The 90,369-nt window shown below is 66.6% G+C and carries 91 protein-coding genes, 2 tRNA genes and 1 riboswitch; of the genes, 46 read left to right on the forward strand and 47 right to left on the reverse strand.

Annotation, left to right across the window (positions count from 1 at the left end; genetic code table 11):
* Positions 1-81: 81 nt before the first annotated feature.
* Both KBW95_RS15215 and KBW95_RS15220 read right to left on the reverse strand, forming a co-directional pair.
* Entirely contained in the window at positions 82-849 is a 768-nt protein-coding gene (locus KBW95_RS15215; RefSeq protein ID WP_229429774.1) for a head GIN domain-containing protein, read from the reverse strand.
* Between the two features lie 245 nt (positions 850-1,094).
* Positions 1,095-1,262: a hypothetical protein gene (locus tag KBW95_RS15220; protein ID WP_211525102.1), complete on the reverse strand. Its 168-nt coding sequence runs from the start codon at positions 1,260-1,262 to the stop codon at positions 1,095-1,097.
* Between the two features lie 391 nt (positions 1,263-1,653).
* Here KBW95_RS15220 and KBW95_RS15225 point away from each other — a divergent pair, with 391 nt between their 5' ends.
* The 5 genes from KBW95_RS15225 to KBW95_RS15245 all read left to right on the forward strand — a co-directional run bounded on the left by KBW95_RS15225 (position 1,654) and on the right by KBW95_RS15245 (position 9,583).
* Positions 1,654-4,683 (forward strand): TonB-dependent receptor, encoded by a 3,030-nt coding sequence (locus KBW95_RS15225; RefSeq protein ID WP_211525103.1) that lies wholly within the window; start codon positions 1,654-1,656, stop codon positions 4,681-4,683.
* 88 nt (positions 4,684-4,771) lie between these two features.
* The gene (locus tag KBW95_RS15230) at positions 4,772-6,322 is read left to right on the forward strand and encodes a tryptophan halogenase family protein (protein ID WP_211528664.1); all 1,551 of its coding nucleotides are present in this window, start codon (positions 4,772-4,774) and stop codon (positions 6,320-6,322) included.
* Between the two features lie 28 nt (positions 6,323-6,350).
* On the forward strand, positions 6,351-7,070 hold the full coding sequence (locus tag KBW95_RS15235; RefSeq protein ID WP_211525105.1) for a SapC family protein: 720 nt from the start codon (positions 6,351-6,353) through the stop codon (positions 7,068-7,070).
* Positions 7,054-8,067 carry a cupin-like domain-containing protein gene (locus KBW95_RS15240; protein WP_211528665.1) on the forward strand — a complete coding sequence of 338 codons (1,014 nt, stop codon included), beginning with the start codon at positions 7,054-7,056 and terminating at the stop codon, positions 8,065-8,067. The genes KBW95_RS15235 and KBW95_RS15240 overlap by 17 nt, the downstream gene beginning before the upstream one ends.
* A 13-nt stretch (positions 8,068-8,080) precedes the next feature.
* Positions 8,081-9,583, forward strand: coding sequence for a tryptophan halogenase family protein (locus tag KBW95_RS15245; RefSeq protein ID WP_373888810.1), 1,503 nt, complete (start codon positions 8,081-8,083; stop codon positions 9,581-9,583).
* A 43-nt stretch (positions 9,584-9,626) separates the two neighbouring features.
* On the opposite strand, the gene KBW95_RS15250 is transcribed toward KBW95_RS15245, so the two are convergent.
* From KBW95_RS15250 to KBW95_RS15290, 9 genes are all read right to left on the reverse strand, one after another.
* On the reverse strand, positions 9,627-10,910 hold the full coding sequence (locus tag KBW95_RS15250; RefSeq protein WP_211528666.1) for a sugar MFS transporter: 1,284 nt from the start codon (positions 10,908-10,910) through the stop codon (positions 9,627-9,629).
* A gap of 19 nt (positions 10,911-10,929) precedes the next feature.
* Positions 10,930-11,883: a glucokinase gene (locus tag KBW95_RS15255; RefSeq protein WP_211525108.1), complete on the reverse strand. Its 954-nt coding sequence runs from the start codon at positions 11,881-11,883 to the stop codon at positions 10,930-10,932.
* Complete coding sequence (locus tag KBW95_RS15260) at positions 11,880-14,354, reverse strand: glycoside hydrolase family 3 protein (protein ID WP_211528667.1); 2,475 nt, start codon at positions 14,352-14,354, stop codon at positions 11,880-11,882. The genes KBW95_RS15255 and KBW95_RS15260 overlap by 4 nt, the downstream gene beginning before the upstream one ends.
* Before the next feature lie 17 nt (positions 14,355-14,371).
* The gene (locus tag KBW95_RS15265) at positions 14,372-15,736 is read right to left on the reverse strand and encodes a GH1 family beta-glucosidase (protein WP_211528668.1); all 1,365 of its coding nucleotides are present in this window, start codon (positions 15,734-15,736) and stop codon (positions 14,372-14,374) included.
* Positions 15,737-15,848: 112 nt separating this feature from the next.
* On the reverse strand, positions 15,849-16,877 hold the full coding sequence (locus tag KBW95_RS15270) for a LacI family DNA-binding transcriptional regulator (RefSeq protein ID WP_211525111.1): 1,029 nt from the start codon (positions 16,875-16,877) through the stop codon (positions 15,849-15,851).
* 67 nt (positions 16,878-16,944) lie between these two features.
* On the reverse strand, positions 16,945-17,997 hold the full coding sequence (locus KBW95_RS15275) for an ABC transporter ATP-binding protein (protein ID WP_211528669.1): 1,053 nt from the start codon (positions 17,995-17,997) through the stop codon (positions 16,945-16,947).
* A gap of 4 nt (positions 17,998-18,001) precedes the next feature.
* On the reverse strand, positions 18,002-18,877 hold the full coding sequence (locus KBW95_RS15280) for a carbohydrate ABC transporter permease (RefSeq protein ID WP_211525147.1): 876 nt from the start codon (positions 18,875-18,877) through the stop codon (positions 18,002-18,004).
* Positions 18,878-18,897: 20 nt separating this feature from the next.
* Positions 18,898-19,773 (reverse strand): carbohydrate ABC transporter permease, encoded by an 876-nt coding sequence (locus KBW95_RS15285; protein WP_211528670.1) that lies wholly within the window; start codon positions 19,771-19,773, stop codon positions 18,898-18,900.
* Between the two features lie 5 nt (positions 19,774-19,778).
* Positions 19,779-20,981 carry an ABC transporter substrate-binding protein gene (locus KBW95_RS15290; RefSeq protein WP_229429775.1) on the reverse strand — a complete coding sequence of 401 codons (1,203 nt, stop codon included), beginning with the start codon at positions 20,979-20,981 and terminating at the stop codon, positions 19,779-19,781.
* Between the two features lie 557 nt (positions 20,982-21,538).
* Here KBW95_RS15290 and KBW95_RS15295 point away from each other — a divergent pair.
* From KBW95_RS15295 to KBW95_RS15305, 3 genes are all read left to right on the forward strand, one after another.
* Complete coding sequence (locus KBW95_RS15295) at positions 21,539-21,883, forward strand: hypothetical protein (RefSeq protein ID WP_211528672.1); 345 nt, start codon at positions 21,539-21,541, stop codon at positions 21,881-21,883.
* A gap of 300 nt (positions 21,884-22,183) precedes the next feature.
* Positions 22,184-23,026, forward strand: a complete 843-nt coding sequence (locus KBW95_RS15300; RefSeq protein WP_211528673.1) for a hypothetical protein — start codon at positions 22,184-22,186, stop codon at positions 23,024-23,026.
* A gap of 38 nt (positions 23,027-23,064) precedes the next feature.
* The gene (locus KBW95_RS15305) at positions 23,065-23,244 is read left to right on the forward strand and encodes a hypothetical protein (RefSeq protein WP_211528674.1); all 180 of its coding nucleotides are present in this window, start codon (positions 23,065-23,067) and stop codon (positions 23,242-23,244) included.
* Between the two features lie 90 nt (positions 23,245-23,334).
* On the opposite strand, the gene KBW95_RS15310 is transcribed toward KBW95_RS15305, so the two are convergent.
* The 6 genes from KBW95_RS15310 to petA all read right to left on the reverse strand — a co-directional run bounded on the left by KBW95_RS15310 (position 23,335) and on the right by petA (position 27,602).
* Positions 23,335-23,410: transfer RNA gene (locus KBW95_RS15310), tRNA-Thr, on the reverse strand.
* A gap of 37 nt (positions 23,411-23,447) precedes the next feature.
* Complete coding sequence (locus KBW95_RS15315; RefSeq protein ID WP_211525116.1) at positions 23,448-23,939, reverse strand: ClpXP protease specificity-enhancing factor; 492 nt, start codon at positions 23,937-23,939, stop codon at positions 23,448-23,450.
* A gap of 137 nt (positions 23,940-24,076) precedes the next feature.
* On the reverse strand, positions 24,077-24,688 hold the full coding sequence (locus KBW95_RS15320; protein WP_005663771.1) for a glutathione S-transferase N-terminal domain-containing protein: 612 nt from the start codon (positions 24,686-24,688) through the stop codon (positions 24,077-24,079).
* A gap of 98 nt (positions 24,689-24,786) precedes the next feature.
* Positions 24,787-25,548, reverse strand: coding sequence for a cytochrome c1 (locus KBW95_RS15325; protein WP_211525117.1), 762 nt, complete (start codon positions 25,546-25,548; stop codon positions 24,787-24,789).
* A 27-nt stretch (positions 25,549-25,575) separates the two neighbouring features.
* Entirely contained in the window at positions 25,576-26,985 is a 1,410-nt protein-coding gene (locus KBW95_RS15330; RefSeq protein WP_211528675.1) for a cytochrome bc complex cytochrome b subunit, read from the reverse strand.
* A 2-nt stretch (positions 26,986-26,987) separates the two neighbouring features.
* A complete protein-coding gene (petA, locus tag KBW95_RS15335; RefSeq protein ID WP_211525119.1) occupies positions 26,988-27,602 on the reverse strand; it encodes a ubiquinol-cytochrome c reductase iron-sulfur subunit in 615 nt (204 codons plus the stop codon).
* A 227-nt stretch (positions 27,603-27,829) separates the two neighbouring features.
* On the opposite strand from petA, the gene mscL reads away from it, so the two are divergent.
* From mscL to KBW95_RS15355, 4 genes are read left to right on the forward strand one after another with little or no spacing between them, the layout of a single operon-like run.
* Positions 27,830-28,240, forward strand: a complete 411-nt coding sequence (gene mscL / locus KBW95_RS15340; protein ID WP_211525120.1) for a large conductance mechanosensitive channel protein MscL — start codon at positions 27,830-27,832, stop codon at positions 28,238-28,240.
* A 47-nt stretch (positions 28,241-28,287) separates the two neighbouring features.
* Complete coding sequence (locus KBW95_RS15345; protein WP_211525148.1) at positions 28,288-29,436, forward strand: Do family serine endopeptidase; 1,149 nt, start codon at positions 28,288-28,290, stop codon at positions 29,434-29,436.
* Positions 29,437-29,462: 26 nt separating this feature from the next.
* A complete protein-coding gene (locus KBW95_RS15350; RefSeq protein ID WP_211525121.1) occupies positions 29,463-30,152 on the forward strand; it encodes a DUF2461 domain-containing protein in 690 nt (229 codons plus the stop codon).
* A 17-nt stretch (positions 30,153-30,169) separates the two neighbouring features.
* Positions 30,170-30,544: a cupin domain-containing protein gene (locus tag KBW95_RS15355; RefSeq protein WP_211525122.1), complete on the forward strand. Its 375-nt coding sequence runs from the start codon at positions 30,170-30,172 to the stop codon at positions 30,542-30,544.
* A 153-nt stretch (positions 30,545-30,697) separates the two neighbouring features.
* Here KBW95_RS15355 and KBW95_RS15360 read toward each other — a convergent pair whose 3' ends face one another.
* The 5 genes from KBW95_RS15360 to KBW95_RS15380 all read right to left on the reverse strand — a co-directional run bounded on the left by KBW95_RS15360 (position 30,698) and on the right by KBW95_RS15380 (position 33,572).
* Positions 30,698-31,729 (reverse strand): NAD(P)H-dependent glycerol-3-phosphate dehydrogenase, encoded by a 1,032-nt coding sequence (locus KBW95_RS15360; RefSeq protein ID WP_211525123.1) that lies wholly within the window; start codon positions 31,727-31,729, stop codon positions 30,698-30,700.
* Between the two features lie 14 nt (positions 31,730-31,743).
* Positions 31,744-32,157 (reverse strand): SH3 domain-containing protein, encoded by a 414-nt coding sequence (locus KBW95_RS15365; RefSeq protein ID WP_229429777.1) that lies wholly within the window; start codon positions 32,155-32,157, stop codon positions 31,744-31,746.
* Positions 32,158-32,257: 100 nt separating this feature from the next.
* A complete protein-coding gene (gene secB / locus KBW95_RS15370; protein ID WP_211525125.1) occupies positions 32,258-32,716 on the reverse strand; it encodes a protein-export chaperone SecB in 459 nt (152 codons plus the stop codon).
* Positions 32,717-32,884: 168 nt separating this feature from the next.
* Positions 32,885-33,148: a glutaredoxin 3 gene (gene grxC / locus KBW95_RS15375; RefSeq protein ID WP_211525126.1), complete on the reverse strand. Its 264-nt coding sequence runs from the start codon at positions 33,146-33,148 to the stop codon at positions 32,885-32,887.
* A 22-nt stretch (positions 33,149-33,170) separates the two neighbouring features.
* Positions 33,171-33,572 (reverse strand): rhodanese-like domain-containing protein, encoded by a 402-nt coding sequence (locus tag KBW95_RS15380; protein ID WP_211525127.1) that lies wholly within the window; start codon positions 33,570-33,572, stop codon positions 33,171-33,173.
* An 88-nt stretch (positions 33,573-33,660) separates the two neighbouring features.
* Here KBW95_RS15380 and gpmA point away from each other — a divergent pair, with 88 nt between their 5' ends.
* The 11 genes from gpmA to gspM all read left to right on the forward strand — a co-directional run bounded on the left by gpmA (position 33,661) and on the right by gspM (position 43,130).
* A complete protein-coding gene (gene gpmA / locus KBW95_RS15385; RefSeq protein ID WP_211525128.1) occupies positions 33,661-34,407 on the forward strand; it encodes a 2,3-diphosphoglycerate-dependent phosphoglycerate mutase in 747 nt (248 codons plus the stop codon).
* Positions 34,408-34,417: 10 nt separating this feature from the next.
* Positions 34,418-35,845: a peptidoglycan DD-metalloendopeptidase family protein gene (locus tag KBW95_RS15390; protein ID WP_211528677.1), complete on the forward strand. Its 1,428-nt coding sequence runs from the start codon at positions 34,418-34,420 to the stop codon at positions 35,843-35,845.
* 8 nt (positions 35,846-35,853) lie between these two features.
* Positions 35,854-37,335 (forward strand): S41 family peptidase, encoded by a 1,482-nt coding sequence (locus KBW95_RS15395; protein WP_211528678.1) that lies wholly within the window; start codon positions 35,854-35,856, stop codon positions 37,333-37,335.
* A 159-nt stretch (positions 37,336-37,494) separates the two neighbouring features.
* Positions 37,495-38,247 (forward strand): HesA/MoeB/ThiF family protein, encoded by a 753-nt coding sequence (locus KBW95_RS15400; protein WP_211528679.1) that lies wholly within the window; start codon positions 37,495-37,497, stop codon positions 38,245-38,247.
* Positions 38,248-38,414: 167 nt separating this feature from the next.
* Entirely contained in the window at positions 38,415-38,852 is a 438-nt protein-coding gene (gene gspG / locus KBW95_RS15405) for a type II secretion system major pseudopilin GspG (protein ID WP_211528680.1), read from the forward strand.
* An 8-nt stretch (positions 38,853-38,860) separates the two neighbouring features.
* Entirely contained in the window at positions 38,861-39,355 is a 495-nt protein-coding gene (gspH, locus tag KBW95_RS15410; RefSeq protein WP_211525133.1) for a type II secretion system minor pseudopilin GspH, read from the forward strand.
* Complete coding sequence (gene gspI / locus KBW95_RS15415; protein ID WP_211528681.1) at positions 39,352-39,738, forward strand: type II secretion system minor pseudopilin GspI; 387 nt, start codon at positions 39,352-39,354, stop codon at positions 39,736-39,738. Before gspH ends, gspI begins: the two co-directional genes overlap by 4 nt.
* Positions 39,735-40,397, forward strand: coding sequence for a type II secretion system protein J (locus KBW95_RS15420; RefSeq protein ID WP_211528682.1), 663 nt, complete (start codon positions 39,735-39,737; stop codon positions 40,395-40,397). The genes gspI and KBW95_RS15420 overlap by 4 nt, the downstream gene beginning before the upstream one ends.
* 14 nt (positions 40,398-40,411) lie before the next feature.
* Complete coding sequence (gspK, locus tag KBW95_RS15425; RefSeq protein ID WP_229429778.1) at positions 40,412-41,386, forward strand: type II secretion system minor pseudopilin GspK; 975 nt, start codon at positions 40,412-40,414, stop codon at positions 41,384-41,386.
* A gap of 20 nt (positions 41,387-41,406) precedes the next feature.
* Entirely contained in the window at positions 41,407-42,615 is a 1,209-nt protein-coding gene (gspL, locus tag KBW95_RS15430) for a type II secretion system protein GspL (RefSeq protein ID WP_211525137.1), read from the forward strand.
* Positions 42,612-43,130: a type II secretion system protein GspM gene (gene gspM / locus KBW95_RS15435; RefSeq protein ID WP_211525138.1), complete on the forward strand. Its 519-nt coding sequence runs from the start codon at positions 42,612-42,614 to the stop codon at positions 43,128-43,130. The genes gspL and gspM overlap by 4 nt, the downstream gene beginning before the upstream one ends.
* Here the strand turns inward: gspM and KBW95_RS15440 are convergent.
* Positions 43,090-43,644, reverse strand: coding sequence for a hypothetical protein (locus KBW95_RS15440; protein ID WP_211525139.1), 555 nt, complete (start codon positions 43,642-43,644; stop codon positions 43,090-43,092). The two genes, gspM and KBW95_RS15440, sit on opposite strands and share 41 nt — an antisense overlap.
* Before the next feature lie 43 nt (positions 43,645-43,687).
* A tRNA-OTHER gene (locus KBW95_RS15445) sits at positions 43,688-43,803 on the reverse strand.
* A 96-nt stretch (positions 43,804-43,899) separates the two neighbouring features.
* Here KBW95_RS15445 and gspD point away from each other — a divergent pair.
* The 4 genes from gspD to KBW95_RS15465 are packed head-to-tail and all read left to right on the forward strand — an operon-like array spanning position 43,900 to position 49,626.
* Positions 43,900-46,218 carry a type II secretion system secretin GspD gene (gene gspD / locus KBW95_RS15450; RefSeq protein ID WP_211528683.1) on the forward strand — a complete coding sequence of 773 codons (2,319 nt, stop codon included), beginning with the start codon at positions 43,900-43,902 and terminating at the stop codon, positions 46,216-46,218.
* Positions 46,219-46,225: 7 nt separating this feature from the next.
* A complete protein-coding gene (gene gspE / locus KBW95_RS15455) occupies positions 46,226-47,647 on the forward strand; it encodes a type II secretion system ATPase GspE (protein WP_211528684.1) in 1,422 nt (473 codons plus the stop codon).
* Between the two features lie 10 nt (positions 47,648-47,657).
* On the forward strand, positions 47,658-48,878 hold the full coding sequence (gene gspF / locus KBW95_RS15460) for a type II secretion system inner membrane protein GspF (protein ID WP_211526197.1): 1,221 nt from the start codon (positions 47,658-47,660) through the stop codon (positions 48,876-48,878).
* A 13-nt stretch (positions 48,879-48,891) separates the two neighbouring features.
* On the forward strand, positions 48,892-49,626 hold the full coding sequence (locus KBW95_RS15465) for a hypothetical protein (protein WP_211526198.1): 735 nt from the start codon (positions 48,892-48,894) through the stop codon (positions 49,624-49,626).
* Positions 49,627-49,786: 160 nt separating this feature from the next.
* Here the strand turns inward: KBW95_RS15465 and KBW95_RS15470 are convergent, their stop codons facing one another.
* On the reverse strand, positions 49,787-50,518 hold the full coding sequence (locus KBW95_RS15470) for a helix-turn-helix transcriptional regulator (RefSeq protein WP_211526199.1): 732 nt from the start codon (positions 50,516-50,518) through the stop codon (positions 49,787-49,789).
* A gap of 122 nt (positions 50,519-50,640) precedes the next feature.
* Here KBW95_RS15470 and KBW95_RS15475 point away from each other — a divergent pair, with 122 nt between their 5' ends.
* Positions 50,641-51,189 (forward strand): hypothetical protein, encoded by a 549-nt coding sequence (locus tag KBW95_RS15475; protein WP_211528685.1) that lies wholly within the window; start codon positions 50,641-50,643, stop codon positions 51,187-51,189.
* Between the two features lie 76 nt (positions 51,190-51,265).
* Here KBW95_RS15475 and KBW95_RS15480 read toward each other — a convergent pair whose 3' ends face one another.
* Genes KBW95_RS15480 through hslV form a run of 3 tightly spaced genes read right to left on the reverse strand, consistent with a single transcriptional unit; the run spans position 51,266 to position 53,375 of the window.
* Positions 51,266-51,469 (reverse strand): hypothetical protein, encoded by a 204-nt coding sequence (locus tag KBW95_RS15480; RefSeq protein WP_211526201.1) that lies wholly within the window; start codon positions 51,467-51,469, stop codon positions 51,266-51,268.
* A gap of 17 nt (positions 51,470-51,486) precedes the next feature.
* The gene (gene hslU, locus KBW95_RS15485) at positions 51,487-52,824 is read right to left on the reverse strand and encodes an ATP-dependent protease ATPase subunit HslU (RefSeq protein ID WP_211526234.1); all 1,338 of its coding nucleotides are present in this window, start codon (positions 52,822-52,824) and stop codon (positions 51,487-51,489) included.
* Between the two features lie 14 nt (positions 52,825-52,838).
* The gene (gene hslV, locus KBW95_RS15490; RefSeq protein WP_211526202.1) at positions 52,839-53,375 is read right to left on the reverse strand and encodes an ATP-dependent protease subunit HslV; all 537 of its coding nucleotides are present in this window, start codon (positions 53,373-53,375) and stop codon (positions 52,839-52,841) included.
* Positions 53,376-53,711: 336 nt separating this feature from the next.
* Between hslV and KBW95_RS15495 the strand changes: the two genes are divergently transcribed.
* Both KBW95_RS15495 and KBW95_RS15500 read left to right on the forward strand, forming a co-directional pair.
* Complete coding sequence (locus tag KBW95_RS15495) at positions 53,712-53,987, forward strand: helix-turn-helix transcriptional regulator (protein WP_267875468.1); 276 nt, start codon at positions 53,712-53,714, stop codon at positions 53,985-53,987.
* Positions 53,971-55,230, forward strand: a complete 1,260-nt coding sequence (locus tag KBW95_RS15500) for a type II toxin-antitoxin system HipA family toxin (protein WP_211526204.1) — start codon at positions 53,971-53,973, stop codon at positions 55,228-55,230. Before KBW95_RS15495 ends, KBW95_RS15500 begins: the two co-directional genes overlap by 17 nt.
* Before the next feature lie 6 nt (positions 55,231-55,236).
* On the opposite strand, the gene KBW95_RS15505 is transcribed toward KBW95_RS15500, so the two are convergent.
* The 4 genes from KBW95_RS15505 to KBW95_RS15520 all read right to left on the reverse strand — a co-directional run bounded on the left by KBW95_RS15505 (position 55,237) and on the right by KBW95_RS15520 (position 59,788).
* Entirely contained in the window at positions 55,237-56,505 is a 1,269-nt protein-coding gene (locus KBW95_RS15505) for an STAS domain-containing protein (protein WP_211528686.1), read from the reverse strand.
* Between the two features lie 196 nt (positions 56,506-56,701).
* Positions 56,702-57,151, reverse strand: coding sequence for an RNA polymerase-binding protein DksA (gene dksA, locus KBW95_RS15510; protein WP_211522146.1), 450 nt, complete (start codon positions 57,149-57,151; stop codon positions 56,702-56,704).
* Between the two features lie 189 nt (positions 57,152-57,340).
* Positions 57,341-58,411 carry a GTP-binding protein gene (locus KBW95_RS15515; protein WP_211528687.1) on the reverse strand — a complete coding sequence of 357 codons (1,071 nt, stop codon included), beginning with the start codon at positions 58,409-58,411 and terminating at the stop codon, positions 57,341-57,343.
* A 144-nt stretch (positions 58,412-58,555) separates the two neighbouring features.
* Entirely contained in the window at positions 58,556-59,788 is a 1,233-nt protein-coding gene (locus KBW95_RS15520) for an alpha/beta fold hydrolase (protein WP_211526207.1), read from the reverse strand.
* A gap of 122 nt (positions 59,789-59,910) precedes the next feature.
* On the opposite strand from KBW95_RS15520, the gene KBW95_RS15525 reads away from it, so the two are divergent.
* A complete protein-coding gene (locus KBW95_RS15525; protein ID WP_229429780.1) occupies positions 59,911-60,633 on the forward strand; it encodes an autoinducer binding domain-containing protein in 723 nt (240 codons plus the stop codon).
* A gap of 1 nt (position 60,634) precedes the next feature.
* On the opposite strand, the gene xerC is transcribed toward KBW95_RS15525, so the two are convergent.
* From xerC to KBW95_RS15545, 4 genes are all read right to left on the reverse strand, one after another.
* Positions 60,635-61,576: a tyrosine recombinase XerC gene (gene xerC, locus KBW95_RS15530; protein WP_211526208.1), complete on the reverse strand. Its 942-nt coding sequence runs from the start codon at positions 61,574-61,576 to the stop codon at positions 60,635-60,637.
* A gap of 13 nt (positions 61,577-61,589) precedes the next feature.
* Positions 61,590-62,255, reverse strand: coding sequence for a DUF484 family protein (locus tag KBW95_RS15535; protein ID WP_211526209.1), 666 nt, complete (start codon positions 62,253-62,255; stop codon positions 61,590-61,592).
* A gap of 119 nt (positions 62,256-62,374) precedes the next feature.
* The gene (locus KBW95_RS15540; protein ID WP_211526210.1) at positions 62,375-63,670 is read right to left on the reverse strand and encodes a porin; all 1,296 of its coding nucleotides are present in this window, start codon (positions 63,668-63,670) and stop codon (positions 62,375-62,377) included.
* A gap of 211 nt (positions 63,671-63,881) precedes the next feature.
* Positions 63,882-64,931, reverse strand: a complete 1,050-nt coding sequence (locus KBW95_RS15545) for a porin (protein WP_211526211.1) — start codon at positions 64,929-64,931, stop codon at positions 63,882-63,884.
* A gap of 566 nt (positions 64,932-65,497) precedes the next feature.
* On the opposite strand from KBW95_RS15545, the gene KBW95_RS15550 reads away from it, so the two are divergent.
* The gene (locus KBW95_RS15550) at positions 65,498-67,330 is read left to right on the forward strand and encodes an SEL1-like repeat protein (protein WP_211528688.1); all 1,833 of its coding nucleotides are present in this window, start codon (positions 65,498-65,500) and stop codon (positions 67,328-67,330) included.
* Between the two features lie 36 nt (positions 67,331-67,366).
* On the opposite strand, the gene dapF is transcribed toward KBW95_RS15550, so the two are convergent.
* The 3 genes from dapF to KBW95_RS15565 are packed head-to-tail and all read right to left on the reverse strand — an operon-like array spanning position 67,367 to position 69,955.
* Positions 67,367-68,218: a diaminopimelate epimerase gene (gene dapF / locus KBW95_RS15555; RefSeq protein WP_211528689.1), complete on the reverse strand. Its 852-nt coding sequence runs from the start codon at positions 68,216-68,218 to the stop codon at positions 67,367-67,369.
* A gap of 28 nt (positions 68,219-68,246) precedes the next feature.
* Positions 68,247-69,107 (reverse strand): lipid A biosynthesis acyltransferase, encoded by an 861-nt coding sequence (locus tag KBW95_RS15560; protein WP_211528690.1) that lies wholly within the window; start codon positions 69,105-69,107, stop codon positions 68,247-68,249.
* Entirely contained in the window at positions 69,104-69,955 is an 852-nt protein-coding gene (locus KBW95_RS15565; protein ID WP_211528691.1) for a lysophospholipid acyltransferase family protein, read from the reverse strand. The genes KBW95_RS15560 and KBW95_RS15565 overlap by 4 nt, the downstream gene beginning before the upstream one ends.
* Positions 69,956-70,139: 184 nt before the next feature.
* On the opposite strand from KBW95_RS15565, the gene metK reads away from it, so the two are divergent.
* The 4 genes from metK (at position 70,140) to metF (ending at position 74,338) form a co-directional block, all read left to right on the forward strand.
* Positions 70,140-71,306 carry a methionine adenosyltransferase gene (gene metK, locus KBW95_RS15570; RefSeq protein ID WP_211526215.1) on the forward strand — a complete coding sequence of 389 codons (1,167 nt, stop codon included), beginning with the start codon at positions 70,140-70,142 and terminating at the stop codon, positions 71,304-71,306.
* Positions 71,307-71,562: 256 nt separating this feature from the next.
* Positions 71,563-71,635: riboswitch (S-adenosyl-L-homocysteine riboswitch) on the forward strand.
* A 29-nt stretch (positions 71,636-71,664) separates the two neighbouring features.
* A complete protein-coding gene (ahcY, locus tag KBW95_RS15575) occupies positions 71,665-73,077 on the forward strand; it encodes an adenosylhomocysteinase (protein WP_211526216.1) in 1,413 nt (470 codons plus the stop codon).
* 87 nt (positions 73,078-73,164) lie between these two features.
* The gene (locus KBW95_RS15580) at positions 73,165-73,521 is read left to right on the forward strand and encodes a phage holin family protein (RefSeq protein ID WP_211526217.1); all 357 of its coding nucleotides are present in this window, start codon (positions 73,165-73,167) and stop codon (positions 73,519-73,521) included.
* On the forward strand, positions 73,508-74,338 hold the full coding sequence (gene metF, locus KBW95_RS15585; protein ID WP_211526218.1) for a methylenetetrahydrofolate reductase [NAD(P)H]: 831 nt from the start codon (positions 73,508-73,510) through the stop codon (positions 74,336-74,338). The genes KBW95_RS15580 and metF overlap by 14 nt, the downstream gene beginning before the upstream one ends.
* Positions 74,339-74,464: 126 nt before the next feature.
* Here metF and KBW95_RS15590 read toward each other — a convergent pair whose 3' ends face one another.
* On the reverse strand, positions 74,465-75,079 hold the full coding sequence (locus KBW95_RS15590; RefSeq protein ID WP_211526236.1) for a 5-formyltetrahydrofolate cyclo-ligase: 615 nt from the start codon (positions 75,077-75,079) through the stop codon (positions 74,465-74,467).
* 109 nt (positions 75,080-75,188) lie between these two features.
* Here KBW95_RS15590 and KBW95_RS15595 point away from each other — a divergent pair, with 109 nt between their 5' ends.
* From KBW95_RS15595 to KBW95_RS15620, 6 genes are all read left to right on the forward strand, one after another.
* Positions 75,189-77,150 carry a lytic transglycosylase domain-containing protein gene (locus KBW95_RS15595; protein ID WP_211526219.1) on the forward strand — a complete coding sequence of 654 codons (1,962 nt, stop codon included), beginning with the start codon at positions 75,189-75,191 and terminating at the stop codon, positions 77,148-77,150.
* Positions 77,151-77,157: 7 nt separating this feature from the next.
* Positions 77,158-78,120, forward strand: coding sequence for a complex I NDUFA9 subunit family protein (locus KBW95_RS15600; protein ID WP_211528692.1), 963 nt, complete (start codon positions 77,158-77,160; stop codon positions 78,118-78,120).
* A 191-nt stretch (positions 78,121-78,311) separates the two neighbouring features.
* On the forward strand, positions 78,312-79,031 hold the full coding sequence (locus tag KBW95_RS15605) for a glutathione S-transferase family protein (protein ID WP_211528693.1): 720 nt from the start codon (positions 78,312-78,314) through the stop codon (positions 79,029-79,031).
* 2 nt (positions 79,032-79,033) lie between these two features.
* Positions 79,034-80,185: a multifunctional CCA addition/repair protein gene (locus KBW95_RS15610; protein ID WP_211528694.1), complete on the forward strand. Its 1,152-nt coding sequence runs from the start codon at positions 79,034-79,036 to the stop codon at positions 80,183-80,185.
* Between the two features lie 118 nt (positions 80,186-80,303).
* Positions 80,304-81,836: a diguanylate cyclase gene (locus KBW95_RS15615; protein ID WP_211528695.1), complete on the forward strand. Its 1,533-nt coding sequence runs from the start codon at positions 80,304-80,306 to the stop codon at positions 81,834-81,836.
* A gap of 89 nt (positions 81,837-81,925) precedes the next feature.
* Entirely contained in the window at positions 81,926-82,576 is a 651-nt protein-coding gene (locus KBW95_RS15620; protein ID WP_211528696.1) for a GNAT family N-acetyltransferase, read from the forward strand.
* Here KBW95_RS15620 and KBW95_RS15625 read toward each other — a convergent pair whose 3' ends face one another.
* The 6 genes from KBW95_RS15625 to KBW95_RS15650 all read right to left on the reverse strand — a co-directional run bounded on the left by KBW95_RS15625 (position 82,577) and on the right by KBW95_RS15650 (position 86,668).
* Entirely contained in the window at positions 82,577-83,020 is a 444-nt protein-coding gene (locus KBW95_RS15625) for an SRPBCC family protein (protein WP_229429781.1), read from the reverse strand. It abuts the gene before it with no gap.
* 91 nt (positions 83,021-83,111) lie between these two features.
* Positions 83,112-83,531: an organic hydroperoxide resistance protein gene (locus tag KBW95_RS15630; protein WP_211528697.1), complete on the reverse strand. Its 420-nt coding sequence runs from the start codon at positions 83,529-83,531 to the stop codon at positions 83,112-83,114.
* A gap of 23 nt (positions 83,532-83,554) precedes the next feature.
* Positions 83,555-84,589, reverse strand: coding sequence for an alpha/beta fold hydrolase (locus KBW95_RS15635; RefSeq protein WP_211528698.1), 1,035 nt, complete (start codon positions 84,587-84,589; stop codon positions 83,555-83,557).
* 21 nt (positions 84,590-84,610) lie between these two features.
* Positions 84,611-85,339, reverse strand: coding sequence for a 3-oxoacyl-ACP reductase family protein (locus tag KBW95_RS15640; protein ID WP_211528699.1), 729 nt, complete (start codon positions 85,337-85,339; stop codon positions 84,611-84,613).
* Positions 85,340-85,473: 134 nt separating this feature from the next.
* Positions 85,474-85,965: a thioredoxin family protein gene (locus KBW95_RS15645; RefSeq protein WP_211526227.1), complete on the reverse strand. Its 492-nt coding sequence runs from the start codon at positions 85,963-85,965 to the stop codon at positions 85,474-85,476.
* Between the two features lie 10 nt (positions 85,966-85,975).
* Positions 85,976-86,668: a cytochrome c biogenesis CcdA family protein gene (locus tag KBW95_RS15650; RefSeq protein WP_211528700.1), complete on the reverse strand. Its 693-nt coding sequence runs from the start codon at positions 86,666-86,668 to the stop codon at positions 85,976-85,978.
* Positions 86,669-86,847: 179 nt separating this feature from the next.
* Here KBW95_RS15650 and KBW95_RS15655 point away from each other — a divergent pair, with 179 nt between their 5' ends.
* The 3 genes from KBW95_RS15655 to KBW95_RS15665 all read left to right on the forward strand — a co-directional run bounded on the left by KBW95_RS15655 (position 86,848) and on the right by KBW95_RS15665 (position 89,271).
* The gene (locus KBW95_RS15655; protein WP_211526229.1) at positions 86,848-87,588 is read left to right on the forward strand and encodes a response regulator; all 741 of its coding nucleotides are present in this window, start codon (positions 86,848-86,850) and stop codon (positions 87,586-87,588) included.
* Positions 87,585-88,910, forward strand: coding sequence for a HAMP domain-containing sensor histidine kinase (locus tag KBW95_RS15660; protein ID WP_211528701.1), 1,326 nt, complete (start codon positions 87,585-87,587; stop codon positions 88,908-88,910). The genes KBW95_RS15655 and KBW95_RS15660 overlap by 4 nt, the downstream gene beginning before the upstream one ends.
* 91 nt (positions 88,911-89,001) lie before the next feature.
* Positions 89,002-89,271: a hypothetical protein gene (locus tag KBW95_RS15665; protein ID WP_211526231.1), complete on the forward strand. Its 270-nt coding sequence runs from the start codon at positions 89,002-89,004 to the stop codon at positions 89,269-89,271.
* 1 nt (position 89,272) lies between these two features.
* Here the strand turns inward: KBW95_RS15665 and KBW95_RS15670 are convergent, their stop codons facing one another.
* Positions 89,273-89,689 (reverse strand): hypothetical protein, encoded by a 417-nt coding sequence (locus KBW95_RS15670; RefSeq protein WP_211528702.1) that lies wholly within the window; start codon positions 89,687-89,689, stop codon positions 89,273-89,275.
* Between the two features lie 210 nt (positions 89,690-89,899).
* On the opposite strand from KBW95_RS15670, the gene KBW95_RS15675 reads away from it, so the two are divergent.
* On the forward strand, positions 89,900-90,289 hold the full coding sequence (locus tag KBW95_RS15675; protein ID WP_211528703.1) for a group III truncated hemoglobin: 390 nt from the start codon (positions 89,900-89,902) through the stop codon (positions 90,287-90,289).
* Positions 90,290-90,369 lie beyond the last annotated feature (80 nt).

Genomic DNA, 90,369 nt, shown 5'->3' on the forward strand with positions numbered 1-90,369 from the left:
ACGGCAGCCAGTGTTCCGGCGCCGCCGGGTAAAGGCAAAACCAGCTAGCCTGGTTCTCCCGGCAGCGCGTTCAGCTGCCGCTTACTTCCAGCTGATGCTGCCCATGCCGTTGTCGGTGCCGTTGCGCTTGGCCGGGTTGCCGTACACGGTGGCCGAGCCCAGGCCGCTCAGGCTCACGTCGGCGGCCTGCTTCGCATGGACCGAGGCGCCGCCCAGGCCGGACAGGGACAGGTCGACGGTGTCGGCCTGCAGCTCCTTCGCTTCCAGGCTGCCGACGCCGCTCAGCTTGGCCTGCAGCAGGCGGGCGTGGCCCTGCACCGTCATGCGGCCGGCGCCGCGCAGGTTCAGGTCGATGCGCTCGGCGCGCACGCCCTTGAGGTTCATGGCGCCCACGCCGCCCAGGCGGGCGTCGATCTGGCGGAAGTTGCCGTCGACGGCCACCGCGCCGGCGCCGTCCAGGGCCAGCTTCACGGCATCGCCGGTGAAGCCGCTGATGGTCGAGCTGCCGACGCCGTTCGACGTGAATTCGGCCAGGTTCGGCACCGTGAGTTCGGCGCGCAGCTTGTGTTCCGTGCGTTCGTTACGGGAAGTGAAGGATTCGGTGCCGATTTCGAGCGTGTCGCCGCGCTGCGCGGTGGTGATGCGCTGGATATAGCGGCGGTCGCCCGAGATCACCAGCGAGGGCGTGGCGCCCTGGAGCAGCACCAGGTCGATCACGCCGCCCAGCTTGACCTTGGTGACCTTGGCGTCCACGGCGCGGGTCTCGCGCACGGCTTCGTCGGCGAGGACCGGGCCGGCGGCCAGGGTGAACGAGCCGGCGACGAGGGCGGCGGTCAGCAGTTTTTGCATGGTGGATCTCCGATAACGGTTGTCGATAAGGGCAGGATAGGGGAGAAGGCCGGGTTTGCCCTCCGGATTGCGACGGACTGCGCATTCGGCGGGATGGACCGTCGAAAATCCCTACCGCCGTGGGCCGTTCTGCCGCCCTTGCCCGCCCTGCGATACACCCGTACGTAATCGGCCAGCATCTGCTGCGGCAGCACCGTCGTGCTGTCCGGATTACCCGCCGAGTAGAACCGCAGCTCCTGGTCGCCCTATCCATGTCCGCCGGCCTCCGCCACCCACTTGCCGCGGTCGAGCGCATCGCCCTCGAATTCGTCGCTCCAGGCCAGGGTCCAGCCGGAGGCGGCGGGCGGCTGGTGCGCGCAGCCGGCGCCCAGGACGGCGAACACCAGCACGGCTGCCTTGGCGATCATGCCCATGATTCTTCCCAATGAATTTGGAATGGTTTCCAAAAAGACAAGCCGTCTATAGCATCGCCAAAAAATCGGTGTCAACCACGCGCGCCTTCTATCGCTCCACGTGGCTCCCTCTAGCGCCGATGCCTATGTTGCAAAACCGCCGCATGGCGGCCCATATCTGTATGGAATATTCCGTTGACAATTTTTTTTTCCAACCCTAATATTCAGACCAACACATGGAAACGTTTCCATGCAACCGGAAAAATTGGAGCGATCCGGGAGGGTAAGCGGCGGCATGGCGGTCGGAGAGGACGCGGCAAGGGGCTTGAGGCGTCCAGCGGGTTGTGGAGACAAGGCGGCAGGCACAGAAGCCAGGTGTGACCGCCATATTTTAAAAAGAACAGGAGAACACATGGTTTACCCCAAGGCGAAACAGACATTGATGAGCCTGGCAGTGGCGAGCGCCTGCGCGGCCTTCGTCCCGGCTCATGCCCAGGACCAGGCCGGCACGCCCGAGCAGGCGCCCGCCACCCCGGCCAGCGCGGCCAGCGCGCCCAGCGAGGGCGCCAGCGCGCCCGGCCTGTCCCCGAACGGCACGACCCAGACCGTGGTCGTCACCGGCCTGCGCGCCAGCCTGGAATCCTCGCTCAACCTCAAGCGCAATGCGCAGGGCTTCGTCGACGGCATCGTGGCCGAGGACATCGGCAAATTCCCCGACACCAACCTGGCCGAATCGCTGCAGCGCATCTCCGGCGTATCGATCGACCGGACCATTGGCGAAGGCTCGAAGGTCACCGTGCGCGGTGTCGGCCCCGATTTCAACCTGGTGCTGCTGAACGGCCGCCAGATGCCGACCTCCGGCCTGGGCGACCGCAACGGCCGCGCCTTCGACTTCGCCAACCTGGCGTCCGAAGCGGTGTCCCAGATCCAGGTGTACAAGTCGGCGCGCGCCGAAACCCCGACCGGCGGCATCGGCGCCACCATCAACATCATCACCCCGCGTCCGCTGTCGCGTCCCGGCATGCAGGCCAGCGTCGGCGTCAAGGGCGTGTACGACAAGTCGGCCCAGAACCTGCCGGACGACGTCAAGCGCGGCGACAAGGTGACGCCGGAGATCTCCGGCATCTACAGCAATACCTCGGCCGACGGCCGCTTCGGCATCGCGCTCACCGGCAGCTACCAGGAACGCAACCTGGGCTTCAACCAGGCCGCGGTCTCTAACGGCTGGAAGGGGCCGTTCCGCGGCGACGAGAACAACTGGGGGACGATCCCGCAGCCGGGCACCCCGGGATCCGAACGCATCACCAATCGTCCGGATCCGACCGATGTGTACCAGGTGCCGCAAAACCTGAACTACAACATGAACGGCGTGCAGCGCCAGCGCACCAACGGCCAGGTGGTGTTCCAGTTCGCCCCGACCAAGGCGCTGACCACCACCCTCGACTACACCTACTCGGAGAACAAGGTCCAGACCCGCCGCCAGGACATCTCGGCCTGGTTCAACTTCGGCGCCTCGTCGAGCAGCTGGACCGACGGCCCGGTGGCCAGCCCGCTGGTCTACACGGAGCTGATCCCCGGCGCCAACAGCGACATCGCGATGGGCGGCGCCGATTTCGCCACCAGGAACGAGAACAAGTCGCTCGGCTTCAACGCGGCCTGGAAAGTCAACAACGACGTCCGCTTCGAATTCGACCTGCACCATTCGACCGCCGAATCGACCCCGGACAGCCCATGGGGCTCGAGCAACGTCCTCGGCACCGCCAGCATGAGCCGCGGCGACACCACCGTCGATTTCAGCAAGGACTTCCCGGTGCTGAGCATCGCCGGCGCCGACTTCACGCGCGCGCCGCAGCAGGTCACCGGCTCGGTATTCGAGAACGGCTACATGAAGACCAAGATCGACCAGGCCCAGGTCCACGGCAGCTGGAAGATGCTGGAAGCGTCCGAGCTGAAGTTCGGCCTGGCCGCGACCAAGGTCGACTATCGCTCGGCCTTCTCGGTGCAGCAGCGCGACACCTGGACCGGCGCCACCAGCCCCGCCGACTACCCGGCCAACATGTTCCACCGCGAGACCCTGAGCAGGTACTTCGACAACATCGACGGCAGCGACAACCCGGCCCTGTTCAACCAGTTCTACACTTTCGACTTCGAGCAGCTGCGCGCACTGGCGGCGCAAGTCACCGGACAGCCCGACCTGTACCGGCCCAAGACCACCTACGACAACGACCAGCGCACCGAGGAAAAGTCGAAGAGCCTCTACCTGCAGTTCAACACGGACTGGGATACGGCCATGCCGATCCACACCTCGATCGGCCTGCGCTACGAGAAGACCGACGTCACCTCGAGCGCGCTGGTGCAGACGCCGACCGCCATCAGCTGGGTCTCGCAGAACGAGTTCCCGGTGGTGTTCGGCGAACGCGGCTTCACCACGCTCAAGGGCAAGTACCATCATCTGCTGCCGAGCTTCGACGCCGACGTCGACCTGCGTCCGGACATGAAGGCGCGCCTGAGCTATGGCGAGACCATCGGGCGTCCGCGCTATGACCAGATCTCCGGCGGCCAGGTCCTGAATTCGCTGGCGCGCGTGGAAGGCGGCACCGGCACCCAGGGCAACCCGTCGCTGGAGCCGGTCAAGGCCAAGAACATCGACCTCGCCTTCGAGTGGTACTACGCCAAGTCGAGCTTCTTCTCGGTCAACCACTTCCGCAAGCACCTGGACAACTACGCCGGCCAGTCGCAGTTCATCGCCCAGCCCTTCGGCGTGCGCACCCCGGTCGGCGGCGCCTACTGGAACGCCGCGGTGCAGAACGGCTGCCCCACCAGCGACACCACCTGCATCCGCAGCTATATCCTGCGCAATTTCGCCGGCCAGCCGGGCGTGGTGCGCGGCGCGGACGATGCTTCGGGCGCGCCGACCGGCATCATCACGGCCACCGCCAGCGATCCGATCGCGGACTTCCGCATCAACTCGTTCTCGAACCAGAAGAAGGATCGTGCCCGCGGCCTGGAATTCAACCTGCTGCACATGTTCGGCAACAGCGGTTTCGGCGTGCAGGCCAACTACACCTACGTGCATTCCGGCCTGAAGTACAACAACGCGAGCATCGGCGAGCAGTTCGCGCTGGTGGGCCTGGGCGACTCGGCCAACCTGATCGGCATCTTCGAGAACGACAAGTGGAACGTGCGCGCGGCCTACAACTGGCGCGACGAGTTCCTGTCGGGGACCTTCGACGGATCGGGGCCGAATCCGAACTATGTCGAGGCCTACGGCCAGTTCGACCTGAGCATCGGCTATAACCTGACGAAGAACCTGTCCATCCAGTTCGAAGGCATCAACCTCACGGACGAGATCAAGCGCATCCACGGCCGCACCAAGCAGACCTTGCTGTTCGTCGAACAGTCCGGACCGCGCTACATGCTGGCCGCGCGCTACAAGTTCTGACCTGAAGGCCTGAACGCATGACGGCCGCGGGCATTCCCGCCGCGGCCCGTTCGGGGTAGACTGCCCCATCTGTTTTTCGGGACCCACCATGGTGACGAACGCCATCAGGAACATCGTGATCGTGGGCGGCGGTTCGGCCGGCTGGCTGACCGCCGCCGTCCTCGCCGCGCGCTACCGCACGCTGGAGCAGGGCGGGCTGCGCATCACCCTGATCGAATCGCCCGACGTCGCGCCGATCGGCGTGGGCGAGGGCACCTGGCCCACCATGCGCGACACCCTGCGCGAGGCCGGCGTGTCCGAAACCGCTTTTTTCCGCTCCTGCGACGCCGCCTTCAAGCAGGGCTCGCGCTTCAACCGCTGGGTCAGCGGCGCGGACGACGATTATTACTTCCATCCCTTCGTACTGCCCCAGGGCTACGGCGAGGCCGATATCGCAAGCCAATGGCAGCGGCGCCATGCGCATGTGCCCTTCGCCGACCTGGTGAGCTACCAGCCGCACCTGTGCGTGGCCGGCCGCGCGCCCAAGCAGGCCACGACGCCGGAATTCGCGGCCGTGGCCAACTACGGCTACCATCTCGACGCCGGCAAGTTCGGCGTGTTCCTGCGTACCCACTGCCTGGAAAAGCTGGGCGTGCACTACGTGCCGGACCACGTCACCGGCATCCGTTCGCGTGACAACGGCGACATCGCCGCCCTGCACACCAGGGCTCACGGCGACCTGGAAGGCGACTTGTTCGTCGACTGCACCGGCATGCAGTCCATGCTGCTCGGGAAGCACTACGGCATCCCCTTCCTGTCGCAGCGCCACGTGCTGTTCAACGACAGCGCGCTCGCGGTCCAGGTGCCCTATGCGCGCGAGGACGAGCCGATCGCGTCGCAGACCACCTCCACCGCCCAAAGCGCCGGCTGGATCTGGGACATCGGCCTGCCGTCCCGGCGCGGAGTGGGCCATGTATATTCGAGCGCGCACACCACGGACGAACAGGCCGAGCGCGAATTGCGCGCCTACCTGAAAGCCAGCGGCGCCGGCGAGGACCTGCCCGCGCCGCGCAAGCTGAGTTTCCAGCCCGGCTACCGCGAGAAATTCTGGCACCGCAATTGCGTGGCCATCGGCCTGTCCGCCGGCTTCATCGAACCGCTGGAGGCGTCAGCGCTGGCGCTGGTGGAGCTCTCCGCCGCCATGCTGGCCGACGGGATGCCGGTCACGCGCGAGCAGATGGAAGCCGCGGCCGGGCGCTTCAACGCGACCTTCACCTACCGCTGGGAGCGGGTGATCGATTTCCTCAAGCTGCACTATGTGCTGAGCCGGCGCGAGGACAGCGACTACTGGCGCGACAACCGCTGCGCCGAGACCATTCCCGAGCGCCTGGCCAGCCTGCTGCTGCTGTGGCGCCACCGCCCGCCCTCGCGCTACGATATCGACCGCATCCAGGAAGTCTTCCCGGCGGCGAGCTATCAGTACGTCCTGTATGGCATGGGCTTCCATCACGCGCCGGGACCGGCGCCGCGCATGGAAGACGGCGCGGCCGCCGACGGCTTCCTGCGCGACGCGGCGAACCTGACGCGCCGCATGCTGCCGGCGCTGCCGGACAACCGCGCGCTGATCGACCATATTCGCAGCCACGGGCTGCCACGCTGACAACAACGACAACGAAAGAGACAACACGATGCCCACTATCTCCGTGCTGAACAATATCGACCACAAGGACCTGCGCATTATCACGGCCAACCGCCCCGGCCTGGGCGACGACGTGGCCTGGGTTCTCACCTTTGCCCAGGAATTCCGCCTGCTGCAGGCGGACTACCCGATCATCTTCCGCAAGACCGAGGGCGAGGTGCCGTTCGAGTCGATCGCGCTGATGGGCTTCACGGAAAACGAAAACCTGTTTCTCGGTCCCGACGGCTGGGACGCGCCCGTCATTCCCATGATGGTGGCGCGCCAGCCTTTCCTGATCGGCCGCAATGGCGACGAGCTGATGATCCAGCTGGACCTGGACAACCCGCGCGTAAGCCGGCTTGAGGGCGAGCCGGTATTCCTGCCCCACGGCGGCGGCACCGAGTACCTGGAGCGCATCAACGGCATGCTGTCCTTCATCCACCACGGCATGCAAGCCGAAGCCGGCTTCCTGCGGGCGCTGGTGAAGCACGAGCTGCTGGAGACCTTCGCGCTCGACATCACCCTCGACGACGGCTCGCAGAACCGCCTGTCCGGCTTCTACACCATCCACGAGGAGCGCCTGGCCGCGCTGGGCGCCGCCGCCCTGCACGAGCTGCACCAGGCCGGCCACCTGGCCCCGATCTACTATGCGCTGGCCTCCCTGTCGAACTTCCGCAGCCTGGTCGACCGCAAGAACCGCAGGATGAAGGCAGATGCTGCCCATCGCTAAGCGGGTGCGCGAGCTCGCGGGCCTGCGTCCGCGCGACCTGGGCCAGGAAATCCTCGCGTCCACCGAGCCGCTGCTGCTGCGCGGCCTGGTGGCCGAATGGCCGGCGGTAGCCGCCGCGCGCGAGTCGCAACAGGCGGCCGGCGCCTACCTGCGCCGCTTCTACCGTGACGCCACCGTCGGCGCCATGCTGGGCGCGCCCGAGATCGAGGGCCGCTACTTCTACAACGAAGACCTGAGCGGCTTCAATTTCTATCCGGTGCGGGTGCGGCTCGACACCGTGCTGGCGGAGCTGGAGAAGCACCGCACGACCGAGCTGCCACCCTCGATCTATGTCGGCTCGACCACCATCGACACCTGCCTGCCGGGCTTCCGCGCCGAGAACGACGTCGACCTGGGCGCGCGCAATCCGCTGGCCAGCATCTGGATCGGCAACCGCACCCGCATCGCGGCCCACTACGACCTGCCGGACAACCTGGCCTGCGTGGCCGCCGGCCACCGCCGCTTCACCCTGTTCCCGCCGGACCAGCTGGACAACCTGTACATCGGCCCGCTCGACTTCACCCCGGCCGGGCAGGCCATCAGCCTGGTCGATTTCGCCCGGCCCGATTACGAACAATTTCCGCGCTTCGCCCAGGCGCTCGAGCATGCGCTGGTGGCCGAGCTGGAGCCGGGCGACGCCCTGTTCATCCCCAGCATGTGGTGGCACCACGTCGAGGCGCTGGACCGCTTCAACGTCCTGGTCAACTACTGGTGGCGCCAGTCGCCGGACTACATGGACACGCCGACCAACGCCCTGATGCACGCCCTGATGACGGTGCGCGACCTTCCGCCCGAACAGCGCAAGGCCTGGCAGGAGCTGTTTCGCCACTACGTGTTCGAAGCCGGCGAGCACACCGCCGCCCACATTCCGGAAGCCGCGCGCCGCATCCTGGCGCCCCTGGACGACGACGCCACCCGCGGCATCCGCACCCAATTATTAAAGCGGATGAACCGCTGACAGGAGACCGACCGTGGAACAGAGCACTCTTACCCGGCGCCCGGTACGCCGGGTCGTCATCGCCGGCGGCGGCACCGCGGGCTGGATGGCCGCCGCCTGCATCTCGAAGGTGCTGGGCAAGCGCCTCGATATCAAGCTGATCGAATCGGACGAGATCGGGACCGTGGGCGTGGGAGAGGCCACCATCCCGACCCTGATCCACTTCCACAAGCTGCTCGAGATCAGCGAGCAGGAATTCATGGCCGCGACCCAGGCCACCTTCAAGCTGGGCATCAGCTTCGAGAACTGGCGTAACGTCAGGGAAGACTATATCCACTCCTTCGGCCTGACCGGCACCGACCACTGGACCGCCGGCTTCCAGCACTTCTGGCACAAGGGCCGCGAGCGCGGCCTGGCCGGCGACTACGGCGACTACTGCCTGGAGCTGCGCGCCTCCCAGGAAAAGCGCTTCGCCCACTTGCCGCACGACGGCATGAACTACGCCTACCACCTGGACGCCAGCGCTTACGCACGCTTCCTGCGCAAGTTCAGCGAGCGCCACGGCGTGCAGCGCATCGAAGGCAAGATCGTCGACGTCAGCACCAGCGCCCTCACAGGCCACATCCGCTCGCTCACCCTCGATTCCGGCGCCGACATCGAAGGCGACCTGTTCATCGACTGCACGGGCTTCCGCGCGCTCCTGATCGGCCAGGCCATGAAGGTCGAGTACGAGGACTGGTCGCACTGGCTGTTCAACGACAGCGCGGTGGCCATGCAGACCATGTCCGTGGGCGACGCCGTGCCCTACACGCGTGCGATCGCGCACGGCTTTGGCTGGCAATGGCGCATCCCGTTGCAGCACCGGGTCGGCAACGGCATCGTGTTTTCCAGCCGCTATGTCGAGCAGGAGCAGGCGATCCAGGCCCTGGTGGAGAATGTCGAGGGCGAAGCCCTGATGAAGCCGCGCGTCATCAAGTTCCAGCCGGGGCAGCGCAGGCAGGTCTGGAAGGGCAACTGCATGGCGCTCGGTTTGGCGAGCGGCTTCCTGGAGCCGATCGAATCGACCAGCATCCACCTGATCCAGCGCGGCATCATCCGTCTGATGCAGATGTTCCCGACCGAGGGCATCTCGCAGGCCGACGTGGCGGAGTACAACAAGCAGGCCTGGACCGAGATCGAGCATATCCGCGATTTCATCATCCTGCACTACCACGTGACCAACCGCAGCGACACGCCTTACTGGCGCGACGCGCGCAACATGGAGATCCCCGCCAGCCTGCGCCACCGGATCGCGCTGTTCCGCGAGACGGGAAGGGTATTCCGCATCTCGAACGAGCTGTTCGCCGAGAACTCCTGGGTGCAGGTGCTGCTGGGGCAGGGCGTGATGCCGCTCCAGCACCACCAGGCGGCCGACCTGATGGGCGACGAGGAGCTGGCCCGCTTCCTCGGTTCCATCAAGAGCTCGATCGACAAGACCGTAAGTGGATTACCCACCCACCAGCAGTACGTCGAACGCTACTGCGCGGCGCCGAAATAAGAAAGCCCGCGAAAGCGGGCTTCTTTTTTCAGGCGGTCGCCCGCTAGCGATGCAGATTGGCGTACTTCACCCCGAAATACATGATGAACAGGTAGCACGCGGCCGGCACCAGGAAGGAAGGCTGCAGGCCGATGGTGTCCGCGAACATGCCCTGCACGAAGGGCACCACGGCGCCGCCCACGATGGCCATGCACAGGATGCCGGAACCCTGGCCGGTGAACTTGCCCAGGCCGTGCAGCGCCATGCTGAAGATGGTCGGGAACATGATCGAATTGCACAGGCCGACCGCCAGGATCGCCCACATCGCCAGCTTGCCTTCGCCGAAGGTCGCCGCCAGCACCAGCAGGATGGCGCCCAGCGCATTCACGGCCAGGGTCTTGCCCGGGCTGACGTAGCGCATGACGGCGAAGCCGATGAAGCGGCCCACCAGCGCGCCGCCCCAGTACAGGCTGACATACTGGGCGCCGTCGGCGTGGCTCAGGCCCGCGATGTGGCCCTCGCCCAGGAAGTTGATCAGGAAGCTGCCGATGCTCACTTCCGCGCCCACGTACAGGAAGATCGCCAGCGCGCCCAGCACCAGGTGGCGGTAGGCCATGGCGCCGCCCTTGCCGTCCACTGCGACGGTGCTGTCGTCGTGGCTGATCTTCGGGAGCCGGGCCACGGCGAACAGCACCGCCAGGATCGCCAGCGCTGCCGCCAGCCCCAGGTAGGGACCTTGCACCGCCGCCGCTTCCCTGGCCTTGTACGCGGCCTGCTCGGCGCCGCTCAGGGCCGCCAGCTGGTCGGCGCCGAGGGTGGCGGCCGACAGGATCAGGATGCCGCCCAGGGCCGGCGCCACGGTGGTGCCGAGCGAATTGAAGGCCTGGGTCAGGGTCAGTCGGCTGGAGGCGGTGCGCGCCGGTCCGAGCACGGTGACGTAGGGATTGGCCGCCACCTGCAGGATGGTGATGCCGCTGGCCAGCACGAAGAAGGCGAACAGGAACAGGCCGTAGCCGCCCTGCGAGGCCGGATAGAACAGCGCGCAGCCCGCGGCCGCGATCATCAAGCCGGTGACGGCGCCATTCTGGTAGCCGATGCGGCGGATCAGCGCGCCCGCCGGCAGCGACACGATGAAATAGGCGCCGAAGAAGCAGAACTGCACCAGCATCGCCTGCAGGTAGGTGAGGGTGTAGATCGACTTCAGGTGCGGAATCAACACGTCGTTCAGCGACGTGAGCAGGCCCCACATGAAGAACAGGATGGTGACGATCACCAGTGCGCCGGTGTGCGGATTGTGTTCCCCGTCGGCGGCCGCCGCCAGCGTCGGGTTGGGTGCGGTGTTGTGCATGAGGTCTCCGTGGTGATGGCTAGGCCGCGAGCCGGTCCGACAGCATGGCGGACACGCCGCGCAGCGCCGGGTACTGCTCGGTGATCAGGTAGGTCGGGATGCGCGCCAGGTAGGGGCCCAGGCGTCCCTTGTCTTCGAAGCGCGCGCGGAAGGCCGAACCGGCGAACAGGCGCCCGAGACGCGGCACGATGCCGCCGCCGATGTACATGCCGCCGGTCGCGCCCAGGGTCAGCGCGACGTTGCCCGCGACGCTGCCCAGGATGGCGCAGAATGTCTCCACTGTGCCTGCGCAGTCGCTCGAGCTGCCGTCCAGTGCGGCCTGGGTGATCTCGGGCGCGCCGATACGCTTGCCCGTGCGCGCCCAGTGGATCAGTTCCAGGCCCATGCCGGACAGGAGGCGCTCCGCCGAGACGTGGCCGTACTCGCTCCACAAGGCCTCCAGGATCGCCACCTCGCCGCGGTTGGTCGGCGAGAAGCTGACATGGCCGCCTTCGCCGGCCAGCGCGATCCAGCGCTTCCCGGCCGGGATCACCCCCGATACGCCCAGGCCGGTGCCGGGGCCGATCAGGCCGATCGGCCGCTTGGCCAGTTCGACGCCGCCGCCGATGCGCTCGCGCTGGTCCGGGGCCAGGTGGGGCAAGGCCATGGCGAGCGCCGCGAAGTCGTTCACCACCAGCAGCGTTTCCAGGTCCTGCGCGCGGCGCAGGGCCTCGATCGAAAAGCTCCAGTGGTGGTTGGTCATCCTGACCTCGTCGCCCTCGACCGGATTGGCGATCGCGATGGCCGCGTGGCGCACCGTGTCCACCGCCAGGCCGCGCGCGCGTGCATTCGCCAGGTAGGCGCGCATGGCCTCGCCCAGCGTCGGATGCGCGGCGCAGGCCAGCACTTCGATGTCGACGATGCCCTCGCTGGATTCCAGCGCGAAGCGGGCGTTGGTGCCGCCGATATCGGCCAATAGCCGTAGTGCGTTCATCGCAATTCCTCGCAGCGCACGGCGTCCGCCTCGGCTGCCGCGCCGCCCGCGATCTCGATATTGGTGAAGGCCGCCGCGAAGGCCGCATCGCTGCTCAGGCTGAAGGGCGTGTCGACCTTGGCCAGGTCCAGCCCCTGGAAGCAGGCCAGCGGCACTTTGACTGTCTGCTTGCCCTTGCCGGCCAGGCGCTTGAACAGCGCCGTGGCGTCGACCGTGGCCTGCTGCACCGCCAGCGTCACCTTGCCGGCCGGCGCCGCCTGGACGATGGTGTCGAAGCGCAGCGCCGCCTTCTCGCTGGCCGCCGCCGGCAGCGCCATCGGACGCGCGCCGCGTGCCTCGACCGTGGCCGGGCCGGTCCAGCTCACCAGCTTGGCGTCCTGCTGGGTGTTCACCTGCGAGGTCGTGACCGTGATGCCCGGCAGCGCGAAGCTCGCGTTCAGGTCCGCGCCCAACACGGTGCGCTCCTGGCCGCTGCGGATCGCCAGCGGGAAGCTGGCGCGGTCCGCCTGGCTGAAGACGGGATAGGTAGTGCTCACGCCGCAGCCGCCGGCCGGCACGGACTCGTCCAGCTTGCCCAGGCGCGAACGGTTCGCCTTCTTCAGGCCGTAGCCATAGGCGAACAGGGGCGCGTAATCCTGGTCGCCCACGTTCAGACGGGTCTGGCAGGCGGACTTCGGCCAGGAGAAGGGCAGCTTGCCGCGGAAATCGTAGTTGTTGACGCCGGCGATGAGGAGATCGGACACGCCCTTGCCCTCGGAACCCGGCAGCCAGGCCGCGATGAAGGTATCCGACAGGTTGATCAGGTCGTTCGCGTACAACGGACGGCCGGACACCATCACCGTGATCACCGGCTTGCCCTTGCCGGCCACCGCGCGCAGCACGGCCAGGTCTTCGGGATAGCGGCCGCTGTGGCGCAGGGTGCCGGACAGGCCGATGTCGCCGTCGCCTTCCGCGTAGGGACGCTCGCCGATCACGGCGATCACCGCATCGAACCTGGACACGTCGACATCCGTCGCATCCAGGCTGTAGGTCACATTGGCGCTGCCGGCCGCGGCGCGGATGCCGGCCAGGATGGTGTCGGCATGCTTGAAGTCGGCGTTGGTATTGGCCGTTCCCTGCCAGGTCAGCGACCAGCCGCCGGACTGGTTCGACAGGTCGTCCGCGCTCTTGCCCACCACCAGGATCTTCTTGCCGCGTGCCAGCGGCAGGGGCGGTCCTTCGTTCTTGAGCAGCACCAGCGACTCGCGCACCGCCTGGCGCGCCAGGTCGCGCGCCAGCATGGCGTCTTCCTTGCCGGCGTAGGCGTTCTGCGCCGGGCTCTTGCCGAACAGGCCGGCGCGCAGCTTGACGCGCAGGATGCGGGTGACGGCGTCGTCGATGCGCGCCATCGGGATCTCGCCGCTTTCCACCTGCTTGATGGTGTTGGCGATGAAGGCCTTCCAGTCATCCGGCACCATGATCATGTCGATGCCGGCATTGATCGCCTGCGGGCAACTGTCGTTGCGGCAGCCGGCCACTTCGCCGATGCCGTTCCAGTCGCTGACCACGAAGCCGTCGAAGCCCATCTTGTTCTTCAGGATATCGGTCAGCGCCACCTTGCTGCCGTGGAGCTTGCCGTGTTCCTTGCCGGTGGCGGGATCAAGCCAGCTGTTGAAAGAGGCCATCACGGTCTGCGCGCCGGCGCCCAGCGCGGTCAGGTAGCCCTGGCCGTGGATGCCGAGCAGCTCCGCTTCGCTGACCCTGGTCACGCCGCGGTCCTTGCCGTGCTCGGTGCCGCCGTCGCCGATGAAGTGCTTGGCAGTGGCGACGGTGTTGGCGTCCTTGAAGGCGCCTTGCATGCCGCGCACGTATTCGCCGGCATAGCTCTTCACGACCGCCGGGTCCTCGGCATAGCTCTCGTAAGTGCGGCCCCAGCGGTCATCGCGCACGACGGCCAGGGTCGGGCCGAATACCCAGGCGATGCCGGTGGCGCGCACCGCTTTCGCCGTGGCGGCGCCGATTTCGCGCACGAGCGCCGGATTGCGCGCCGCGCCCAGGCCGATGTTATGCGGGAACAGGGTCGCGCCCGGCACGTTGTTGTGGCCGTGGACCGCATCCGTACCCCAGATCACCGGCACCTTGACCGCCATGTCGGTCTGCATCGAGGCCTCATGGTAGGCCTGGGCCAGCGCCAGCCACTCCTTGGCGGTCGCATGCTTGTTCCCGTTCGGCCAGCTGCCGCCGCCGTTCAGCACGGAGCCGAGGTAGTAGCGGGTGACGTCCGCTGGCGTCGCGGTCTTGATCTCCGGCTGGGTCATCTGGCCGATCTTCTGCGCCAGGGTCATCCTGGCGACGATCCCGGCGACGCGCTTCTCGAGCGCGGCGTCCGGCTTGACGGCGCTGGCGATCTTCGGCCAGTCGGCCGCGGCCCCGGCGTGGAGGGGAAGGGTGGCGGCCAACGCCAGCACGAGGGAACGGAGCTTGAGTGTCATGGGAGGTCTCGTCGAGGTTATTCCTGGCGCAGGAAGGAGCGGTACCACTTGCCGCTGCCCTTCAGCGTGCGCTGCTGGGTGTCGTAGTCGATGTGGGTCAGGCCGAAGCGGCGCAGGTAGCCTTCCGCCCATTCGAAGTTGTCGAGCAGGCTCCAGGCGAAATAGCCCTTGACCGGCACGCCGTCGGCGATCGCGGCCCGCAAGCTGGCCAGGTGGCGCATCAGGTAGTGGCGGCGGCCGACGTCGTCGATCTCGCCGCCTGCATCCACGCTGTCTTCGTAGCAGGAACCGTTCTCGGTGATGTAGATCGGCCCCGGGTGGTAATCCTTCTCGATGCGCAGCAGGAGCTCGGCCAGTCCCTGCGGCGCCACTTCCCAGCCCATCGCGGTGGTCTCGACTTCGCCTGGCGGCAGCACCTCGGCGTCCAGCGGCGCGTGGCCCGGTGCGTGGGCGATGGTCTCGGGGAAGTAGTAGTTCACACCCAGGAAGTCGGTATCGACGGCGATCGCCTCCATGTCGCCCGGCAGGATAGTTGGCGCGGCATCGCCGATGGCGTCCAGGGTGGCCTGCGGGTAGCCGCGGCCGTGCAGCGGATCGAGGAACCAGCGGTAGCGCAGGCCGTCGTGGCGCTCCATCGCGGCCAGGTCTTCCGGCTTGCTGCTGGCGGCGCGCAGCGGATGCAGGCTGAGGGCGATGCCGACCTGGGCATCGGGCACGTTGGCGCGGATCAGCGGCACCGCCTTTCCATGCGAAACCAGGACGTGGTGCGCGACCTGGAGCGCGGTCTTGAAGTCGGTCAGGCCCGGCGCATGCCAGCCTTCGAAGTTGCCGATGATGGCGGTGCACCAGGGCTCGTTATGGGTGATCCAGTGCTTGACGCGCTCGCCCAGGCGGCGCGTCATCACGTCCGCGAATTCCAGGAAAGCATCCACCGTCTCGCGATTGGCCCAGCCGCCGCGGTCCTGCAGATACTGCGGCAGGTCCCAGTGGTAGAGCGTGGCCCAGGGCTGCAGGCCGCGCTCCAGCATGCCGTCCACCAGGCGCGAGTAGAAGTCCAGGCCTTTCTGGTTCGGCTGGCCGCCTGCCTCGCCGAAGATGCGCGGCCAGGCGATCGAGAAGCGGTAGGCGTTCAGGCCCATGTCGCGCCCGATGTCGAAGTCTTCCGGCCAGCGGTGGTAATGGTCGCAGGCGACCGCGCCGCTGGAGCCGTCGCGCACCTTGCCAGGGGTGGCGGCGAAGCGGTCCCAGATCGATTCGACGCGGCCGTCGACCGAGCCGGCGCCCTCGATCTGGTAGGACGATGTGGCGCAGCCCCACAGGAAGTCGGAGGCGAAGTCGCTACGCGCTGGTGCGGCAGGCTCGGGGCGGTTGGCAGTGGTCATGGTCTCGCGTCAAATAAAAACGTTGTTCGGCTATTCTAATGGAAAGCTTTCCAATCCGGCGATAAAAAAAATGGCCGGCAGGCGGCCACCGGGTTCGCACCCGGAGCATGCCTCATGATTTCTTCTTTCGGGTGGCTGGTGCCTGGGCCAGCGAGGCGCGCAGGGTGACGCTGACCGGGAAGGTGCGCGACACGGGGCGCTGCAAGTCGTAGCAGCGGTTCAGCAGCATGTTCAGGCCGTTCAGGGTCATTTCGCGCCAGGGCATGTGCACGGAGGTCAGGCGCGGCGCCGAGAAAGCGGCGCTTTCGGTGTCGTCGTAGCCGATCACCGACAGGTCGCGCGGCACGCTGATGCCGGCCTCCTGGAAATAGGACAGGGCGCCGACCGCCATTTCGTCGTTGGCGCAGAACAGCGCGCTGCAGGGCGTGCCGGATTCGATCAGCTCCTTGGCCGCGGCCCAGCCGCCGGCGGGCGAGAAGTCGCTCTCGGCGATCCAGATCTTGCTGGTGTCGATGCCTTCGCCGGCCAGTTCGTGCATGAAGCCATCGATACGGGCCACGTTGTCGGCCAGCGCGGTCGGGCCGGCGATGATGGCGATGTCGCGGTGCTTGTAGTCGAGCAGGGCGCGCGCGGCCAGGCGTCCGCCCTGGGTGTGGTCGACCGTGAAGCACTGCTCGGGGATATTGGCGAATTTGTTGTTCAGGGCCACCAGCTGGTACTGCTTGACGCCGAGCGAAGCGATGTCCTCGTCGGTGAGGGCGCTGGTCATCATGATCAGGCCGTCGCAGCCGCGCTCGATCAGGAACTCGATGCCTTCCATCGCCTGGCGGCGCGCGTCGCCCAGGCCGACGCCGAAGGCCACCACCATGTGCAGGCCGGCTGCGCGCAGCTCGGTGTCGATGATCTGCAGGATGGGGGTATAGAAGGTGCCGGTCAGGACCGGGATGTAGACGCCGATCATGCGGCTGGTGCCCGACAGCAGGGCGCGCGCGGCGTGCGAAGGGCGGAAGCCCAGTTCGTCGATCGCCTTGCGCACGCGCTCCAGCGTGGCCGGGGACACCGAGCCCTTGCCGCTGACCACGCGCGATGCGGTGCCGAGGCCCACCCCGGCGAGACGCGCTACATCCTTGATAGTCGCCACTGCTGGATTCCTGTTAGTTATTCGAACAACACCGAAGCATACTGCATCTTGATTCCCGTGGCACTCGTCACGACAGACTCCGGCCGCTGGCCGGGTCGAACAGCGATACCCGCTTCGCGTCGATCGCGAAGCGCACCCGCTGGCCGGCCTCCATGGGACGCGGCTCGTGCACCAGCGCAGACAAGGCGTGGCCGCCGCAATCGAGCCAGACCACCTGGTGGTTCCCCATCGGTTCCACCAGGGTGACCAGGGCTTCGAGCGGACCGTCGTCGCGCAGCTGCAGGTGCTCGGGACGCGCGCCCAGGGTCGCCGCGCCCGGCAGCGCGCCGCTGTCCGCCAGGCCTACCGTGAGCGCGCCGGCGTGGAAGCAGCCGTGGATGTCGACCTCGCCCTCGACGAAGTTCATCGACGGCGAACCCAGGAAGCCCGCCACGAAGCGGTTGGCGGGACGCTCGTAGACCTCGCACGGGCTGCCGATCTGCTGGATGCGGCCGCCCTGCATCACCACGATGCGGGTGGCCAGGGTCATCGCCTCGGCCTGGTCATGGGTCACGTAGATCATGGTCGAGCCCAGTGCCTGGTGCAGCATTTTCAATTCGCGGCGCAGTTCGGTGCGCAGCTTGGCGTCCAGGTTCGACAGCGGCTCGTCGAACAGGTAGACGCCGGCCTCGCGCACCAGGGCGCGGCCGATCGCCACGCGCTGGCGCTGGCCGCCCGAGAGCTGGGACGGCTTGCGGTCCAGCAGCGCATCCAGCTGCAGCATCGCGGCGGCGCGCTGCACGCGGCGCTGGATCTCGGCCTTGGGCGCACCCGAGATGCGCAGGCCGAAGGACATGTTCTTCTCGACCGTCATGGTCGGGTACAGCGCATAGGACTGGAACACCATGCCGATCCCGCGCTCGCTCGGATCGGCGTCGCTCATGTCGCGTCCGCCGATCTCGATGGCGCCGCCGGACAGGTCGATCAGGCCGGCGATGCTGTGCAGCAGGGTGGACTTGCCGCAGCCGGAAGGCCCGAGCAGCACCAGGAACTCGCCCGGCTCCACCTGCAGGTCGAGATCGCGGATGATCTCGTTGCCGCCGCGGGTGATGCACAGTTTGCGCAGATGGACATTCGACATGGGTTCAGCCTTTCACGGCGCCGGCGGCGATGCCGCGCACGAACCAGCGTCCGGAGATGAAGTAGATCGCCAGCGGCAGCGCCGCCGTCAGGATGGTCGCCGCCATGTTCACGTTGTACAGGCGCGTGCCGGTGGTGGTGTTGATCACGTTGTTGAGCTGGACCGTCATCGGCAGGTTGTCGCGGCCGGCGAACACCAGGCCCAGGATGTAGTCGTTCCACACGCCGGTCACCTGCATGATGGCGGCCACCACGATGATGGGCAGCGACATCGGCAGCATCACTTGGGCGAAGATGCGCCAGAAGCCGCCGCCGTCGATGCGCGCGGCCTGGAACAGCTCGTGCGGCACGGAAGCGTAGTAGTTGCGGAACAGGAGGGTCATCACCGGCATGCCGAAGATGCAGTGTACCAGCACGATGGCGGGGAGCGATCCGAACAGGCCGGCCTTGGCCATCATCCACACCAGCGGATAGATCATCACCTGCACCGGGATGAAGGCGCCGGCCATCAGCACGCCGAACAGCAGCTTGGCGAAGCGCGGGCGCCAGAACGACAGGGCGTAGCCGTTGACGGCGCCGAGCAGGATCGGCAGCACGGTGCTGGGCAGGGTGATCGCGACCGAGTTCCAGAAGCCGGCGCCGACCTGGCCCCAGGCGCTGCGCCACGGGTCGAGGGTCAGCTGGACCGGCAGGGCCAGTACGCTGCCCATGCGGATCTCGTCCATGGTCTTGAACGAGGTGGTGATCATCACGTACAGCGGCAGCAGGAAGAACAGCGCGGCGCCGAACAGGAAAGCGTAGACGCCGATGCGTGCGGCGTTCAGGCGGCGGCGCTTGCGGGGCCGTGTCTGATCGAGGGAGGCGGGCAGGGCAGGCGCCATCGCGTGTACGGTGGATTGGCTCATGCGTGCCGTCTCCTCGAGCGAGCGTAGGCATATGGCGCCAGCACGGCCAGCACCGGGATCAGCATCGTCACCGCGCCGGCCGAGGCCAGGCCGATATTCGAGCGCAGGAACAGGTGGTCCATGATGAACTTGGCCGGCACCTCGCTGGCGATGCCGGGACCGCCCTGGGTCATGGCGACCACGGCGTCGTAGAGCTTGACCACGGCGGTCGACAGCAGCAGGAAGACGGTGGCGATGGTCGGGCCCAGCATCGGCAGCACGATCGACACGTACACGCGCCAGGGCGGAATGCCGTCCAGGCGCGCCGCCTTCCAGATCTCCGGATCGATGCCGCGCAGGCCGGCCAGCATCAGCGCCATCACCAGGCCCGCGGCTTGCCAGACGGTGGCGACGACGATGGTGTAGACCGCCATGTCCTGGTCGATGATCCACTCCAGGCGAAAGCCCGGGAAACCGAGCTGCCGGACCGCGCCTTCGATGCCGTTGCCGGGCGTGAGCAGCCATTGCCATACCAGGCCGGTGGCGATGAAGGACATCGCATAGGGGTAGAGGAAGACCGTGCGCAGCAGGCCTTCGCCGCGCACGTGCTGGTCGATGAACACGGCCAGCAGGAAGCCGATCAGCATGCTGGCCAGGATGAACAGCACGCCGTAGACGGCGAGGTTGTTCAGCGAGAGCAGCCAGCGCTCGTTGTCGAACAGGCGCAGGTACTGTGCCAGGCCGATCCACTTCTCGGAAGGGAAGGTACGCGCGGCGGTGAAGGAGGTGCGCAGGGTCCACAGCGCCGCGCCCACGTAGGCGAACAGCACCGTCAGCGCCATCGGCAGCAGCGCGGCGTGCGGGATCAGCTTGGAAAGGCGGCGAGCGAGCATGGCGGTCAGTATTTGAGGGCGTTGGCGATGCTGCGCTGGACCTTGTCGACCGCGATGTTCATGTTCCAGTAGGCGGTGAGGATATCCTGCAGGGCGCCGTTCTGGTCCGGGGTCAGGTAGACCTCCGAGACGCCGAGCTGGCGCGAACGGTCCTTGATGATGGCTATGCCCTTTTGCGCGCACAGGTCGAGCGAGGACACGTCGACGTCGCTGCGCACCGGGATCGAGCCTTTCAGCTTGCTGAAGCCGACTTGCAGCTCGGGCTGGGCGACCACGCCGGCCAGCAGGTGCTGGGCTTTCAGCGCGGCCGGGTCGCTGGTCTTGGGGAACACGAACACGTCGCCCTGGATCAGATAGGGGCTGGCCGGTCCCATGCCCGCGATGCAGCCGTAGTGCCGGCCGGCGACCTGCCGGGCGTTGGTGAATTCGCCCTTGGCCCAGTCGCCCATGATCTGGAAGCCGGCCTTGCCGCTGATGACCATGGCGGTGGCGTCGTTCCAGTTGCGGCCCGGGGAATTCGGATCGACGTAGCTTTTCAGGCGCTTGAAGGTCTGCAGGATCTGGCGGAAGGCGGCCGAATTGAGCGTGGCCTGGTCGCGGTCGCGCAGCACCTTCAGGTACATCTCGCGCCCGCCCAGGTTGGCCAGCACCGCCGAGAACAGGATGGTCTCCTGCCAGGACTGGCCGCCGTGGGCGAGGGGAATGATGCCGGCCGCCTTGAGCTTGTCGAGGGCGGCGAAGAATTCGGGCATGCTGCCCGGTTCCTTCGCGATGCCGGCCTTCTGGAAGGCGGCTTTCGAATACCAGAACCAGGTCTGCATGTGGATGTTCAGCGGCACCGCGTAGTAGTGGCCCTGGACCTTGATCACCTCGATGATGGGGGACGGAAGGATCCGGTCCCAGTCGTGGGCCTGGGCGACGCCATCGACGTTGTTGAGCATGTCCTGCTCGATCACGTCGAGGAACTGCTTGGAGGTGTTGAACTGGGCCGCGGTGGGCGGGTTGCCGCCGACGATGCGGTTGATGGTGACGGCGCGGGACTGGTCGCCGCCGGCGATCGCGGTATCGATCCAGACGCCGCCGGCATTGCGGTAGGCCTGGGCGACCTGCTTCACGGCGGCGGATTCGCCGCCCGAGGTCCACCAGTGGATGACTTCGGCTTTCGGGGCAGTCGCTGGAGCGGCCTGCGCGGATGCGGCGGATGCCATAGCACATAGCCAGGCACAGGCTGCAGCCAGTGTGCGTACTGTGACCATCGTGTCTCCGTTCTCCGCCATTATTTTTCGGCACGTTGGAAACGTTACCATTGGCTTAAACCGGACTATAGCATCGGGTCAAATGGTGGTCAAACAAATATTGCAGTGGGGGATTTTGGCACAGCTTGGGCATGAAGATGGAAATTTTCCATCGTGGCAGGCGGATCGACATCCCATCCGGTGGGCGTTTCTCGCCTAGACCTATGCCAGGATTTACCGACGTAACTTTCAGTATGTATTTTATGTCGGGATGTCTTACATAGATGGTTACAAAATACCGGCGCTCTTCGAAGAATCAATGGCTTATGCAATTGGCATTGTTTTTGCTATTAGGAGCAAATCTATTCCAGGGCTTTCAATGCGACGACAAAAGGCTGTGGGAAGAGGTGCGGTTCGCCACCAATACTTGCTACAACAGCGTTATCACCATAAGTTGCTTGACTGTGCTGCTTTGCAGCAAAAACTTGGTCGGCCCGAAATTGATCCAACAAAATAACTAGGGGTGTCAAATGAAAAATGTGTGTGTTGCGGTGCTAAGCCTTGCCATGTTATCCGCTTGCGCAAGCAGGCCCGAGAGTATTGCGGCCTCGTATGTCTCGCATGAGAAGTACAGCGCCAACGACTGTGCTCAACTGTCGACTTACCTGAGCGATGCACGGGCCGGGCTGCAAAAAGTCTCCGCCATGCAGGATTCGAAAGCAAACATGGATGCGGCGACGGTCTTCCTTGCGCTCGTCCCTGCGAGCAAGCTGACCGGCGATCATGCGGCGGATGTCGCCAAGCTCAAGGGGGAAGTCGAAGCCATCGAAACGGCCCAGATCAGGAAAGGCTGCAAAGCCGCCAAGATCGCGTGAGAGATTGAAGCGATCGCGTGGCGCCTGCGGTTTCGCTACTACTCCTTCTGGATGTTCCGGCAGTGGGAGATGCATGTGGCCGCAGGCATGTTCGCTTGAGAGGCGGATGGTGGCTGTATCCGCCTGAGCCGATAAGGCTGGGATTTAGAGCGCCTAACAAAACCCTCATGGCTGCGTTGCAGCGTCTTGCCGTACTAGAGTACTGTCTTCGACGCTGCGCCTTGCCCTGATGGTTTTGTTAGGCGCTCTTAGAAATGCCCCTTGCATCCCTATCCTATTCATCCGCATGGTGGAGAACCCATGAACACAAGCGAGCTCCTCAAGCATATTGCAATGGTCTCGGACTCCCCGTCCGTTCGAATGGGGGAGGTTGCCCGCGTGAGCGCGGCGCTGCAACGCCAGGTGCAAAGCCATCTGAGCCGAGTATGGGAAATCAACGCGACCGTGGATGCCTTCGAGCGCCTCGAAGACGTTCCAATCGATTATTGGCCCGTGATCATCCGTGACGATATCGATGTCCCCAATGCTGCCGGCATCCATCTCGATCAAGATGGCCAACCGTTCGCCCTCGTCCAGCATTCCAGCGGCTGGTCCCTGACAGCAAGTCATGAAGTGCTGGAGATGCTGTGCGATCCGTTTGGCAACCGGGTGAAAGCAGGGCCGTCGCCGATGCCGGGGCAAGGTCGCGTGAACTTTCTGGTGGAAGTCTGCGATCCATCGGAAGCTGTTGCCTATGGCTACACGATCAATGGCGTGACCGTCTCGGACTTTTATACGCCAAGCTATTTCGATCCCATCGCGGTCGCTGGCGTTCGATATAGCTGGACCGGCGCCATCGAAGCGCCGCGTCAAGTGCTCAAGGGCGGCTACATCAGCTGGCACGACCCTGTCACCGACGAGTGGTTCCAGCAAGTCTATTTTGATAACGAACCCGCCTTCCGCTCGCTCGGGCGCCTTTCCGCCCGGGACGGCAGCATCCGCAGCGCGATTTACGCAAGAACGCCCGAAGCGCACAAGAGCCGGCAGTTGCCTGCGGCAATGGCTTTGATGGCTTCCGGCGAAAGCGATGATGTCGTCCGCTCGTGTACCGCGAAAGCCCAGTTATTCAGAAGCCAGATCAATCAGTTGTTAGGCCGCCCGTGAACTATACTGATTCCTGAACTCGATCGCGGAGGTATGCCATGACAGATTCAGGAGAGGCGCAGCGCTTGGAACGGGCGCAGCGCCTGCGCAAGCAAATCGAGGACTTGACCCGGCCGAAACGACGAGACACTGCCGTTACGGAAAATGAGAGTCCCGCCGAATTCATTCACCGGCGAATGCAGGAAATCGATAAAGACAAAAAAGGTCGCCCGGAATAACAGTCGCGGCTGTGGATGGACTGGTTGCAGGCTGCTTGGGAGCCATCAAGCAAAAAGCCCAGTCATCCTGACTGGGCTAATGCGTGAATCTGGTGCCGACTGCAGGACTCGAACCCGCCACCTGATGATTACAAATCAACTGCTCTACCTGATGAGCTAAGTCGGCTCACGATCATGTGATCGTTAGGGCAACAATTATACCCTTATTTGATGCGCGTCAGCGTCGGACGTCCGCCTTTCTTGGGCGGATCGTTGTCGTCCCCTGGTCCGGTGGTGGCCGGTTCCGGCGCAGCGGCAGGCTCGCTGCCGTTCGGCACCGCCGACAGCGAAGGCGAGGCGCTGGCCGCCTCGGCGGGCGCGGGCGCCGGTATCTCCGACGCCGTCACGTTCACTTCGAAGGCCATGCCCTGGCCATTCTCGTTCGCGTAAATCGCCAGCACGTTCTGCACCGGGATATAGAGCTCGCGCGACACGCCGTTGAAGCGCGCGCGGAAATGGATGGCGTCGTTGTCCATCTTCAGCCCCGACGTGGCGCCGTAGCTGATGTTCAGGATGATCTCGCCCTTGCGCACGTATTCCATCGGCACCGTCGTGGCGGAATCGACCTTGACCGCGAGGTAAGGCGTATAGCCGCTGTCGGTGCACCATTCATAGATGGCGCGCAACAGATAGGGTTTGGTGGAGATCTCTGCCATTGTTGTGTTATCAAAAGAATACGTATGCCTGCGCGTCCAGTGTAGCGGATTCCCCATGAGGCGTCCGACTTTCCAGCGCGTATCGGGCGAGGGACGCGGGAGGACTGCACGCAAGTGCACGCCTCCCGCTACGCCGATCAGCGGCGCATCACCTTCTCGGACGGGGTCAGCGCCTCGATGTAGGCCGGACGCGAGAAGATACGCTCGGCGTACTTCATCAGCGGGGCCGCGGTCTTCGACAGCTCGATGCCGTAGTGGTCCAGGCGCCACAGCAGCGGAGCGATGGCGACGTCCAGCATCGAGAACTCGTCGCCCAGCATGTACTTGTTCTTCAGGAACAGCGGCGCCAGGGTGGTCAGGCGGTCGCGGATCTCCGCACGGGCCTTGTCGTGGTTCTTGTCGTTGGCCTTGTTGCGCTCGCTTTCCAGCGTGTGCACGTGGACGAACAGTTCCTTTTCGAAGTTGAACAGCATCAGGCGGGCACGGGCGCGCATCAGCGGATCGGCCGGCATCAGCTGCGGGTGCGGGAAACGCTCGTCGATGTACTCGTTGATGATGTTCGATTCGTACAGGATGAGTTCGCGCTCGACCAGGATCGGCACCTGGCCGTAGGGGTTCATGGTCGAGATGTCTTCCGGCTTGTTGAACAGGTCGACGTCGCGCACCTCGAAGTCCATGCCCTTTTCGAACAGGACCAGGCGGCAGCGTTGGGAGAACGGGCACGTGGTGCCGGAGTAGAGAACCATCATGGTTTATAGTTCCTTAAGAAACAAAGGGGTGAAGCGCCAAGCGTCTCACCCCGAAAAATGATTGCCCGTATTATAGCCAACCGGGCAATGAAAGCGAATTACTTCACTTCTTTCCAGTACGATGCCTTCAAACGCCAGGCCAGGAAAGCGAAGACCGACATGAACAGCAGCACGATCACGCCCAGGCGTTTGCGCTGTTCCTGGGCCGGTTCGGCCATCCAGCCCAGGTAGGCCACCAGGTCGGCGGTCGCGGCGTCGAAGTCGCGCTTGTTCAGCTCGCCCGGCGCCACCTGCTCGAAGCCCGCGAACTTGTGGATCGTCTTGCTGTGATCATGCGGGTCTTTTTCTTCGACGAACTTGGCCGTGCGCACACCTTGGAGTTGCCACATCGCATGCGGCATCGCCACGTTCGGCACCACCATGTTGTTCCAGCCGGTCGGGCGGGTGTCGTCCCTGTAGAAGGTGCGCAGGTAGGTGTACAGGTAGTCGGCGCCCGTGCCGGCCGGCGAGGACTTGGCGCGCGCGATCACCGACAGGTCCGGCGGCACCGCGCCGAACCAGGCTTTCGCATCGTCCGGACGCATCGCCGTCGTCATCATGCCGCCCACCTTGTCCTGCGAGAACAGCAGGTTGTTCTTGATCTGCTCTTCGCTCAGGCCCAGGTCGCGCAGGCGGTTGTAGCGCATCGCCGAGGCCGAGTGGCAGTTCAGGCAGTAGTTGATAAACAGCTTGGCGCCGTTCTGCAGCGAGGCCAGGTCGTGTCGCTCAGGCGCGCGTTCCAGCGGGAAGCCGCCTTCCGCGGCGAATACCAGTCCCGGCACCAGGGCCAGGACCGCCATCATTTTCTTCGCAAATTTCATGTGATGTCCTTGTGCTCTTGATGTCGATCAGTGCGCTTCATAGGTGAGGCGGGTAGGCACCGGCTTGAAAGCGCCCATGGTGCTCCACCAGGGCATCAGCAGGAAGAACGCAAAGTAGGCCAGCGTGCAGATCTGCGAGATGAGCGTGAAGGCCGGGGTCGGCAGCTGGGTGCCGAGGTAGCCCAGGGTCACGAAGACGATCGCGAAGATCACGTACAGGGTGCTGTGCCAGCTCGGGCGGTAGCGCAGCGACTTGGCCGGCGAGTGGTCGAGCCACGGCAGGAAGGCCAGGATCACGACCGAGGAACCGAACAGCACCACGCCCCAGAACTTCGCTTCCAGCACCTGCGGGAGCATGCCGATGACCAGCACCAGGCCGATCACGGCGATGGCGATCTTGGTGCGGTAGGCCAGGCGCGACTTGAGCCAGATGAACACGACGTAGGCGGCGATCGCGGCCATCAGGACGTACATGAAGTCGGCGGTCGTGGCGCGCAGCACCGAGTAGAACGGCGTGAAGTACCAGGTCGGCGCGATGTGCGGCGGGGTCTTCATCGAGTCGGCCGGCAGGAAGTTGTTGTATTCCAGGAAGTAGCCGCCCATTTCAGGCGCGAAGAACACCACGGCCGAGAACAGCAGCAGGAATACCGACACGCCGTAGATGTCCTTGACGGTGTAGTAGGGGTGCGACGGGATCGCGTCCACCGGATGGCCGTCCGGGCCCAGGTTTTCCTTCACTTCGATACCGTCCGGGTTGTTCGAGCCGACTTCGTGCAGCGCGATCAGGTGGGCGGCCACCAGGCCCAGCAGCACCAGCGGCAGGGCGATGACGTGGAAGGCGAAGAAGCGGTTCAGGGTCGCATCCGAGACCACGTAGTCGCCGCGGATCCACAGCGACAGGTCCGGGCCGATGACCGGGATCGCACCGAACAGGTTGACGATCACCTGGGCGCCCCAGTACGACATCTGACCCCATGGGAGCAGGTAGCCGAAGAAGGCTTCCGCCATCAGGCACAGGAAGATCGCGAAGCCGAACAGCCAGATCAGTTCGCGCGGCTTGCGGTAGGAACCGTACATCAGGGCGCGCGCCATGTGCAGGTAGACCACGATGAAGAAGGCCGAGGCGCCGGTCGAGTGCATGTAGCGCACCAGCCAGCCCCAAGGGACTTCACGCATGATGTATTCGACCGAGCCGAACGCCAGGTTGGCGTCGGGCTTGTAGTGCATGGTCAGGAAGATGCCGGTGACGATCTGCAGCACCAGCACCAGCATGGCCAGCGAGCCGAACAGATACCAGGTATTGAAATTCTTGGGGGCGTAGTACTTGCCCCACTGGTCGTTCCACAGCTTCGACAGCGGGAAGCGGTCGTCCACCCAGGCCAGCGCCTTGTGACCGGCCGGTGCGTTTGCGGGAAGCTTTGTCTCCTTGAATGCCATTTTTATGCCTCGCCTTTCTCGTCTTTGCCGATGATCAGCTTGTTATCGGAGAGGTACATGTACGGCGGCACGTCCATGTTGGTCGGCGCCGGCTTGTTCTGGAACACGCGTGCCGACAGGTCGAAGGTCGAACCGTGGCAGGGGCAGAGGAAGCCGCCAGGCCAGTCGTCCGGCAGGTTCGGCTGCGGGCCGGAGGCCAGGCGCGACGAGGGCGAGCAGCCCAGGTGCGAGCAGATGCCCACGGTCACCAGCACTTCCTTGTGCTCGGCGCGCGAGCGGTGGGAATTCTTGGCGTATTCCGGCATCGGCAGCTGGAACACTTTGTCGGAGGCCGGATCGGCGAGCTCGCCTTCGACCTTGGTCAGGGTGGCCATCATTTCCGGAGTGCGGCGCAGGATCCAGACCGGCTTGCCGCGCCATTCGACCACCTTCATTTCACCCGGCTTGACGTCGGAAATATCGACTTCGACCGGCGCACCCGCCGCTTTCGCGCGTTCGGATGGCTGGAAGGTGCTCACCAGGGCTCCCGCCGTGGATACACCAACTACGCCGCCAGCCGCACATGTGGCGACCAGCAAACCTCGGCGGCCTGAATCGACCTGCTTCTCATTACTCATACCAACCCCACTCCGTGAAAATACGAAACTAAAGAATCAATAAAGAGCTTCCAGCAACACAAAATTATATGTGAATGGCAATACCGATTGGAAAAAAATTATCAACGGTACACAGTTTCACGAAACGCCCGTGCCAGCCGCACTATGACAACGGGGCATGACATCCGTTCGTCAAATGCATGCGGTATGATGGAAACGCTTGTCCCAACAACAATAAGGAGCCTCCAATGTCGATGCTGAAAGAGTTCAAGACGTTTGCAATGCGCGGTAATGTGGTCGACCTGGCCGTCGGTGTGATCATCGGCGCGGCCTTCAGCAAGATCGTCGATTCGCTGGTGCAGGACATCATCATGCCACCGATCAGCAAGCTGTTCGGCGGCCTCGATTTCGCCAGTTACTACCTTCCGCTCAATGGACAAGCCTATAACTTACCACTGGCCGAGGCCAAGAAGGCAGGTGCAGTGTTGGCTTATGGTAACTTCCTGACTATATTGCTCAACTTTATCATCCTGGCCTTCGTCATCTTCCAGATGATCAAGATGATCAACCGCCTGCGCGGCCCGGTCACGCCGGAAGCGGCGGCAGTCGCGGAAGAAGTCGTGCTGCTGCGCGAGATCCGCGATTCCCTGAAGCGCTAGCGAGCATGAAAGACGGCGACTTCCCGGTAGTAGAGCAACCCGGCGCCCTGAAGCGCCTGTGGATGCTGTTCGCCCAGGCGGTCACCGTCGCGCTCGCTGTCTATGTCGTCGTGGCCGCCCTCAAGCCCGAATGGCTGGAGGGCAAGCCCGAGCAGGTCAGCGTCGGCAGTCCCGGAAACTCCGTGCCCATGCTGCAGGCGCCGCCGCGCGCGCCGGGCGGCAGCTACCGCGACGCCGCGGCCCGGGCCATGCCCACCGTGGTCAATATCTTCACCAGCAAGGCCACGCGCCAGACCCATCCGCTGCTGAAGGATCCCTTCTTCCGCCGCTTCTTCGGCGACCGCATGCCGCCCGAAGAGCAGCTGGCCAGCCTCGGCTCGGGGGTGATCGTCAGCGCCGACGGCACCATCCTGACCAATAACCACGTGGTGGAAGGCGCCGACGCCATCGAAGTCGGCCTGGCGGACGGCCGCAAGGTGGCCGCGCGCATCGTCGGCCTGGATCCGGAAACCGACCTGGCCGTGATCCGCATCGCCGCGCGCGACCTGCCGGTGATGGTGCTGGGCGACCCCGAGCAGGCGCGCGTGGGCGATGTGGTGCTGGCGATCGGCAACCCGTTCGGGGTAGGCCAGACCGTCACCTTGGGCATCATTTCGGCGCTGGGGCGCAACAACCTGCACATCAACCACTTCGAGAACTTCATCCAGACCGACGCCGCGATCAACTTCGGCAACTCGGGCGGGGCCCTGGTCGACACCAATGGCCACCTGCTGGGCATCAATTCCGCGATCTATTCGCAGACCGGCGGCTCGGTCGGCATCGGCTTCGCCATTCCCGTCTCCACCGCCAAGACCGTGCTCGATTCCATCGTCAAGCATGGCCAGGTGGTGCGCGGCTGGATCGGCATCGAGTCCCAGGACATCACGCCCGAGCTGGCCGACAGCTTCGGCCTGGCGCGCTCGAGCGGCGCGATCATCGCCGGCGTGGTGCGCGGCGGGCCGGCCGACCGCGCCGGCATCCGCCCGGGCGACATCCTGGTGGCGGTGGGCGGCAAGAAGGTGGGATCGACCAACGACATGCTCAACCTGATCGCCCAGCTCGAGCCCGGCAGCAAGGCCCAGATGACCATCCTGCGCAAGAGCCGCGAGGCCACGCTCGGCGTGACGGTGGGCCGCCGCCCGCGCCAGATTCCCTAAATCCCTTTCCTTTTGTTGGACCCTCCATGCATCTGCGTGACCTGACGCAATACCTGAACGAACTCAGCGAAAACAACAACCGCCCCTGGTTCCTGTGGAACAAGCCGCGCTATGACATCCTGCGCACCGAATTCGTCGAGATGGTGGCCGAACTGATCCGTGAGATGGCGAAGTTCGACAAGGCGATCGCCGCCTGCGATCCGAAGAAGGCGGTGTTCCGCTTCCAGCGCGATACCCGCTTCGCCAAGGACAAGACGCCGTATAAAACCCATTTCGCGGCCGGGATCGCGCCCAACAACAAGCGCAAGCCGAGCGATGGCGCCGGCCCGACCTATTACTTCCACATCGAGCGCAACGGCAAGCTGCTGTTCGGCGCGGGCGAATACATCCCGCCGGCGGCGCGCCTGAAGGCGATCCGCGAGCACGTGGTCAACGATGCGCCGGGTTTCGCCAAAATGTTGAAGAATAAGCATCTCCGCGCCACCTATGGCGACTTGCGCCATGACGAGGGCAAGCTGCAGCGGCCGCCGAAGGGTTTCGATCCGGATCACCCGCTGATCGACTACCTCAAGCTCAAGAGCTTCTTCGTGTGGATCGAGGTGGACCTTGCCCTGAACGAACCGGACAAGCTGGTGCCGCAGCTGGCAAGCGGATTCAAGGATGCCTTCGCGCTGGTGACCTGGCTGCGCGGAGTGCCGGAGTACGTCGAAGAGTAATCTGGAAGGAGGGCGACATGGCCTTGCAACACGCAGTATCGGGGGAACGCATCGTATTGCAGCGCGGAGACGACGACATCGCCCATTTCACGTCCGTGGCCCTGGTCAAGACCGAGCACATGGAACTGATGCGCCTGGTGGTGCCGAAGGAGCGGCCGATTCCCGAGCACCGCGTGGAAGGAGAGGTGACCATCCTGTGCCTGGAAGGCGAGATGGCGATCGATGCGCATGGACGCACGACGACCCTCAAGCCGAACGAGATGGTGTACCTGGCGGGAGGGGAGCCGCATACCATCCGCGCGCTGAAGGATGCGGTGGCGCTCATGACCATCCTGATGGGGCCGGTAAGGACGGGTGGGCCGACCAATGATCCGCGGGGAGCGGCGAGCTGAAACCTTGGTGGTGCGCTGAGAAACTTGGGTTCCGGCCTGCGCCGGAACGACGTTCTTAGGCTACTTGCCGCAATAAGCAGCACCACTGCTCTCAGCACGTCGTTCCGGCGAAGGCCGGAACCCAAGTTTGCATGAGCAGCCACGAACTCCGAATCAGGCCAGCTCGACCCTCGGATCCCTCGCCAGCAAGCGTTGCGCCATCTCGGTCGCCGCGACGCCATCGAACAGCACCCCCGCCACCGCCTCGGTAATCGGCATCTCCACCCCCATCCTGCGCGCCAGTTCGCGCACAGCCTTCGCACACGGCACGCCTTCCGCCACATGCCCCAGCTCGGCCACGATGGTGTCGAGCGCCTTGCCCTGCGCCAGCGCCAGGCCCACGCGCCGGTTGCGCGACAGGTCGCCGGTGCAGGTCAGGATCAGGTCGCCCATGCCGGTGAGCCCCATGAAGGTCCCCGGCTGCGCCCCCAGCGCCAGGCCCAGGCGGGTGATCTCCGCCAGCCCGCGGGTGATCAGCGCCGCGCGCGCGTTCAGCCCCATGCCCAGCCCGTCGGCCGTGCCGGTGGCGATCGCCATCACGTTCTTGACCGCGCCGCCCACCTCGACGCCGACCAGGTCGTCGCAGGCATAGACGCGCAGGTTACCGCCGTGCACTGCCGCCACCACGCGCTCGCGCAGCTCGGCCGACTCCGAGGCCACCGACAGCGCGCACGGCAGCCCGCGCGCCACTTCCTGGGCGAACGAGGGCCCCGACAGCGCCGCGCCCGGCACAGCATCGCCCAGCACCTCGGCCATCACCTGGTGCGGCAGCAGGCCGGTGTTGGCCTCGAAACCCTTGCACAGCCAGACCACGTTCGGAATCTTGCGGCCGCGCAGCTGTTCCAGCAGCGGGCGCAGGCCGGCCACCGGGCAGGCCGCGATCAAGAGCGGCGCTTCCTCGGGGCGGGCGTCCATGACATGCGCCAGGGCCGCCTCGAAGTCGCTGCCCACGCGCAGGGAGGCCGGCAGCGGATGGCCCGGCAGGTAGGCCAGGTTCTCGCGCGCCGCTTCGGTCTCGCTCATCTGCTGCGGGTTGCGGCCCCACAGCAGCACGTCGTGGCGGGCGGCGAGGGCGATCGCGACCGCGGTGCCCCAGGCGCCGGCGCCGAGGATGGTGATCTTGGAGGGTTGTTTGTCGTGTTGCATGGGATAGGTAGGAATCACAGGCCCCAGATGTCGGAAGCCTTGATGTAGCCGGTCAGGCCGTCGCGGTGGCGCACGCGCACCCAGGTGACGGCGTTCGGATCGACCAGTTCGAGCAGCACACCCTTGTCCGCGGTCATCAGGACCGGGGAGGTGTCGCTGGGCTCGCTGAAAACTTTTGCGCCGGGCACGCGCACCAGCACGTTGCGGCGCGCGGACAAGGCCTTGGCCTGGGTCCAGGCCACGTCGCCGTTCATGTCGCGCACCTTGACCCATTCGCCATAGCTGAGCATGACTTGCACCGGCATGCCGGCGGGCGCCACGTACAGCTTGTTGCCCTTGGCGGAAGGGGTGTCGTACAGGATGGCCATGGGCGGGCCGACGGTCTTGAAATCGAAGGCGAACGCGCTCGAGGCTGCCATGAGGAGCATGCCTGCAAGAAGTCGGGAAAGGATCATGACGGGCCTGGACGAAACCAACGCCGTGAGGCAGGAACAGGCGCCGCCCAAGCGGCGCCCGCGGGAGAACAGCTTATTGTGCCGGTGCGGCGGCAGCCTGGGCCATGGCGGCCTGGCGCTGCTGGTAGAAGGCTTCGAAGTTGATCTCGGCCAGGTGGACCGGCGGGAAGCCGGCGCGGCTGATCACGTCGGCGATGTTGGCGCGCAGGTACGGGTAGATGATGTTCGGGCAGCCGATGCCCAGCAGCGGATCCATCTGCTCGGCCGGGATGTTGCGGGCTTCGAAGATGCCAGCCTGCTTGCCTTCGACCAGGAAGGCGACCTTGTCCTTGACCTTGGCGGTGACGGTGATGGTCACGGTCGATTCGTAGATGCCTTCGGCGATGCTTTCCGCGCCGACGTCCAGCGAGACTTCGATGCTCGGCGCTTCCTGTTCCAGGAAGATCGACGGCGAATTCGGTTGCTCCAGCGACATGTCTTTCAGGTAGACGCGTTGGATTTGGAATACTGGTTGCAGGTTTTCGTCAGACATGGAACGCTTTCTTTAAATTGTGGAGAACGGCTGTCCGTTCAGGGTGCATTGGTCAAACGCGATCACAATTGTATCAAAATCAATTTGGATGCAATAGCGCTTTGCCGGGGCGTTGTAAACCTGTCATGCACCCGCCGTTTGGACGGCGCAGAGCCGTCCAAACCAGGCTTATTCGCCTTTCAGCAGCGGATCCAGGCGGCCGGCCTGGTCGAGCGCGTACAGGTCGTCGAAGCCGCCCACATGGGTTTCGCCCACGTAGATCTGCGGCACGGTGCGGCGGCCCGTGCGCTGCATCATGATCTGGCGCTGCTCCGGATCGAGGTCGACGCGGATGCGTTCGATGTCGGTCACGCCCTTGGCTTCGAGCAGGCGCTCGGCGCGGACGCAATAGGGGCAGGCGGCGGTGTGGTAGAGGACGACGTGTGCGGTCATGATGCTTCCTTCCTGAAAAGGTTTATTTGGTCAGCGGCAAGCCGGCCGCGGTCCACGCCGCCAGGCCGCCCTCGAGCGCGTGCGCGTCCTCGAAGCCGGCCGCCTGCAGCTGGCGCGCCGCCTTGTCGGCACGGGCACCGTTCTGGTCCACGATGACGACGGTGCGGCCCTTGGACTTGTCCAGCTCGCCGAGTCGATTGGCCAAGTCTGCCAGCGGAACATGTTTCGCGTCGCGCACGTGGCCGGCCGCGAACTCGTCGGCGCTGCGCACGTCCAGCACGAGGGTCTTGCCGCGGTTAATCATCTGCGTGGCCTGCAGCGGCGACACGCGTTTGCCGCGCGGCGCCAGGGCCGGCCAGAGCAGGGCGCCGCCCGAAATCACGGCGATCGCTACGACGAAGATATTATCGAGAATGAATTTCACAAGGCATCCAATGGTTGAACTGAATCGGGGCATTATAAAATAGAAGCCGAACCAGCCATCCAACCACTCTTTTTTTGAAGATCAGCTTATGTACAAAATCGTATTCATGCGCCATGGCGAATCCACCTGGAACCTGGAAAACCGCTTCACCGGCTGGACCGACGTCGACCTGACCGAGAAAGGTGTTGCCGAGGCGAAAGCCGCCGGCCGCGTCCTCAAGGAAGCCGGTTTCAGCTTCGATGTCGCCTACACCTCGGTGCTCAAGCGCGCCATCCGCACCCTGTGGCTGGCCCTGGACGAGATGGACATGATGTACCTGCCGATCAAGAACGACTGGCGCCTGAACGAACGCCACTACGGCGCCCTGCAGGGCCTGGACAAGGCCGAGACCGCCGCCAAGTTCGGCGACGAGCAGGTGCTGGTCTGGCGCCGCAGCTACGACACCCCGCCGCCGGCCCTGGAAGCGGGCGACGAGCGCACCTCCTTCGGCGACCCGCGCTACGCCGGCCTGGACAAGGCGCAGATCCCGCTGACCGAATGCCTGAAGGACACCGTGGCGCGCGTGATGCCGGCCTGGGACGAGGAAATCGCCCCGCAGATCCGCGCCGGCAAGAACATCCTGATCTCGGCCCATGGCAACAGCCTGCGCGCGATCATCAAGATGCTGGACAACATCAGCGACACCGACATCGTCGGCCTGAACATCCCGAACGGCCAGCCGCTGGTGTATGAGCTGGACGCCGACCTGAAGCCGATCAAGCACTACTACCTGGGCGACCAGGAAGCGATCGCCGCCGCCATGGCGGCCGTGGCCAACCAAGGGAAGGCGAAGTAAGGTCTTGCGTTTGCCAATCACGAAGTTCCTCGGGAGCGCGCTGCTGTGCGCGCTCCTGGGCATCGCTCTGTCTCCCGACGCCCTGGCCCAGCGCCAGACCGAACGCAGCCGCCAGAAGGCGGCCGCGGAAAAGCAGCGCGCCGGCATCAAGCAGAAGCTCGAGGCGATCAAGCGCGAGATCAGCCGTACCGAGGACGCCAGGGAAGACGCCGCCGACACCCTGGCGGAATCGGAAGACGCGATCTCGGACGCCAACCGCGCCCTGCGCGACCTGGCGACGGAACAGGTCGAGACCAATACGCGCCTGGAAGACATCGCGGCCGAGCAGGAACGTCTCGCCCAGACAATTGTTGTTCAGAAGAAGCAATTATCCAGGCTGCTGCGCGAGCACTACGTGGCTGGCAACGAAGACCGGATCAAGCTGCTGCTGTCCGGCGACAATCCAAACCGCATCGCACGCGACCTGCAGCTGATGGGCTATGTATCCCAGGCCCAGGCGCGCCTGCTGGGCTCGCTGCGCGCGAACCTGGCCCAGGTCGAGGCCAACCTCGACAAGGTCGAGAACGCCAAGCAGGAGCTGGAAGAAATCGCGCAAGAGCAGCGCGACCAGAAGGAACGGCTGGAAAAGGAAAAGGCGCGCCGCGCCGCGCTGCTGCAGAACCTGTCGAGCCGCCTGGCCGACCAGCGCAAGCAGGCCGACCGCCTGGAGCGCGACGAACAGCGCATGAGCGGCCTGGTCGACCGCCTGAGCCGCCTGATCCGCGAGCAGGCCGAGGCCGAGCAGCGCCGCCAGGCCGCGCTCGCCGCCGCCAGGGCGAAAGCCGAAGCCGAGGAAAAGGCGCGGGCCCTGGCGCGCGCCAAGGCCGCGGCCGAGAAGGCCGAACGCGAACGGCTCGCACGCGAAGAGGCGAAGAACGGCGCCAAACCGGCCACGAAGCCGGAACCCGAACCGCCGAAAGTGGCCGAGCAGCCCAAGCCGGCGGACACCAGGCCGTCCACCCCGCCGCCGCCCGAAGTGACCCTGGCGCCCGCGGCCCCGGCCGGCGCCTTCGCCTCGCTGCGCGGCCGCCTGGGCGCGCCGGTGAGCGGCAGCGTGGCGGCGCGCTTCGGCTCGCGCCGCGGCGAAGGACCGACCTGGAAGGGCATGTTCATCAGGGCCGCCGAAGGCGCCGAGGTGCGCGCCGTGGCCCAGGGCCGGGTCGTGTATTCCGACTGGATGCGTGGCTTCGGCAACCTGATCATCATCGACCACGGCGGCGAGTACCTGTCGATCTACGGAAACAACCAATCCCTCCTGAAACGCGCCGGCGACATGGTGCGTCCGGGCGAGGCCATCGCGAGCGCGGGCAATACCGGCGGTAACGAGGAATCGGGGCTATACTTTGAGCTCAGGCATCGCGGCAAGGCCTTCGATCCGGCAAGCTGGGTCAAATTCTAGGGGCAAACATGGGCAAGAGAGCTAAGAATTTCGGGCTGATCGGACTGGGCATGGTGGCCGGCGTGGCCGCTTCCTTCCAGTTCTCGGCCTATGCGCAAAAGAACGGCGCGCCGCTGCCGCTCGACGAGCTGCGCCAGCTGGCCGACGTCTACGGCCTGATCAAGACCGACTACGTCGAGCCGGTCGAGGACAAGAAGCTGCTGTCCGAAGCCATCGGCGGCATGGTCGCCTCGCTCGACCCGCACTCGGTCTACCTCGACCAGAAATCCTTCCGCGAGATGCGCGAAAGCGTGCAGGGCAAGTTCGTCGGGGTCGGCGTCGAGATCGCCAGCGAGGACGGCTACATCAAGATCGTGTCCCCGATCGAAGACACCCCTGCGCACAAGGCCGGCATCAAGGCGGGGGACCTGATCACCCGCATCGACAACGTCCCGGTTCGCAACATGAACGTCGACGAGGCGATCAAGCGCATGCGCGGCAAGGTCGGCAGCAAGGTCACGCTCACCATCGCCCGCCCCGGCGAGGACCAGCCCTGGGTGGTGCCGGTCGCCCGCGAACAGATCAATGTCCAGAGCGTCAAGGCCAAGCTGGTCGAGCCCGGCTACGCCTGGGTGCGCGTGAGCCAGTTCCAGGAAAACACGCTGGAAGAACTGGCCAAGAAGACCAAGGCCTTGTACGCCGAGAACCCGGAGATCAAGGGCCTGGTGCTGGACCTGCGCAACGACCCGGGCGGCCTGCTGCCGGGCGCGATCGGGGTGTCGGCGGCCTTCCTGCCCAAGCCGGACCAGGTGATCGTCTCGACCAAGGGCCAGCTGCCCGATTCCAACACGGCCTATTACGGCCGGCGCGAATTCTATGCCCAGCGCGGCGATCCGCTGGCCGGCCTGCCGGCCGGGCTCAAGACGGTGCCGATGGTAGTGCTGGTGAACGGCGGCTCGGCCTCGGCCTCCGAGATCGTGGCCGGCGCCCTGCAGGACTACAAGCGCGCCATCGTGCTGGGCAGCCAGACCTTCGGCAAGGGCTCGGTGCAGACCCTGCGCCAGCTGTCGGCCGACACCGCGATCAAGCTGACCACGGCGCGCTACTACACGCCCAAGGGCCGTCCGATCCAGGCGACCGGCATCGTGCCCGACCTGCGCGTGCACGAGACCGCCGAGGGCGACATGCTGAACGCCTTGCGGGTGCGCGAGGCGGACCTGCAGCGCCACCTGGCGGCCGAGAACGAGAAGAAGGAAACGGGCGCCGCCGCCAAGACCGCCGCGAACGACAGCCTGGAACAGCAGAAGCGTGCGCTGGCCCTGCTGAAGGACCGCAAGCCGCTCGAGTTCGGCAGCAAGGACGATTTCCAGCTGGCGCAGGCGATCAACCACTTCAAGGGCTTGCCGGTGCAGCTGGCCAAGACCGAGGACAACCGCGGCAAGCCGGCGCCGCAGCCGCTGCCGGGGGCGGAGCACAAGCCGCCGGAGATCAAGGCGCCGCCTAAAAAATAACAGCGCTGCGCGAAGGTAAGGAAACTTGGGTCTTCGCCTGCGCGGGGACGACGTGCATGGAGCAGTGGTGATGTTTGACCCTACCACTACCCTTGAGACCGTCGTCCCCGCGAAGGCGGGGACCCAAGTTCATGAGGCACCCATAACCCCATCAGCACCATGAACGACACCCAACTCCTGCGCTACTCCCGCCACATCCTGCTCGACGAGATCGGCATCGAAGGCCAGGAAAAGCTCCTGAACGCGCACGCGGTGGTCATCGGCGCCGGCGGCCTGGGTTCCCCCGCGGCGCTCTACCTGGCGTCCGGCGGCGTCGGCCGCATCACCCTGGTCGACGACGACGAGGTCGATCTGACCAACCTGCAGCGCCAGGTCATGCACACCACTGCCCGCATCGGCCAGCCCAAGGCCGAGTCCGGCCGTGAAGCCCTGCTCGCCATCAACCCGGACATCGAGGTCGTGGCCCTGCGCGAGCGCGCCGGTCCCGAACGCCTGCGGGAACTTGCTGGCTCCGCCACGGTCGTACTGGACTGCAGCGACAACTTCGCCACCCGCCACGCCGTCAACCGCGCCTGCGTGGCGGCCGGCGTGCCGCTGGTGTCCGGCGCCGTGATCCGCTTCGACGGCCAGCTGTCCGTGTTCGATCCGCGCCGCCCGGGCGCCCCTTGCTACGCCTGCCTGTTCCCCGAAGGCAGCCAGTACGAGGACGTGGCCTGCAGCACCATGGGCGTGTTCGCGCCCCTGGTCGGGGTGGTCGGCGCCATGCAGGCGGCCGAGGCCATGAAGATCGTGGCCGGCATCGGCCAGCCGCTGGCAGGGCGCCTGCTCCTGCTCGAGGGGCGGGCCATGGAATGGACCAGCATCGGCATCGCGCATGATTCGAATTGCCCAGTCTGTTCGACTCATGCCTGAGCGCACGATTTAACGATACAGTGCCGGCGAAGCTGCCTTACAATTGCAGCCCTGAGTTGCTACTTTCTGGGGACGGTAAGCCCGATCTAAGCAAGCGTGTCATCGTTCGGGCTTATACTGGTCTGCTTCCAACGATTCATAGTAGAAGAATATTTATGCACATTGACATGCAACGCAAGCAGCGCCGCGGCCTCCAGCGCGGCTTCACCCTGGTCGAGATCATGGTCGTGGTGGTCATCATCGGCATCCTCGGCGCCCTGGTCGTGCCCAAGCTGCTGGGCCGTACCGGCGAGTCGCGCGTGACCGCCGCCAAGGTCGATATCGCCACCATGATGCAGGCGCTCAAGCTCTACAAGCTGGACAACCAGCGCTATCCGACCACCGAGCAAGGCCTGAAAGCCCTGATCGCCAAGCCGACCGCCGGTCCGGCCGCCAACGGCTGGAAGGCCGGCGGCTACATCGAGAAGCTGCCGAAGGACCCGTGGGGTAATGCCTACCAGTACCTGTCGCCGGGCATCCATGGCGAGATCGACGTGTTCTCGCTGGGCGCGGACGGCCAGCCGGGCGGCACCGGCGAGGATGCCGACGTCGGTTCCTGGGAGTAAATTTCTTGATGCCGGCCCTGCGACCGCCACAGGCCACGCGCGCGCCGGCTCGAGGCTTCACCCTGGTGGAGCTGCTGGTGGTGCTGGTCATCATCGGCATCACGCTGGGCCTGGCTTCACTGAACGCCATTCCCAGTCCGCGCCAGGACTTGCAGCAGGAAGCCCAGCGCCTGGCGCTGCTGCTGCAGCTGGCGCGCGACGAAGCCATCGTGCGCAACCGCCTGGTGGCCTTCGAAGCCAACGGCGAGCGCTACCGCTTCATGGTGCGCAACGACACCGGCTGGGAACCCGTCACCCGCGACGACCTGCTGCGCGAACGCACGTTCAAGAACGCACCCCTGCAGCTGGTGCTGGAGCCGGCCGGCGCCAGCGGCGGCGGCGACCTGCTGCGCATCACCTTCGGGCGCGAACCGGTCGACAAACCCTTCCTGCTGACCATGGCCACGGGCGGCAACACGGTCGCGATCCGTGCCGACGGCGTCGGCCACTTCACGGTCGAATGAGCATGCGGCGGCCTTCATCACGCGGATTCACCCTGCTCGAAGTGCTGGTGGCGCTGGTCATCGTCGGCACCGCGCTGTCGGCCGGCCTGCGCGCCGTCGGCAGCCTGACCGCCAACAGCGCCGGCCTGCGCGCCTCGATGATGGCCACCTGGTCGGCCGAGAACCGGCTGGTGCAGATCCGCCTGGGCCGCGAATTTCCCGAAATCGGACGGCGCAGCTTCCCCTGCCCGCAGGGCGACCTGAACCTCATCTGCGAAGAAGAAGTGTTCACCAGCCCGAACCCGCTCTTGCGCCGCATCGAAGTCTCGGTGTTCGACGCCGACAACCCGGGCCGCCGGATTGTCAAACTGGTCCAACTGGTCCTGAGGCCTTCCCCGGTATGACGATTTCCAAGCGCCGCGCAGGCTTTACCCTGGTCGAATTGCTGGTGGCGATCTCGATCCTGGCCATCGTGGCCGTGCTCGGCTGGCGCGGCCTGGACGGCATCGTGCGCGGGCGCATCGTCCTGACCGAGCAGATGGAAACCACGCGCGGCATGCAGCTGGCCTTCGCCCAGATGCAGAGCGACTGCGCGCACCTGGCCGGCAGCGACGTGCTGGGCCGCCGTCCCTACCTGCAGTGGGATGCCGACCGCCTGACCCTGGTGCGCAAGGTGTACGTCGAGAACGAGCCTTCGCGCCTGCAGGTCGTGTCCTACCGCGTCGCCGGCGGCCAGCTGCTGCGCCGCGAATCGCCCGGCACGCGCGACCTGGCCCAGCTGGAACAGTTGTGGCAATCGATCTCCTCGGATGCGCCGGCCCAGAACTCGCCGCCGGTGGCGCTGCAGAACGGCGTGCTCGGCATGCAGATCCAGGCCTGGCAGAACAATGCGTGGCGCAACGAACCGGCCCAGGTGGTCGGCAACCCGCAGCAGCAACAGCAGCCGCCGCTGGTGCAGGCGCCGACCGGCGCCAGCAACGAGCCGACCGGCGTGCAGGTCGCGCTCAACGTGCGCAACCTGGCCGCGCCAATGATCAAATCCTTCCTGCTGGGAGGCACCTGATGCGCCGGCCCGGCATGCAACGCCAGCGCGGGGTGGCGGTCGTGACCGCGCTGCTCCTGACCACCCTGGCCATCTCCATCGTCGCCAGCCTGTTCTGGCAGCAGCAGGTCCAGGTGCGCTCGATGGAAAACCAGCGCCTGCAATTGCAGACCCAGTGGATCCTGCGCGGCGCCCTCGACTGGTCCAGCGTCGTGCTGCGCCAGAGTAACTATACGGGCGACTACACCTCGCTCGACCAGATCTGGGCCACGCCGCTGGCCGAGACCCGGCTCGACCAGTTCATCGAACGCGAACGCATCGAGGGGGAGAATTTCGAAGCTTCCCTGTCAGGTAACATCATTGACGCCACGTCGCGTTACAATCTTACCAACCTGGCCAGGGACGGCATGGTCGTCCCCGAGCAGCAGTTCATCTTCAACCGCCTGCTGACCAACCTGCGCATCGACGGCAGGCTGGCCGAGCGCGCGGCGAAGATGGTGGCGGCGGGGCAGCCGCCGCCCTTCGTGCCCGAGGGCGAGGGGGGGCAGCAGACCGGGACGCCGCCGGTGCGGCAGCGCTCGAGTGAGATCGCCGGCACGCCGATGCCGCTGCTGCGGGTGGATGACCTGATGAGCCTGCAGGGTTTCACGCCGGAAGTGATGCAGAAGCTGCGGCCTTTCGTGATCGTCCTGCCGGAGCCGACGCCGGTGAACGTGAATACCGCGCCGCCCGAGGTCCTGGCGGCGGTGTTGCCCGAGTATTCGCTGTCGGAAGCGAACGTGCTGGTCGAGCGCAGGAAACGCACGCCCTGGCGCGACATCGAGCAGTTCAAGAGCGAATTGAAAACGACGAACGGGCTGCTCGAGGGCGCGATCGACAAGCAGAGCAAGTATTTCCTGGTACAGAGCCGGATCCGGCTCGACCGGGCGGCATTGAACGCCGAGTCCCTGATCAGCCGTTCGGGGATCATCGGCGGCGGCACCAAGGTGGTCTGGACCCGCCAGAACTAGAAGAAAGAAAGCGAGACAGTTTGACTACTCTTTATATCCGGCATCCGGCCCGGGCGGAAGGCGAGGGCGCGCTGTGCCGCTTCGCCCTCGTCGCCGAGGGCGGCGCCATCGAACAGCAGGGCGAGGGCCCGCTGCGCAACCTGGGCGATGTGGTCGCCGCCAGCCGCCGCGTGGTGCTGGTGCTGGCCGGCGCCGACGTCACCCTGCTGCCGGTCCAGGCGCCGCCTTTGAGCGGCGCGCGCCTGCGCGCCGCGCTGCCCGCCCTGGTCGAAGAACATATCCTGGGCGACCCGCTCGACTGCGTGCTGGTCGCCGCCCCCCAGCTGGCCGACGGCCGCCGCCCGGTGGCGGTGGTGCAGCGCGACTGGCTCGAGCCGCTGGTCAAGATCCTGCTGGTGCAAGGCGCGCGTGCCGTGTCGGCGCTGCCGGCCCAGCTGTGCCTGCCATTGCAGCCGGGCAGCGTCAGCGCCGCCATCGGCAACGGCGAACTGGTGCTGCGCCAGAGCCAGTACGAAGGCCTGGGCCTGGCCATGGACGGCAACCCGCAGGCGATCCTGCAGACCGCGCGCGCCCTCTCGGGCGACGCCCCGCTGGTGCTCTACGTGCCGCACGAGCAGCTGGGCGAATACCAGGTGCTGCTGGCCGAAGCCGGCCCCGGCATCAGCCTGGAAAGCGATGCCTGGGCGCACTGGATCGCCGGCGCCAGGAGCGCCACGATGGACCTGGTGCCCGGCCTCGGCGCGGCCGGCGTGGCCCAGCGCGACTGGAGCCGCTGGCGCTGGCCGATCCGGCTGGCCCTGCTGGCCATCCTGGTCAACATCATCGGCCTGAACATCGAATGGCTGCGCCTCAAGCGCGAAGCCGACAGCGTGCGCGCCCAGATCACCCAGACCTTCCGCTCGGTCTATCCGAACACCCCGGCGATCGACCCGGTGGCCCAGATGCGCCAGAACATCGCGCGGGCCAAGGCCGGCAGCGGCCAGATCGCTTCCGACGAATTCCAGTGGCTGGCCGGCGCCGTGGGCGAAGCCATGCGCGGCCTCGGGCGCCAGCCCGGCATCGCATCGATGGAGTTCCGCGAACGCGCGCTCACCGTGCGCGTCAAGCCGGACACCATCGACCCGTCCGTCACTGCCCAGATGAGAACGGCGCTGTCGGCCCGTAACTTGAGCCTGGAGGAAAGTGCTCCGGCTACCTGGATCATCCGCAGCACGGGAGCCACACCATGACCATCGCCGCCCAGATCCTTGCATTGCGCGAGCGCGCGCTGGCCTACTGGCTCGCCCGTACCGACCAGGAGCGCAAGTTCCTCGCCGTAGGGGCGGGCGTGGCCGTGCTGGCCCTGGTCTACCTGCTGTTCATCGACCCGGCCCTGAGCGGGCGCGAGCAGCTGCGCCGTTCGCTGCCCGAGCTGCGCCAGCAGGCCGCCCAGATGCAGACCCTGGCCGCCGAGGCCCAGGCCCTGAACGCCCAGCCGGCGCCGGCCGTGACGCCGATGACGCGCGAAGGCCTGAGCTCGAGCCTGGCCACGCGCGGCCTGACCGCCGCCTCGCTCACCCTGACAGGCGAATTCGCCAAGGTCCAGTTCGACGGCGTGTCCTTCGCCAACCTGGTGGCCTGGATGGACGCCCAGCGGCGCGAGAACCGCGTGCTGGTGCAGGACGCCGTTTTCACCGCGAAAGATCCGGTGGGACAGGTCGACGCTACCCTGACGTTGCGCCAGGGCAGCGCGCCGGCTCCATGAAGCGCGCGCTTGCCTGGGGCGCGCTGGTCGTGCTGGCGGTGCTGGCCACGATCTTCGTGTTCCTGCCCGCCGCCTGGCTCGGCCCCATGGTCGAAAAGCAGACCGGCGGCCGTTTGACTCTGGGGGATGCGCAGGGTACGCTGTGGCGCGGCTCGGCCTTCGTGGGCGGGGCGCCGGGCGAGGGCGGAGCGGTCACGCCGCTGCTGCCGGGACGCTTCGCCTGGTCGCTGTCGCCGCTGGTGCTGTTCGGCCGGGTGCACATGGAACTGGAGAACCCCCAGGCCCTGAGCCGGCCGGTAAGGATAGAAGGGAGCTGGTCGGCATGGCAGGTCAGCCCCGGCGAGCTGCTGCTGCCGGCCGAGGGACTGGCCGGCCTTGGGGCGCCGCTCAACACGCTGGCCCTGAGCGGCGCGATCAAGCTCACCTGGAACAGGCTCGACCTGCTGCGCCAGGAAAACAGGGTGGCGGTGCAGGGCCGCACGGTGCTGTCGCTGGCCGACATGGGCTCGCGCATGTCGCCCGTCAAGCCGCTGGGCAGCTACGAGATGGTGATGGACTGGCGCGGCCCGCAGGCCGATTTGAACCTGCGCACCGTACGCGGCGCTTTGCTGCTGACGGGCTCTGGAATGTTGCAAAATGGACGTCTGCGCTTCTCCGGGCAGGCCACGGCCGCCGACGGCTACGAAGAGACGCTGGGGAACATGTTGAACCTGCTGGGCCAGCGCCGCATGGTGAACGGCAAAAACGTAATCGCACTCGAGTTCAGATAATGAAAACAACTACCCGTACCACCTTCGAGATCCCGGCCCTGCGCCGTCTTGCCGCCGGCGCCATGCTGTGCTGCTTCGCCGCGACCACGGCCGTGCCCCTGCCGGTCCTGGCCCAGGAAAGCGCGAACGCCGCCGCCTTGAGCTTCGTCAATGCCGACATCGAATCGGTGATCAAGGCGATCGGCCACTACACCGGCATGACCTTCATCATCGACCCGCGCGTCAAGGGCACGATCACCTTGCAGTCGGAAAAATCGCTGAGCAAGACCCAGGCCTTCGGCCTGCTGACCTCGGCGCTGCGCCTGCAGGGCTTCGCCGTGGTGACCAGCGGCGACGGCTACGCCAAGGTGGTGCCGGAAGCGGAAGCCAAGCTGCAATCCTCGCCGACCCAGGTCGGCGGCGTGCGCGCCAGCCGCGCCACCGGCGACCAGATCGCGACCCAGGTGTTCTACCTGAACTACGAATCGGCGGCCAACCTCACCGCCGTGCTGCGTCCCCTGATTTCGCCGAACAACTCGATCATGGCGAACCCGGGCAACAACACCCTGGTCGTCACCGACTACGCCGACAACCTGCGCCGCCTGGCCAAGATCATCGCCGCGCTCGACGCGCCGGTGGCCGCCGACCTCGACGTCATCCCGATCCGCAACGCGATCGCCACCGACGTCGCCCAGCTGGTCACGCGCCTGATGGAACCGGCGGCGGGCGGCGATTCCGGCCGCGTCACCGTGCTGGCCGATCCGCGCACCAACTCGGTCGTGATCCGCGCCCCCTCGCAGGCGCGCGCCAACCTGGCCAAGAGCCTGATCGCGCGCCTCGACCAGTCGACTTCGTCGCAGGGCAATATCCACGTCGTCTACCTGAAGAACGCCGACGCCAGCCGCGTCGCCCAGACCCTGCGCGCCGTGGTGTCGCAGGACGCCTCGGCGGTCCCGCAGCAGCAGCAGGGCACCTCGGGCGGCTCGATCCAGGCCGGCGGCCAGGGCGGCGCCGGCGGACTCGGCGGCCAGCAGGGACAGCAGGGCCAGCAGGCCGTGAGCGCGGTTGGCGGCGGCGGCAGCTATGGCCAGCAGGGCCAGCTCGGCGGCGGCGGGGGCGCCGGCGGCGGCACCGGTTCCGGCTTCATCCAGGCCGACGCCTCGACCAACAGCCTGATCATCACCGCGCCGGACGCGGTCTACCGCAACCTGCGCTCCGTCATCGACCAGCTCGACGTGCGCCGCGCCCAGGTCTATATCGAGGCGCTGGTGGTCGAGGTGAACTCGAACAAGGCCTCGGAGTTCGGCGTGCAGTGGGTGGGCGCCACCGGCGACAGCGACAGCAGGTACCGCGTGGGCGGCCTGCAGTCCTTCAACGGCGGCAACCCGACCAACAACATCGTCAACCTGGCCGCAGCCGCCACCCAGGGACTGAGCGGCGACGCGGTGCCGACCCTGCCGGGCGGGCTGTCGATCGGCCTGTTCCGCCAGGTGGGCGGCCAACTCGGCCTGGGCGCCGTGGCGCGCGCCCTTGAAAGCGACGGCAACGCCAACATCTTGTCCACACCGAACATGATCACGCTGGACAACGAACTGGCGTCGATCAAGGTCGGCCAGAACGTGCCGATCATTACCGGCTCGTACGCGACCAACACCACCACCGGCGGCGGCAATCCGTTCCAGACCGTCGACCGCAAGGACGTGGGCCTGCTGCTCAAGGTCCGTCCGCAGATTTCGGAAGGCGGTACGATCAAGATGGCGATCTACCACGAGAACTCGAGCGTGGACAACTCGACCCGCAACCTGGCCTCGGGCCTGACCACCAACGTGCGCGCAATCGAAAGCAACGTGCTGGCCGACGACGGCCAGATCATCGTGCTGGGCGGCCTGATCGAGGATACCGAGGGCGACGGCGAGGAAAAGGTGCGCGGCCTGGGCGACATCCCGGTGATCGGCAACCTGTTCAAGTACCGCACCCGCACCCGGGTCAAGACCAACCTGATGGTCTTCCTGCGCCCGGTCGTGGTGCGCAGCAAGGAAGCCTCGAACTCGCTCGCGATGGACCGCTACGAATACATGCGCGCAGCCGGCGCCGTCGGCCAGCCGGAAAGCTCGCCGCTGCTGCGCGAACTCGGCGCGCCGGTGCTGCCGCCCCTGACCAATGGCCAGCCGCCGAGCGGCGGCGGGCTGGCGGCGGTGCCGCCGGCCGGCCCCGCACCGGCCCCGTCGCAGGGCCCTGGCGCAGGCCAGGGCGGAACCGGACAGCCGGGCCAGGCTCCGGCCCAGCCGGCCGCGCCCGCGTCCCAGTTTCGCCCGGTGACGCCACCGAACGGGAAGTGACACCATCATGAACAATCTGTTGCCTTACGCCTTCGCACGCGACCACGTCGTGCTGGCGCGCGGCGGCGACGAACCGGGGCAGAGCGTGGAAGTGCTGGTCTCCAGCGCCACCTCGCCCGCCGCGATCGCCGAAGTGTCGCGCCGTTTCGGGCGCATCACCCTGCGCCGCCTCGAGCGCGGCGAGCTCGACGACGCCATCGCCAGCGCCTATGCCGGCGCGGGCGGCGACGCCTCGCAAGTCGCCGACGAGTTCGACGCCGACCTCGACCTGACCAAGCTGCTGCAGGACGTGCCGGCCATCGAAGACCTGCTCGAATCCTCGGACGACGCGCCGGTGATCCGCATGATCAATGCGCTGCTCACCCAGTCGCTGCGCGAAGGCGCCTCCGATATCCACATCGAGCCCTTCGAGCAGACCTCGGTGGTGCGCTTCCGCGTCGACGGCGCGCTGCGCGACATCGTGCGGCCCAAGAAGGCCATCCACGCGTCGCTGATCTCGCGTATCAAGATCATGTCGCAGCTCGACATCGCCGAGAAGCGCCTGCCGCAGGACGGCCGCATCACCCTGCGGGTGGGCGGCAAGCCGGTCGACGTGCGCGTCTCGACCCTGCCGACCGGCCACGGCGAACGCGCCGTGCTGCGTCTGCTGGACAAGGAAGCCGGGCGCCTCGACCTCGGCCACCTGGGCATGAGCCCGGACATGCTGCCGCAGTTCGACAGCCTGATCAACCAGCCGCACGGCATCGTGCTGGTCACCGGCCCGACCGGTTCCGGCAAGACCACCACCCTGTACGCGGCGCTGTCGCGCCTGAACGCGTCGACCACCAACATCATGACGGTGGAAGACCCGATCGAATACGACCTCAACGGCATCGGCCAGACCCAGGTCAACGCCCGCATCGACATGACCTTCGCCAAGGCCCTGCGCGCCATCCTGCGCCAGGACCCGGACGTGATCATGATCGGCGAGATCCGCGACCTGGAAACGGCGCAGATCGCGGTCCAGGCCTCGCTCACCGGCCACCTGGTGCTGGCGACCCTGCACACCAACGACGCCGCAGCCGCCGTGACGCGCCTGCTGGACATGGGCATCGAGCCCTTCCTGCTGTCGTCCTCCCTGATCGGCGTGATGGCCCAGCGCCTGGTGCGCAAGCTGTGCTCGCAGTGCAAGACCTTCGATGGCCAGGCCTGGCACCCGGTCGGCTGCGAGCGCTGCGGCCACACCGGCTACCACGGCCGGGTCGGCGTGTACGAGCTGCTCGAAACGACCGAGCAGATCCGCTCGCAGATCCACAACCAGGCTTCCGAAGCCGAGATCCGCAGCGCCGCGATCCAGAGCGGCATGCGCACCATGCGCGAGGACGGCGAGCGCTGGATGGCGGACGGCACCACCACCCGCGCCGAGCTGCTGCGCGTGGTGAAGGACTAGGGACCAAGCCATGCCTGCTTTCCGTTACGAAGCCGTCGATCCGGGCGGCGCCACCCGCAAGGGCGTGGTCAACGCCGATAGCCCGCGCGCCGCGCGCGCCGACCTGCGCACCCAGGGCTTGACGCCGCTGAGCGTGGAAGCGATCGCGGCCCAGGTCGACGAAAGCGGCGCCACCCGCTCGCGCGGTTTCGGCGAGCGCCTGTCGCAGGTCGAGTTGGCCTTGTTCACGCGCCAGCTGGCCAGCCTGCTGGAAGCCGGGCTGCCGCTGGAGCAGGCCTTCACGGCCCTGCTGGAGCAGTCCGAGCGTCCCTACATGCGCGACCTGATCGCCTCGATCCGCGCCGAAGTGATGGGCGGCGCGGCCTTCTCGACGGCGCTGTCGCACCACCCGCGCGACTTCGCCGAGATCTACCGCGGCCTGGTGTCCTCGGGCGAACAGATCGGCCAGCTGTCGCGCGTGCTGTCGCGCCTGGCGGACTACATCGAGCGCCGCAACGCCCTGGTGCAGAAAGTGCGCCTGGCGTTCACCTACCCGGCGATCGTGACCGTGGTGGCCTTTGCGATCGTGATCTTCCTGCTCACCTACGTGGTGCCGCAAATCGTCTCGGTGTTCGCCAACACCAAGCAGAAGCTGCCCTTCCTGACCGTCATGATGCTGGCGATCTCGGACTTCGTGCGCGCCTACGGCATCTACGTCGCGATCCTGATCATCGGCGCCTTCTGGATGTGGCGGCGCGCGCTGCGCAATCCCGACCTCAAGCGGCGCTGGCATACCTGGCTGCTGAATGCGCCGATCTACGGCAAGTTCGAGCGCAGCCTGAACACCGCGCGCTTCGCCAGCACCCTGGCGATCACCACCGGATCGGGCGTGCCGATCCTGCGCGCGCTCGACACCAGCCGCGACACCTTGTCCAATGTGGCGATGCGCGAACTGGTGGAACAGGCGACCGCGAGCGTGCGCGAAGGCGTGAGCCTGGCGCGGGCGCTGTCGGTGCAGAAGCATTTCCCGCCGATGCTGGTGCACATGATCCGCGCCGGCGAAGTCACCGGCGAACTCCCGGCCATGCTGGAGCGCGCCGCGAATTCCCAGCAGGCCGACCTCGAACGCCGCACGCTCACCATCGCCGGCCTGCTCGAGCCCGTGCTGATCCTGGCGATGGGCCTGGTCGTGCTGCTGATCGTGCTCGCGGTCCTGATGCCGATCATTGAAATCAACCAGCTGGTGCGTTGAAGCGAAGGACACCATGAACAAGCGTTTGCCCCTTCTTCTCAGCCTGCTCGCCCTGATCCTGCTGGCGGCCTCGATCGCCTACTGGGTGCTGCAGCTGTACAAGCCCGAGCAGCGGCCGCTGGCCGCGGCCCCGGTCACGGCCCAGGCCGAACCAGGCCCGGACGCCGCCGCGACCCTGTTCGGCGGCCAGCCCTCGGTGGCGGCCATCTCGAATTTCCAGCTGACCGGCGTGGTATCGGCCGGTCCCAACAGCGCGGTCATCATCGTGGCCGACGGCGCGCCGCCGGTGGCGGTGCGCATCGGCCGCGAAATCGCGCCGGGCGTGGTGGTGCAGGAAGTGCATGCCAAGTACGTGATGCTGTCCGAGGGCGGCGTCATGAAGCGCGTGGAACTGGCGACCGACACCAGGCCGGCCGGCGGCGGCTCCGCGCCGCCACCGCCGCCTGTGCAGATGCCTGTGGCCGCCGCACCGGCGCCCGGTATCGAGCCGCAGACCGCGCCGGGCGTGGTCAGCGCCCCGCCGGCCATGCAGGCTGCACCGACGCCGGAGAATTACGCACGCGGCGCGGCGCCAGGGCAAGGCGTGGCGCAGCCGAATCAGGAGCCCCAGCCGGACCTGGGGGCGGCCCAGGGGCCGGATGCCGACCCGGGCGCGATACCGCCGCCGCCGCCGCCGAACCAGGTGCAGATGGCGCCGCCTACGCGGTCGGTCAATAGCCCGGTGGGGCAGAATTCGACGACGCAGTAATGGTAGGAGCGCTGCAAGCAGGCAAGACGTAAGATGTTTGTCAGGGCGCTTGAGCTGCGTGAGTCCTTTTCTATGCCCGCACACTATGCGCCGTCGTTCCGGCCTTCGCCGGAACGACGGTTTACGGCTAACGATGTAACTGGCTGGCGAGCACGAATCCTTATCGTCTTAATGCTGTAAACGCCGCCAATTCCCACGACCTGAACCCCACCAGCAGCGTAAACCCATCCCGCTCCTCCTGCGGCAGCCTGCGGTCGTTCTTGTGCAGCCTCGCCAGTTCCCCGGCCAGCTGCCCGATCTTCTGGGCGATCTCCTGTGCACTCGCGCTCGACAGCCGCGCCGGCAGGCACAGCAAGGTCTCGCCCGCGCCGTCGAAGCCGCCCGAAAAATAATCCGCCACGACATGCTCGCGGAAATAACGCTGCACCGGCCCGTCCGGCAGCCAGCGGAAGGCATTCGACACCCTGAGCGTGTAGCGGTTGAGCGGCTTCAATTCGATCACGCCCAGCCGGTCGAGTTCCGCGAGCAGCTTGATGCATTCCGGTTCGGTCAAGCGGTAGGTCTCGACGATCTGTTCCAGGCTCCAGTGGCCGAGGCAGCAGATCGCCACCAGCAGCAGGCGCGGATTGGCCACCAGCGAGGTTTCCTGCGGCAGGGTCAGCGCATCGGACTGCGGCCGTGCTTCCAGTGCGCCGCGCAGCACGTCCTCCATGGCGATGCCGGTGGCCTGGCAGATCTGCGCCAGGCGCGACAAGGCCATGTCCTTCTGCCCGAACATGCGCTTGACGCTCGATTCGCTCACGCCGATCCGCTCGGCCAGCGTCTTGTAGGTGATGCCCGCCGCGCGCAGCTGGGCGCGCAGGACGTCGAGGACCAGGTCGGGGGAGCTCATGGAAGAAGGTGATGGTTGCTCATGCGCCGACTGTACAGGCGAAGCGTGCCGCGGGCAAGACGCCGCCGGAGCTGGCTGCCGGCTTGCGCTAAGATGCGGGCTCCGCCGCCATGAACGCTGCCATGCATCCCCGTCGCTGCCGTACCCTGTCCCTGTTGATTCCGATGGCGCTCGTCTTGCTGGCCGCCCACCTGCTGCCGGCGGACGCGATCGGCCGTTTCCCCTTCCTGGGACGGATCGCCGGCAGTGTCGGCGCCTGGTTTCCCTACATGGGCGAATACGCAGCCGCGTCGGCATGGCCCCAGCTGAGCTACGCGATGCTGGCCCTGTCCCTGCCGCTGTCCCTGCCTGCCGGGCTGTCCTATGCCTACTGGCACCTGCAGGTCGCCGATCTCGATCGCGGCCGCACATCCTTCAACTTCCTGGCATGGGGCTGGACCGCGCTGCTGTTCATGGCTTTTCCCCTGGTGCTGCCGGGACCGGACTTCGAGGGACGCAGCGCCCTGGGCGACTGGATGTTCACGCAGACGCGCACGGGGCTGGGTATCTTGTGCTGCATGCTGGTCGCGGTGGAAGCCCTGCTGGTGATGGTCTTGCTGGGCTGGTGGCGCGCGCTGCGCACCCGCCATCAGGTCCGGACCGGGCGTCCGCGCAATGCCGGGGGTGAATAGGCCGGCGGCCGGCCCAAAAAAAGCGGGCACACGTGGCGCCCGCAAGAGGAGACTCGGTTGTGCCGCAGGACGCTGCTTATTCGTCCTCGTCCGCGACCAGTTTGACTTTCTTGAGGGCCCGCTTGGCCTCCTGCCGCTCGCTCGAGAGCGGCTTGGCGTGCGGTCCGGCCGCACGCGCCTTGGCCAGGGCCGCGATCGGATTGCGCGGCTTGCCGAAGTTCTGCGAGGGTTCGACCCGCAGGCGCATCTTTTGCCGGGTCGCCAGTGCCTTGTTCGCCATGCGGGCCTCCTAAGGGATTACAACACGTAGCGCGACAGGTCTTCGTTAACCGCGAGCTTGTCGAGCCGTTCGTTGACGTAGGCCGCATCGATGCGCACCACCTGGTCTTTCTCAAGGCCGGCGCTGAACGAGATTTCTTCGAGCAGCTTTTCCATCACCGTGTACAGGCGGCGCGCGCCGATGTTCTCGGTGCGCTCGTTGACCGAGAACGCGATCTCGGCCAGGCGGTGGATGCCTTCGTCCAGGAACTCGACCTTCACGCCCTCGGTCGCCAGCAGGGCTTCGTACTGCTTGGTCAGGCTGGCGTCGGTCGAGGTCAGGATGCTCTTGAAGTCCTCGATCGACAGCGACTCCAGCTCGACGCGGATCGGGAAGCGGCCCTGCAGCTCCGGAATCAGGTCCGAGGGCTTGGACAGGTGGAAGGCGCCCGAAGCGATGAACAGGATGTGGTCGGTGCGGATCATGCCGTACTTGGTGTTCACCGTGGTGCCCTCGACCAGCGGCAGCAGGTCGCGCTGCACGCCGGCGCGCGAGACGTCGGCGCCGCCGTGCTCGGAACGGGTGGCGATCTTGTCGATCTCGTCCAGGAACACGATGCCGTTCTGCTCGACGTTGGCGATCGCCTTCTGCTTCAGCTCGTCCTCGTTGACCAGCTTGGCGGCTTCCTCCTCGACCAGCAGCTTCATCGCTTCCTTGATCTTCATCTTGCGCGCCTTCTTGCGCGCGTTGCCGACGCCGGCGAACATCGACTTGATCTGCTCGGTCATTTCTTCCATGCCGGGCGGCGCCATGATTTCCATCTGCGGCATGGCGTCGGCCACTTCGATCTCGATCTCGCGGTCGTCCAGCGAACCTTCGCGCAGGCGCTTGCGGAAGGTCTGGCGGGTGGCGTCGCCTTCCTTGCTGTCGTCGGTGTGGTTGACGTTGAAGCCGAAGTCGCGCGCCGGCGGCACCAGGATGTCGATGATGCGGTCTTCGGCCGCGTCCTCGGCGCGCTGGCGCACCTTTTTCTGCTCGCTGGCGCGGGTCTGCTTGACGCCGATGTCGATCAGGTCGCGGATGATGGTGTCGACGTCGCGGCCGACGTAGCCGACCTCGGTGAACTTGGTCGCCTCGATCTTGATGAAGGGCGCGTCGGCCAGCTTGGCCAGGCGGCGCGCGATCTCGGTCTTGCCGACGCCGGTCGGGCCGATCATGAGGATGTTCTTCGGCGTGATCTCGTGGCGCAGCGGTTCCTCGACCTGCTGGCGGCGCCAGCGGTTGCGCAGTGCGATCGCGACCGCGCGCTTGGCCTTGCCCTGGCCGACCACATGCTTGTCCAGTTCGGAGACGATTTCGGGTGGGGTCATGTTCATGGTGGCGGCCATTCTCAATCCAGGGTTTCGATGATGTGGGACAGGTTCGTATAGATGCACAGTTCGCCCGCGATGGTCAGGGCTTTCTTGACCACTTCGGCGGGCGGCAGGTCGGTGTTCTCGTACAGGGCCTTGGCCGCGGACTGGGCGTACACGCCGCCCGAGCCGATCGCGCCGATGCCGTCTTCCGGCTCCAGCACGTCGCCGTTGCCGGTGATGATCAGGGTCGACTCCTTGTCGGCCACCAGCAGCATCGCTTCCAGGCGGCGCAGCACGCGGTCGGTGCGCCAGTCCTTGGCCAGTTCGACCGAGGCGCGCAGCAGATTGCCCTGGTGTTTCTCGAGCTTGGCTTCGAAGCGGTCGAGCAGGGTGAAGGCATCGGCGGTGCCGCCGGCGAAGCCGCACAGGACCTTGCCCTGGTACAGCTTGCGTACCTTGCGGGCCGAGCCCTTCATGACGACGTTGCCGAGCGTGACCTGGCCATCGCCGCCCAGCGCGACCTGGCTGCCGCGCCTGACACTGACGATGGTGGTGCCGTGAAATTGTTCCATGTTTGACCTCGTGGTTGTCTAGCAAGCCGCAGGTGGGGGCCGTGCATTGAATTGCAAGATGAGCTCGACATTAATCTCGCGAACCTGTTTGGAACGCTGGTTTCGGCATTGCCGGAAGACGCACCTGGGCGTCTGCACGACACTGATCTTAAATGAGCTATAGAAGATACATTATAAATGATAAAGTATCCTCTATAGACCATTGAATGTTATCTTGAGATTCATAGAGAATACCTTATTTGCTATAATGCCTTATCTATGAACGCGTGAAATCCTATGCCAAAGCGTATTCTGACTGCTGAAATGTGGCCTACCCTGGTGCAGGAACGCCTTGCCATGTGGGGAAAGTGCATCCATGCGCAACGCTTGCAGCAACGCATTACAGCCGCCGACCTCTGCACGCGTCTGGGCGTGTCGAGGACAACGCTGCGCCGCCTGGAGCAGGGCGACCCGAGCGCGGGTGTGGGCGCCTACCTGAGCGCTCTGCTGACCCTGGGTGTGGCCGACCAGGCGATTCCGCCCCTGGTCCCGGAGCTGTGGCAGCGCAGCCAGGGACAGCGCGTCAAGCTGAGCAAGCACGAAAAGGGCGAGGACGATGCAGAGTATTTCTAAGCCGCTCTATGTCTATCTCCAGCGTCCCGATACGGGCGAATGGGTCACGGTCGGCAGGTACAAGGCGGACAGGCCGGAAGAAGGCTTGTTCAAGTACGCTCCCTCGTATGCCGAGGCCGGCCTGGCGTGGACGATCGATCCGGTCAATCTTCCCTTCCTGCCTGGGCAGGATTTTGCCGCCACGCGCTACCGCGGCTTGCACGATGTGCTGCGCGACGCTTGCCCGGATGCCTGGGGACAAGCCTTGCTGCGCCGCGAGTACAACCTGCCCGGGAATGCGCCCCCCTTGCAGTATTTGCTGAGAGCCAGCAATCTCGATCGCTGGGGCGCGCTTGCCGTGGGAACCAGCGTGAAGTTTCCCGGCACGAAGCTCGACAGTCCGACCTTGCCCAAGCTCGACCAGGTGGTGGTGGAGCTGGTCGCCCTGGCGGAGCGCAGACCCGCAGTGCGCACGGCGCTGCGCGCCCGCCTGGTGCAGACCGCCAGCGTCGGCGGCGCCCGGCCGAAAGCGACCGTCCAGGGAGACGAGGGACAGTACTGGCTGGTCAAGCCCGAGATTGCGACGGACGTCGACGATATTCCGCGGCTCGAGCATGCCGGCCAGCGGTGGGGTGCGGAAAGCGGCCTGCGTTTCGCGCCCACCGTTTTCCACCCGTCGGCCGGGGGACGCAGTGCGCTGCGCGTCCTGCGCTTCGACCGGAGCGGACGGCAGCGCCATATGTGCGTCAGCGCGGCGTCGCTGCTCCAGGCCGAATATCCGGACGATCTCAGGCAAACAGAGCGCTGGAGCTATCCGCGCCTTGCCGAGGAATTGAAACGGATCGGTGCGCCGCCGGAAGACCGTCTCGAACTGTTTGGACGCATGGTGTTCAATGCGGTCTGCGGCAACGACGATGACCACGTTCGAAACCATGCCGTCGTCTACCACGCGCAGGAACGGCGCTGGCGCCTCGCGCCGGCCTTCGATGTGGTTCCCAATCCGGTCGAGACGCCGAAGCGCCTGCACATGCAGCTTTCCCTGGGGCGTTTCGACATCTCGCGTGAAGCGGTGCTGGCCGATGCCCACCGCTTCGGATTACTCAACCAGGTGGATGCATCCGACTACCTTGAGAAGCTGCTCCAGCGGATCGAGGCGGGATTCGATCTTGTTCAGCCTTTGCTCGACGAGAAGTGGCAGGGCGAAATGGCCGAGCGTCTTCGAACTAACCTGGAGCTCCTGAGAATCGAAGCCGCAGGGCATTGAGCGGCTTCAATAGCGGTGCGGGTAGAGCTTGAGGCCTGCTTCGGCGCCGAGCAGGCGCAGCAGGGTGGCGACGAGGTGGTTCAGTTCGCGCAGCTCGACCCGCTTGCCGGCCTCGAGGTGGACGCGCAGGCGCGCCTGCAGGGCGCTGGCGCAGGCGTAGTCCATGCGCGCCAGGCGCGAGCAGTCCAGCACCAGGGTGTCGCGCCCGGCCGCATAGGCGTCGATGGCCTCGAACAGGGGCAGGGCTTCGCCGGCCAGCACCGCCGGCAGCATGTAGCGGTCGCCGCCGGCCGCCGCGGGCGCGGCGGTGGACACATGCTGCGGCGCTTCGAAGGAGGGCGGCGACACCTCGAAGGTGACGCAATAGTCCATCGCCGCTTCTTCGAAATCCTTCTCGCGATGGGTCAGGAGCAGCAGTTCGAGCAGCAGCAGCCAGGGCGCCTGGCTGGCCTCGCGCGCGCCGATGGCCAGCATCGGGCGCAGCACCGCCAGCAGCGTGTCGGCGCCGGCCAGCACCAGTTCGCGCCCGCCGGCGCGCAGGGACTGCAGCGCCGCCAGCAGGCGCGCGCAGCCCTCTTCATCGGCGCTGCGCAGCGCGCCGAAGTCGAGCCGCACCAGCGGCGCCTTGCTTGCCAGCAGGCGCGCCAGGCGCGGCGCCACGCTGGCGTCCAGCACCGCGCAGAAGGCTTCGGCGGCGGCCACGGCCGGGGCTGGCCCTCCCGATCCTCCCGCATCCGGCGCCGGCAGCAGCGGCTGCCAGGCGGGTGGCGAGGTCTCGAAGTGGCTGGCATAGTCGATCGCGACGCTCTCGAAATCCTGTTCGCGGCCGGTGGCCTGGTAGAGGTCGAACAGCATCCACCACGGCAGGCGCTCGTGGCGGCCCAGGCTCGCCAGGCTGTCGCGCAGCAGCTGTTCGGCCAGCACGGCCTGGCCGTTGGCGTACAGGATGGCGCTTTCCTCGACCGCCGGGGCGGTGGCGGGCAGGGCGGCCGGTTCCGGTACTTCCTCCGGTTCAGGGGGCGCAACCGGGATGGCGGCGGCCGGACGGCGCGCGCCGCTGCCCCAGTCGGGCTCGTCGTTGAAGATGCTGGAGGTCATTTCCAGCTCGATCTCGTCGATCTTGGCGGCGGTGGCGCGTGCTATTTCGCGCTGGCGCTCGCGCTCGGCCTCGGTGTCCAGGCGCGACGGCTCGCCGGCGCGCAGCCGGGTCTCGGGCATCAGGAGGCCTGCGCCCGCGTCGTCGTTCTTTCTCTTGAGGAAGGAGAAAAGCCCCATGCTCACCGTTGTCCTTCAGCCAGCCCGTCCGTGCAAAACGGTAGCACGGTCCGGGCGCCAGCGTGCTGCGCACACGCGGCGGCTGGTAGTGTATCCGATGGGAAATAAAAAGTATGCACGGATGGTAAGTGAGCCGTGCAAACAAAAAAAGCATGCGGGGTGAAGCGCATGCTTTTTTCGTGGAGTGGCAAGCGTGTCAGTCGCCGTAGAGCTTCTGCTTGAGCTCGCGGCGCTGCTGGGCTTCCAGCGACAGGGTAGCGGTCGGACGGGCGATCAGGCGCGGGATGCCGATCGGCTCGCCGGTTTCTTCGCACCAGCCGTACTCGCCGGCCTCGATGGCCTGCAGCGACTGCTGGACCTTCTTGAGCAGCTTGCGCTCGCGGTCGCGGGTGCGCAGTTCCAGGGCGTGTTCTTCCTCGATGGTCGCCCGGTCGGCCGGGTCCGGCACCAGCACGGTTTCGCGCAGGTGTTCGGTGGTCTCTCCGGCGTTTTTCAGCAGTTCCTTCTCGAGCTCCTGCAGGCGGTTCTTGAAGAAGGCCAGCTGGGCCGGATTCATGTAGTCGTCGTCGCTCATCGCCCGAATCTCTTCTTCCGTCAGGAGGCGTTCTTCGGGTTGGGCGGTATTCGGTTTCGTTGTTTTAGTCATGATGCCTTCGATACGACAGAGGTTTCATTGTATCAGCTTGCTCAGCCGTGACACCCGTTGCGGCTGGAGTGCGCGGGGGAGCAGCTGCCTTGATGGCGTCGGGGCGCCATCCCTTCTCTCCGGGGTGCCCTTCACACTGTCGAGGCAGGGTTCAGACAGGCCCGGGCATGCCAGTAAAACTGATGTAGTTTATACCAAACATTGTTCGAGACCGCGGATAAAAACGTCTTTTGGTAAATTTTTGCCAATAAACACCATTTTGCTCGCCGGCGTCTCATTTTCGCCCCACTTCGGTCCCACGTCGCTGCCCATGATCTGGTGCACGCCCTGGAACACCACCTTGCGGTCGACGCCCTGCATGCGCAGCACGCCCTTGTAGCGCAGCATCTGCGGGCCGAAGACCTGCACCAGGCTGCCCAGGAACTGTTCCAGGCGCTCGGGGTCGAAGGCGCGATCGCTCTTGAACACGAAGGCGGCGATGTCGTCGGTGTGGTGGGAATGATGGTGATCGTGGGAACATGCCTCGCCGTGGGCGTGATCGTGGCCGCAGTGGGCGTGGTCGTGATCGTGCTCATGGTCATGGTCGTGATCATGGCCTTCTTCCACGCGCAGGAAGTCGGGGTCGAGTTCCAGCTTGTCGTTCAGGTTGAAGCCGCGCAGGTCGAGCACGTCCGAGATCGGCGCCCGGCCGAAGTCGCTGGTCGAGATCGGCGCGCGCGGATTCATGCGGTGCAGGCGCGTCTTGAGCGCGTCCACTGCGGCCGCATCGACCAGGTCGGTCTTCGACAGCAGGATCTTGTCGGCGAAACCGACCTGGCGCTGGGCTTCCTCGTGCTGGTCCAGCTGGTCCATCGCGTGGCGCGCATCGACCACGGTGACCACGGCGTCGAGCAGGTAGTTAGCGCCCACTTCCTCGTCCACGAAGAAGGTCTGGGCCACCGGGCCCGGGTTGGCCAGGCCGGTGGTTTCGATCACCACGCGGTCGAAACTGATTTCGCCGGCGGCGCGCTTCTGCGCCAGCTTGGTCAGGCCCTCGACCAGGTCGCCGCGCACGGTGCAGCAGATGCAGCCGTTGTTCATCTCGATGATCTGCTCGGTGGTGTCGCGCACCAGGATTTCGTTGTCGATGCTCTCCTGGCCAAACTCGTTCTCGATGACGGCGATCTTCATGCCGTGCTCTTCCTGCAGGATGCGGTTGAGCAGGGTGGTTTTGCCCGCGCCGAGGAAGCCGGTCAGGATGGTGCTTGGGATCAGGTCCATGTTCGCTACTCGTTCAGATGGGTCCGGGATGGGACAGGAGAATCGGGGGATTATGCCGCAATTCTTGCAAGACCACCATCAACCGTATCGGTGCTTGATAAAGCTCAAGCCACCGTTCTGAAAGAAGCGAAAGGCGGCGCGGGATCAGGGTGCAGCCGCCAGCGCCCGCTCGGCCTTGTCCAGGTTGCTGCGGTAGCCCGCCAGGGCCTTGCCTTCCTTGCCCTGGGCCTGCGCCAGGGCGAGCGCCTTCAGGAACTGCGCTTTGGCGGCGGCGTGCTGGCCGGTGGCGAGCAGCGCTTCGCCGTAGCTGTCCTGGGCATTGGCCGAGTCGCCGAAGCGCTCGGCGTTCGCCTTCATCACCTTTACCGCCAGCTGGGCCTGCTTGCGCGGGCCGAGCAGTTCGTAGGCAATGCGGTTGCGCTCGGCTTCGTCGAAGCCGCTCGCGGCCAGGGCGTTGGCGATGGCGCCGTCAGCGCCGTCCTGCTCCAGGCGGCGGAACAATTGTGCGCGCGCTTCCGCAAGCCGGCGCCGGGCGTCCTTGGCCTCGGCCGTCGCGATCACCTGGCGCACCGCGGCGACCACGAGTTCGGGCTGTTCCAGGTGGATGTTGTGCCCGCTGTCCGGAGTGACCACATGGCTGCCGCTGCTGAATCCGCGGAAGAAGCTGTCGTGCAGGCCGCGCCAGACCTGCACCGCGGCCGGCGTTTCCAGGAACAGCTGGGGCTGCTCGCGGTTCTGGACCGAGGTCAGCACCGCCACCGGGACATCGGGCAGGCGCGCGGGCGTGTCGAGCGCGCCGCGCTCCAGGATCGCCTGCACGCTGCGCAGCTCGGCCCGCAGGGCCGGCGGCGTAAAGCCTTCGATGGCGCGGTTGTCGCTGTCGACCCGGGCCGCATCGAGCTTGCGCAGCTCCAGCTCGAAGCGCTCGTGGCTGGGATCGACGAACACCATGCCGGCCACCTGCTCCGGATGGCGCGCCGCATAGCTGCGGACCAGGAAGGCGCCATAGGAATGCCCGACGAGGATGAAGGGCGGCTGCAGCTTGGCCGCGGCCACCAGCTCCTCCAGTTCGCCGGTACGGGCGGCCAGGTCGACGGCGCCGGGCCGCGCATCCGAGCGTCCGAGGCCGGCGCGCGAATAGGCGACCAGCCTGGCCGCGTCGGCCAGGGGCGGGGCCACGCGCCGCCAGACGCTGAGGTCGCGCCCGAAGCCGGACTCGAAGATCACGGTGTAGCGGCCGCTGCCCATGGCCGCCATCTGGACCTGGCGGTCGCCGACCTTGACCAGGTCCTGGGCGGAGGCGGGCAGGATGGCCAGGACGGCCAGCACGAGGGCGGGAAGGGCGGCGCCGAGGCGCGGCGGGAATGCAGCTTGCATGAAGGCTCCGGAAGTCGTTGCCGCCGTTGCCGCCAGGGGCGACAATCCGACGGCGGGGCCCATTGTAGGAAGCACGGAGCGGCCTCGAAACTGTCAAATATAACAGCCGCACAGGAGACGCGATGGCAGTGATGGGGGAGGCAATGCCCGGCTGGCGCGAGCGCCACCTGGAAGACATGGCGCAGGCGCCGGATGCGGACGCCCTGTTCGCCGTGCTGGCCGGCGCCGCGCGCGAACTGGGTTTCGATTACTGCGCCTATGGCATGCGCATGCCGCTGCCGCTGACGCATCCCGCCACCTTCATGGTGAACAACTATGCGCCGGCATGGCAGGCGCGCTATGCCGCCGCCGGCTACCTGGACGTCGATCCCACCGTGGCCCATGGCGCCGCCTCCCAGCGCCCGCTGCTGTGGAGCGAGCAGCTGTTCGCCGGCGCCCGTCCGCTGTGGGAAGAGGCGCGCGGCCACCAGCTGCGGGTCGGCTGGGCCCAGTCCTCGCGCACGCCGGACGGCAGCATCGGCATGCTGACCCTGGCCCGTTCCCATGAACCCTTGTCCGAGCGCGAGCTCGCGCACAGCGAACGCGACATGAGCTGGCTGGCGCATGCGGCCCACGAAGCGATGGCCCGGCTGCAAGAACGCAAGCGCGGGCAGGCGCCGCTCAGCGCGCGCGAAGCCGAAGTGCTGCGCTGGATGGCCGACGGCAAGACTTCCATCGAGGCGGCCGCCATCCTGGGTTTGTCGGAGCGGACCGTGAACTTCCACGTGGCGAATGCCCTGCTCAAGCTGGGCGCGGCGAACAAGACCGCCGCCGTGGTCAAGGCGGCGCTGCTGGGACTGCTTTAGCCTATTTCGACTTGGCGCGCGGATGGGCGCGGTCGTACACCGCCGCCAGGTGCTGGAAGTCGAGCGAGGTATACACCTGGGTCGAAGTGATGCTGGCGTGCCCGAGCAATTCCTGCACGGCGCGCAGGTCGCCCGAGGATTGCAGCAGGTGCGAGGCGAAGGAGTGGCGCAGCACGTGCGGGTGCACGTGCACCGGGCTGCCGGCGCGCAGGGCGTGCTGCTTCAGGCGCTGCTGCACCACGCGCGGCGTGATGCGGGTGGCGCGCGCCGACAGGAACAGGGCGGCGCTGCCGTCGCGGGCGGCGGGGCGCACCGCCAGCCAGGCCGCCAGCGCCTCGCGCGCCGGGCCGCCGACCGGCACCCGGCGCATCTTGCCGCCCTTGCCGGTGACGACCACCTCGCCCGCCTCGCGGTCCAGCCAGCCGAGCGAGGCCGGCTGCCCGGCCTCGGCCTCGCGGTAGGCCAGGTCCAGGCCGCTCAGTTCCGACACCCGCAGGCCGCTCGAGTACAGCAGCTCGAACATGGCGCGGTTGCACAGCTCGAAGGGTTCCGGATGGCCTTGGACCTTGGCTTCCATCAGCTGCACGGCGGCATCCACCGGCAGCGCCTTGGGCAGGGTCTTGGGCCGCTTCGGGGCGCGCACGCCCTCGACCGGGTTGGCCGCCAGGACCGTCTGGCGCGACAGCCAGGCGTAGAAACCGCGCCAGCCCGAGAGCTTGCGCGCGATCGAGCGCGCCGACTGGCCGCCCGCATGCAGCTTGGCGGTGAAGCGGCGGATATCGAAATGGGTGAGGCGCGGCCAGTCGGTGTGGCCGGCCAGCTGGCCGAGTTCTTCCAGGTCGCGCCGGTAGGCCTCGACGGTGTGGGGCGAGAGCTGGCGCTGGGTGGCCAGCTCGCCCAGGTAGCGCGCAGCCCAGTCGCTGGCGTCGGCCGGGGCGCTCATGCCTAGCCGGTCCTCAGGCGCGCAGCGGGGCCAGCGCGGTGCTGGCGGTGGCGGCGATGTGGACCAGGAACTCGGTCCCCATCACGGTGGTGAAGCGGTCCGGATCGGGCGAGCCCAGCACCAGCATGCCGAAGGTCTGGCCATGCGGGCCCAGCGGCAGCATCACGGTCGAGCGCACGGCGGCCGGGTCCTCGAGCCAGCGCACGGCTTCGAAATCGTTGTTCGGACCGCAATACGGCGCGCGCAGGCTGTTGGCGAAGATGCGGGCGTCGTCCGAGACGCCGCCGGTGAACCATTCGCCGGCATGTTCCGGCGCCACGTTCCACAGGCGCAGGCTGACCTGGGGCACCGAGAAGTGGATGCGCAGCCCGTCGGCCAGGTCGCGCGCCATCGCCGCGCCGCCCTGCGACACCAGCAGGGCCTGGGTCCAGGCGTGGAAGCGGTTGGCGATCGCGGCGTTTTCCTCGGCGCGGCGGGTCAGTTCGGCCAGGCGCAGCTCGAGGGCGCGGTACTTGTCGCGCATGACCTCCATCTGGCGCTCCTGCAGCGACACGGCGCGGCCGGTCAGCGGGCTGGACAGCTTGACCTCGCCCAGCAGGCCGGCGTGCTCCTCGAAAAACTGCGGATGGTCGATCAGGTATTGCGCGACGGCGGTGGAGTCCAGTGTTGCGGTGGTCATGAAAATCTTCGGTGAATTAAGGTCCGGGCTGCCATTTTACCTGAGCGGCACAGCCGCCCGGACATAAAAAAAGACGCCCGCAGGCGTCTTCGGGGGTGCGGCGCGCCGCACCGTGCGTCTTAGAAGCGGTGACGGATGCCGACCTGCAGTGCGCGGCCGTCTTCGCCCGGCGCCTTGGTGAAGCCGCCCGGGTTGCCGGCGGTGCCAGGGGCGTACTGGGCTTCGTTGTTGTTCTTGATGTTCGCGAACACGGTGTAGATGTCGGTACGCTTCGACAGGAAGTGGTCGTAGCCGATCGCGAACAGGTTGGCGTCGCTGTTCGAAGCGGTACGGTCGTTCTGGTGCGCGTACGAGGTCATGATGCGGCCGCTGCCGACCTTGTAGTGCAGGCCGATCTGGTAGCTGTTCGCGTCCTGCTGCGTGTTGGCGGCGATGGTGCGCTGGAAGAAGCCGCGCAGCGCGGCCGCGGTGGCGGCCGGGACCCGGCCTGCCAGCTGCGGCGCCACGGCGGCATCCCAGCCCGCCAGGTAGTCCGGCAGCAGGGCCGAATTGGTGTTGCGCTGGCTGTGGAAGCCGGCGAAGAACTTCCACTGGTCGTTCAGGGTGTAGGAGCCGCCCACGGTGGTGGTGCGCAGGCTCGGACGGTCGTCGCGGTCGTAGCCGTGGTTGTAGCCGATGCCGACGTCGAAGCCGTTGGCCTTGTAGGTCAGGTGGCCGGCGCGGAACTTGTTGTAGCGGCCCAGGTAACCCGAATTCTTGCCACCGTACATCACGGCGGCGCCGATGCCGTTCGGCAGGGCGATGCGGTACTGGATCGCTTCCTGCGAGCGGATGTCGGCGCTCAGGGCGGTGTAGCCGGCGGTGCCGCCGGTCACGTGGCCCCAGGTGCCCGCGGTGCCCGATTCGAAGGTGTCGGCCATGTTGAAGACTTCATAGCCCGGGGTGTACATGCGGCCGAGCAGGAAGGCGCCGACCGGGGTGACCAGGCCGACCATCGCCATGCGGTCGAACAGCGCGCGTTCGCGGTTGACGGCTGCCTCGCCCGGCACCTGGATGGCGTTCTGCAGGCCGGCCAGCAGCGGATCGCGCAGGGCCGGCGGCAGCGGAATGGCGTTCATGCCGCGCAGCAGGTAGCGGCCCGGATTGTCGTTCATCAGGGTCGGCTGCTGGCTACCGTTGTCGAGCTCAACGCGCGCTTCCAGGTTGAACATGGCCTTGAAGCCATTGCCCAGGTCCTCGGTGCCCTTGAAGCCGATGCGCGAGCCGTCGGCGCCGCCGCTGTAGATCTTGGTCGGGCCGCCCTTCTGGAACATCACGCCGGCGTCGGCGATGCCATAGATCTGGACGCTGGACTGGGCCAGGGCGGAAGTCGCAAAGGTGGCGCCGATCAGGGCTGCGATGAGGCTCTTCTTCATTAGGTCTCCGTATTATGTTCTTGACTAGCGAGTTGCTATAACTCACTTACCTTGCCAATATGCCATCCGCCTTGCGCCCTGTACAGAACGCTCGTGCGGAAAGTGCTCGCGAACTGTTTCTCGTTGTGAAAACACTACAAGACGAGGTAAACGGCAAAGGCGGACATGGTTTCCCATGTCCGCCTTCGGGCAGCCGCATGTCTGGTGTGGCTTAGAACGAGTGGTTGATGCCCACGTCGTAGTGGTTGACGGCCGACGGATTGGTCGGCAGGCCGCGCTTGCGCGAGGCGTCCACGTACAGGTAGGTGCGCTTCGACAGGCTGTACTCGTAGCCTAGGGAGAATTGCTTGACCTTCTGCAGGCCGTCGGTGTCCTTCTGGCCATATCCGGCCAGCAGCTTGCCCGGGCCCAGGGTATAGTTGGCGCCCAGCACCCACGACCTGGTGTCGGCGTTGGCGAGGCGGTTGTGCTCCTGGTCCTGGCGGCTGTAGGTGCCCATCAGCTTCAGTTCCGGGGTGGCGCTCAGCGAGGCGCCGATCGACCAGACCTTCGATTCGATCGCGTTGCGCTCGTAGCCGGCCATGAAGGCCGCCGGGCCGTTGTTGTAGGTGGCGCTGACCGAGAACGGGTTGGCCGAGGCCTGGGCGCCCGCCGGGTATTGCGGGAAGGCTTCGCTGCCGCGGCCGATCACGGCGGCGCCGCCGTTGTTTTCCTTGGTGGCGATCGCGGTGTTCACCTGGACGCCGCTGACGATCGGGGTGTTGTACCAGACCGCGTTGCTCCAGCGGTTATGCGAGGCGCCCGACGGATCCAGCGGCTGCGAGGTGTAGCCGGCGACGGTCAGGTCGGTGTAGAAGCCGGCCGGCGACGGCAGGGCGTGGAAGGGCTCGAAGGCGCCGATGGTTTCGTGGTACGGGGTCAGGCCGCGGCCGATGCGCAGCATGCCGAAGTCGCCTTGCAGGCCGACGCGGCTCTGGCCCTGGAACAGCTGGCGCTGCACGCCGTTGCCGCCCACCTCGAGGGTGCCGGTGTCCGGCTCGTAGCGGATCTCGAGCTGGAACAGCGCCTTCAGGCCGTTGCCCAGGTCTTCCGTGCCCTTGAAGCCCAGGGTGTTGGCGGCGCGCTTGCCGATGCTCAGCGACTGGCCGGTACGCTTGACGAGGCCGGCGTCCAGGTTGCCATAGACCTGCACCGTGCTCTGCGCGTGGGCCGCACCGGCGACAGCGCCGGACAGTGCGACGGCCATGAGGGTTTTTTTCATTATTCGTGTTTCCTTCATTAAGTTACGCAGTCGTGGAGCATTGAGGCTGAGCTGAACACCCGGACACATGTACCTTAATAGTTTCCTGCGGGAAGATTGACTGATTGGTCAATTATGACTGCGGCACTTGGTCGAAAGCCAATAAATCCAATTGTGTTGTTGTATTTTTGAAACGTGCATCAGGCAGGATGTAACAAATCGACCCGGCATGGGTTTGGGGGCATTGTCGCGCCCTCGTATACATGAGATTTGCACCTGCGCAGGGCCGCAGGCGGCTAGCCGATTCCAGCTGGCGCATGGCACAAAACTGTCGTTCGGAAGCCATTCCTCCTGGTGAGTCCGCCTTACAGCATTTGCGGCGCCGCAAACAAAGCCATGGCTTGAAACGAATCGGCCATACCGGCGGCTTAGACTTTGGCCCAATCCACGTGTGTGGCGACGCACTCCGTCAATACCTTGTATATTGGCAACTTTTCCGCCGAGCCGCTCCGGCTTGCGCCGTAGCCTGCCGTCTTGCGTTGCCACTGCGCTTTGCCTACCTGACTCATCAATGGTGTATTCGAACAATGGCTAACCGCGAAGAACTGGCGATCATCCGCAACGCCCGGGCCGGGCAGGCTGCCGCCCAGCTCGAGCTGGGCAAGCTCTACCTGTTCGGCAGCGCCGGACTGCCGCAGAGCCTGCCGACCGCGCTGCACTGGCTGGAGCGGGCCGCGCGCCAGGATTGCGCCCCCGCATGGCAGCTGATCGGCAACCACATTCCTTTCGAACTGGCCCAGCGCAATGGCTCCGCGCTGGCCACCTGGTACGAGCGCGCCTACGACGACGGCAGCGTCCACGCGGGCCTGGTGTTCGCCCAGCTGGCGCTGGAGACCGGCGTGGCCGCCTCCGCGGACGCCCGCGCCAAGGCCCTGCGTGCGCTGGAAGACGCGGCCAGGGCCGGCTTTCCGCACGCGCAATGGATGCTTGCCCAGCAGCGGGGACCTGCGGCGCCCATGGCGGGGGCAGCCGCCGCATCGCTTTCCACAGCTGCGCCCGCCGCTGCCGCCCGCAGCGTCCAGGCATCCGCGCGGCGCGGCGCCGGCGCCACGCCGGGCTGGCCGGCCGCCGAACACGGCGCCGCAGCCGACCAGTACGCCGTCCTCGAGCAGGCCTGGGAAGCCGGGCGGGCCGAGGAATACCTGGAACAGGCGCTGCCGCTGGCGCGCGAACTGGTGCGCGTGCGGGAGGAGCAGGGCGAAATGCAGCGCTTCGCGCCCGACGAGATCGCGCTGCTGTCGCGCTGTGCGCGCCTGCTCGATGGCCGGGCAGCGGGCGTGGCGCTGGAAGCGGGCGAGCCGGATTGCTTCTGGGAGCTGGCTGCCGCCGAGCACGACCGCCATGCCCAGCTGACAATGGGCTTGCGCTGCGCCCGGATGCAGATCGACGGGCGGCGGATTGCCGGCAAGGCCGGCGAACGGGCCGGCGACCGGGCAGCCGGGAGGAGCACGGGCTGGAACGGCCCCGCCAACTTCAAGAAAGCCATCCGCTGGCTGACCCTGGCCGGCGAGCAGGGCCTGGCCGAAGCCTGGTATGCCTTGTCGCGCATTTATATCAAGCCGGAGTTCTCGCAGCGGAATGTGGCCGATGCCCAGAAATACCTGGAGCGGGCGGCCGAGATGGGCTACCGCGAGGCCCAGCTCGAATGCGGCCACAACGCCTGGCGCGCGCGGCGCGAGAACGAGAGTAACGACGTGCGCGCGGTGTACTGGCTGCAGAAGGCCGCCGCCCAGGGTTCGAGCGAAGCCGGCGCGCTGCTGGCGCGGATCGCCCCGCGTCCGGCTGCGTCGCTGTACACGGAAACCGGCGCTTTGCTCAGGCAATACGCCGGGCAGGCCCAGTCCGGCGCCGGGTTCGACGCGGCCCGGCCGGATCTGTTTCAGGCCCATCCGCTGTTGGCTGCGAGGCTGGAGCTGGCGGCGCTCTTCAAGCTGACGCGGGCCGAGGCTTTGTTGCTGGACGTTAAGGCCGCGGACCAGGGACATTGCCTCGTGATCGACATCCGCGCCAGCTACGGGCGCAGCAAGCGCCGCCTGGTGCTGGTGGAAGCGGGCCAGGAGCGCCAGGCGCTCGACCGCATCGTGCGCCTCTTCGCGCAGGTGGATTGCGGCCCGTCCGGACCGGAAGGAAATTACCGCCAGCGCCTGTACCGGCTGCGTACCTTGCTGGGCCCGGCGTCACGCATGAATGAGGAAGAGGGGGCGCCCGGCGTAGGGGCGCCCGGCGTAGGGGCGCCCGGCCTAGGGGCCGCCAGCGCTGGCTTACCCGGCGCCGGGGCGACGACGGGGGCGCCCGACGCGGTGGTTCCCGCCGCCGGGACGCCAGCCGCCGGCACGCCGGATTTCGGGCTTGCGGCCTGAAGCGCAGGCCAGGCTAGGCCAGGCCCGGCGGAATCTTCAGATCTCGACTTCGCCTTCGAACACGGTCACGGCGGGACCGCTGAGGTAAACCGGCTGGCCCGGTCCTGCCCAGGCGATGCTGAGCTCGCCGCCACGCGCCGATACGCGCACCGGCGAATCGAGCAGGCCGCGGCGGATGCCCGCCACCACCGCCGCGCAGGCGCCGGTGCCGCAGGCCAGGGTCTCGCCCGCGCCGCGTTCGTAGACGCGCAGGCGGATGTGGTGACGGTCCACCACCTGCATGTAGCCGGCGTTGACCCGTTTCGGGAAGCGCGCGTGCGATTCGATCAGCGGGCCGGTCTCGGCCACCGGGGCGCTGTCGACATCGTCGACCACCTGCACCGCGTGCGGGTTGCCCATCGAAACCACCGACACGAACACGGTCTTCCCCGCCACCGGCAGCGGCCACAGGGTATCTTCGCCCTCGGCCCAGCCGCCCAGCCCCGCGGCGTCGAAGGGCACCTCGGCGGGCTCCAGGCGCGGCGCGCCCATGTTCACGGTGATGCTGCCGTCTTCTTCCATGCGCGGATTGATGATGCCCGACATGGTCTGCACGCGGATGCTGCGCTCCTTGCTCAGGCCTTTATCCACCACGAAGCGAACAAAGGCGCGCGAGCCATTGCCGCACTGCTCGACTTCGCCGCCGTCGTTGTTGAAGATGCGGTAGCGGAAATCCACCCCCGGCTCGGTCGGGCGCTCGACGATCAGGATCTGGTCGGCGCCGATGCCGAAGCGGCGGTCGGCCAGGCGCTGCCACTGTCCGGTGCTCAGGGAGACGTCCTGGCTGATCGCATCGACGACGATGAAATCGTTGCCGGCGCCGTGCATCTTGGTGAATTTCAATTTCATGGCAGTGTCCAGTGCAGCAAATACAGGTTCAATACAGCGAAGGCTCGCCCGGCGGGCGGGTCTTGAAGCGCTTGTGGGTCCAGAAGTACTGTTCCGGCGCTTCGCGCACCCGGTCCTCGATGAAGGCATTCATGCGGCGGGTCGCCTCGATCATGTCCTCACCGGGGTAATTCTCCCACGCCGGATAAAACACCACACGCCAGCCCTTGTAATCCGGCAGGTAGGTGGCGATCACCGGGATCACCTTGGCGCCGGTGGTGGCCGCGATGCGCCCCAGGGCGGTCAGGGTCGCGGCCGGCACGCCGAAGAAGGGCACGAACTCGGCATCCTTCTCGCCGAAATCCATGTCCGGCAGCATGAAGTAGGGCAGGCCGTCGCGCAGGGCGCGCAGGATGGGCTTGATGCCTTCCTTGCGCGTCACCAGGCGCACCGGGCCGTAGCGCTCGCGCCCGTGGCGCAGCAGCTTGTCGAAAGCCTCGTTCTTCTGCGGTACGTACATGCTGCACACCGGGATCACGCGCGAGGCCACGCCGGCCACGTCCAGGCACACGAAGTGCGGGCACAGCAGGATGGTGGGGCCGGCTTCCATCTCGGCCTGCGGCACCGCCGGCTCGACGTGGATCAGGCTGCGCACCCGTTCTTCCGGCGCCCACCACAGGATCGAGCGTTCGAAAATGCTGCGCGCGTAGGCGCGGAAATGGCGGCGCGCGATGTCGCGGCGCGCGCCTTCGTCCAGCTCCGGCATGCACAGGCGCAGATTGGTCAGCGTGATATGGCGGCGCTTGCCCATGATCAGGAACATCAGGCTGCCGACCGCTTCGCCCAGGCGGCCCAGGATGGGCAGCGGAAGGAAGTGCAGCAGCCACATGACGAACAGCAGGACCCTCATGCCGCCACCTCGCTGTCGGGCGCGGCCACGCCTTCCGGCTGCTTGTAGCGGTTGTAGCTCCAGAAATACTGGGCCGGGCAGCGGGCGATCAGCTGCTCCATGGCGCGGTTGATGGCGGCGGCCTGGCTGGCCGCGTCGCCGGACAGGTCGCCCTCGAAGGGCACGAAGCGCACGGTGTAGCCGGCGCCGCGCGGCAGGCGCTCGGCGTAGACCAGCAGGATGTCGGCCTTGCCCAGCTGGGCCAGCTTGGCCGGCAGGGTCATGGTGTAGGCGGTGCGGCCGAACCAGGGCGCCCAGGTGCCTTCGCCTTCCTGCGGCACCTGGTCGGGCAGGATGCCGATCGGCTGGCCGCTCTTCAGGGTCTTGGCCAGGATGCGCACGCCCGCCAGGGTGGCCGGCGCCAGGTGCAGGTTGTGGCGCGCGCGCGCGCCTTCGACCAGCGGCTTGAGCGCATTCTTGCGCGGCGGGCGGTACATGACGGTGAGGGCCGTTTTCAGCGCGATCTGCTGCGCGGTCATTTCGAAACAGCCGAGGTGTGGCGTCAAAAAGACAATCCCGCGGCCGGCGTCGAGCTTGCTCTGCACCAGCTCCCAGTTCTCGACCGTGGCGTGGCGCGCCACGCGCTCGGGTTTGGCGCACCAGACGAAGGCCAGCTCGACGATGGCCTTGCCGGCTTCGGAAACGGCTGCGCGCAAGCAGCCGTCATAGCCGGCCTGGCGCAGGTTGGCGCGCAGGCGGCGGCGGTAGGAGGGCGACAGGAGATAGACGAGCCAGCCCAGCGCCGCTCCCAGTGCATGCAAGACTGGCAACGGAAACACGGACAGGACGCGGAAGAGGACGACTAGCATTCGATTGATCAGGGTTGAGTGGCGCGTGAGTTTCCACACCAAAATTCACAAGGAGCGTAAAATACCACTTTATGCAGGATCCGCCGAGTTAATGACAACTTGCGAAGCGGAATATAAATGTCGCTAAAGCGTCGCAGGCACGAGTTGCTGCGGCAGTTTATTGAACAGTAACTTTGGAGCCTCAATGTCCAACGACTATCTTTTTACTTCCGAATCCGTCTCGGAAGGCCATCCCGACAAGGTCGCTGACCAGATCTCCGACGCCATCCTCGACGCGATCCTGGAACAGGATCCGCGCGCGCGTGTCGCTGCCGAAACCCTGTGCAACACCGGCCTGGTGGTGCTGGCCGGCGAAATCACCACGCATGCCAACGTCGATTATATTCAGGTCGCGCGCAACACCATCAAGCGCATCGGCTACGACAACACCGAGTTCGGTATCGACTACAAGGGTTGCGCGGTGCTGGTCGCCTACGACAAGCAGTCGCCCGACATCGCCCAGGGCGTCGACGAAGGCGCGGGCATCGACCTCGACCAGGGCGCCGGCGACCAGGGCCTGATGTTCGGCTATGCCTGCGACGAGACCCCGGAACTGATGCCGGCCGCCATCTACTATTCGCACCGCCTGGTCGAGCGCCAGTCGCAGCTGCGCAAGGATGGCCGTCTGCCGTGGCTGCGTCCGGACGCCAAGTCGCAGGTGACCCTGCGCTACGTCGACGGCCGCCCGGTGGCCGTGGACACCGTGGTGCTGTCGACCCAGCACGCACCGGAAATCACCCACTCGCAGATCCAGGAAGCGGTGATCGAGGAAATCATCAAGCCGGTGCTGCCGCGCGAATGGCTGGACGGCACCAGGTTCCTGGTCAACCCGACCGGCCGCTTCGTCATCGGCGGCCCGCAGGGCGACTGCGGCCTGACCGGCCGCAAGATCATCGTCGACACCTACGGCGGCGCGGCCCCGCACGGCGGCGGCGCGTTCTCGGGCAAGGATCCGTCCAAGGTCGACCGCTCGGCAGCCTATGCCGCGCGCTACGTGGCGAAGAACATCGTCGCCGCCGGCCTGGCGCGCCAGTGCCAGGTCCAGGTCAGCTACGCGATCGGCGTGGCGCGTCCGATCAACATCACCGTGTACACCGAAGGCACGGGCGTGATCCCGGACGAGCAGATCGCCAAGCTGGTGATGGAACACTTCGACCTGCGCCCGAAAGGCATCGTGCAGATGCTCGACCTGCTGCGCCCGATCTACGCCAAGACCGCGGCCTACGGCCACTTCGGCCGCGAAGAGCCGGAATTCACCTGGGAGCGCACCGACAAGGCGGCGCTGCTGCGTGCCGAGGCAGGGCTGGCGTAATTCAGGGTTCAAGCGGGCGGTATCGTTACGTACGCAAACTTGGGTTCCGGCCGAGGGGGACGCCGAGTCCCGGAACGACGCCTCATCTTTAAGTGATACTTTCAGCACGTCGTAGCCTCCACTGGAGGCTACGACTCCCGGCGAAGGCCGGGGCTCAAGTTTCGTAGCACACCGATCCGCATCCCTGCACCACCCCCACAGCAAGCAATCCAACAACACCCCCGGGCAGCACCCGCACACTCGTGTTAAACTAGCCCATTCCGAGGAGCGTTGCGACGAAGGTTCCCATCTTCGCCAGGCTCGGATATCAGCAACCGCGCTCACGTTACTTTTTTCTAAACATTGAAAGGAGGGCGTGATGAGCGCCGTACTCAAAGAATCCCCCGACTACCTCGTCGCCGACATCTCCCTGGCATCCTGGGGCGAGAAGGAAATCCGCATCGCCGAAACCGAAATGCCGGGCCTGATGGCGATCCGCGAGGAATATGCCGCTGCCCAGCCGCTCAAGGGCGCGCGCATCGCCGGTTCCCTGCACATGACCATCCAGACCGCGGTCCTGATCCGCACCCTGGAAGCCCTGGGCGCGCAAGTGCGCTGGGCATCGTGCAACATCTACTCGACCCAGGACCACGCCGCCGCCGCCATCGCTTCGGTCGGCACCCCGGTGTTCGCCGTCAAGGGCGAGACCCTGGACGAGTACTGGGAATACACCCACCGCATCTTCGAATGGCCGGCGGACAACCACGCCAACATGATCCTGGACGACGGCGGCGACGCCACCTTGCTGCTGCACCTGGGCGTGCGCGCGGAAAAGGACATCTCGGTGCTGGACAAGCCGGGCTCGGATGAGGAAATCTGCCTGTTCAACGCCATCAAGGGCCGCCTCGCGCGCGATCCGCAGTGGTACTCGAAGCGCCTGCCGTGTATCAAGGGCGTCACCGAGGAAACCACCACCGGCGTGCACCGCCTGTACCAGATGCACCAGGACGGCAAGCTGGCCTTCCCGGCGATCAACGTCAACGACTCGGTCACCAAGTCGAAGTTCGACAACCTGTACGGCTGCCGCGAATCGCTGGTGGACGGCATCAAGCGCGCCACCGACGTGATGGTCGCCGGCAAGATCGCCGTCATCGCCGGCTACGGCGACGTGGGCAAGGGCTCGGCCCAGGCCATGCGCGCGCTGTCGGCCCAGGTCTGGGTCACCGAGATCGACCCGATCTGCGCCCTGCAGGCCGCGATGGAAGGCTACCGCGTCGTGACCATGGACTACGCCGCCGAACATGGCGACATCTTCGTCACCTGCACCGGCAACTACCACGTCATCACCGAGCAGCACATGCTCAAGATGAAGGACCAGGCGATCGTCTGCAACATCGGCCACTTCGACAACGAAATCGAAGTCGCCGCGCTGAAGAAGTACGAGTGGGACAACATCAAGCCCCAGGTCGATCACGTGATCTTCCCGGACGGCAAGCGGATCATCCTGCTGGCCGAAGGCCGCCTGGTGAACCTGGGCTGCGGCACGGGCCACCCGTCCTACGTGATGAGCTCCTCGTTCGCCAACCAGACCATCGCCCAGATCGAACTGTTCAGCAACACCGCCGCCTACCCGGTCGGCGTCTACACGCTGCCCAAGAAGCTGGACGAAAAAGTGGCGCGCCTGCAGCTCAAGAAGCTGAACGCGCAGCTGACCGAACTGACCGAAGAGCAAGCTGCCTACATCTCGGTGAGCAAGGAAGGCCCGTACAAGCCGGAACACTACCGCTACTGATCCGGTAGCTCCGCTGTACTGTTACGCCAGGCGCGCAGCAGCGCGCCTGGCGCTTCCCTCAAAGCCGCCCACGAAAGCGATGCCCCGATGCGCCTGCTCCTGACCTGGCTGATCAACGCCGCCGCCCTCATGGCCCTGCCGTTCCTGATGGATTCCGTCCACATCACCAACGTCGGCACCGCCCTCATCGCCGCGCTGGTGCTGGGACTGGTCAACACCCTGATCCGTCCGCTGCTGGTGATCCTGACCCTGCCGGTGACCCTGGTGTCGATGGGCCTGTTCATCCTGGTAATCAACGCCTTGCTGTTCTGGCTGGTGGCGCACTGGATCGAAGGTTTCGAAGTGGCGGGCTTCTGGTCCGCCTTCCTGGCGGCCATTTTGTACAGCATCATTTCGTGGGCGCTTTCAACCTTGCTCCTCTCAGACAAAGATGGAAACTCCTAATTTCAGTATCGAGTTCTTCCCGCCCAAGACGGCAGAGGGCGCGGAGAAGCTGCGCGTCACGCGCCAGAAACTGGCCGAGCTGCAGCCCAAGTATTTCTCGGTGACCTTCGGCGCCGGCGGCAGCACCCAGGCCGGCACCCTGCAGACCGTGCTCGAGATCCGCCAGGAAGGGCATGAGGCCGCGCCTCACCTGTCCTGCATCGGCGGCGACCGCGCGTCGATCCGCGCCATCCTCAAGCAGTTCCAGGACAACGGCATCCGCCGCCTGGTGGCCCTGCGCGGCGATCTGCCGAGCGGCTACGGCGGCGCCGGCGAGTTCCGCTACGCGAACGAGCTGGTCGAATTCATCCGCCAGGAAACCGGCGACTGGTTCCACATCGAAGTGGCGGCCTATCCCGAGATGCACCCGCAGGCGCGTTCGCCCCAGGACGACCTGCAGAACTTCGCGCGTAAAGTACAGGCCGGCGCCAACGCCGCGATCACCCAGTACTTCTACAACGCCGACGCCTACTTCCAGTTCGTCGACAACGCACGCAAGCTGGGCGTGGACGTGCCGATCGTGGCCGGCATCATGCCGATCACGAACTATACGCAGCTGATGCGCTTCTCGGACATGTGCGGCGCCGAGATCCCGCGCTGGGTGCGCCTCAAGCTGGCCAGCTTCGGCGACGACAGCGCCTCGATCAAGGCCTTCGGCCTGGACGTCGTGACGGCGCTGTGCGAACGCCTGCTGGCGGGCGGCGCGCCGGGACTGCATTTCTACAGCATGAACCAGGCGGTGGCGACCACCGCGCTCTGGCAGCGCCTGGTCAAGTGATCCAGGCCGTTTGACGCGTGGACGGGGAACCCGTCCACCCTACATGAAACATCGCGGCATCTTCCGTAGCGTGGACGGCTTCGCCGTCCACGCGCTCAACGCAATCCCGCATTCCATAACGATCGATCACGTTTCCTCGGTGATCACCCGGTCCAGCGGCACGTCATACGCGTCCAGCGGGAATTCCGCGCGCTGGAAGGCATAGGCGATGCCCAGGGTCCGCGGCCGCGGCTGCGCCGCCAGGGTGCGGTCGTAGAACCCGCCTCCATATCCCAGCCGGTATCCATCCGCGTCGAAGCCCAGGCAGGGCACCAGCAGCGCCGGCGGCCTTTCCACCATGCGCAGTTCCGCCGGCACCGCCACCCCGAGCCTGTCGGTCACGGTCGGCTCCCCCGGTATCCATTCGGCAAAGCCGAGCGCCGTGTCGCGCGCCACCACCACAGGCAAGGCCAGCCGTACGCCCGCCTCCGCCAATTCCGCGTAGGCTGGACGCAAGTCCGGCTCGCCGGCCAGCGGCCAGTACACCCCCAGCATGGCCTGGGGATGGGCCCGCAGCCAGGCCAGCACCTGGGCGCCGATGCGGTCGTCCCAGGCCAGCTTGGTGGCGTGGTCGATGGCGCGGCGCCGCGCCTTGAGCGCGTTGCGCAAGGCGGATTTATCTTGTTGTAGCACGTCATCATTAGTGCCGTGCGCGTCTGGCAGTGGCCCGGAAGCGCGTGGTATTCTTGAATCGCCGGTCATGGTTTGAATGCAGCGTACTTTGAGAGTTCTGATGTTTCGATCGAGTCTGACAACCGGCGTCTTGCCGACCGCCATTGCCCCCATTGCCCTTGCTTTGTCCCTTGCGTGGATGCCGCCCGCATCGGCCCAGGAGGACCCCGAGGCTCCCCAGCCCGAGCAGGCCGTGCCTCCCGTTCCCGCCGGCGCCCCGACCGTGCCTGGCGCCCAGAACGCCAATCCGGCTGCGGACGACGACAGCAACTTCCTGCTTCTGCGCGAAGCCGCGCGCCAGAACGACAGCGCCAAGGTCAACGCGCTGGCCTCGCGCCTGCCGCATTACCAGCTGGCCTCGTATGTCGACTATTATCGTCTGAAACCCCGCCTGCGCGAGGCGGCGCCCGAGGAAATCCGCGAGGCCCTGCGCCGCCACGAGGGCAGCGCCATCGCCGAGCGCCTGCGCGCCGACTGGCTGCTGGAGCTGGGACGGCGCCGCGACTGGGCCAGCTTCGAGCGCGAGATGGGCGCCTTGGGGCAGAACGGCGAGCTGCAGATCCGCTGCTACGCACTGCTGGCGCGCGCCAGCCGCGGCGACAACGTGGCGCAGGAAGCCCGCGCCATCCTGGCCAATCCACCCGCCTACGGCGAAGGCTGCGCGGCCCTGATCGCGCAGCTGGCACAGGGCGGCCAGTTCACCCAGGCCGACCTGCTGTGGCAGCTGCGCCTGGCCGGCGAGATGAACGCCACCGGCCCGGCCCGGCGCGCCGCCTTGCTGCTCGGCGCATCGGACACCCGTGCGGCCCAGGCGGTCGACCTGCCGGCCGTGGCGATGGCGCGCGGGATCGGCAAGACCCAGGCCGAGCGCGCCATCTACCTGGTCGCCCTCGGACGCATGGCGCGCTCCAGCCTCAAGCTGGCCACCGTCGCCCTGGAGAAGAACAGCGCCAAGCTCACGGCGGAGGAACGCGCCGTCGGCTGGGCCAACCTGGCGCTGGCCGCCTCGATCGGCCTGTCGCCGGAGGCGGACGACTACTGGCGCCGCGCCAACGGCGCCCAGCTGACGAACGAACAAATGCAGTGGAAGACCCGCATCGCGCTGCGCCACGGCGACTGGAAGGGGGTGCGTACGGCCATCGAATCCATGCCGGCCGGCCTGCGCGCCGAACCGGCCTGGGTCTACTGGCTGGGCCGCGCCCACAAGGCCGAAGGACGCGGGGATCAGGCGCGCGAGCTGTTCGAGCGCATCGCCGTGCAGTCGAACTTTTATGGCCAGCTGGCGATGGACGAGCTGGGCCGCATGGTGACGGCGCCGCCGCCGGCGGCCCCGGTCACGGCCGCCGAACTGGCGCAGGCGGGCGCCAACCCGAGCCTGCAGCGCGCCCTGAAGTTCTATGGTTTGCGCCTGCGCGCGGAAGGCAACCGCGAATGGAACTGGGGCTTGCGCGGATTGTCTGAACGTCAGCTGCTGGCCGCCGCCGAGTTCGCGCGCCGCAACGAGCTGCTCGACCGCATGGTCGAAACCTCGCTGCGCACGCGCACCGAGCTCGACTACGCCCAGCGCTTCCCGGCGCCCCACCTCGAGATCCTGCGCCCCACCGCGCAGGACCTGGGGCTGGACAAGGCCTGGGTGTATGGCCTGATCCGCCAGGAATCGCGTTTCATCCAGGACGCGCGCTCCGGCGTCGGCGCTTCGGGACTGATGCAGGTGATGCCGTCCACCGGCAAGTGGGTGGCCGCCAAGATCGGCCTGGATAACTTCGTGCACGACATGTTGACGGACCTGCGCACCAACATCACCTTGGGAGCGAACTACATGAACATGGTGCTGCAAAACTTCGACGGCTCGGAGGTGCTGGCCACCGCCGCCTACAACGCCGGGCCGGGACGCGCGCGCGCCTGGCGCGGCCTGCTGCGCGAACCGATGGAAGGCGCGGTCTTCGTCGAGACCATCCCGTTCTCGGAAACGCGCGGCTACGTGCGCAACGTGATGGCCAACGCCACCAACTACGCGGCCGTGTTCGACGGCAAGCCGCAGTCGATCAAGACCCGCCTGTCCACCATCCAGCCGCGCACGGGCAGTATCGTGCTGCCCTGAGGCCGCCATGGGCTCCCTCAAGGTCCTGGCCATCGGCGCCACCGGCTTCATCGGCTGCCACCTTGTCGCCCGGCTGGCGGAGGAGGGCGTGGACGTGGTGGTGCCGGCGCGCCACTACGAAGCCGCCAAGCAGCTGACCCTGCTGCCCGACGTCGACCTGCGCGTGGCCAACATCCACGACGACAAGGTGCTGCGCAGCCTGATGGAAGGCTGCCAGGCCGTGATCAACCTGGTGGGCGTGCTGCACGGCGGCCACGGCCAACCCTACGGCGAGGGCTTCCGCCGCCTGCACGTGGAGCTGCCGCACCGCATCGCCACCGCCTGCGCCGACCTGGGCGTGCCGCGCTACCTGCACATGAGCGCACTGGGCGCGAACCCGCACGGGCCCTCGATGTACCAGCGCTCCAAGGCCGACGGCGAGGCCGCCGCGCGCAGCCGGCCGCAGATCGCGGCCACGATCGTCCGGCCCTCGGTGGTGTTTGGCCCGGGCGACCACTTCCTGACCATGTTCGCGCGCATGCAGCGCCACCTTCCCGTGATTCCGCTGGCCTGCGCCGAGGCGCGCTTCCAGCCGGTCTACGTGGGCGACGTGTGCTCCGCCTTCGTCCGTGCGCTGGCCCAGCCGCACACGCGCGGCGCAGTGGTCGAGCTGGGCGGCCCCCGGGTCTACACCCTGGCCGAGCTGGTGCGCCTGGCGGGCCGCTACGCCGGCCACGAACGCGCGGTGGTCGGCTTGCCGGACTGGATGGCGCGCCTGCAGGCCGGCCTGTTCGAGCTGCTGCCGGGCGATCCCCTCATCAGCCGCGACAACCTCGATTCCATGAAAGTGGATAACGTGGTCGATCCGGGAACGAAAGCCTTGACAGCCGAGTCGCTGGGAATCAAGCTCACGTCGATCGAGGACGTGGCGCCGCACTACCTGGCGGGGCGCGATCCTCTCGATGCCTACCGCACCAGGGCCGGACGCTGATCGTAGCGTGGACGGGGTCCTTCAGGCCAGTGGCCTGAAGGACAGACGTCCACGCGTTCGACGCACGCCATCCGGACCGTGCGCGAAAACGGCGCCGTTAACGATCACCGCGTGGACGGCAGAGCCGTCCACCCTACGGGAAACGGGGACAGCACCGACCAAGATCCCAACATTTTTGATACAGGAACGCCATGCAGACCATCGAACTCGACCCGATCCTCTCGCACACCCTGGACCAGGCGCGCCGGCCGGGCCTGACGCTCGTCATCGGCAACAAGAACCTCTCGTCCTGGTCGATGCGTCCCTGGGTGGCGGCGGTCGCGTTCGGCATTCCGTTCACCGAAGTGCGCGTGCTGCTCGACCAGCCCGACACCTCGGCCAATATCGCGCGCTATTCCCACGCCGGCCGGGTGCCGGTGCTGCTGGCCGGCGACATGACGGTCTGGGACAGCCTGGCCATCACCGAATACCTGGCCGAGCAATTCCCCGACAAGCACATGTGGCCGCAGGACGTGGCGGCGCGCGCGCTGGCCCGTTCCATCGTGGCCGAGATGCACTCGGGCTTTGGCGAGCTGCGCAGCGCCATGCCGATGAACATCCAGGCCCACCTGCCGGGACGCGGGCGCACGCCGGGCGCCCAGGCCGACATCGGCCGCATCTGCGAGATCTGGGAAGACTGCCTGTCGCGCTTCGGCCACCATCACTTCCTGTTCGGCGAGTTCTCGATCGCCGACGCCTTCTACGCGCCGGTCGTGACCCGCTTCCGCACCTACGGCGTGGCGCTGGCGCCGGCCCTGCAGGCCTATTGCGACCGCGTGCTGGCCCATCCGGCCGTGGCGCGCTGGGTGAAGGAAGCGCTGGCGGAGGACGACCCGACCCCGCTGCACGACGCCGACCTGCCGGGCGACTGAGCATGCGCAGTTACGTTGTCGGCGGCGCGGTCCGCGACCAGCTGCTGGGCCTGCCCGTGCAGGACCGCGACCATGTCGTGATCGGCGCCACGCCGGAACAGATGCTGGCGGCGGGCTTCCGCCCGGTGGGCAAGGACTTCCCCGTGTTCCTGCATCCCGAGACCCAGGAGGAATACGCGCTGGCCCGCACCGAGCGCAAGACCGCCAAGGGCTACCACGGCTTCGCCTTCTACACGGCGCCCGACGTCACCCTGGAACAGGACCTGGTCCGGCGCGACCTGACCATCAACGCCATGGCCCTGGGGGAAGAGGGCGAAATCGTCGACCCCTACGGCGGCCAGGCCGACCTGGGCGGGCGTGTGTTCCGCCATGTCTCGGAGGCCTTCGCCGAAGACCCGGTGCGCATCCTGCGCGTGGCGCGCTTCGCCGCGCGGCTGCCGGAGTTTCGCGTGGCGGACACGACCAACGCCCTGATGCGGCGCATGGTGGACGAGGGCGAGGTCGACGCCCTGGTCCCGGAGCGCGTGTGGCAGGAACTCTCGCGCGGCCTGATGGAGCAGCGGCCTTCGCGCATGCTGGCGGTGCTGCGCGACTGCGGCGCGCTGGCGCGCATCCTGCCGGAGCTCGGTGTTCCGCAGGAGCCAGGAGAGGAGGGGGACGCGCGCATCATGGACGCCATCGACGGCGCGGCGCGGCGCGCGCATCCGCTGGAGGTGCGCTTCGCGGTGCTGATGCTTGGCCTCGGCACGAACGCGGCGCCGGACCCGAAGCCGGTCCAGGACGTGTGCAAGCGGCTCAAGGTGCCCAACGAATGCCGCGACCTGGCGCTGATGACCGCGCGTGAAACCGGCCTGGCCGCGCAGCGGAGCGTCGCGCTCGACCCGGAGGCGATCGTGAGCCTGTTCGAGCGCTGCGACGCCTTCCGCAAGCCGGAGCGCTTTGCCCAGATGCTGCTGGCCGCCGCCAGCGCGCCGCGTGTGCCGAACTTGCTGCAGCAAACGGCGCCCCAAATCACAAAGGCCCTGGCCGCCGCGCGCGCCGTCAACGCGGGTGAAATCGCCCAGCGCTACGTGGAAAGCAAGGACAGGATTCCGGAAGCCGTACATGCGGGACGGGTGAGCGCGGTCGAGGAAGCGCTCGGCCCAGGACACTGAGGCGTACAGGGGCGGCTACCCGCCACGCATGTGTTACATTCGCTTACACCCTACCCGTAATACATTTAATAGATTTGCTATCCTTCGCTGTCGGGTTTTGTTGCGTTAGGGGAAAATTATGCTTGCCGTACTGGCGCAGCGTGTAGCGAACTTGAGTCCGCGCCGCCGCCTGCTGCTGGCCGGGGCGGCGGTCGTCGCCTTGAGCATCCTGCTCGCCTTCCTCTACATCCGTACCGAATCGGTCGACCCGGAGATCCGCAACCGCGTCATGCTCAACCTGCGCGAGCTGGAAAAGCTCGACGCCGAGTGGGACGCCAACATCCTGCGCGCCCACATCGGCCGCGCGCCTCCGGAACAGCGCCTCACCACCCAGCTGCCGCGCATGCACGACCTGGTGGCGCGCCTGGGCGAAGCGCTGCCCCACACCACCGGCACCGCCGCGCCCGCCGCCTACGACCAGCTGCGCCAGTCGATGCGCACCAAGGAACAGCTGGTCACCCTGTTCGCCGTCCATAACCCGCCGCTGCGCGAGGCCCTGATGCACGTGCCGCCCGCCGTGGCCGATCTCAAGACCGAGCTGAGCGGCATCGAAGGCGCGCTGGCGCCGGCGCGCATCGTGGTCCGGCTCGACACCACGCTCAACGCGCTGCTCACCGAGATCCTGCGCTACAACCTGGCGCCGACGCCGGCCCTGGCCACGCGCATCGACGAGATCCTGGGCGACGTCGCGGCCCAGGAAATCGCCTTCTCGCCGGCCGTGGTCGAGAAGATGGACGCCCTGATCCACAGCTGCCGCGTGATCCTGGAAAAGCGGCCGCTGGAAAACCGCCTGGAAGCCCAGATCGCCGGCGCAGGCACCGGCGCCGCCCTCGACCGCCTGGGGCGCGAGTTCGACCGCTCCTTCGACACCGTGCTGCTGGAGCGCCAGCGCTTCCGCGGCTACCTGTTCGCCTATTCGGCGGTGCTGCTGGTCCTGCTGGCCTATGCCGGCTGGCGCCTGCGCCGCAGCTACCGCATCATCGGCGAGGTCAACCAGCGTTTGCAGGCCGCCAACGAAACCCTGGAACACCGCGTGGCCGAGCGCACGGCGGAACTCGAAACGCAATCGAAGCAGCTCGAACGCCTGGCCCAGCACGACAGCCTGACCGGCCTGATCAACTACCGCCAGCTGACCCGCCTGCTCGACCGCGCCCTGGCGCGCGCCGACCGCCGCGACAGCGTGGTGGTCCTGATGTTCATCGACCTGGACGGCTTCAAGGCCGTCAACGACACCTGGGGCCACGCCACCGGCGACCTGGTGCTGCAGATGGTGGCGCGCCGCGTGCAGGACAAATTGCGCGCCGAGGATGCGCTGGCGCGCCTGGGCGGCGACGAGTTCGTGATCATGCTCGAAGACGTCAGCGCGCGCGAAGGCGCGCTGCGCGTGGCCCGGCTGGCGCTGGAGCAAATCGAGTCGATCACCGAGGCCGACGGCAACCCGGTGCGCATCTCCGCCAGCATCGGCATCGCCGCCGCCAGGGGCCAGGCCGGCGCCGCGCGCGGCCAGGCGGCCCTGCTGGCCGACGCCGACAAGGCCATGTACGAAGCCAAGCAATCCGGCAAGGGCAGCTTCGTTGTCAGCCCGGAGTCACAGTGGCTCACGCCAAGCTAGCCTTTCCGCACAGCAAGCCCCACAATAAAGCAGAGCTGGCCGGCTTCGGCTAGAATTCGTTTGTTGCAGTGCACAATAAGGGCGTCATCATGTTGGACAATCCGTTACGCCGCTGGATCCGGGGCCTGAGCGGAAAGAAGGGCCAGCCGACCGTGCTGGTCAAGGAACTGGCCGAGCGCGACCGCCGCCGGGTGCTGAAGCATTTCCTGGCGCTGGACGGCAACGACCGCCTGCTGCGTTTCGGCAGCATCATTCCCGACGATCAAATCAAGGCCTATGTCGCGAAAATCGATTTTTCGCGCGACATCGTGCTGGGCGTCTATAACGGCATCTTCCAGCTCGTGGGCGTTGGCCACCTCGGGTTTTCGACCTCCGAAGGGCGCGGCACCACCACCAAGGAGCGGGTGGCCGAATTCGGGGTCTCGGTCTCGGCCTCGGCGCGCGGACAGGGCGTGGGCACGCGCCTGTTCCAGCGCGCGGCCATTCACTGCCGCAATTCCGACATCGACACCCTGTACATGCAGTGCCTGTCCTCGAACCAGACCATGATGCACATCGCCAAAAAGGCCGGCATGCGCATCAAGCGCGAACACGGCGAGGCCGACGCCTACCTGCAGCTGCCGCCGCCCAGCCCCGGCAGCGTGATGGCCGAGGCGCTGGAAGAACAGTTCGCCGTGATCGACTACACCGTCAAGGCCAATGCCCGCGCCGCGGTCAAATGGTTCTCTCCCAAGAAGTAGTCATTCCTTGATCTCGGGTTCCACGAGCCTGGCCAGCAGCTCCAGCGATTCCTGCCAGCCCAGGTAGCAGAGCTCGGCCGGAATCGCGGCGGGAATGCCGTCCTGCCGAATCTTCACTTCCACTCCACAAAATACCTGGCGCAAGCTCACCGTGGTTTCCATCCGGCCCGGCAGCTTCGGGTCTTCGAACTCGTCCGTGTAGCGCAGGCGCTCGCCCGGCACCAGTTCCAGGTATTCGCCGCCGAAGGCGTGGCTGTTGCCGGTCGTGAAATTGGTGAAGGACATCCGGTAGCGCCCACCGACCCTGGCGTCCATCTCGTGCACGGTGCCCACATAGCCGTGTGGCGGCAGCCATTTGGCCAGGGCGGCCGGTGTCGTGAAGGCGCGGTACACGCGGTCGGGCGTGGATTTCAAGACGCGATGAAATTCGACGGTATTGGACATGATCGGTTCCTTTGTCTGGTAGTGGCAGAGGACATCCCTCTGCCATTACGACGAACGGGCGGGCCGGAATTCGACACGCCCGCAGACATTTTTATACCACGCGGATGTCGACGTCGATATTGCCCTGGGTCGCCTTCGAGTAGGGGCAGGTCTGGTGGGCCGCGGCGACCAGCGCCTGCGCGATCTCGGCCGGCAGGCCGGGCAGGTGCACGTCGAGGCGCGCCTGCAGGAAATAGGCCCCGTTCAAGTTGCACAGGTCGACTTCGGCATCGACGTGGGCCTCGGGCGGCAGCTTCAGGCCCAGCTTGCCTGCCGCCAGTCCCATCGCGCCGATGAAGCAGGCCGACCAGCCCGCCGCGAACAGCTGTTCGGGGTTGGTGCCCGCCCCCTTGGAGCCGGGCGAGGAGAGCTGGATGTCGAGCCGGCCGTCGCTGCTGCGGGCCGCGCCGTCGCGGCCTCCGGAAGTCGTACGGGTCTTGCCGGTATAGAGCACAGTGGTGGTGTCGCGCATGATGTTTCCTGTTCAATAAAAATTCAAATCCACTTGCCCACGTCCAGGATGGCCTGGGCGAAGGCTTGCGGGGCTTCCTGCGGCAGGTTGTGGCCGATGCCGCCGGTCAGGTGGCGATGCTCGTACTTGCCGAGGAATTTCTTGGCGTAGAGCTTCGGGGCCGGATGCGGCGCGCCGTTCGCGTCGCCTTCCATCGTGATGGCCGGGACGGCGACGTCCGGGAACCTGGCGAGTCGCTGCTCCAGGTCTTCGTAGCGGGCTTCGCTGGGCGCCAGGCCCAGGCGCCAGCGGTAGTTGCTGATCGAAATGGCCACGTGGTCCGGATTGTCGAGCGACCTGGCGGAGCGCGCGAAGGTGGCGTCGTCGAATTTCCAGTCAGGCGAAGCCAGCTCCCAGATCAGGCGCGCGAAGGCACGGGTGTTCTCGCGGTAGCCCTGTTCGCCGCGCGGGGTGGCGAAGTAATACTGGTACCACCATTGCAGCTCCGCCTTGGGCGGCAGGGGCTTGCGGTTCCCCTCCTGGCTCCCGATCAGGTAGCCGCTGACGGACACCAGGGCGGTGCAGCGCTGGGGCCACAGCGCCGCCAGGGTCGCCGCGATGCGCGCGCCCCAGTCGAAGCCGGCAACGATGGCCTTGTCGATCTTGAGCGCATCCAGGAAGGCGATGGCGTCCGCCGTGAAGCTGGCCTGCTGGCCGTTGCGCGGGGTGTCCTTCGAAAGGAAGTGCGTCGTCCCGTAGCCGCGCAGGTGCGGGATGATCACGCGGTAGCCGGCGGCCGCCAGGATGGGCGCGACATCGATGAAGGCGTGGATATCGTAGGGCCAGCCATGGAACAGCACCACCGGATAGCCCGTGCGCGGTCCCATGTCGACATAGCCCACGTCCAGCAACCCCGCGCGGATCTGCTTGATGTCCGTAAAGGTATTGCTGGCCGGCGAGATACCGCCGGAAACGGTGGGCACGGCGGCGCTCGCGCCGGCGATCAAGCCCAGCTGGGCGGCGGCGATGCCCAGCGAGGCGGCGTTCAGGAAACTCCTGCGTTTCAGATTGGTGTTCATGCGTTTCTCCAGTCGGATGGGTCAGAGGGACATGCCGCCGTCGATGGTCAGGCTGGCGCCGGTCATGTAGCCGGATTCCGGGCCGGCCAGGTAGGCAGCCAGGCCGGCGATCTCGGACGGCTGGCCGACGCGCTTGAGCGGAATCCAGTCCTTGACCAGTTCGATCATGTCCGCCGTCATGTCGGTCTCGATGGGACCGGGCTGGATGTTGTTGATGGTGATGCCGCGCGGCGCCAGGTCGACCGCCAGGCCCTTGACCATGACCGCCACCGCGCCCTTGGTCATCGCATAGACGCTGGAACCCGGGTGCCCGCTGCGCACGGCGGTATTGCTGCCGATGGTGATCACCCGTCCGCCCGGCGGCATGTGCGGCAGCGCCGCCTTGATCGCCAGGTAGACCCCGCGCACGTTCACGTCCAGCATGCGGTCCAGCGTCTCGATCCCGAACTCGGCGATATCGGCGATGTGCAGGATGCCGGCGTTGAGGACGACGATGTCGATGCGGCCGAAGCGCGCGGCGGCCTGTTCGACGGCGGCCTGCAGCTCGGCGGCATTGGCGCTGTCCGCCTTCAGCGCCAGGGCCTGCACGCCGTGCTCCTCGATGGCGCCGGCCAGCTGCTCCGCTTTCGCCGCGGCGCTGGCGTAGGTGAGGGCGACGTTGGCGCCATCGCGCGCCAGGCGCAGGGCGATGGCGGCGCCGATGCCGCGCGATCCGCCGATGACGAGTGCGGTTTTCTTCGGGGTGTTCATGCTTGCTCCTTCATGCGTTGGTCGATGTGTTCATTACATTCCCCCCACGTATCCCGGATGTGTTCGGAACCCGGTTTTTTGCAATCGCGTGTGTATGGCGCGCAAGTGGATACAGTGGGATACAAAGCGGGGCCTTACTGCGCCTGCGCCAGCAGGGCGCGGATTTTCGCCTCGGTTTCCTGGTAGGCGCCTTCGCCGAAGTGCGTGTAGACGACCCGGCCCTGCTTGTCGATCAGGTACACCGCCGGCCAGTACTGGTTCGAATAGGCCTGCCAGGTGGCGTAGCGGTTGTCCTGGGCGACCGGGTAGGGAATGCCGAGCCGCTTGATGGCCGACTGGACGTTGGCGGTCGAGCGCTCGAAGGGATACTCGGGCGTATGCACGCCGACCACGACCAGGCCCTTGTCCTTGTACTTCTCGTGCCAGCTCTTCACGTAGGGCAGGGTGCGGATGCAGTTGATGCAGGTGTAGGTCCAGAAGTCGACCAGCACCACCTTGCCGCGCAGCTGCTGCATGCTCAGGGGCGGCGAGTTGAGCCAGTTGTCGATGCCGGTGAACTCCGGTGCGGGGGCGGCGTGGGCGGACAGGCTGGCGGCGGCGAACAGCAGGGCGATCATGGTTTTCATGCGTTTCCTTTCAAAGCGAGATGAAATTGGCGAGGTGGGCGACCAGCAAGACGTCGTACTGGAAGTAAATGGCGGCGCTGGTCGCCAGGATCAGGACGCCGAAGACCTGCTGCAGGCGCCCGGTGTAGCGGGCGAGGGCGCGGATGCGCTGGCGGGCGAACTGGCCGCCGTAGGCGATGGCCAGCATGGGGATGCCGGCGCCTATGGCGTAGAGAAGAAGCAGGGTCGAGGACCAGCCAATATCCTGTGCCTGGGCGACCAGCACCAGGATCGAGGCCAGCACCGGGCCGGCGCAGGGCGTCCAGACGGCGCCCAGCGACATGCCGAGCACGAAGCCGCCCAGCTTGCCGGCGCGTTCGCCGCCGGCGGGCAGGATGGCGCCCGCGAACTGGCTCACGCGGTTCGCCAGCCAGGCATAGGGCGCCTTCCGCAGCATCGCCAGCCCGGTCAGCGCCAGCATGGCGATGCCGGCCAGGCGCAGGGTCTCGTGGGCGAATGCGACCTGCTGCGAGGCGCTGGCCAGCAGCAGGCCGAGCGAGGCGAAGGCCAGGACGAAGCCGGCCACGATGAACAGGGGCCGGCTGCGGCTGGATTCCTGCAGGGTGCCGCCCAGGACGATGGGCAGGATGGGCAGCACGCAGGGCGAGGCGATGGTCAGTACGCCGCCGAGCAGGGCGAGCGGAGCGTCGATAAGATGTTGCATGGCACGGTCCTCCTGGTTGGATGACCGCATTACATCGCCCCGGCGTATCCCGGCTGTGTCCAAACCCGGGTTTTTTGCAAGCCACTGTAGCGATGGCGGCGCCGGATACACTGGGATACAAAAGCCTGGCGCAAGCAGGCTATAAAGACGGCATGGCCGCTCACTCTGACCGAGACAACATGGACACCACCGACCACATCCTCATCGTCGACGACGACCTCGAAATCCGCGAACTGCTGGCTACCTACCTGCAAAAGAACGGCATGCGCGCCTCCACCGCCGCCAACGGCCGCCAGATGCGCACCCTGATGGAGCAGCAGCAGGTCGACCTGGTGGTGCTGGACCTGATGATGCCGGGCGAGGACGGCCTGAGCCTGTGCCGCGACCTGCGGGCGGGCAAATGGCGCGCGGTCCCGGTCCTGATGCTGACCGCGCGCGACGAGGAAACCGACCGCATCGTCGGCCTGGAGATGGGCGCGGACGACTACCTGACCAAGCCGTTCGCGGCGCGCGAGCTGCTGGCGCGCATCCGTTCCGTGCTGCGCCGCACGCGCATGCTGCCGCCCAACTTCGAAGTCAAGGAGCCGGGCCAGTTCCTGGCCTTCGGCGACTGGAAGCTGGACACGGTCGGCCGCCACCTGCTCGACCGCGAGGGCACGATGGTGGCCCTGAGCGGCGCCGAATACCGCCTGCTGCGCGTCTTCCTCGACCACCCGCAGCGGGTGCTCACCCGCGACCAGCTGCTCAACCTGACCCAGGGCCGCGAAGCCGACCTGTTCGACCGCTCCATCGACCTCCTGGTGAGCCGCGTGCGACAGCGCCTGGGCGACGATGCGCGCGAGCCGCGCTACATCAAGACCCTGCGCAGCGAGGGCTATGTGTTCTCGTCCTCGGTCGAGGTCGCGGACGGTCCGGCATGAAGACCTGGCTGCGGTGGCCGCGGACCCTGTTCATGCGGCTGATGCTGATCCTCCTGGCGGGGCTCGCGCTCGCCCAGGCGCTGTCCTATGTGCTGATCATGAGCGAGCGCAGGGAAGCCTCCGTCGGCCTGATGCTCAACTTCCTGGAACAGGACGTGGCCAGCTCGGTCGCGCTGCTGGACCGGCTGCCGGCGAACGAGCGCGCCGCGTGGCTGCCCAGGCTGGAGCGCCGCACCTACCGCTTTTCCCTGACTCCGGGCGAGCCCGGACACGCGCCCGATACCGTGCTGTCGCGCCGCATCGCCGATGCCTTCGTCGAGGCGATCGGCCAGCGCTACCGCGTCACCGCAAGCGCGGCGCCAGGCCATCCGAACCGGGTCCAGGCGCATGTGACGCTGAGCGACGGCACGCCGCTCACCATCGACATGCGGCCGGCCGGGCTGCCGGTATCCGGCTGGCTGCCCGCGCTGCTGCTCGCCCAGCTGGCCTTGCTGGCGCTGTGCACCTGGGCCGGCGTGCGCCTAGCGACCCGCCCGCTGGCCCAGCTGGCCGGCGCGGCCGACAGCCTGGGGCCGGACCTGCGCTCGGAGCGGCTGCCGGAATCCGGGCCGCTGGAAGTGGCGCGCGCGGCCAGGGCCTTCAATGCCATGCAGGAGCGGATCGCCGCCTACATGACCGAGCGCACCCAGATCCTGGCCGCGATCTCGCACGACCTGCAGACGCCGATCACGCGCATGCGCATGCGCGCCGACATGCTGGACGACGAGGTCCAGCGCGACAAGATGAACCGCGACCTGCGCGAGATGGAAGCGCTGGTGAAGGACGGGGTGGCCTACGCGCGCACCCTGCACGGCGCGCGCGAGGCGCCTTGCCGGATCGATCCGGATGCGATGCTGGAGAGCCTGGTGGGCGACTACCAGGACGCGGGCCAGGAGGTCGGGCTGGAGGGGAGGGCGGACATGACGATCGCGACCCGCCCGCAGGCCTTGCGGCGCATCCTCGGCAACCTGGTCGACAATGGCCTCAAGTATGCGGGCGCCGTCCAGGTCGGCATCGGCCGCCAGGGACCGGGAGAGATCGCGATCCGCATCCGCGACTTCGGGCCCGGCATTCCCGAGGCCGAGCTGGAGAAGGTGTTCGAACCCTTCTACCGCCTGGAAGCCTCGCGCAACCGCGATACCGGCGGGACCGGCCTGGGCCTGTCCATCGCCAGGCAGCTGGCGCAGGCGATGGATGGCGCGCTGACGCTCAGGAATCATCCGCAAGGCGGCCTGGAAGCGACCCTGGTCCTGCGCGGCCTGGAGGACGACACGCGGCAGTAAGGCTGGGTATAGTAGGGCCATGCCCGACGCCCGCCACCATCCCGTCACGCCGGACGGACGCTACTTCGTCGTAGCGGGCCGCCTCTGGCGCATGAGCAATCCCCAGCTCGCGCCGGAGCGGAGGCAGGAACTGGTCAAGGAACTCATGCATGCGCGCCGGCAGGTGGGCGCGGCGATGAAGGCGCAGGACGCCGAGGCGGAGCGCCGCGCCCGCGCCGCCGTCGACGCGGTCAAGCGCGCGCTGGGGGAGCGCGGACCCGTCTGGTGGACGGACGGCGCACCGGACCTCAACCGGCGCCTGGTGGTCAACACTCCCTACGCGCCATGGTACGAGACGCTGTCGCAGGACAGCGCGGCGTGAATCACGCGTGCCGCGCCGCCGCATGCAGGCGGTAGCCGGCCGGGCTGGTCCGGTACAGGTAGGCGAACATGCCAGTGAAGGCCAGGAAGATGGCAACGTTCAGCCAGACGGATTGCGGCTCCGCGGGCACCATCAGCACACGGTAGAGACTCACGACCAGGCCGAGCGCGTTGCCGACCAGGTTGCCGATCAGGACATAATGGATCTCTGCGAGGTCGACGGCGCGGCTGGCGCCCCAGTTCATGAAGCCGTAACCGGTGAGCGCGGCCCCGTACAGCATCGCCATGTGGCGGCCGGTGCTGTTCATGCTTTCGACGCCGTAGGCGTTCATGAGGGCGTCCGGTGCGAGCAGCAGCGCAAGACCGAAGGCTAGTCCGACGATGGCTACGATGCGGAAGATCAGGCGATGGTTCATCATTGTCTCCGGAGTGATCGAATGTGTCGGCGCACCTGGCAAGCCCGGCGCGGCGCTGCCGGAATGGCGGCGCACATTCAGCTTAGGCTGCAAATCGGACGACGCAAGCTCTACCGGAAAGATTCGGTGAAAACGGCGCCGCCACGGTCTCTATAAGCAGCATCGAAAATGCATATTTGCTAGAATGGCGGGGTTTCCAGTAGAGGCAAAGCGATGAGCGCAGTTGCAATCACACCATCTTCCATCATCCGGCTGGTCGATACCTTTTACGGCCGCGTCCGCACGGATTCCGTGCTGGGGCCCGTGTTCGAGGCCAAGCTGGCGGGCAAGTGGCAGGAGCACATGCCCAGGATGTACGCCTTCTGGACCAAGGTCCTGCTCGGGACCGGCGAGTTCGAGGGCAATGTGTTCGGCAAGCACATGGCCCTGAGCGGCATCGACAAGGAGCATTTCGTCCGCTGGCTGACGCTGTTCAAGCTGACGGCGATCGAGGTCTTCGGGGCGGAGGATGCGAAGGAGGCGATCCTGGTGGCGGAACGTATCGCCTCGAGCTTGCAGCTCGGGTTCTTCGGCGAAATCCGGGTAAAGGGCCAGTTCAATTAAGAGCTAGCCAAAAAACCGTGGCCCCCGCGGGGGGCGGGGGGGCGCGGTTGTGGGGAATGAAAGAGTCAAGCAGCCAGGCG

Origin of the sequence: Massilia sp. ZL223 (assembly GCF_018119395.1) — a bacterium.
In the GTDB taxonomy this organism is placed as follows: domain Bacteria; phylum Pseudomonadota; class Gammaproteobacteria; order Burkholderiales; family Burkholderiaceae_D; genus Telluria.

Coding starts and splice junctions, on each gene's coding strand:
- KBW95_RS15315 (WP_211525116.1), bottom strand. CDS start 23,939: ATGGCAGAGATCTCCACCAAACCCTATCTGTTGCGCGCCATCTATGAA.
- KBW95_RS15440 (WP_211525139.1), bottom strand. CDS start 43,644: ATGCGCGAGCCCATGTCGGCCAGCGACAGCACCGTGCGGCCCTGCACC.
- KBW95_RS15320 (WP_005663771.1), bottom strand. CDS start 24,688: ATGATGGTTCTCTACTCCGGCACCACGTGCCCGTTCTCCCAACGCTGC.
- KBW95_RS15565 (WP_211528691.1), bottom strand. CDS start 69,955: ATGCTAGTCGTCCTCTTCCGCGTCCTGTCCGTGTTTCCGTTGCCAGTC.
- KBW95_RS15655 (WP_211526229.1), top strand. CDS start 86,848: ATGGACACCACCGACCACATCCTCATCGTCGACGACGACCTCGAAATC.
- metK (WP_211526215.1), top strand. CDS start 70,140: ATGTCCAACGACTATCTTTTTACTTCCGAATCCGTCTCGGAAGGCCAT.
- gspI (WP_211528681.1), top strand. CDS start 39,352: ATGAGCATGCGGCGGCCTTCATCACGCGGATTCACCCTGCTCGAAGTG.
- KBW95_RS15540 (WP_211526210.1), bottom strand. CDS start 63,670: ATGAAGAAGAGCCTCATCGCAGCCCTGATCGGCGCCACCTTTGCGACT.
- KBW95_RS15640 (WP_211528699.1), bottom strand. CDS start 85,339: ATGAACACCCCGAAGAAAACCGCACTCGTCATCGGCGGATCGCGCGGC.
- KBW95_RS15500 (WP_211526204.1), top strand. CDS start 53,971: ATGCAGAGTATTTCTAAGCCGCTCTATGTCTATCTCCAGCGTCCCGAT.
- gspK (WP_229429778.1), top strand. CDS start 40,412: ATGCAACGCCAGCGCGGGGTGGCGGTCGTGACCGCGCTGCTCCTGACC.
- gspE (WP_211528684.1), top strand. CDS start 46,226: ATGAACAATCTGTTGCCTTACGCCTTCGCACGCGACCACGTCGTGCTG.
- KBW95_RS15660 (WP_211528701.1), top strand. CDS start 87,585: ATGAAGACCTGGCTGCGGTGGCCGCGGACCCTGTTCATGCGGCTGATG.
- KBW95_RS15590 (WP_211526236.1), bottom strand. CDS start 75,079: ATGACCGGCGATTCAAGAATACCACGCGCTTCCGGGCCACTGCCAGAC.
- KBW95_RS15620 (WP_211528696.1), top strand. CDS start 81,926: ATGTTGGACAATCCGTTACGCCGCTGGATCCGGGGCCTGAGCGGAAAG.
- KBW95_RS15255 (WP_211525108.1), bottom strand. CDS start 11,883: ATGAACGCACTACGGCTATTGGCCGATATCGGCGGCACCAACGCCCGC.
- KBW95_RS15305 (WP_211528674.1), top strand. CDS start 23,065: ATGACAGATTCAGGAGAGGCGCAGCGCTTGGAACGGGCGCAGCGCCTG.
- KBW95_RS15230 (WP_211528664.1), top strand. CDS start 4,772: ATGGTGACGAACGCCATCAGGAACATCGTGATCGTGGGCGGCGGTTCG.
- KBW95_RS15420 (WP_211528682.1), top strand. CDS start 39,735: ATGACGATTTCCAAGCGCCGCGCAGGCTTTACCCTGGTCGAATTGCTG.
- KBW95_RS15215 (WP_229429774.1), bottom strand. CDS start 849: ATGCAAAAACTGCTGACCGCCGCCCTCGTCGCCGGCTCGTTCACCCTG.
- gspH (WP_211525133.1), top strand. CDS start 38,861: ATGCCGGCCCTGCGACCGCCACAGGCCACGCGCGCGCCGGCTCGAGGC.
- KBW95_RS15235 (WP_211525105.1), top strand. CDS start 6,351: ATGCCCACTATCTCCGTGCTGAACAATATCGACCACAAGGACCTGCGC.
- secB (WP_211525125.1), bottom strand. CDS start 32,716: ATGTCTGACGAAAACCTGCAACCAGTATTCCAAATCCAACGCGTCTAC.
- ahcY (WP_211526216.1), top strand. CDS start 71,665: ATGAGCGCCGTACTCAAAGAATCCCCCGACTACCTCGTCGCCGACATC.
- KBW95_RS15605 (WP_211528693.1), top strand. CDS start 78,312: ATGCAGACCATCGAACTCGACCCGATCCTCTCGCACACCCTGGACCAG.
- grxC (WP_211525126.1), bottom strand. CDS start 33,148: ATGACCGCACACGTCGTCCTCTACCACACCGCCGCCTGCCCCTATTGC.
- KBW95_RS15665 (WP_211526231.1), top strand. CDS start 89,002: ATGAGCAATCCCCAGCTCGCGCCGGAGCGGAGGCAGGAACTGGTCAAG.
- KBW95_RS15355 (WP_211525122.1), top strand. CDS start 30,170: ATGGCCTTGCAACACGCAGTATCGGGGGAACGCATCGTATTGCAGCGC.
- KBW95_RS15225 (WP_211525103.1), top strand. CDS start 1,654: ATGGTTTACCCCAAGGCGAAACAGACATTGATGAGCCTGGCAGTGGCG.
- KBW95_RS15595 (WP_211526219.1), top strand. CDS start 75,189: ATGCCGCCCGCATCGGCCCAGGAGGACCCCGAGGCTCCCCAGCCCGAG.
- KBW95_RS15625 (WP_229429781.1), bottom strand. CDS start 83,020: ATGTCCAATACCGTCGAATTTCATCGCGTCTTGAAATCCACGCCCGAC.
- KBW95_RS15325 (WP_211525117.1), bottom strand. CDS start 25,548: ATGAAATTTGCGAAGAAAATGATGGCGGTCCTGGCCCTGGTGCCGGGA.
- KBW95_RS15535 (WP_211526209.1), bottom strand. CDS start 62,255: ATGACCACCGCAACACTGGACTCCACCGCCGTCGCGCAATACCTGATC.
- KBW95_RS15670 (WP_211528702.1), bottom strand. CDS start 89,689: ATGATGAACCATCGCCTGATCTTCCGCATCGTAGCCATCGTCGGACTA.
- dksA (WP_211522146.1), bottom strand. CDS start 57,151: ATGACTAAAACAACGAAACCGAATACCGCCCAACCCGAAGAACGCCTC.
- xerC (WP_211526208.1), bottom strand. CDS start 61,576: ATGAGCGCCCCGGCCGACGCCAGCGACTGGGCTGCGCGCTACCTGGGC.
- KBW95_RS15400 (WP_211528679.1), top strand. CDS start 37,495: ATGAACGACACCCAACTCCTGCGCTACTCCCGCCACATCCTGCTCGAC.
- KBW95_RS15300 (WP_211528673.1), top strand. CDS start 22,184: ATGAACACAAGCGAGCTCCTCAAGCATATTGCAATGGTCTCGGACTCC.
- KBW95_RS15250 (WP_211528666.1), bottom strand. CDS start 10,910: ATGCACAACACCGCACCCAACCCGACGCTGGCGGCGGCCGCCGACGGG.
- KBW95_RS15550 (WP_211528688.1), top strand. CDS start 65,498: ATGGCTAACCGCGAAGAACTGGCGATCATCCGCAACGCCCGGGCCGGG.
- hslU (WP_211526234.1), bottom strand. CDS start 52,824: ATGAACATGACCCCACCCGAAATCGTCTCCGAACTGGACAAGCATGTG.
- KBW95_RS15395 (WP_211528678.1), top strand. CDS start 35,854: ATGGGCAAGAGAGCTAAGAATTTCGGGCTGATCGGACTGGGCATGGTG.
- KBW95_RS15240 (WP_211528665.1), top strand. CDS start 7,054: ATGCTGCCCATCGCTAAGCGGGTGCGCGAGCTCGCGGGCCTGCGTCCG.
- KBW95_RS15260 (WP_211528667.1), bottom strand. CDS start 14,354: ATGACACTCAAGCTCCGTTCCCTCGTGCTGGCGTTGGCCGCCACCCTT.
- KBW95_RS15220 (WP_211525102.1), bottom strand. CDS start 1,262: ATGGGCATGATCGCCAAGGCAGCCGTGCTGGTGTTCGCCGTCCTGGGC.
- KBW95_RS15635 (WP_211528698.1), bottom strand. CDS start 84,589: ATGAACACCAATCTGAAACGCAGGAGTTTCCTGAACGCCGCCTCGCTG.
- KBW95_RS15480 (WP_211526201.1), bottom strand. CDS start 51,469: ATGGCGAACAAGGCACTGGCGACCCGGCAAAAGATGCGCCTGCGGGTC.
- KBW95_RS15365 (WP_229429777.1), bottom strand. CDS start 32,157: ATGCTCCTCATGGCAGCCTCGAGCGCGTTCGCCTTCGATTTCAAGACC.
- petA (WP_211525119.1), bottom strand. CDS start 27,602: ATGAGTAATGAGAAGCAGGTCGATTCAGGCCGCCGAGGTTTGCTGGTC.
- KBW95_RS15330 (WP_211528675.1), bottom strand. CDS start 26,985: ATGGCATTCAAGGAGACAAAGCTTCCCGCAAACGCACCGGCCGGTCAC.
- KBW95_RS15515 (WP_211528687.1), bottom strand. CDS start 58,411: ATGGACCTGATCCCAAGCACCATCCTGACCGGCTTCCTCGGCGCGGGC.
- KBW95_RS15520 (WP_211526207.1), bottom strand. CDS start 59,788: ATGCAAGCTGCATTCCCGCCGCGCCTCGGCGCCGCCCTTCCCGCCCTC.
- KBW95_RS15295 (WP_211528672.1), top strand. CDS start 21,539: ATGAAAAATGTGTGTGTTGCGGTGCTAAGCCTTGCCATGTTATCCGCT.
- KBW95_RS15645 (WP_211526227.1), bottom strand. CDS start 85,965: ATGAAAACCATGATCGCCCTGCTGTTCGCCGCCGCCAGCCTGTCCGCC.
- KBW95_RS15560 (WP_211528690.1), bottom strand. CDS start 69,107: ATGAGGGTCCTGCTGTTCGTCATGTGGCTGCTGCACTTCCTTCCGCTG.
- KBW95_RS15610 (WP_211528694.1), top strand. CDS start 79,034: ATGCGCAGTTACGTTGTCGGCGGCGCGGTCCGCGACCAGCTGCTGGGC.
- KBW95_RS15525 (WP_229429780.1), top strand. CDS start 59,911: ATGGCAGTGATGGGGGAGGCAATGCCCGGCTGGCGCGAGCGCCACCTG.
- hslV (WP_211526202.1), bottom strand. CDS start 53,375: ATGGAACAATTTCACGGCACCACCATCGTCAGTGTCAGGCGCGGCAGC.
- KBW95_RS15580 (WP_211526217.1), top strand. CDS start 73,165: ATGCGCCTGCTCCTGACCTGGCTGATCAACGCCGCCGCCCTCATGGCC.
- KBW95_RS15360 (WP_211525123.1), bottom strand. CDS start 31,729: ATGCAACACGACAAACAACCCTCCAAGATCACCATCCTCGGCGCCGGC.
- KBW95_RS15285 (WP_211528670.1), bottom strand. CDS start 19,773: ATGCTCGCTCGCCGCCTTTCCAAGCTGATCCCGCACGCCGCGCTGCTG.
- gspD (WP_211528683.1), top strand. CDS start 43,900: ATGAAAACAACTACCCGTACCACCTTCGAGATCCCGGCCCTGCGCCGT.
- KBW95_RS15350 (WP_211525121.1), top strand. CDS start 29,463: ATGCATCTGCGTGACCTGACGCAATACCTGAACGAACTCAGCGAAAAC.
- gspM (WP_211525138.1), top strand. CDS start 42,612: ATGACCATCGCCGCCCAGATCCTTGCATTGCGCGAGCGCGCGCTGGCC.
- KBW95_RS15505 (WP_211528686.1), bottom strand. CDS start 56,505: ATGGGGCTTTTCTCCTTCCTCAAGAGAAAGAACGACGACGCGGGCGCA.
- gpmA (WP_211525128.1), top strand. CDS start 33,661: ATGTACAAAATCGTATTCATGCGCCATGGCGAATCCACCTGGAACCTG.
- KBW95_RS15280 (WP_211525147.1), bottom strand. CDS start 18,877: ATGGCGCCTGCCCTGCCCGCCTCCCTCGATCAGACACGGCCCCGCAAG.
- KBW95_RS15470 (WP_211526199.1), bottom strand. CDS start 50,518: ATGAGCTCCCCCGACCTGGTCCTCGACGTCCTGCGCGCCCAGCTGCGC.
- metF (WP_211526218.1), top strand. CDS start 73,508: ATGGAAACTCCTAATTTCAGTATCGAGTTCTTCCCGCCCAAGACGGCA.
- KBW95_RS15675 (WP_211528703.1), top strand. CDS start 89,900: ATGAGCGCAGTTGCAATCACACCATCTTCCATCATCCGGCTGGTCGAT.
- KBW95_RS15600 (WP_211528692.1), top strand. CDS start 77,158: ATGGGCTCCCTCAAGGTCCTGGCCATCGGCGCCACCGGCTTCATCGGC.
- KBW95_RS15630 (WP_211528697.1), bottom strand. CDS start 83,531: ATGCGCGACACCACCACTGTGCTCTATACCGGCAAGACCCGTACGACT.
- KBW95_RS15475 (WP_211528685.1), top strand. CDS start 50,641: ATGCATCCCCGTCGCTGCCGTACCCTGTCCCTGTTGATTCCGATGGCG.
- gspG (WP_211528680.1), top strand. CDS start 38,415: ATGCAACGCAAGCAGCGCCGCGGCCTCCAGCGCGGCTTCACCCTGGTC.
- KBW95_RS15495 (WP_267875468.1), top strand. CDS start 53,712: ATGTGGGGAAAGTGCATCCATGCGCAACGCTTGCAGCAACGCATTACA.
- KBW95_RS15465 (WP_211526198.1), top strand. CDS start 48,892: ATGAACAAGCGTTTGCCCCTTCTTCTCAGCCTGCTCGCCCTGATCCTG.
- KBW95_RS15650 (WP_211528700.1), bottom strand. CDS start 86,668: ATGCAACATCTTATCGACGCTCCGCTCGCCCTGCTCGGCGGCGTACTG.
- dapF (WP_211528689.1), bottom strand. CDS start 68,218: ATGAAATTGAAATTCACCAAGATGCACGGCGCCGGCAACGATTTCATC.
- mscL (WP_211525120.1), top strand. CDS start 27,830: ATGTCGATGCTGAAAGAGTTCAAGACGTTTGCAATGCGCGGTAATGTG.
- KBW95_RS15615 (WP_211528695.1), top strand. CDS start 80,304: ATGCTTGCCGTACTGGCGCAGCGTGTAGCGAACTTGAGTCCGCGCCGC.
- KBW95_RS15265 (WP_211528668.1), bottom strand. CDS start 15,736: ATGACCACTGCCAACCGCCCCGAGCCTGCCGCACCAGCGCGTAGCGAC.
- KBW95_RS15545 (WP_211526211.1), bottom strand. CDS start 64,931: ATGAAAAAAACCCTCATGGCCGTCGCACTGTCCGGCGCTGTCGCCGGT.
- KBW95_RS15275 (WP_211528669.1), bottom strand. CDS start 17,997: ATGTCGAATGTCCATCTGCGCAAACTGTGCATCACCCGCGGCGGCAAC.
- KBW95_RS15290 (WP_229429775.1), bottom strand. CDS start 20,981: ATGGCATCCGCCGCATCCGCGCAGGCCGCTCCAGCGACTGCCCCGAAA.
- gspF (WP_211526197.1), top strand. CDS start 47,658: ATGCCTGCTTTCCGTTACGAAGCCGTCGATCCGGGCGGCGCCACCCGC.